82 protein-coding genes, 10 tRNA genes, 2 rRNA genes and 1 pseudogene (1 of these 95 only partly in view) are annotated in these 91,600 nt (G+C 42.1%); 33 read left to right on the top strand and 62 right to left on the bottom strand.

The window, feature by feature from the left end:
• A protein-coding gene (locus tag C1A12_RS19650; protein WP_101846783.1) for a BrxA/BrxB family bacilliredoxin crosses the window boundary here: on the top strand, positions 1–190 show its end. 239 nt of this gene lie to the left of the window's left edge; the window shows 190 of its 429 coding nt (coding positions 240–429); its start codon lies beyond the left edge, outside the window; its stop codon occupies positions 188–190.
• Positions 191–275: 85 nt separating this feature from the next.
• Here C1A12_RS19650 and C1A12_RS19655 read toward each other — a convergent pair whose 3' ends face one another.
• The 5 genes from C1A12_RS19655 to C1A12_RS19675 all read right to left on the bottom strand — a co-directional run bounded on the left by C1A12_RS19655 (position 276) and on the right by C1A12_RS19675 (position 5,298).
• Complete coding sequence (locus C1A12_RS19655) at positions 276–1,262, bottom strand: LacI family DNA-binding transcriptional regulator (protein WP_101846785.1); 987 nt, start codon at positions 1,260–1,262, stop codon at positions 276–278.
• 90 nt (positions 1,263–1,352) lie between these two features.
• Complete coding sequence (locus C1A12_RS19660; RefSeq protein WP_373420497.1) at positions 1,353–2,093, bottom strand: alpha/beta hydrolase; 741 nt, start codon at positions 2,091–2,093, stop codon at positions 1,353–1,355.
• Between the two features lie 47 nt (positions 2,094–2,140).
• The gene (locus C1A12_RS19665) at positions 2,141–2,971 is read right to left on the bottom strand and encodes a carbohydrate ABC transporter permease (protein ID WP_101846790.1); all 831 of its coding nucleotides are present in this window, start codon (positions 2,969–2,971) and stop codon (positions 2,141–2,143) included.
• 39 nt (positions 2,972–3,010) lie between these two features.
• Entirely contained in the window at positions 3,011–3,910 is a 900-nt protein-coding gene (locus tag C1A12_RS19670; protein ID WP_101846944.1) for a carbohydrate ABC transporter permease, read from the bottom strand.
• A 137-nt stretch (positions 3,911–4,047) separates the two neighbouring features.
• Positions 4,048–5,298, bottom strand: a complete 1,251-nt coding sequence (locus tag C1A12_RS19675; protein WP_101846791.1) for a sugar ABC transporter substrate-binding protein — start codon at positions 5,296–5,298, stop codon at positions 4,048–4,050.
• 396 nt (positions 5,299–5,694) lie between these two features.
• On the opposite strand from C1A12_RS19675, the gene bglX reads away from it, so the two are divergent.
• The 5 genes from bglX to C1A12_RS19700 all read left to right on the top strand — a co-directional run bounded on the left by bglX (position 5,695) and on the right by C1A12_RS19700 (position 12,999).
• A complete protein-coding gene (bglX, locus tag C1A12_RS19680; RefSeq protein WP_101846793.1) occupies positions 5,695–7,851 on the top strand; it encodes a beta-glucosidase BglX in 2,157 nt (718 codons plus the stop codon).
• Between the two features lie 180 nt (positions 7,852–8,031).
• Complete coding sequence (locus C1A12_RS19685) at positions 8,032–9,384, top strand: glucoamylase family protein (protein WP_235001692.1); 1,353 nt, start codon at positions 8,032–8,034, stop codon at positions 9,382–9,384.
• Between the two features lie 190 nt (positions 9,385–9,574).
• Complete coding sequence (locus tag C1A12_RS19690) at positions 9,575–10,351, top strand: class I SAM-dependent methyltransferase (protein WP_235001693.1); 777 nt, start codon at positions 9,575–9,577, stop codon at positions 10,349–10,351.
• A 238-nt stretch (positions 10,352–10,589) separates the two neighbouring features.
• A complete protein-coding gene (locus tag C1A12_RS19695) occupies positions 10,590–11,921 on the top strand; it encodes a cytochrome ubiquinol oxidase subunit I (RefSeq protein WP_101846796.1) in 1,332 nt (443 codons plus the stop codon).
• A gap of 52 nt (positions 11,922–11,973) precedes the next feature.
• The gene (locus C1A12_RS19700) at positions 11,974–12,999 is read left to right on the top strand and encodes a cytochrome d ubiquinol oxidase subunit II (protein WP_200816628.1); all 1,026 of its coding nucleotides are present in this window, start codon (positions 11,974–11,976) and stop codon (positions 12,997–12,999) included.
• Positions 13,000–13,227: 228 nt separating this feature from the next.
• Here the strand turns inward: C1A12_RS19700 and C1A12_RS19705 are convergent, their stop codons facing one another.
• From C1A12_RS19705 to C1A12_RS19715, 3 genes are read right to left on the bottom strand one after another with little or no spacing between them, the layout of a single operon-like run.
• Positions 13,228–14,205, bottom strand: a complete 978-nt coding sequence (locus tag C1A12_RS19705; protein ID WP_101846799.1) for an NAD(P)/FAD-dependent oxidoreductase — start codon at positions 14,203–14,205, stop codon at positions 13,228–13,230.
• A gap of 13 nt (positions 14,206–14,218) precedes the next feature.
• Entirely contained in the window at positions 14,219–15,229 is a 1,011-nt protein-coding gene (locus C1A12_RS19710) for an iron ABC transporter permease (protein ID WP_101846801.1), read from the bottom strand.
• The gene (locus C1A12_RS19715; RefSeq protein WP_200816629.1) at positions 15,229–16,260 is read right to left on the bottom strand and encodes an iron ABC transporter permease; all 1,032 of its coding nucleotides are present in this window, start codon (positions 16,258–16,260) and stop codon (positions 15,229–15,231) included. Before C1A12_RS19715 ends, C1A12_RS19710 begins: the two co-directional genes overlap by 1 nt.
• A gap of 184 nt (positions 16,261–16,444) precedes the next feature.
• On the opposite strand from C1A12_RS19715, the gene C1A12_RS19720 reads away from it, so the two are divergent.
• The 6 genes from C1A12_RS19720 to C1A12_RS19745 all read left to right on the top strand — a co-directional run bounded on the left by C1A12_RS19720 (position 16,445) and on the right by C1A12_RS19745 (position 24,204).
• Positions 16,445–17,392, top strand: coding sequence for an ABC transporter substrate-binding protein (locus tag C1A12_RS19720; RefSeq protein WP_200816630.1), 948 nt, complete (start codon positions 16,445–16,447; stop codon positions 17,390–17,392).
• 114 nt (positions 17,393–17,506) lie between these two features.
• Positions 17,507–17,809, top strand: a complete 303-nt coding sequence (locus C1A12_RS19725) for a PadR family transcriptional regulator (RefSeq protein WP_101846804.1) — start codon at positions 17,507–17,509, stop codon at positions 17,807–17,809.
• 17 nt (positions 17,810–17,826) lie between these two features.
• On the top strand, positions 17,827–19,005 hold the full coding sequence (gene chrA / locus C1A12_RS19730) for a chromate efflux transporter (protein WP_101846806.1): 1,179 nt from the start codon (positions 17,827–17,829) through the stop codon (positions 19,003–19,005).
• A gap of 134 nt (positions 19,006–19,139) precedes the next feature.
• Positions 19,140–21,923, top strand: coding sequence for an EAL domain-containing protein (locus C1A12_RS19735; protein WP_101846808.1), 2,784 nt, complete (start codon positions 19,140–19,142; stop codon positions 21,921–21,923).
• Positions 21,924–21,947: 24 nt separating this feature from the next.
• Positions 21,948–23,582, top strand: a complete 1,635-nt coding sequence (locus C1A12_RS19740; protein WP_101846810.1) for a thiamine pyrophosphate-binding protein — start codon at positions 21,948–21,950, stop codon at positions 23,580–23,582.
• Between the two features lie 91 nt (positions 23,583–23,673).
• Complete coding sequence (locus tag C1A12_RS19745) at positions 23,674–24,204, top strand: PCYCGC domain-containing protein (protein WP_235001694.1); 531 nt, start codon at positions 23,674–23,676, stop codon at positions 24,202–24,204.
• 67 nt (positions 24,205–24,271) lie between these two features.
• Here C1A12_RS19745 and C1A12_RS19750 read toward each other — a convergent pair whose 3' ends face one another.
• Positions 24,272–24,868, bottom strand: coding sequence for a flavin reductase family protein (locus C1A12_RS19750; protein WP_101846812.1), 597 nt, complete (start codon positions 24,866–24,868; stop codon positions 24,272–24,274).
• Between the two features lie 139 nt (positions 24,869–25,007).
• Between C1A12_RS19750 and C1A12_RS19755 the strand changes: the two genes are divergently transcribed.
• The gene (locus C1A12_RS19755) at positions 25,008–26,405 is read left to right on the top strand and encodes a sodium:alanine symporter family protein (RefSeq protein ID WP_101846814.1); all 1,398 of its coding nucleotides are present in this window, start codon (positions 25,008–25,010) and stop codon (positions 26,403–26,405) included.
• Between the two features lie 134 nt (positions 26,406–26,539).
• On the opposite strand, the gene C1A12_RS19760 is transcribed toward C1A12_RS19755, so the two are convergent.
• Positions 26,540–27,478: an alpha/beta hydrolase gene (locus tag C1A12_RS19760; RefSeq protein ID WP_101846816.1), complete on the bottom strand. Its 939-nt coding sequence runs from the start codon at positions 27,476–27,478 to the stop codon at positions 26,540–26,542.
• A gap of 186 nt (positions 27,479–27,664) precedes the next feature.
• Here C1A12_RS19760 and C1A12_RS19765 point away from each other — a divergent pair, with 186 nt between their 5' ends.
• Positions 27,665–28,195, top strand: a complete 531-nt coding sequence (locus C1A12_RS19765) for a YceI family protein (RefSeq protein ID WP_101846817.1) — start codon at positions 27,665–27,667, stop codon at positions 28,193–28,195.
• A gap of 32 nt (positions 28,196–28,227) precedes the next feature.
• On the opposite strand, the gene uvsE is transcribed toward C1A12_RS19765, so the two are convergent.
• From uvsE to C1A12_RS19800, 7 genes are all read right to left on the bottom strand, one after another.
• Positions 28,228–29,178: a UV DNA damage repair endonuclease UvsE gene (uvsE, locus tag C1A12_RS19770; protein ID WP_101846819.1), complete on the bottom strand. Its 951-nt coding sequence runs from the start codon at positions 29,176–29,178 to the stop codon at positions 28,228–28,230.
• Positions 29,179–29,412: 234 nt separating this feature from the next.
• Complete coding sequence (gene bioB / locus C1A12_RS19775; RefSeq protein ID WP_101846821.1) at positions 29,413–30,405, bottom strand: biotin synthase BioB; 993 nt, start codon at positions 30,403–30,405, stop codon at positions 29,413–29,415.
• Positions 30,406–30,418: 13 nt separating this feature from the next.
• Positions 30,419–31,021: a biotin transporter BioY gene (locus tag C1A12_RS19780; protein WP_101846823.1), complete on the bottom strand. Its 603-nt coding sequence runs from the start codon at positions 31,019–31,021 to the stop codon at positions 30,419–30,421.
• 132 nt (positions 31,022–31,153) lie between these two features.
• Positions 31,154–32,086, bottom strand: coding sequence for a siderophore ABC transporter substrate-binding protein (locus C1A12_RS19785; RefSeq protein WP_101846825.1), 933 nt, complete (start codon positions 32,084–32,086; stop codon positions 31,154–31,156).
• A 20-nt stretch (positions 32,087–32,106) separates the two neighbouring features.
• On the bottom strand, positions 32,107–32,865 hold the full coding sequence (locus tag C1A12_RS19790) for an ABC transporter ATP-binding protein (protein WP_101846828.1): 759 nt from the start codon (positions 32,863–32,865) through the stop codon (positions 32,107–32,109).
• Positions 32,859–33,806 carry an iron chelate uptake ABC transporter family permease subunit gene (locus C1A12_RS19795; protein ID WP_101846830.1) on the bottom strand — a complete coding sequence of 316 codons (948 nt, stop codon included), beginning with the start codon at positions 33,804–33,806 and terminating at the stop codon, positions 32,859–32,861. Before C1A12_RS19795 ends, C1A12_RS19790 begins: the two co-directional genes overlap by 7 nt.
• Positions 33,796–34,749 (bottom strand): ABC transporter permease, encoded by a 954-nt coding sequence (locus tag C1A12_RS19800; protein WP_101846832.1) that lies wholly within the window; start codon positions 34,747–34,749, stop codon positions 33,796–33,798. Before C1A12_RS19800 ends, C1A12_RS19795 begins: the two co-directional genes overlap by 11 nt.
• A 163-nt stretch (positions 34,750–34,912) precedes the next feature.
• Between C1A12_RS19800 and C1A12_RS19805 the strand changes: the two genes are divergently transcribed.
• The gene (locus tag C1A12_RS19805) at positions 34,913–35,497 is read left to right on the top strand and encodes a TetR/AcrR family transcriptional regulator (protein ID WP_101846834.1); all 585 of its coding nucleotides are present in this window, start codon (positions 34,913–34,915) and stop codon (positions 35,495–35,497) included.
• A gap of 444 nt (positions 35,498–35,941) precedes the next feature.
• On the opposite strand, the gene C1A12_RS19810 is transcribed toward C1A12_RS19805, so the two are convergent.
• The 3 genes from C1A12_RS19810 to C1A12_RS19820 form a co-directional block, all read right to left on the bottom strand.
• A complete protein-coding gene (locus C1A12_RS19810; RefSeq protein WP_101846836.1) occupies positions 35,942–36,766 on the bottom strand; it encodes an aldo/keto reductase in 825 nt (274 codons plus the stop codon).
• 87 nt (positions 36,767–36,853) lie between these two features.
• The gene (locus C1A12_RS19815; RefSeq protein ID WP_101846838.1) at positions 36,854–37,663 is read right to left on the bottom strand and encodes a DUF4362 domain-containing protein; all 810 of its coding nucleotides are present in this window, start codon (positions 37,661–37,663) and stop codon (positions 36,854–36,856) included.
• A gap of 51 nt (positions 37,664–37,714) precedes the next feature.
• Positions 37,715–38,560 (bottom strand): S-adenosyl-l-methionine hydroxide adenosyltransferase family protein, encoded by an 846-nt coding sequence (locus tag C1A12_RS19820; RefSeq protein WP_101846840.1) that lies wholly within the window; start codon positions 38,558–38,560, stop codon positions 37,715–37,717.
• Positions 38,561–38,941: 381 nt separating this feature from the next.
• On the opposite strand from C1A12_RS19820, the gene C1A12_RS19825 reads away from it, so the two are divergent.
• Complete coding sequence (locus C1A12_RS19825; RefSeq protein ID WP_101846842.1) at positions 38,942–40,504, top strand: MDR family MFS transporter; 1,563 nt, start codon at positions 38,942–38,944, stop codon at positions 40,502–40,504.
• Positions 40,505–40,772: 268 nt separating this feature from the next.
• Here C1A12_RS19825 and C1A12_RS19830 read toward each other — a convergent pair whose 3' ends face one another.
• Positions 40,773–41,006: a DUF1450 domain-containing protein gene (locus C1A12_RS19830; protein ID WP_235001695.1), complete on the bottom strand. Its 234-nt coding sequence runs from the start codon at positions 41,004–41,006 to the stop codon at positions 40,773–40,775.
• A 29-nt stretch (positions 41,007–41,035) separates the two neighbouring features.
• Positions 41,036–41,986, bottom strand: coding sequence for a bifunctional riboflavin kinase/FAD synthetase (locus tag C1A12_RS19835; RefSeq protein WP_101846846.1), 951 nt, complete (start codon positions 41,984–41,986; stop codon positions 41,036–41,038).
• Between the two features lie 99 nt (positions 41,987–42,085).
• Between C1A12_RS19835 and C1A12_RS19840 the strand changes: the two genes are divergently transcribed.
• The 4 genes from C1A12_RS19840 to C1A12_RS19855 all read left to right on the top strand — a co-directional run bounded on the left by C1A12_RS19840 (position 42,086) and on the right by C1A12_RS19855 (position 46,383).
• Positions 42,086–42,625 carry an HD domain-containing protein gene (locus C1A12_RS19840; RefSeq protein ID WP_101846848.1) on the top strand — a complete coding sequence of 180 codons (540 nt, stop codon included), beginning with the start codon at positions 42,086–42,088 and terminating at the stop codon, positions 42,623–42,625.
• 511 nt (positions 42,626–43,136) lie between these two features.
• Entirely contained in the window at positions 43,137–44,594 is a 1,458-nt protein-coding gene (locus C1A12_RS19845) for a UDP-N-acetylmuramoyl-L-alanyl-D-glutamate--2,6-diaminopimelate ligase (RefSeq protein ID WP_101846850.1), read from the top strand.
• Between the two features lie 69 nt (positions 44,595–44,663).
• Positions 44,664–45,329 carry a type 1 glutamine amidotransferase domain-containing protein gene (locus C1A12_RS19850; protein ID WP_101846852.1) on the top strand — a complete coding sequence of 222 codons (666 nt, stop codon included), beginning with the start codon at positions 44,664–44,666 and terminating at the stop codon, positions 45,327–45,329.
• Between the two features lie 196 nt (positions 45,330–45,525).
• Positions 45,526–46,383, top strand: a complete 858-nt coding sequence (locus tag C1A12_RS19855) for an STAS domain-containing protein (RefSeq protein ID WP_101846854.1) — start codon at positions 45,526–45,528, stop codon at positions 46,381–46,383.
• 8 nt (positions 46,384–46,391) lie between these two features.
• Here C1A12_RS19855 and C1A12_RS19860 read toward each other — a convergent pair whose 3' ends face one another.
• The 7 genes from C1A12_RS19860 to C1A12_RS19890 form a co-directional block, all read right to left on the bottom strand.
• Positions 46,392–47,516: an FAD-binding oxidoreductase gene (locus tag C1A12_RS19860; protein ID WP_101846856.1), complete on the bottom strand. Its 1,125-nt coding sequence runs from the start codon at positions 47,514–47,516 to the stop codon at positions 46,392–46,394.
• 154 nt (positions 47,517–47,670) lie between these two features.
• Positions 47,671–48,270: a class D sortase gene (locus C1A12_RS19865; RefSeq protein ID WP_101846858.1), complete on the bottom strand. Its 600-nt coding sequence runs from the start codon at positions 48,268–48,270 to the stop codon at positions 47,671–47,673.
• A gap of 75 nt (positions 48,271–48,345) precedes the next feature.
• The gene (locus tag C1A12_RS19870) at positions 48,346–48,873 is read right to left on the bottom strand and encodes an LPXTG cell wall anchor domain-containing protein (RefSeq protein WP_159462241.1); all 528 of its coding nucleotides are present in this window, start codon (positions 48,871–48,873) and stop codon (positions 48,346–48,348) included.
• 101 nt (positions 48,874–48,974) lie between these two features.
• Entirely contained in the window at positions 48,975–49,928 is a 954-nt protein-coding gene (trxB, locus tag C1A12_RS19875) for a thioredoxin-disulfide reductase (protein WP_101846861.1), read from the bottom strand.
• 248 nt (positions 49,929–50,176) lie between these two features.
• Entirely contained in the window at positions 50,177–50,599 is a 423-nt protein-coding gene (gene arsC, locus C1A12_RS19880) for an arsenate reductase (thioredoxin) (RefSeq protein ID WP_101846863.1), read from the bottom strand.
• A 143-nt stretch (positions 50,600–50,742) separates the two neighbouring features.
• Entirely contained in the window at positions 50,743–52,038 is a 1,296-nt protein-coding gene (locus tag C1A12_RS19885; RefSeq protein ID WP_101846865.1) for an arsenic transporter, read from the bottom strand.
• A 10-nt stretch (positions 52,039–52,048) separates the two neighbouring features.
• On the bottom strand, positions 52,049–52,396 hold the full coding sequence (locus tag C1A12_RS19890; RefSeq protein WP_101846867.1) for a metalloregulator ArsR/SmtB family transcription factor: 348 nt from the start codon (positions 52,394–52,396) through the stop codon (positions 52,049–52,051).
• Positions 52,397–52,665: 269 nt separating this feature from the next.
• On the opposite strand from C1A12_RS19890, the gene C1A12_RS19895 reads away from it, so the two are divergent.
• The gene (locus C1A12_RS19895; protein WP_101846869.1) at positions 52,666–53,877 is read left to right on the top strand and encodes a threonine synthase; all 1,212 of its coding nucleotides are present in this window, start codon (positions 52,666–52,668) and stop codon (positions 53,875–53,877) included.
• Between the two features lie 37 nt (positions 53,878–53,914).
• On the opposite strand, the gene C1A12_RS19900 is transcribed toward C1A12_RS19895, so the two are convergent.
• The 3 genes from C1A12_RS19900 to cydD form a co-directional block, all read right to left on the bottom strand.
• Complete coding sequence (locus tag C1A12_RS19900) at positions 53,915–54,547, bottom strand: SIMPL domain-containing protein (RefSeq protein WP_159462242.1); 633 nt, start codon at positions 54,545–54,547, stop codon at positions 53,915–53,917.
• Between the two features lie 102 nt (positions 54,548–54,649).
• Entirely contained in the window at positions 54,650–56,365 is a 1,716-nt protein-coding gene (gene cydC, locus C1A12_RS19905) for a thiol reductant ABC exporter subunit CydC (protein ID WP_101846873.1), read from the bottom strand.
• Entirely contained in the window at positions 56,362–58,092 is a 1,731-nt protein-coding gene (gene cydD, locus C1A12_RS19910) for a thiol reductant ABC exporter subunit CydD (protein WP_101846875.1), read from the bottom strand. Before cydD ends, cydC begins: the two co-directional genes overlap by 4 nt.
• Before the next feature lie 202 nt (positions 58,093–58,294).
• Between cydD and C1A12_RS19915 the strand changes: the two genes are divergently transcribed.
• On the top strand, positions 58,295–60,085 hold the full coding sequence (locus C1A12_RS19915) for an LTA synthase family protein (RefSeq protein WP_101846877.1): 1,791 nt from the start codon (positions 58,295–58,297) through the stop codon (positions 60,083–60,085).
• 39 nt (positions 60,086–60,124) lie between these two features.
• Here C1A12_RS19915 and C1A12_RS19920 read toward each other — a convergent pair whose 3' ends face one another.
• From C1A12_RS19920 to C1A12_RS19935, 4 genes are all read right to left on the bottom strand, one after another.
• The gene (locus C1A12_RS19920) at positions 60,125–61,132 is read right to left on the bottom strand and encodes a Gfo/Idh/MocA family protein (protein ID WP_101846879.1); all 1,008 of its coding nucleotides are present in this window, start codon (positions 61,130–61,132) and stop codon (positions 60,125–60,127) included.
• A 16-nt stretch (positions 61,133–61,148) separates the two neighbouring features.
• Positions 61,149–61,400, bottom strand: coding sequence for a hypothetical protein (locus tag C1A12_RS19925; protein ID WP_101846881.1), 252 nt, complete (start codon positions 61,398–61,400; stop codon positions 61,149–61,151).
• A 202-nt stretch (positions 61,401–61,602) separates the two neighbouring features.
• The gene (locus C1A12_RS19930; RefSeq protein WP_101846883.1) at positions 61,603–62,034 is read right to left on the bottom strand and encodes a VOC family protein; all 432 of its coding nucleotides are present in this window, start codon (positions 62,032–62,034) and stop codon (positions 61,603–61,605) included.
• 60 nt (positions 62,035–62,094) lie between these two features.
• On the bottom strand, positions 62,095–63,042 hold the full coding sequence (locus C1A12_RS19935; protein ID WP_101846885.1) for an MBL fold metallo-hydrolase: 948 nt from the start codon (positions 63,040–63,042) through the stop codon (positions 62,095–62,097).
• 59 nt (positions 63,043–63,101) lie between these two features.
• Here C1A12_RS19935 and C1A12_RS19940 point away from each other — a divergent pair, with 59 nt between their 5' ends.
• Complete coding sequence (locus C1A12_RS19940) at positions 63,102–63,545, top strand: hypothetical protein (protein WP_145997070.1); 444 nt, start codon at positions 63,102–63,104, stop codon at positions 63,543–63,545.
• Positions 63,546–63,713: 168 nt separating this feature from the next.
• Here C1A12_RS19940 and C1A12_RS19945 read toward each other — a convergent pair whose 3' ends face one another.
• Positions 63,714–63,902 carry a helix-turn-helix domain-containing protein gene (locus C1A12_RS19945; RefSeq protein WP_101846889.1) on the bottom strand — a complete coding sequence of 63 codons (189 nt, stop codon included), beginning with the start codon at positions 63,900–63,902 and terminating at the stop codon, positions 63,714–63,716.
• Between the two features lie 259 nt (positions 63,903–64,161).
• Between C1A12_RS19945 and C1A12_RS19950 the strand changes: the two genes are divergently transcribed.
• The 4 genes from C1A12_RS19950 to C1A12_RS19965 all read left to right on the top strand — a co-directional run bounded on the left by C1A12_RS19950 (position 64,162) and on the right by C1A12_RS19965 (position 67,036).
• Positions 64,162–64,344 carry a helix-turn-helix domain-containing protein gene (locus tag C1A12_RS19950; protein ID WP_101846891.1) on the top strand — a complete coding sequence of 61 codons (183 nt, stop codon included), beginning with the start codon at positions 64,162–64,164 and terminating at the stop codon, positions 64,342–64,344.
• 74 nt (positions 64,345–64,418) lie between these two features.
• Entirely contained in the window at positions 64,419–65,879 is a 1,461-nt protein-coding gene (locus C1A12_RS19955) for a SulP family inorganic anion transporter (protein ID WP_101846893.1), read from the top strand.
• A gap of 23 nt (positions 65,880–65,902) precedes the next feature.
• Positions 65,903–66,325, top strand: coding sequence for a universal stress protein (locus C1A12_RS19960; protein WP_101846895.1), 423 nt, complete (start codon positions 65,903–65,905; stop codon positions 66,323–66,325).
• A gap of 102 nt (positions 66,326–66,427) precedes the next feature.
• Positions 66,428–67,036: a bifunctional 2-polyprenyl-6-hydroxyphenol methylase/3-demethylubiquinol 3-O-methyltransferase UbiG gene (locus tag C1A12_RS19965; RefSeq protein WP_101846897.1), complete on the top strand. Its 609-nt coding sequence runs from the start codon at positions 66,428–66,430 to the stop codon at positions 67,034–67,036.
• A 187-nt stretch (positions 67,037–67,223) separates the two neighbouring features.
• On the opposite strand, the gene C1A12_RS20965 is transcribed toward C1A12_RS19965, so the two are convergent.
• Complete coding sequence (locus tag C1A12_RS20965) at positions 67,224–67,325, bottom strand: putative holin-like toxin (protein WP_235001696.1); 102 nt, start codon at positions 67,323–67,325, stop codon at positions 67,224–67,226.
• Between the two features lie 232 nt (positions 67,326–67,557).
• On the opposite strand from C1A12_RS20965, the gene C1A12_RS19970 reads away from it, so the two are divergent.
• A complete protein-coding gene (locus C1A12_RS19970; protein WP_101846961.1) occupies positions 67,558–68,523 on the top strand; it encodes an L-lactate dehydrogenase in 966 nt (321 codons plus the stop codon).
• Positions 68,524–68,614: 91 nt separating this feature from the next.
• Positions 68,615–68,785, top strand: a complete 171-nt coding sequence (locus tag C1A12_RS21180) for a hypothetical protein (RefSeq protein ID WP_159462243.1) — start codon at positions 68,615–68,617, stop codon at positions 68,783–68,785.
• Positions 68,786–68,828: 43 nt separating this feature from the next.
• Here C1A12_RS21180 and C1A12_RS19975 read toward each other — a convergent pair whose 3' ends face one another.
• Both C1A12_RS19975 and C1A12_RS19980 read right to left on the bottom strand, forming a co-directional pair.
• Positions 68,829–70,376 (bottom strand): glycosyltransferase family 4 protein, encoded by a 1,548-nt coding sequence (locus tag C1A12_RS19975; RefSeq protein ID WP_101846899.1) that lies wholly within the window; start codon positions 70,374–70,376, stop codon positions 68,829–68,831.
• Complete coding sequence (locus C1A12_RS19980; RefSeq protein WP_101846901.1) at positions 70,373–71,476, bottom strand: CotS family spore coat protein; 1,104 nt, start codon at positions 71,474–71,476, stop codon at positions 70,373–70,375. The genes C1A12_RS19975 and C1A12_RS19980 overlap by 4 nt, the downstream gene beginning before the upstream one ends.
• 173 nt (positions 71,477–71,649) lie before the next feature.
• Between C1A12_RS19980 and C1A12_RS19985 the strand changes: the two genes are divergently transcribed.
• The 3 genes from C1A12_RS19985 to C1A12_RS19995 all read left to right on the top strand — a co-directional run bounded on the left by C1A12_RS19985 (position 71,650) and on the right by C1A12_RS19995 (position 75,123).
• Positions 71,650–72,954 carry a UDP-glucose/GDP-mannose dehydrogenase family protein gene (locus C1A12_RS19985; protein ID WP_101846903.1) on the top strand — a complete coding sequence of 435 codons (1,305 nt, stop codon included), beginning with the start codon at positions 71,650–71,652 and terminating at the stop codon, positions 72,952–72,954.
• Positions 72,955–72,971: 17 nt separating this feature from the next.
• Positions 72,972–74,012 (top strand): glucose-1-phosphate thymidylyltransferase, encoded by a 1,041-nt coding sequence (locus tag C1A12_RS19990; RefSeq protein ID WP_101846905.1) that lies wholly within the window; start codon positions 72,972–72,974, stop codon positions 74,010–74,012.
• A 106-nt stretch (positions 74,013–74,118) separates the two neighbouring features.
• The gene (locus tag C1A12_RS19995) at positions 74,119–75,123 is read left to right on the top strand and encodes an NAD-dependent epimerase (protein WP_101846907.1); all 1,005 of its coding nucleotides are present in this window, start codon (positions 74,119–74,121) and stop codon (positions 75,121–75,123) included.
• Between the two features lie 185 nt (positions 75,124–75,308).
• Here the strand turns inward: C1A12_RS19995 and C1A12_RS20000 are convergent.
• The 7 genes and pseudogenes from C1A12_RS20000 to sigW all read right to left on the bottom strand — a co-directional run bounded on the left by C1A12_RS20000 (position 75,309) and on the right by sigW (position 83,054).
• Positions 75,309–75,917, bottom strand: a pseudogene (locus C1A12_RS20000) (transglutaminase family protein).
• 312 nt (positions 75,918–76,229) lie between these two features.
• Positions 76,230–78,029: a glutamine--fructose-6-phosphate transaminase (isomerizing) gene (gene glmS / locus C1A12_RS20005; RefSeq protein ID WP_101846909.1), complete on the bottom strand. Its 1,800-nt coding sequence runs from the start codon at positions 78,027–78,029 to the stop codon at positions 76,230–76,232.
• Positions 78,030–78,515: 486 nt separating this feature from the next.
• Positions 78,516–79,865, bottom strand: coding sequence for a phosphoglucosamine mutase (gene glmM / locus C1A12_RS20010; protein WP_101846911.1), 1,350 nt, complete (start codon positions 79,863–79,865; stop codon positions 78,516–78,518).
• A gap of 37 nt (positions 79,866–79,902) precedes the next feature.
• Complete coding sequence (locus tag C1A12_RS20015) at positions 79,903–80,877, bottom strand: YbbR-like domain-containing protein (RefSeq protein ID WP_101846913.1); 975 nt, start codon at positions 80,875–80,877, stop codon at positions 79,903–79,905.
• On the bottom strand, positions 80,870–81,688 hold the full coding sequence (cdaA, locus tag C1A12_RS20020; protein WP_101846915.1) for a diadenylate cyclase CdaA: 819 nt from the start codon (positions 81,686–81,688) through the stop codon (positions 80,870–80,872). The genes C1A12_RS20015 and cdaA overlap by 8 nt, the downstream gene beginning before the upstream one ends.
• 139 nt (positions 81,689–81,827) lie before the next feature.
• A complete protein-coding gene (locus C1A12_RS20025; protein ID WP_101846917.1) occupies positions 81,828–82,475 on the bottom strand; it encodes a zf-HC2 domain-containing protein in 648 nt (215 codons plus the stop codon).
• Between the two features lie 15 nt (positions 82,476–82,490).
• Positions 82,491–83,054 carry an RNA polymerase sigma factor SigW gene (gene sigW, locus C1A12_RS20030; RefSeq protein WP_101846919.1) on the bottom strand — a complete coding sequence of 188 codons (564 nt, stop codon included), beginning with the start codon at positions 83,052–83,054 and terminating at the stop codon, positions 82,491–82,493.
• A gap of 157 nt (positions 83,055–83,211) precedes the next feature.
• Here sigW and C1A12_RS20035 point away from each other — a divergent pair, with 157 nt between their 5' ends.
• Positions 83,212–83,403, top strand: a complete 192-nt coding sequence (locus tag C1A12_RS20035; RefSeq protein WP_101846921.1) for an aspartyl-phosphate phosphatase Spo0E family protein — start codon at positions 83,212–83,214, stop codon at positions 83,401–83,403.
• Between the two features lie 15 nt (positions 83,404–83,418).
• On the opposite strand, the gene rocF is transcribed toward C1A12_RS20035, so the two are convergent.
• The 15 genes from rocF to C1A12_RS20110 all read right to left on the bottom strand — a co-directional run.
• Positions 83,419–84,321, bottom strand: coding sequence for an arginase (rocF, locus tag C1A12_RS20040; protein WP_101846923.1), 903 nt, complete (start codon positions 84,319–84,321; stop codon positions 83,419–83,421).
• Positions 84,322–84,410: 89 nt separating this feature from the next.
• Positions 84,411–84,929 carry an HAD-IIIA family hydrolase gene (locus C1A12_RS20045; RefSeq protein ID WP_101846924.1) on the bottom strand — a complete coding sequence of 173 codons (519 nt, stop codon included), beginning with the start codon at positions 84,927–84,929 and terminating at the stop codon, positions 84,411–84,413.
• Between the two features lie 84 nt (positions 84,930–85,013).
• Positions 85,014–85,089: transfer RNA gene (locus C1A12_RS20050), tRNA-Ala, on the bottom strand.
• A gap of 5 nt (positions 85,090–85,094) precedes the next feature.
• Positions 85,095–85,169, bottom strand: a tRNA-Gly gene (locus C1A12_RS20055).
• 39 nt (positions 85,170–85,208) lie between these two features.
• Positions 85,209–85,281: transfer RNA gene (locus C1A12_RS20060), tRNA-Lys, on the bottom strand.
• A gap of 147 nt (positions 85,282–85,428) precedes the next feature.
• Positions 85,429–85,503 (bottom strand) — tRNA-Gln (locus C1A12_RS20065).
• 58 nt (positions 85,504–85,561) lie between these two features.
• A tRNA-Tyr gene (locus tag C1A12_RS20070) sits at positions 85,562–85,647 on the bottom strand.
• A 15-nt stretch (positions 85,648–85,662) separates the two neighbouring features.
• A tRNA-Thr gene (locus C1A12_RS20075) sits at positions 85,663–85,738 on the bottom strand.
• A 4-nt stretch (positions 85,739–85,742) separates the two neighbouring features.
• Positions 85,743–85,818 (bottom strand) — tRNA-Val (locus C1A12_RS20080).
• Between the two features lie 45 nt (positions 85,819–85,863).
• Positions 85,864–85,938, bottom strand: a tRNA-Glu gene (locus tag C1A12_RS20085).
• A 172-nt stretch (positions 85,939–86,110) separates the two neighbouring features.
• On the bottom strand, positions 86,111–90,460 hold the full coding sequence (locus C1A12_RS20090; RefSeq protein ID WP_101846926.1) for a S8 family serine peptidase: 4,350 nt from the start codon (positions 90,458–90,460) through the stop codon (positions 86,111–86,113).
• A gap of 649 nt (positions 90,461–91,109) precedes the next feature.
• Positions 91,110–91,181: transfer RNA gene (locus C1A12_RS20095), tRNA-Thr, on the bottom strand.
• A 3-nt stretch (positions 91,182–91,184) separates the two neighbouring features.
• A tRNA-Asn gene (locus C1A12_RS20100) sits at positions 91,185–91,259 on the bottom strand.
• Between the two features lie 26 nt (positions 91,260–91,285).
• Positions 91,286–91,399: ribosomal RNA gene (rrf, locus tag C1A12_RS20105) — 5S ribosomal RNA — on the bottom strand.
• A 77-nt stretch (positions 91,400–91,476) separates the two neighbouring features.
• Positions 91,477–91,600 (bottom strand): 23S ribosomal RNA (locus C1A12_RS20110); the annotation flags it as partial.

Here is a 91,600-nt window from a genome sequence, read left to right on the forward strand (position 1 = left end):
TGCCGGTCAGGATCGGGAAGCGACCAGCCGAATGAGAGACTATTTTGAAGGCTATGAACCTTCCTCTCCTTCAATGGCTCTGCTAAAAAAAGGCCAAGTTGTTCATTTCATCCCTCGCGAGGAAATCGAAGATCATGACGTAGAAGATATTGTAGAAAACTTAACCAATGCTTACGAGCAATACTGTTAACTGCTAATAAAAGCCCGCTCTCATATAGCAAAGAGAGCGGGCTTCTTTATGATGGATGTTAAGTTTAATGAGGAAATATAAGATCTTATCCCTTAACTGATTTTCGTTCAATGAGTTCTGTAGATAAGCTGTAATGCCGTTCTGCTTTCTCTCCTGCTAACAGCTGGAAGATAAGATGGACGGCTAAAGCTCCCGCCTCATATTTCGGCTGCCGGATCGTCGTAAGAGGCGGTGCGACGTATTCCGACAATTGAATATCATCAAATCCAAGAACTGAGATATCGTCAGGTACCTTAATTTTACGTTCTGAAAAAGCCTGCAGACCTCCAATAGCCATTTCGTCGTTCGCGTAAAAAACGGCATCAGGTAGGTTTTGCTGAGCGATTAACATCTTCGTAGCCCGGTAGCCGCTTTCGCGGGTGAAATCACCTGAGATTTTCAAACGGGATTGATAACTTACTTCATGGTCCATCATTGCTGCTTTATACCCTTCAAACCGCTTCTCATTATCGTGTGAATTATAAGGGCCGCTTACATAGGCTATGTTCCGGTGTCCTTTTTCTATTAAATATTCAGTCGCCAAATAACCGCCATGCACGTTGTCTACCTGTACTTCGAGCACCGAATCACTATCAATTTCGCGATCAAGCACGACGATGGGAAAATCCTTTCGCGCTGAAGATTTGATAAGAGAGTCACTTATGTTATGAGCTAGAATAATGGCTCCATCTACACGCTTTTCCTTCAAGAACTTCGTAGCGGTGGAAAGCTCCCCGCCAATTGAACTGCAGGCAATTAAATCATAGCCGTTCGCAGAGGTGACCTCCTGGACTCCTTTAATCAACTCAGAATAATAAGGTCCGGATAAATCACTTAAAATTAATGCAATGGTATTGGTTCTCGTTCTTTTCAAGTCAGAAGCGAATCCATTCTTCTGGTAATTTAGTTCTCTAGCTGCCTTTTGCACTTTTTCTACTGTAGCAGGACTGACCTTTTGTATTCCATTCAACGCATAGGAAGCTGTGGATACAGCGACACCAGCCCGCTTTGCTACATCTTTTATTGTTGCCATCCTCAAAATCTCCCGTCTGTTCGAATAAGAATATAAGTCCTTCTAGTTACAGGGTACCGTTTGCACCAAAAGAATTCCAATGACTTACATTTAGATTCCAAAAAACTCTAACACTCTTTGAATCTGTTGATCCCAATAGCCCCAGGCATGGCCGCCTTCCCCGCTTTCAAAGGTTATATTCAATCCTGCTTGGGAAGCATAAGAATAAAAATGAGTGTTTGCTTGATAATTATGATCCTCGGTTCCGCATGCTAAATACAACCTCAAATTTGCTTTTTCCCCTTCTGACAACTGACCGGCTAAATGGTAAAGGTCATCCCCGCTCCCTTTAATCGGTCTGTTACCAAAAATGTGATTGAAATCACTCGGGAAAGAACTTCTGCGGTCTTCAATATCCACTGAGCCGGATAAGCTGGCTGCAGCAGCAAATTGCCATGGAAAGGTCAGAGCCGTTTTAACGGCACCATACCCTCCCATGGAAAGTCCAGCAATATAAGTGTGCTCCCTACTCCTGGACAGCCGGAAAAATTCACCGGCCATTTCAGGAACTTCTTCCGCTATATATGTGAAGTAAGAAGGACCGTGCTCCATGTTTGTATAAAAGCTCCGGTCGGCTGACGGCATTATAACTGCAAGTTCTCGATCTTCCACATACCTTTCAATGGAAGTATAACGCATCCATTTACTCTCATTATCCGATAAACCATGGAGCAAATAGAGCACAGGTAATTCTTTATGACTATTTAACCTGTGTTCCGGTAAGATCGCTTTCATGGATACATCTAAATCCAGTGTATAGGAATGGAACTGGCAATCTAATAAAGCGATAATATCTGCTCCTCTCTATTCTCTGTTTTCACGAACAGCTAAAAGGAAAACTATTTTATCCCTGACATGGTGAACCCTTCGACAATGAACTTTTGAAAAAATGAAAAGATAATAATAATAGGAACAACCATAAAGGCAGCACCGGCCATTTGTAATGCAAAGTTATTGGCGTATTGACCCTGCAGCAGAGACAAGCCTACCGACAGCGTGTAGAGGCCTTCATCGTTGGCGATAATAAGCGGCCATAAGAAGCTGTTCCAGGCTGCAATAAAGGTTAGTATTCCCTGAACGGCAAAAATCGGCTTCGCTACCGGCATAATCAACCGGAAGAAAATATAGAATTCCCCCGCTCCATCCAGCCTTGCTGCTTCAATTAAATCGGTCGGAATTGTCGTCATGAACTGACGGAATAAAAAGATGCTGAAGGCAACCGCCAATCCCGGCAGTACAATACCAGCCATCGTATTGGTAAGTCCCATTTCATTGAGTAATAAATAGACCGGAATCATGGTGACCTGGCCCGGGATCATCATGGTAGCCAGTACAAAGTAAAAGACTTTCTCTCTTCCTCTAAAATCAAACTTAGCAAATCCGTAGCCTGCCATCGCATTAAACAACAACCCTACAAACGAACAAACAACGATAATTAAAGTGTTCTTTAAATAAACAGCAAAATTTAAACTCTCAAACAAATTCACATAGTTTTCAAGGGTGAACGTTTCCGGAAAAATGGTAGGAGGAATATTTAAAACTTCACTTTCTGGTTTAAATGAACTGGAAATCATCCATATAAAAGGGATCGAGACGATAATTCCGCCTATCACTAAAAGGGTGGTTACAATTGCTCTTTCAATCTTGCTCTTTTTTGTAACAGCTGCCATACGATATCAACTCCGTTACTTCTATAAGTTTCTACTTCACTAATACTCTGTATCCGATTTTCTCATCTTAAATTGGAACAGGGTCATAATAATAATTAAGATAAACAGAACAAAAGATCCTGCGGCTGCATAACCAAATTGACTGTATTGGAAGCCTTCTTTGTAAATAAATAACGCAATCGAAATGGTCCCATCCAGCGGTCCGCCATCCGTCATAACAAAAGGTTCCTCGAAGAACTGCATCCAGCCAATCAATGTCGTAACTGTCACGAAAAAGGTGGCGTATCTCAAAAGTGGAAGAGTGACGTTAAACAGCATTTGAATGCGATTCGCTCCATCCATTTCTGCAGCTTCGTAGTACGACCTCGGAATGCCTTGCAGGGCAGCAAGAAAGATAATCATATTAATCCCGATCCCTTTCCAAACTGCTAAAATAATTAAGGAGATTTTTGCGATAGTTCTGTCTTCAAGCCATGGAATATTCTCCACATTAATGATAGACAGCAAATAGTTAAACAACCCGTACTCCGTATTATAGAGGTACCCCCAAATTACAGCTACAGCGATAATGTTGGTGATTGAAGGCATATAATACACTGAGCGGAATACCGTAAACAACATATTGCTTCCATAGTTCAGAAGTAAAGCGATAGATAAGGAAGATATAATAACTAACGGGACTCCGATTACTACGTAAAACGCAGTGTTAAGCAATGAGGTTATGAATGTATCATCACTTGCAAGCTCTTTATAATTCTCAATTCCGATAAAATTAATGTTCGACCAGTCCGCCAGCCCTTTTAAATCCAAATCAGTGAAGCTGATCACAAAGGCAATGATGATGGGGATGATACTGAACACCGTTAATAGAATGACAGCAGGCGCTATAAATAAATAAGGATGCCGATCTTTATAGGCCTGGTTCAATAATTTTTTCATAATATCCCACCTTACAAAATCTGACAAAAAAAGAAGTGAATACAGAGGAAAGATCCATGAATACGATCCATACCCATCACCTATCTCCTCCATATTCACCCCTGCTGAGTTTGTGAATAGCCTGTACAATCCAACTCTTACTCTGCTAATAACTCCTCTGCTTTTTCATTAAAGCTGGACATCTCTTCTTCTACCTCAGCCCCACCGACATTAATTCTTTCAATACTGTCCAGAAGCTCCTGGGTGATCTGATCCCATTCTTCAATTTGAGGACCAGGTTGTGCATTTTCAAGCTGACGTCCAAATGTAGCATACATCGGGTCCTCATCGAGTACAGGGTCTTCCCATGCTTCTGTACGGGATGGCAGTGTATTAGACATTTCCAGCCATTCCAGTTGAGTCTCCGTATCGTTAATAAATGATAAGAACTCAAGGGACTCATCTACTTTGTCGGTATTGTGGAATATTGATAAATTTGCTCCGCCTATACTGGACATGCCTGTCTCTTGTTCAGGCATAACGGCAGTCGACCACTGTCCTTCAATATCCGGCGCCTGATCATTTAATATGTTAATCATCCAGGGACCGCTAAAGAACATTGGTTTGGTGCCATTTTCAAAAGCTTTAGTAATATCCTGGCCTTCTGACGTCTGACTGATCCCTTCATCAAAGAAGCTGTGATAATACTCCATCGCTCCTACAAATTCTTCACCATCAAAATTAAATTCACCATTCTCCGCTTCTTCTTCACTTACTTCATATCCATTCTGCCAGGCAAAAATAAATGGAGTAATTTGGTCATTTTGGTCAATATCCAACCCATAATCATCTTCACTCCGGTCGGCAAGCTGGCTTGAAGCATCTTTTAATTCATCCCATGTAGCCGGCGCTTCATCATAGCCCACATCTTCTAGTAAATCCTCACGATAGTAAAGCACACGGCTCTCAACATACCAGGGTACTCCTACTTGCTGGCCGTCATATTCCATCGTTGACCTTGCCCCTTCAAAGTAATTATCAGGTGCAAATTCAGGGTAGTCGTCCGTGTATTCCGATAAATCAAGCATCGCCCCAGCTTCAGCAAACTCAGGCACCCACGTTGTCCCTAATTGAAAAACATCGGGACCATCCTGCGAAGCTACAGCTGTTAACAGCTTGTCATGCGCGCTGTCCCACGGAATTGCCTGAACCTCTACTTTAATTCCATCCTCATTTTCTTCTTCAAATTTTTCAGCAAGTTCTTTTAACTGCTTCCCTTCTTCACCCATCGCCCATACAGAAATGGTATCTTCATCTTCACTTGAATTATCATCACTTCCGCCGCATGCACCAAGGAACACAGACATCGACATAACTGAAGCTAATGCAATGATCTTTGATTTCTTCATTGAACCTTACCCCTTTTTCATGTATTTTTAATAAAAATAAACCGTCATCGTCTTTTACACCGTAGAGATGGAGACCCTTCACTCCTTTCAAAAATTGATTTCTTACTATCAATTGAAACGTTTCGATAATTTGATTGTAATGAATTGTGTATACGCTTTCAATACTTTTTTCTAAATTTTTTAACATTTTTCTGTTTTATTGCTGCTTAATAGTTAGATCTTCCTTTCATTAATCTTCTGTAAAAACCTTAATACAGGAGTTTAACCCCTATAATTCATATTCAAAATTCGTCTAGTACTTAACTTAAATAACGTTTGACTCACTAAAAGAAAGCGCTTATACTCCTTGTATATCAATTTCGAAACGTTTCACTCTATATTACGGAGGGTCTATTTATGAAAAAACAACAATTAATATCTTTACTAGAGCAGATGACGATGAAAGAAAAAGTAGGACAACTCATTCAGTTAGCTACCCCCTTTTTAAAAGGTGCTTCAGATGGAGGTCAGATTACAGGCCCGATGGAAGGAATGGGAATAACTGAAGAGGTTGTACAAAATACAGGCTCCGTTCTCGGCGCTTCTGGAGCAAAAGAAATAAAAACGATTCAGCAAACTCATTTAAAAGAAAACAGGCTGGGTATTCCCCTTCTCTTCATGTCTGATATCGTACACGGTTATAAAACGATCTTTCCTGTTCCGTTAGCTATCGGATGTTCATGGGACCTGGAAGCAGCTGAAAAAAGTGCAGAAATAGCAGCCGCAGAAGCAGCTGTATCAGGAATTCACGTAACGTTCGCTCCTATGGTCGATCTGTCACGAGATCCAAGATGGGGCAGAGTAATGGAATCAACAGGGGAAGACCCTTACTTAAATAGTCAGTTTGCCCGTGCCTTCGTGCGGGGCTTTCAAGGAGATTTTGAAAACGATAGGCAGCGTGTAGCCTCATGTGTAAAGCATTTTGCAGCATATGGAGCAGCCGAGGGCGGTCGTGACTATAATACCGTAGATATGTCCGAGTGGCAGCTACATGAAAATTACTTACCTGCATATAAAGCGGCCCTGGATGAAGGCTGTGAAATGGTGATGACGGCTTTCAACATCCTAAACGGTGTTCCTTCTACCGGAAATAAATCTCTCATGCGTGACCTCTTAAGAGAAGAATGGGGTTTTGAAGGAGTCTTAATTTCCGATTGGGGAGCTGTAAAGGAATTAATTCCTCACGGTGTTGCTGAAGATGAAAAACAAGCCGCCCGCAAGGCTTTAGAAGCGGGAGTCGATATTGAAATGATGACAGAATGCTACGTCAACCATGTGGAGGAATTGATTGATGAAGGGTCTCTAAATGAATCACTTTTAGATGAGGCAGTGCTTCGAATCTTAAAGCTCAAGCAGAAACTTGGTCTGTTTGAGAATCCATACCGCGGAGCTGATGAACACTTAGAAAAAGAAATTATTTTAAACGAAGATCACCGAACTGCAGCGAGAGAATTGGCTGCAAAGTCATCGGTATTATTAAAAAACGATCAGACTCTTCCTCTTCAACCTTCACAAAAAGTGGCCCTGATCGGCCCCTTTGCTGATAATCATGACATTCTCGGGCCTTGGTCGTGGCTTGGTTCAAAAGAAGATACGATTACATTGGATCACGGAGTAAAATCTTATGCAAAAGAAGTGAAGATCGCCAAAGGGGCTGGAATCGATACAGGGTCGGATCATCAAAGAAAAACAGCTGTCGAAGCCGCAGCAGAGGCAGACGTTATTATTCTTGCTTTAGGAGAAAGCTCAGACATGAGTGGAGAAGCAGGCAGCCTTACTGACATCCGCCTCCCAGAAGCTCAGCTGAAACTCGTCCGGGAAATAAAGAATTTGAACAAACCAATCGTCACTGTGCTGTTTAACGGGCGTCCGCTTGACCTTCATGGAATCATAGAAGAATCAAACGCCGTTCTAGAAGCCTGGTATCCAGGTACAGAAGGCGGTCAAGCCGTCGCAGACTTACTTTATGGAACAACAAATCCATCCGGAAAATTAGCCATGTCATTCCCAGACTCTGTTGGACAAGTCCCTGTCTACTATAATCACTACAATACAGGCCGTCCTAAAGATGCACCAGACGCTCAGGTGCGATTTGTCTCCCAGTATTTAGACAGCCCTAACAGTCCTCTTTTCCCTTTTGGATATGGACTCAGCTACACTTCTTTTGAATACAGCGGGATAACAATTTCCAGCGAGGAACTAAAGGTTGGTGAAAGCCTCAGCGTTTCTACCATTGTGAAAAACACAGGAGATACCACTGGAGAAGAAGTAGTCCAGCTTTATGTAAGGGATGTGTGCGGAGATGTCGTCCGGCCTATGAAAGAGTTAAAAAGGTTTGAGAAAGTTTGTCTGCAGCCAGGAGAAGAGAAAAATATCACCTTTAGGTTACATGAAGAGGATCTGCGCTACTATCATTCCAATTTAGAGTACAGTAGTGATGCAGGAAAATTCGAAGTTTTTGTGGGTCCCAATAGCAAACAAACTGCCAATGCTTCTTTTGAATTAATAAACTAGCGTTTTTAAACCCGTCTTTTTTTAGAGACGGGTTCTTTTTTCACTCGATTGATAGAACCATTACTTTTTTATCATATTTAAAATATTCAGAATTTTTTATTAAAAAATGTTTACGCTTACAATTTCTTTAGGTATACTTCTAGTCGAAACGTTTCACTAAACTATAAAAGGAGTGTTACTTTGAAGAAAAACTTAAGTCTATTAGCTGTTCTATCATTAATTTTCTGTGCATTAATGCCGGCTTCCTCAATAGCCACCCCTTCTGAAAAAGGGAAAAAAACGGCCCTGTCAAAGCAATTAGAAGCTATTTCTAACCAAACTTATCGTTATTTCGAGGATTTTACAGACGAGAACACCGGATTAACGTACGATGCGGTGCGAAAGGATGATGGAGAAATTGATCCTCAAAAGCATACGTCCCCTACCAACATTGGGATGTATATGATGAGTACCATCGCCGCTGAAGAATCCGGGCAGCTTACTGAAGAAGAAGCTGTCTCAAAAATTCAGACGACTCTTGATACATTAGAGGAAATGGAAACATGGAATGGATTATTCTATAACTGGTATAACACAGATGACGGCTCTCTTATGACCGACTGGGGCGAATTCATCTCCACCGTCGATAATGGTTGGCTGTCAGCAGGTCTCATCGTTTCCGGGCAGGCCTATCCTGAGCTTAATAAGCAAACGAGTGACCTTGTCGATAATATGGATTATTCCACTCTGTACGATCCAGAAGTCGGCCAAATGCATGGAGGGTATGACGTGGCTGAAGGAAGCTTAACAGACCACTACTATGGAGCACTCTATACAGAGCCGCGTGTGGCCAGCTACTTATCAATCGGAAAAGGCGACGTTCCTACAACTCACTGGTGGAAAATGGAACGAACAATGCCTGAGGATTGGGATTGGCAGTCTCAAACACCTGAGGGCTATACGGAAACCTATGACGGAATTGAAGTTTTCGAAGGTCATTACACGTATAACGATCAAAAATTTGTACCAAGCTGGGGTGGCAGTATGTTTGAAGCCCTGATGCCGCAGCTTGTGATGAAAGAGAAAGAACTCGGTAAAAAGGCTCTCGGTTTAAACAACCAGCGCCACGTAGATATTCAAATTCAATACGCAGAAGAACAAGGCTATGAGGCATGGGGAATGTCTCCGGCAGCTACCCCTGATAATTACAAGGAATTCGGGGCGGCGCCTCTTGGTCATGAAGGCTATGAAGCTGATGGAACCGTAACCCCTCACGCTACGTTTCTAGCCCTGGAGTATGCACCGATGGAAGCCTTTGAAAATATCCAGACGCTTAAAAGCTATGACACTTATGGCAAATATGGATTTCTTGATTCTGTGAATGTAGAAACAGGAGAAGTGACAGAAGCATATCTAGCGCTTGATCAAGGGATGTCTATAGTCGCTATTGCTAACTACCTTCATGATGGCGTCATTCGGGACTACTTCCACCAGGATGATATTGGTAAAACTCCGGAAGAGCTATTAGAGAAAGAAGAATTTTCAATTCAATAAACTGCTTCATAAAAATCTCGCAGAAGGTTTCTCTTTCTGCGAGATTTTTACTGTGATAGAAAACATCTCATAAGCGCCTGGTCTTACGATAAGTAATCATTATCACCGTTGATTCAAAATAAGTACTCCTCTTGCCCCTCTTCGTTACGTATAATAAAGGTAAGTTTAAGAAACGAAAGAGGCGATGATGATGTCCGATTCTATTAAACGACAGGTGCAGGAAACCTTCTCCAAAAGCAAAGAAGCATACGTTACCAGTTCCACTCACAACAAACAGAGTGATTTAGATCTCATTACAGAATGGCTGCAGCCGCAGCCCACATGGAAGGTGCTCGACATTGCAACCGGCGGCGGCCATGTTGCACGGCAGCTCAGCCCTGATGTTGAAATGGTATTTGCATCAGATCTTACTAAAGAAATGCTGGCCAATACTTCCACTCATTTAAAGTCATTTTTGAATATTCATTATATCGTAGCAGACGCGGAGGAATTACCTTTTATCGAAGCCACGTTTGATGCAGTTACATGCCGGATCGCCCCTCATCACTTCCCAAACCCTGACCGATTCATACAGGAAGTCTCCCGGGTTCTTAAACCGGACGGTCAATTCGTTATGATCGATAATATCGCTCCCGAAGACAATGAACTGGATAATTTTTATAATACTTTTGAGAAAATGCGGGACTCTAGTCATCACCGGGCATTAAAAATTTCCGAATGGAAAGACCTGCTTAACGCCCAGGGCTTACCCATTTATAAAGAACTTTCACGCAAGAAAACCCTCCCCTTCCCTGAATGGTCTCTGCGTACATTAGAAAAACACGAGGCCGCTAATGTTGAAAACTTTTTCTTAAAAAGCTCTGAGAAGCTTTCCTCTTATTTCTCGATCGTTATCAAAGGTAACAAAGTGCAACAGTTCTCGATCGATGAGTGGATGGTCCTCTGTCGTAAACAATCCTTTAGTTGAATGCAGATCCTTTCATCAACTCAGTACTGTGATCGCAGATAAATTCTAATTTCCGCTGTGATCAAGGTGGTAACCCTTTTAGTTAATATGGATTTCATGTTATTAGAGCTCTTGAACTTTCTGAACCTATAACTTTTTGTTATAGGTTTTTTTATGTTTATTTTAATTCTATAAGGGACAGGCTGAACCTAGAACATTATGCAAATATGTCGTGAAGTAAAGAGTTTGAGGTGACGTAATGGAAATTGTAGATATGGCCCGGATCCTCTTTGGATCATCAATGGGGTTTCATATTATATATGCGACGATCGGCGTTGGACTTCCTATTATGATTATTTTAGCAGAGTTCATGTATTGGATTAAGAAAGATGAGCATTATGCAATTATGGCTAGACGCTGGACAAAAGGTTTTGCCATATTACTGGCTGTATCAATTGCTTCGGGCACAATTGTCGCTGTGCTGCTTTCTTTACTCTTCCCTAATTTTATGGAGATTGTTGGTCAGGTAATTGCACTTCCCTTCCAATTAGAGATCTTTGCCTTTCTTATTGAAGCAGTCTTTATGTCCATTTATTTGTATGCCGCTGATCGTCTGCCTCAGGGCCTGCGTGTTTTGAGTATTACCTTTGTCGCTATGGGGGCCACTGCCTCTGCGATTCTAATCACTGATGTCCACTCCTGGATGAACACACCGGCCGGATTTGATATCTCAGAAAATGGAACGATCACCAACGTGAATGTATTGGAAGCTTTTTTTAACCCGAGCTTCGGGGTAACGGCCATACATGTCACGCTGTCTGCTTATATGACCGCGGCCTTTCTAATAGCCTCCATTGCAGGTATTCGTTTGTTAAAGCGGCAGCTTTCGAGTGCAGAACGAGAATACCATAATAAAGCTCTTATGATTGCCCTTTATTTTGGCGCAGCTATGTCTCTCGCTACGGCAATTAACGGGCATGAAACAGCGCAAATGCTTCATGAAGAGAACCCTAGAAAACTGGCCGCAGCAGAAGGACTCTTCGAAACAACTCGATATGCAGGTTTGTCGATTGGCGGGTATACTTCCATGGAAGATCAAGAAGTAAAGTATGCAATTGAGATTCCGGGTGCTCTTAGCTTCTTAGCGGGTGACCGCTTTGATACCGAAGTAACAGGATTAAATGAATATCCTGAAGAATTGTGGCCGCCACTCTATGTCCATATTTTATTTAATATCATGGTCGGCATAGGTTCTTTGTTAATCATACTTGCCTTTGCCGCCTTATTCTGGAAGTGGATATTAAAACGTGATTTCCCCGGCTGGATGCTGGCTCTTCTTGTTGTCAGCGGCCCGCTGGCTGTGATCGCAATTGAAGCCGGTTGGTGCTTCAGCTGTATCGGCCGTCAGCCATGGACCATTAACGACGTCCTGCCGACAAAAGATGCTGCTACGAAATCAGGCAGTGTTGGAATTCTGCTTGTATCATTTCTATCGTTATATGCTGTACTGCTGTTCGTTACTGGATTTGTGTTGAGGTATTACTTTAAGCGTCATCCTGTAAAAAATGATCTTTCAGAGGGAAGAGCGTAATAACTCAATAAAATTTTTAAATACCAGTAGAACAAGAAAGGAGGAAGACCTGGTGGAACCTGCTATTATAGCCATTACACTTTTGTGGAGCCTGCTGTTTATCTACGCCATGCTTGGCTCACTAGATTTCGGTGCCGGTTTCTGGGGCATGATTTATGGGAAAAATGATCAAACGAGTGCTTCCCAAATTGCTAACCGATTTCTCTCACCTACCTGGGAGGTTACAAACGTATTTTTCGTCATCTTCGTCGTTGCTCTCGTCAGCTTCTTTCCTTTTGCTACTACAATGCTTGGAAGCTTATTGTTAGTTCCTGTTGGAATTGGACTGTTATTATTGACGATTCGAACAACCTTTATGGTATTTGCGAACCATGCGAACAAATACAGGGACCTTCTTGTTATTACATCCGGCCTTACAGGACTGATCATTCCCGCGTTACTTGTAAGTATGCTTCCTATTACACTTGGTGGGTTTGTTGAAATTGTAGATGATTACCCAAGATTGTTATATGCAGAATTAATTGCCCATCCGACCTTATACATGCACATTGCCTTTGGGATCAGCACTGAATTGTTTATTTCTGCCGTTTTTCTTATGGATTACTCTCAAGAGGCGGAGGATTGGTCAGCATATCAAACTTATAGAAATCACTCACTTTGGCTGGGACCCGTGTCAATTATAATTGCAGTCCTCACCATTGAAACAATGCCCTCTGAGGCTTCCTGGTTTGTGGAGACCGTTAAAAGCAATCCCCTGTGGTTTGGTTTATCCATGCTTTTCTTTTTGCTCGGATACGCTTTTTTATTCCTCAAAGGGAAGCACGGTAGAAGGGGACGGGCCCGTCTGGCTGTAATCTCAATTATCATTCAATACGGCATCGCGGTTTATGCTTACGGGACAGCTCATCTTCCTTACTTAATTTATCCCGACTTAACAGTAAGCGGAAGCTTCACGAATCCTACAGTTTTTTACCAGCTTCTCATTGTTTATGCCGGTGGATTTGCAATCCTCATCCCAGGGTTTATTCTTTTCTGGAAATTATTTCTCAAGGATCAGCGCTATTTAAAACAACAATAAAAAAGACGCGGCCAGTTACATCGCTGCGTCTTTTCCATTGCATAAGCCTTACTCAGGTGGGGAGAGTTTATGAAAGCCGCTGCAAAATCCCCTCCCGCCATTAAGCAGTTTAATGCTTGAACTGGGGTTCGCGGAGGAAGGCGAAAAACATGATCTTCATCGCCTGAGAGGTATAGAAAGAAAGCAGGATTTTCTCCCCAGCTAGCTCCTGCTATCCACCATCCAGGTTTAGGAATGTTTGTAAATCACTGTACTGTATACTTGTGATTTTGCTTTAGGATCAATGGTTCGCTTTGCACTATTTACAGCAGTCATGGCTTCGGAAAAGCCAGAAGCAATCAGCATGGTTTTATGCGGATAAATGGCCGCATCCCCGGCGGCAAAAATTCCTTCTATATTCGTACTCAGATCATGTCCAACAGAAATCCGGCCTTTATCAGTTTTCAGCCCCCACTGCTCGTACAAACTTTTTTCAATCCTTAACCCTTGATAGACGAGGAGCTCTTCAACTTCCAGTCTATCGCCTGTATCGAGGTTCAGCCCAGATAAAGTATTTCCCTCCCCTTTCAATTCAACAGCCCTGGTTTCTCGATGGACGTGGACACTGGAGGCCTCCAGTTTATCAATATCGTGCTCGTACACAGCTTTAAATTCAGAACCGTGGTTAATTAAATGTACTTCCGAAGCTATACCCTCTAGAGCCAATGCCCAGTCCACTCCAACCCGGCTGTCTGATATCACTGCCGCCTTTTTCCCTTCATATTGTTTGATATGTTGAATAGTGTAATGAATATTAGAAGCATGGGTTTTACTTCCTGGAAGATCCACACCCTCCATATCGAAAGTTCCTAACCCTGAAGCCACGATTACCGTTTTTGAGAAGTGCTGGGCTCCTGCAGCCGTTGTTAAAATGAAGCTTCCATCCTCCACTTTTTCAATAGAAGCTATTTGCTCTCCTGTAACAATTGCAGGTTGAACACTCAGCGCCTGCTTTTCCACACCTTCAACTAAATCTTCACCTCTGACACCGTAAAACCCGCCCACATCGTAGATCTTCTTCTCGGGGTAAAAGAACGAAACTTTGCCGCCTAGATCAGACTTGTATTCAATTATTTTCGTTTTCATATCGCGCATGCCGCAGTAAAAGGCTGTGTACAATCCGGTTGTTCCGCCTCCAATAATCGTGACATCAAATTGATCATTCATCGCTGACCTCTCCTTACTTTGTTTTCATTAATAAGTAAATAAAATATGGGGTGCTTACGACTGTAACGACGATGCCGACTGGTATTTCAGCGGGGGCAACAAGATTACTGCCAATAATATCAGCGAATTGTAAAATAGCTGCTCCAAGCAAGGCTGATACAGGAAGCATGCACTCATACTTCGGCCCTATGATTCTCCTTGCCATATGCGGTGCTACCAGCCCTAAGAAGGCGATCCCTCCTGCTGCTGCAACCGACAGCCCAGCCAGACTAACTGCTAAAAGCAGCAGGATTCGACGTTCTCTTTCCACAGGGGCACCCAAACCTTTAGCCAGATCATCCCCCAACATTAATACGTTTATCGCAGATGTCTTGTATAAGCTATAGATGATCAAAAGAATAATCCAGGGAGCCGTTGCCCCGACAAAGCTCCAGTTCGCACTCCATATGTCCCCAGAAAGCCATACCATTGCCTGCATAAAATCCTGAGGATTCATTTGCACCTGAAACAGTATTAATGCTGCACTAAACCCAGCATTTACTCCAATCCCGACGAGGATTAAACGAATCGGCTCTATTCCTCTGTCCCAGGCGAGTGCGTAGACGAGCAGTGCAGCCAGGAAAGCGCCCACTAAGGCAAACAGCGGAAGTAAATAAACACTCCAGCCACTAAGAGAGCTCATTGATGACTGGAAAAAAAAGATATATAAAACGACTACAAACCCGGCACCTGTGTTGATTCCTAATATTCCAGGCTCTGCTAAATCATTTCTGGTCACCCCTTGTAAAACAGCCCCTGAAACACTAAGAGCCATCCCGACTAACAGAGCAATGATAATACCTGGAAGTCGAAATTGAAATAAAACCAGTTCCTGACGTGTATTTCCTTCTCCTAGAATACTCTGGACTACTTCTGCAGGGCTGATCTGAATAGACCCTGAATTTAAGCTCCACAAGAATAAACCTATATTCACAATGATAAGGCCGACGATCCAAACAATGAACTGACTAAGCCTTCGTTCCATTACATACTCCCCCTTTCGCCACGTGCTAAGTAGAGAAAGAAAGGAACCCCAATGAGTGCTGTAATCGCACCTACCGGGGTTTCGTAAGGAGCGTTTATCAGACGTGCACCTGTATCTGCCATAACGAGAAGCCATCCGCCCAGAATCGCAGAAACTGGTATGATGAGTCTGTAATCAGATCCGATTAGAAAACGAGTAATATGGGGGATGACCAATCCAATAAATCCTACAGTTCCCGCAACAGACACAGCGGCTCCTGATAGGATAAACACGACTACGACCCCTGAGGATTTAATTAAGATTGTATTTTGACCCAGCCCTTTAGATATGTCTTCTCCAAGGCTGAGCACCGTCATTGACTTGGAAATTGCCAACGCTAAAACCAAGCCGACTAATCCTGCCACAGCAAGCACCTGGACTGATGACCATGACGTATTCGCCAGACCTCCGGCATACCAGAAGCTCATTTGCTTAGCGACCTGGAAATGGAGAGATATAGCGGTAGCCAAAGAACTTAGCATTCCTCCTATAGCAACGCCGGCTAATGCTAACTTAACAGGGGTCAGCCCTCCACTTGAAAGTGACCCGACAGCTATCACCAGTACAACAGCCAGGCCTGCACCAGCAAAAGAAGCTGCCATCATACCCCCGTTTGATAAGGAAGGGAAAAACACTAACGCTATGATAAGAGCAAAAGCTGCTCCGTGTGTCACCCCCATGACTGACGGTGATGCAAGTGGATTTCTGGTTAATCCTTGCATGACTGCCCCCGATACGGCTAGAAATGCCCCCACTAATGCCGCCCCAACCGCACGAGGCATTCGTAATTCTTGTATTACCTGATGGCTCGTATTAGCTGGATCAAAGTTGGATACAGCCTCCCATACCGTAGATAGTTTAATATCCGCAGCTCCGAGTGCTACAGACCATCCCAGTGAAAAAATTAATCCCACTGCTGCCAAAACAAAAATAACAGACGCCCGTCCGATCCGTTTCGGCTCAATTTCCTTATTTACTTCCCCCAATTTCACTCAGCCCTTCTTAAACCTTCTTATTTATACAACAATATATTGAGAATGATTATCACTCAACAAGTATATGGCAGTTATTGAAAATGTTCAAGCATGCTCCCAAAATAATAATTGACTAATTATGTGAAAATGATTATCATTATCGTCATACAGCTGAAGCGAAAATCATAGGAGGGAAGTCATAATGAGAAAGAAAAGTTATTTATTTATAGCAGGTCTGCTGCTGATACTCAGCCTGATTGCCTGCAGCAATAATAATCAAGATGCTGCTGAATCAGATAATTCTGAAGAAAAAGAATCAGAAGAACGAACGTTGGAACATGCATCCGGTGAGGTGACCATTCCAGAGGACCCTGAAAACATTCTTGCTCCTTATATGGAAGACTCGCTGCTTGCTTTAGGCGAAGAACCAGCGGCTCAGTGGTCCATAGGAGAAGACGTACAAGATTACCTTCAGCCGCAGCTTGAAGATGTCCCTACTATTGAATGGGATCTGCCGCTAGAGGAAACCTTAAACCAGGACCCTGACTTAATTATTTTCAGTTCCCCTTCCTCTATTCAAAATGGATCCTATGAAGATTATGAGAGTATTGCTCCGACGTATGTCTTCGATGGAGAGGTAAGCGCGGATTGGCGGGACCAATTAACCCAAATGGGTGAAATATTAAACAAGCAGGATGAAGCTGAGAAGGTGCTCGCAGATTTTGACGAAAAAGTGGAAGAAACGAAAGCTAGTATAGAAGATTCTATAGGTGACGAATCCGCAGCATTTGTATGGACGATGGGAGAAGAATTTTACATTTTCGAACCTACTCGTTACGGTGCTGAGGTTTTGTATGATGAAGTTGGCATAACGCAGCCGGAATTCGTACAAGACTTAGAGCAGGAAGAACAATGGAACCCTGTTTCTATGGAAAAACTAGGTGAACTTGATGCCGACCATGTCTTTCTCATAGCAGAAGAAAACGAACCGGGACTTGAAATCTTAGATGAAAGTTCCGTTTGGCAGAGTATTCCTGCCGTAGAGAACGACCAAGTCTACACAATGAACGATCCGAGTCACTGGACTGTTGATGGAGTGATCGCCCACGAGATGACTCTGGACGCTGTTAATGAAGCTTTAACTGAATAATGAAATGTAAAGAATACGTAAATTTTAAATAAATTTACGTATTTTTTATTGCTTTTTTTGCGTCTGATATCGTACATTGATATCGGTATATGATATTAAGAGGAGGCAGCATGTATGTTAAGAGACTTTTTCTTAGGATCAATTAAAATTCAAATTTTGTACCATGCGGACGTTGAGCCTGTTTACGGGGCATATCTTATGGAAGAGCTTTCTTCGCATGGCTACAGCATCAGCCCCGGCACTCTGTACCCTACTTTAAAGAGCTTGCATGAGAACAACCTCCTTCATAAGTATGAGGAAACGGTTAACGGAAAAAAACGTAAATACTATACCATTACCGAAGAAGGAAGACGAGTACTTGAAGAAGGGAAGCAGCAAGTACGGGAGCTTGCTGAGGAAGTCCTACATGATAAATAGAATGGGAGGAATGCACGATGAGTAAACCAAAAGGTTCCTTAAAGGAGATCTTCCAGGCTTCGACTAAATTAGGTTTCACCTCCTTTGGCGGACCAGTCGCTCATCTGGCTTACTTCAAAGATGAATACATCGACAGAAGAAAGTGGCTCGACGAGAAAACTTACGCTGATATAATTGCTTTATGTCAATTTTTACCTGGCCCCGCCAGCAGCCAGGTCGGCATCGCCATTGGTATGCTTCGAGGCGGACTGCTCGGAGGGATAATATCGTGGATCGGGTTCACTGTCCCATCCATAATTGTACTTATCCTCTTTGCCCTGATGTATCAATCTTATGACTTAAGTGATGCCGGATTTATCCAAAGCTTGAAAGTGGTTGCTGCAGCTGTTGTTTTACATGCGCTGATCGGCTTAGGCAAAAAATTAACTCCTGACCGTACAAGAGTGGGATTAGCAATGGCTGCTGCATTTATAATGTTAATGTTTCCTTCAGCCTGGATGCAGATTGCAGTTATATTGGCAGCAGGCCTTCTGGGAGCTAAACTTTTTTCGAAGATCGCTGATACAAAAGTGGAGCCTTTTCCCGTCACCTTTTCTAAAAAAGCTGGCGCCGCATCGTTAACGATCCTTGCTGGTCTGCTTGCCTTTCTTCCCTTACTTGCACGCATGACAGACCACATGCTGATCCAGCTGTTTGATACTTTCTTCAGGGTCGGCTCTCTCGTATTTGGCGGCGGGCACGTAGTATTGCCCATGATTGAAAGAGAAGTTGTTCCTACCGGATGGATTGATTCTGGTGAATTTCTGGCCGGTTATGGGATGGCCCAGGCAGTACCGGGTCCTTTATTCACTTTTGCCAGCTATTTAGGAACAATGATTGAGGGTGTTACCGGAGCTGTCGTGGCAACTATCGGAATTTTCCTGCCTTCATTTTTATTCCTTATTGCCGCTTTGCCGTTTTTAAATGAATTAAGAAAACGCTCCAGGTTTCAAGGTGTATTAATGGGTGTTAATGCCAGCGTCGTAGGTATCTTATTAGCTGCCTTCTATGACCCTGTGATTACGAGTTCAATTACGACAAATGCCGATTTTGCTTTAGCAGCAATTCTATTCGCCTGCCTCCACTTCTTTAAAGTTCCCGCCTGGGCGATTGTTCTTATCGGGGTTGGTGCAGGTTTTGTTATAAATTTGATATGATAGATATACATGAGCATGAAATAAATCATTTCATGCTCATATTTATTTTTTCTTGCCGATCGTAGAGGTGAGAGTATAAATTAAAATGAAAGGAGCTCATGGCGTTTTACTACTTTTTTTACGGGGGAATCAATATGACAAACGAACAGACACGCTATTCACGGTTAGCTCAAATTACAAAGCTGATCAACACCAATCTAGAGCTGAGAGAAGCTTTAGAGCATGTCGTTACTGCCATCTCCGAAGAAATTGTTAGCTGTGACTCTGTAGGCATCTACCTCCCCCAGGAAGATGGAACCTACCGGGGATTTGTCGGAAAGCCTGAATCGATCAATGGAATATCCCTTGATATGCACATAGTAAATACAAGTCACGATCATTTAGCCAAAGAAGTGATTGAAACGAAAGAACCTATTTACATTCCGGACACTTCTAAAGACTCAAGACCCGATCGTAGAGCCGTAGAAGCCTTCGGGATAAAGTCGCTCCTTGTACTTCCCATGGCTTATGAAGAAGAACTGTACGGGCTCGTTTTCCTGTTTGATTACGGAATACCCATGGACTTAGAGCCTTCAGAAATAGAATCCATTGAAGCTTACGTCAATATGGCTGCCGTTGCCGTAAGAAACGCCAATAACTTAACAAAAAAAGAATCGCTATTAGCTGATAAACAGCTGTTACTAAACATAACGAAAGAGTTATCATTATGCTCTACACTCCAGGAGGTCCTGGACAAGTGCTTTGAATACCTGGGAAGCGTCTTGAATAATTCAAATATCGGGGCTCATCTCCTCGATCCTATTGCCTGCCGCCATATTAATCCTGCAAGCTTAAGTAAAGACAGCGATTGGTCAGAGGAAGACTGGAAGCGAACTCATCGACACCTGGCCATCGATTTTAAGAAGGATTTGGTGTTCCAAGAAGTGTTAGCTACAAAGAAATCGATATATATACCTGATACAGCTGCTGATTCTCGTCCGAACCATACAGCGTGCGAAAGGTTTGGGATCAAAGGAATGTACTTGATTCCTTTAATTGCAACAGGGAACGTGTTGGGAACGATCGCGGTCGTTAACCTTCATGAACGAAACCATACTTATCCAGATTCAGCCCTGCAGCTGGCTGAATCCATCGTTGACATCACAGCTCCTGTGCTCTCGTATCTGTTGTACATAGAGAAGCAGGAATCAATCATTGCTGAACGCACTTCTGAGCTTACAGAAAAAAATAAAGAACTCGAACGAGTGCTTAAAGAAGTTAAACATATTGGAAAAGAAAGAGAACTGATCTTAAATTCTGCCGGCGATGGAATTTTTGGGCTCAACCTTAAAGGTGGGATTACATTCTGTAACCCTTCAGCAATCAGGCTGCTAGGCTTTCATTCTGAAGAGGAGTTAATTGGACATACGTACAGCCATATTTTCCCTGAATGCAGAGTCGGGGAATCAGAAGTCTTCTCACCTTCTAAACCAGTCGGCAGGAAAGAAGCAAAGGAAGAGTTTTTTTACAAGAAAAACGGAGAACGCTTTCCTGTTGAATTCGTCATTACTCCTCAAATTGAAAATGAGCAAACAGTGGGATATGTGGTGACATTTAAAGACATCACACAGAGAAAACAAATGGAAGCAAAAATTAAATATCATGCCTATTACGACAGCATTACCGACCTCCCCAACCGTGTTCTTTTCCGGGACCGCCTCCATCAAGCTCTAAAGTACTCAGAGCGACATGGCCGAAGGCTCGGTGTGCTTTTTCTGGACCTTGACCGGTTTAAAAAAATTAATGACACCTTTGGTCATACATTCGGCGACCGTGTATTGAAGAAGATTGCTGACCATCTTCTCCACAACCTCCCTGAAGAAACAACCATCTCTAGACAGGGAGGAGACGAATTCATCGTTCTACTGCCAAGTATCCAATCGAAGCAGGAAGCCCAGGACTGTGCCCAAAAAGTTTTAGAGATTTTCTCTGATACTCTTCTCATCAATGGGCAGGAAATTGCTGTAAAAACAAGTATAGGCATCAGCTTCTTTCCTGACAACGGCCTCAATTCCGATCAGCTGATTAAGCATGCCGACGTTGCGATGTATAAAGCTAAACAATTATCAGGAAACCAATACCAGTTATATGATCCGAATATTGAGAATCGCACAGTGGAGAGCATGGAGTTAGAAAATGACCTTTATCGTGCATTAGAGAATGACGAATTAACAGTAGTCTACCAGCCCAAATATGATTCATTTCATAAACTCATAGTCGGCGTTGAAGCTCTGCTCCGCTGGAATCGTCCGAACAAAGGGCGAATTAAACCCAATGACTTTATCCCGCTGGCAGAAGAAACAGGATTAATCATACCTATGGGAGAATGGATTTTACAACAAGCCTGCCAGCAAATGAAAGCATGGCATCAACAGGGACAAGAGAACATGACTGTTTCTGTTAACCTGTCTCCTCAGCAGTTCAACCAGGAGAATTTAGTGGACCGGGTCAAGCAAATCATACAGGAAACCAAACTCCCTTCCTCCTGTCTGGAGCTTGAACTGACAGAGAATTTGATCATTCATAATACAAGAAAAACACTCAATGTTATTCATCAACTGAAAGAATTAGGTATTAAGATTTCGATTGATGATTTTGGTACAGGGTATTCTTCATTAGGCTACCTGAAAGATTTCCCTGTCGACACCCTAAAAATCGACAAAACGTTTATCGATGACCTTCCGCACAACCCTAACAACGCAGCGATCACAAACACAATTATCACACTGGCTGCCAGTTTACAACTGGACGTAATTGCCGAAGGAGTCGAAACGAGGGAGCAGCTCGAATATTTAACAGAGAATGGTTGTCACCTTATTCAAGGATATTATTACAGTAAGCCCTTGGAAGCAGCAGATGTGTACCGTTTATTCAGCTAATTTTTATTGAAATGAGGGGTTTATATGAAATCCGTAAAAGCTGTAATTGATTTTTTAAGAAGCGGGAATGTTTCTTACATTTTCGGAATTCCTGCAGGCTCAGTTAATGCCTTCTTTGACGAGCTTTATGAAACACCTGAAATCACCCCCGTTGTTACGAAACATGAAGGAGCAGCATCTTATATGGCAGCAGCCTATGCTAAATATAAAAATGAACTGGCGGTTTGTATCGGCAGCAGCGGACCTGGCGGGACAAATCTGGTGACCGGAGCAGCGAATGCCATGCGGGAGCACCTCCCTGTTCTGTTCCTGACCGGAGCGGTCCCTGTGAGTACAGTAGGGTTAAATGCTTCTCAAGAACTTGACGCCCACCCTCTATTTGAACCTGTGACTAAATACAGTAAGCGAATTGACCGGGCAGAGGACTTGCTGCCCGAATTGCACAAAGCATGTGAAGCGGCTGTTACGGGGGTTCCCGGGCCTGTTCATATTGCAATGCCTATTGATGTACAGCTCCAGGAAATGACGGAACCAACGCTTCCACCTTTTCCAAAACGTGTGCCTCTTCTTCCTGAAGAAGCTGTCATTGAAAAAGCGATTAGACAGTTAACGTCCGCTGAGAAGGGATTTGTGTTTGCCGGTCAAGGCATTCGCGGCGCCGTCCCCCACCTATTAGAACTAGCCGAACGATTAAATTGGCCCATTATTACGTCACCTCAGGCCAAAGGATTAATTGCTGACGACCACCCTTTGCGAAAAGGAATTTTCGGTTTTGCAGGAAACGAAACAGCTTCAGAGCTTATCAATGAAGGCGACTATGATACGGTTTTAGTGGTAGGATCCAGTTTAGGGGAAACAGCGACAAATAACTATAACCCGAACATTGCAAAAGATAAAACAGTGATCCAGATTGATTTTGATGAATCTGTCTTTGACCGGAAGTACCCAGTGGATACTGCCATCCATGGCGATTCTGAGGTTACCCTTTCTTACCTTAATCAGAGCCTGCAACTTTTAGGCTGTGAAAGAACAGTTTCTCCTCGAATGAGTCGTCAGTTTGAAAGCCTGCCCCCTGAATTCAGTACTAAAAACGCGCTGCTCCGACTGCAGGACATACTTCCGGCTGATACTCGCTATACGGTCGATATCGGAGAATTTATGGCCTACGTCATTCACCATATGAATGTGATAACTGAAGACAGCTTTGATATTAACGTCCACTTTGGAGCTATGGGAAGCGGAATCGGCAGTGCTTTAGGTGCGAAATTAGCTGAACCTCACCGCCCCACTGTGAGCATAACCGGGGATGGATGTTTTTTCATGCATGGTTTCGAGCTTCTTACTGCTAAAGAGTATGAAATCCCTGTTCTCTTTGTTGTGTTGAACAATGCCCGGTTAGGTATGGTCCACCATGGGCATACGCTACAATACAAGCGGGCTCACAGCCGTTTTTCCCAGGAGCCTGCAAATATTTCTGCTTTAGGTGCCGCGTTAGGTATTCCCAGCGTCCGGGCAGACAGACTCGAGGATTTAAATGAGGAATCTATTAAGATTCTACTTGAGGAGAATGGTCCTGCAATATTAGAAATCGCATTAGTAGACGACCGCGTTCCCCCTATGGGAGATCGAGTAAAGTTTTTATCTTCGTTTGGCAAATAAAGAAGAAGCCCGTTGCGGCAGATTATGGACTTTATAAGAAACTTCGATTTAACCCTTGTACTTTTCACTTTCTCCTTCTATGATAAAGAGGATGAATTTAACTAAAGGAATGAGTAAAGTGAAACTTCGACTGCTAACCATTATTAGTTTAGTATTATCTACATTATTAATGGGCTGTTCAGATACAAAGACGGACCAATCCAGTGAGAGTGAGAGTCATGATGGCCATGTTCATGAAACCACGGAAGGCGGAGACCTTCGTGAATTAACATCAGGCTATGAGGCACTGCCTCAGTTTCTCGAGGAAAAGCCAGAAGATATGCAGAACATTTACGCTGCAGCTGCCCAACATAAAGAATTGTTAGAAAATATCCCTTGCTACTGCGGTTGCGGAAACACTGCAGGACATCGGGACAATTACGATTGTTTTGTTCACGAGAATAGAGACGATGAATCCCTTGTTTGGGATGATCATGGGACAAAATGCGGTGTCTGTCTGGAAATTGCTGCTCAGTCTATCGTTGACTATCAGAATGGAAAGTCTATAGAAGAGATAAGAAATGACATTGATCAACAATATGAAGACGGCACCGCTGAACCTACTCCTACCCCCGAAGTTTAACGGATTACTTTAAAGGCAGCCATACTGAGCAAGCATCCGATCTCTACCGAGTAGACCGGATGCTTTTTTATTGTGGGAACTCCTTATTTGGGAGCCTGTAAAATTCCTTGATATAGCTGTAGTCCCCTGCCATACGACCTACCGCTTTTAGTTGGTGCGGGTCTACTTTATCTCCGTCCATTACCAATTCATCCTTTATGTGATAACACACCACCCTCCCTAAAATAAGATGGCTGGTTCCTATTTTAATTACTTGATCCAGCTCACACTCAAAGCTTACAGGAGCTTCAGCAACTTTCGGAGCACGAACGCGCACACTTGCTTCCGAACGAGTTCCTGCTTTTTCAAATTCATTTTCGCTCCGTTCATATGCTTTACTGCTTTCATGCATCTGATTTGCCAGGGATTCAGAGACGATGTTAATTACAAAACCATTTGTCTCTTGAATGTTTAATAATGTATCTTTATCCCGCTCCGCTTTTCCTACAGAAATACAAAGCGTAATCGGATCCATGGAGGCTACTGTAAAAAAACTAAAAGGAGCTAAGTTGTAATCTCCTTCCCTGCTTACTGTTGACACCCAGGCTATAGGCCGTGGTACTACTGCCCCTTTGACTAATTTGCTCATATTGTGGTCATTAAACGATTCACTTTGTACAATCATCTATTATCCCCCCTGATCTCGTTTCTTTTTATCATAACTCACCCTGCGAATTTCCTCATCTCTAAAGGTAATCATTTGTTTAAATCATTAATTTTAGGGAATATTCTGTGTAATTGACAGATGAAAGGAGTTTGGAGTTTTGGAAACTTTTGAGGATTTTATTGCGCATATTTCAAATTTTTTATGGAATTATCCCTTAGCTATCATTTTGATCGCAGGAGGCATTTTTTTAACTTTTCGATTGAAGTTCTTTCAATTTCGCTTCTTCGGCCACGTGTTACACCAGACGGTCGGTCAAATTTTTAAGAAAACCGAGAAAACAGGAACGATTACCCCCTTTCAAGCTTTCACCTCTGCTTTAGCCTCGACGGCAGGAGCTACTAACATTGTAGGTGTTCCCGTAGCAATTTCTCTTGGCGGACCCGGGGCATTGTTCTGGATGTGGGTTATTGCTCTCATTGGAATGGCTACAAAATATTCTGAGATCCTGCTGGGGTTAAAATATCGCGAGAAAAACGAAAAAAACGAATGGGTCGGCGGACCACAGTATTACATAAAGAAAGCCCTCGGCTGGCCCTTGATTGCTTCTGCATTTGCCTTTTTTCTCATGATTGAATTAGTTCCAAGTACAATGGTCCAGTCAAACTCCATTGCGACCCAGACCGAAGGAGCCTTTGGCTGGCCCGTCGAAATTACAGGATTAATTATGTGTGCTGTTATCGCTGTGGTAGTCTTTGGCGGCATTAAACGAATTGGTAAAGTAACGGATAAGATGGTACCGTTTATGGTACTCACTTACGTCGCCGTTTGTCTCTACATAATACTAGTAAACATTGATCAAATTCCAAATGTTTTTGCTCTCATCTTCACCCACGCGTTCACCCCAATATCTGCCACTGGAGGGTTCGCAGGAGCAATGGTAGCGGAAGCTCTTCGATGGGGGATTGCACGTGGTCTATATTCCAACGAAGCCGGACTTGGTACAGCCCCGATTGCCCACTCTGCAGCAAAAACGGATCATCCTTCAAGACAAGCGTTATGGGGGATATTCGCTGTATTTGTCGATACAATTGTTATTTGTTCCATGTCAGGACTCGTTGTATTAGTAACTGGAGCCTGGAAAAACGTTGGGCCTGACGATGCTTCAAATATGATCAATGTAGCGTTGGCCACTGAATTTGGAGACACGTTTGGCGGGGCATTCATTACTGTTTTCCTTATCTTCTTTGTAATAACCACATTAGGGATATTAATTTTTTACGGGGAAAAACAAGCCGAATATCTATTTAACTTAAAAGCAGCCCGATTCATGAGAATTGTGTACATTATCGCTGTATTTCTCGGAGCTATCGGCGGTCTTCAGTTTGTCTGGCAGTTCCTCGACTTATTACTTGCGTTCGTGTTACTGGCAAACATTATTCCGCTTCTCTTCCTGCACAAAGAAATTGCTGCTCTCACGGATGATTACGTCAACCGGGTATATAAGAAGAAAACAACCGACAAGAAAGTGAAGCTATTCGCAGAAGAAGATGATTAATCATAAAGCCCCTGTTTCCTTCCTAGGAAGGAAACAGGGGCTTTATGGTGGTGGATTAAAGGAAATTACACAAGAAAGAAAGGCAGGTAAACTTCTCTCCGCCTCAAATAACACTTGATTGGCTCGGGAGAAATTTATTCCTGTTTGTTAAAGCTTGAACGCAGTTTATGTGCCGCCTCTTGAAGTGCTGTTTTTCCCTGGTCGATTTGACCAGCCATACTGAGAAATCCATGGATCATTCCATCATATCTTTTAAGTGTCACAGGTACATTCGCTTCCTTTAAACGATGCGCATAAGCTTCTCCTTCATCACGAAGAGGATCATATTCAGCTGTAATGATGAACGCTTCAGGGAGTCCTGATAAATTTTCAGCTAAAGACGGGGAAGCATACCAATTGTTTGCATCTTCTTCGTTATTTAAGTAATGGTTCCGAAAGAAATTCATACTCTCTCTCGTTAAAAAATACCCTTCCGCATTTTCTCTCATCGATTCTGTATCCGCTGTAAAGTCTGTAGCTGGATAAAATAACAGCTGACAGACAAGTGACGGCATTCCTTTCTCTCTAGCCATCATAGCGACCACAGCACTCAGGTTACCTCCAGCACTATCTCCTCCAACAGCAATTTTCTTGCGTTCAATATTTAGATCTTCTGCATGCTCGGCAGCCCATTCAAGTGCTGTAAAGCTGTCTTCTACAGCAGCAGGAAACTTATGCTCTGGGGCTAGTCGGTAGTCTACTGATATAACGGCACATCCAGCCAGGTTAGTAAGTACACGACACACATTATCGTGCGTGTCCAGATCCCCTATCACCCAGCCGCCCCCGTGAAAGAAAACAAGGGCAGGGTGCGGACCAGCACCTTCTGGTTTATAAACCCGGATCGGTATTTCCCCATCCGGCCCAGGAATCGTTTGATTTGTAACCTGATGGACAGCTTCCTTCTCTTCCCTGCTGCCTGCAAGCATCCGGAATAGCTGACGAGCCTGTTCCGGCGGCAATTGCTCCAAAGGCGGTGCTCCTATTGCCTTCAACTGGTCCAGCAAAGCTTTTACTTGAGGATCCAATACCATTCAACATTCCCCTTTTCTTAATGGACTTCTACTAATAGTATAGAAGGTAATTTAATCCAACCGCAATTATAAAGCTTGCATATTTACACCCATAAATATCTTGACTTCGAAATAAATATCATGTATATTTGGTTACATAAAGTAATCAGTTTTTATTTTATAACTATATTTAAGGAGGAATTTTTTATGACAACTTTAACTCTTGATAAAGTACACAGTACGCTGGATTTTCAAATTAAGCATATGATGGTATCTAAAGCTAAAGGTGAATTTGAGGATTTTGAAGTCGACTTCAATGGAGATTTAGAAAATGTGGAATCTGCCAGTGTCAAAGTTACCATTCCGGTAACATCAATTAATACTGGAAACGAAGATCGTGACGGCCACCTTCGTTCAGGTGACTTCTTCGAAGCTGAGAAATACCCAAACATGGTATTTAAAAGCAAATCCATTAAAAAAATATCAGATGACGAATATGAAGTAACAGGGGACTTTACTATTAAAGATGTTACAAATGAAGAAACCTTCACGGTAGAATACAACGGCACATCAAAAAGCCCGCTGGATGGAAGTACTGTAGCAGGTTTTGACGTAAGCGGTAAAGTAAACCGTGAAGCGTACGGCATGACTTACAACGCAGCAATTGAAACAGGCGGCATGCTTCTTGGTAAAGATGTAAAATTCGAAGGTAACTTTGAGTTTATCGTATCTGAATAATTACCCGGCCCGCCAGCTTATGGCGGGCTTCTTTATAAGAATACACTCCCTCCCCCATGTCGTTTCACCCCACGTACAGCCGAGATTTCTTCAATTAATTTAAGTAAGGCACGATCTTTAGCTTTAGCCTCAATCATGAAGTCCACATCTTGATTGAGGTGCTTTAATTCCTTAAGAAGCGGTTTAACGAATTCAATATTAACGTAATCAGCATGGCTCCTATAAGCTTTCTCGGACTTCGGAGACGACATATGAATCTTCGGAGGCTGTGTATTCCATGTTTGAAAAAAGCGAGGGAGCAGTTGATCTAACCTTTCCCCCTCCTCATGATTCGCCATATAATGATGATAGTCAAACATCATAGGAATTCCTTCTTTTTCACAAACTTCGAGGGTTTCTGAAGCCGTATACGTTTTGTCATCATTTTCTAACGTCATCTGCTGTTTAATATGTGAAGGAAGCTGCTTAAGGTTGTCATGAAAACGTCGAAGTGCCCGCTCTTTATCACCATAAGCTCCTCCGATATGAATATTGATATGGCCTTCTTTTTCTAATCCCATAGCATTTAGGAGCTGGTAATGGTACTCCATATCTTTGACTGCATTTTCAGTGACATGAGGCTTATCACTCGTAAACAATGTAAATTGATTTGGATGAAAGCTAGTTCTTAAATGGTGGTTACGGACAAGTTCGCCGATTCGTTCAAACTCTGCTTTAAAAGGACCAATATAGTCAAAATCCACCTCATCATGCGTTGCTAATGGGACCAGCGAGGAGGAAAAACGATACAATGGAATCTCGTGGCCAATATTATAATGAAGTGCTCGAATGGTATGTTCAAGGTTCGTTCGTATAATCCGCTCCAGCTGTTCTTTACGTTCAGTTGATGATAATTTTCGATAACGGGCAAATGTCATCGTTTTTGATGGGCTCGCATCGTATAAGTTTAAAGCGTTCGCTACATAGCCAAATCGAATAATCATTAATAAAGCTCCTTTTCTCCTGCATTGACTTGTATGTTTCCCTGTTCTTCATGGTTTTAAAAGTTTATCGGATGTTGGAAGGGCTGATATATGCAATATAGACTGCTCGATTGAAAAAGAAGTTTTTTACAAAGCACGGGTATAAAGAAGAACAACAAACAAGCCTGTCGATCCTTTCACGACAGGCTCTCAATGCACACAGCGTCCTTTCTTTCGCTTTTGTTGTATGTCATTCTATACTTGTTCTTCAGCTTTAACATAATCGACCTCAAAACCTAAGTCTCTTAGCATTTGATGGTCCTTTGTCCCTTCCTGCCCTGCCGTCGTTAAATAATCCCCGACAAAAATGGAGTTAGCTGGATACAACCCAAATGGCTGCAGACTTCTCAGGTTGACTTCACGCCCGCCGGAAACACGTATTTCTTTGGTGGGATTAATGAAACGGAATAAACAAAGCACTTTCAAGCAATAAGTCGGGGTTAATTCATCTGTACCTTCTAATAGTGTTCCATCAATCGCATGTAGAAAATTAACGGGAATAGAATCGGCATCTAACGCTTTCAGGGCACGCGCCATATCTATGACATCCTGCTTTGTTTCCTTCATTCCGACAATAACGCCGGAACAGGGGGAAATCCCAGCTTCTTTCGCATGATTTACTGTAGAGACACGATCACTATAGCTGTGGCTGGTGGTAATATTGTCATGGTGGTTGGCTGACGTATTAATATTGTTATTGTAACGATCCACTCCAGCTGTCTTAAGTTGCTGAGCTTGCTCCGGCTTAAGTAAGCCAAGACACGCACAAATTTTCATATCATATTTGCTTTTTATTTCCTCAACCGCAGAAGTAACAATTTCCAGCTCCCTCCTGGACGGTCCCCTGCCACTTGCGACAATACAATAAGTGCCTGACTTTAGTTTATGGGCCTGCTCGGCTCCCTCTATAATTTGTTCCTTCTCCATCATACGATACTTCTGAATGGGTGCCTTTGAATCTCTGGACTGCGCACAATACCCGCAGTTCTCCGGGCAGAACCCCGATTTCGTATTGATAATCATGTTCAGCTTAACCTTATTTCCGTAATAGCGCTTTCTTACCAGATAAGCGGCCGCAAGCAAATCCAGCAGCTCATCATCTGGACATTCAAGCACGGATAAAGCCTCTGAGTCCAGGATTTCTTCCCCCTGCAATACTTTTTCAGCTAAAACCTTCCAATCATACATAACCGAGCCTCCTCTATGCTATTTTTTCCCGATTTCGAAATGCACTTCTTTTCACAACGCTTTTCTCCAACCGATAACCAAGGACCCCTGCAAATACAGAAAGTACAAGGTCTTTAGGCAGCGGAACCATCATCCATGACCAGACAAGTGAATACGTTAACCCTTCCGGCGCTTCAAACCAATACAAATAAGCAGCATACATCCAATTAGTACCCACCACATAATTGAGAGCCATAGCGACTAAAGAAGCCGCTACATACATTTTTAAACTTCGTTGACGCTCCGCCATCTTCCCCGCTATGAAAGCTATTAATATAAAAGAAACGATAAATCCAAATGTGGGTGTAAAAAGGGCAGTTAATCCGCCTTTAAACTGGGCAAAAATTGGTGCTCCAACTAGACCAAGAAGCATATAAACAAACATGGATAGGGCTCCTAAACGGCTGCCAAGAATCAAACCTGCCATTATAGCAAAAAAGGTTTGTAAAGTGATCGGTACTCCCCCAATCACCATAAACGGAGCAATTGATGTAATATTCGCACCGATGGCCATCATTGCAACGAAAAGACCACCCATCGTAATCTCCAAAGCTGTCCACCCTCTACGTCCTCTCATAATCTTCCTCCTCATAACTTATAAAACTAGCATAGAAGAAAACCATTCTTTATGTCAACTTAATTTTAATAAGGTTAACATTAATCTCATAAAAAAGACGCTGGTTACAGCGCCCTTCTTAAACCTCTTTATTTATAAGCTTTCCTTTATTTCATTTACCATTGCCTCAACAGACTGCAGCCCCCCGCCGGATAGGTACCAGTATTGAGGATCTAGATAGTAAATCTGATCTTTTTCATAAGCTGAAGTTTTCTTGACGATTTCATTTTCCATCACCTGCTTAGCTGAGGATTCATCTCCTACTACGGCTCCGCGGTCAACTACATACATATATTCTGGATTCTTCTCAGAAATGTATTCGAATGAAATACTCTGTCCATGCGTGGAAGATTCAATTGATTCATCAACCGGCGGTACTCCTAACACGTCATGGATTAAGCCAAATCGTGAACCTTCACCATAGGCGCTCACTTTCCCATCATTCGCTAATATGATTAAACCTTTTCCATCCATAGATTGAGATTTACTATTCACCTCTTCTATGTTTTCCTTTATTTCCCCAAGTTTCTCCTCTACTTCCTCTTCTTTTTTGAAAATCTCTCCAAGAGCAAGCATATTCTCTTCAAACGATTCCATGTACCTGGTTGTATCAACTCCGAGGTATACAGTAGGAGCAATTTCGGAAAGTTCGTCGTATACCTCCGATTGACGACCGGAAATCACGATCACGTCTGGATCCATCTGGCTGATCGCTTCGAAGTCAGGCTCTTTTAAACCGCCGATATTTTCATATTCATCACTATCATATTGACTTAAATAATCAGGGAGAGAATCTTTCGCTACGCCCTGAATTTCAACCCCAAGCTCATCTAAACTATCGACTATTCCAAAATCAAACACAACCACATTCTCAGGGTTACGCGTGACTTCCGTTTCTCCTAATTCGTGTTCCACCGTTATTTTTTCTTCTTCTTCATTAGAGGATTCCGCTTCGGTGTCTCCTCCACAAGCTGCTAATACAACTGTAATCAATAGTACGCTTATACTTACTAACCATTTCCTCATTAAAGTCACCTCTTGATATATTATTGAAAATAGACACAAATTTTTTGATTGTTAATCGTATGAATATCTATGTCCATGTCATAAATGGAGTTTAAAACAGCTGGCTCAATCATTTTCTCCTTTGCGCCTTCTTCTACAATTCTTCCATTCTTCATAGCTACAATATAGTCCGAGTAGCAGGAAGCAAAATTAATATCGTGAACAACGAGTACAACAGTTTTACCAAGCTCTCTTACCAACCTGCTTAATGTTTTCATAATTTGTACGGAATGATTCATATCTAAATTATTTAACGGTTCATCGAGCAATACATACTCGGTATCTTGAGCAATAACCATCGCGATATAAGCTCTTTGGCGCTGTCCCCCGCTTAATTGATCTAAGTACTTATGCTGCATGTCTGACAAGGCCACGAAATCCAGAGCCTGCTCGACCTTCACCTCATCTTCTTCGGTCAGCCTTCCTTTCGAATACGGGAATCTGCCAAATGACACAAGTTCACGTATCGTTAACCTAAGATGGATGTGGTTGCTTTGTTTAAGGATTGAAATTTTCTTCGATAAATCTTCGGTTTTCCATCTGTTAATTTCCTGACCTTCAATCTTCACCTCTCCTTCGTCCTTCGTAATTAAACGACTGATCATCGAAAGGAGCGTACTTTTTCCGGCTCCATTAGGTCCAATAAAGGTTGTGATTTTCCCTTTAGGAATCGATACAGAAACATCTTCTACGACTGACCTGGTCCCATACTGCTTGAATAAATTCAAAACTTTTACCATGCTTTGTTCTCCCTTAACAGTAGATAAATAAAATAGATTCCACCGATGAAGTTGATTAAGACACTAATAGTAGTTGAAAAAGTAAAGACTCTTTCAACGATTAATTGGCCGCCTGCTAAAGCAATTACGCTAAACAAAATAGATACTGCCAATAAGTAGTTATGACGAAAGGTATTCAGAAACTCATGCGCTAAATTAACTACCAGCAAACCTAGAAACGTTACAGGGCCAACTAAAGCTGTAGCTACAGAAATAAGCACAGCTACAACAATCAACAGCCGCTGAATGATCCGTTCATAGGGAACGCCTAGATTCACCGCATGATCTTTGCCTAACGCCATGACATCCATGTATTTGTGATAAGGAAGGTAGTAAAGCAGGCTTCCAATCATGATGACAACGGAAATGCCAAGAAGATCTGTATTTACGTTGTTGAAACTGGCAAACATTTTATCCTGTACGATGAGGAATTCATTAGGATCAATCAATACCTGCATAAATGACGACAAACTCGAAAAAAAAGTTCCGAGGATAATACCCACAAGCAGTAGCAAATAGATATTCCCTCCCCTTCTTAACAGCCATTTAAAGAGCAGGAATGAAAATAGCACCATCGCTGCCACAGAAAGCAGATAATTCACCTGACTGTCCATCATAGCGATAGATCCTGATCCAAAGAAAAACACCACCAGCGTCTGTACAAGAAGATACATACTATCAAGGCCTAAGATACTTGGTGTAAGGATTCGATTCGTCGTGATGGTCTGGAATATTACGGTCGAAAAGGCAATCGCTGCTCCCGTTACAATAATCGCTGATATTTTTACAGTTCTTCTCGGAAGAATGTAATCCCAATTACTGCTTACCCCTGTAAACAAAAAAGCTAGAACAAGCCCTGCCGCAATGATGAGAAGAAGCAGGATTTTCCTTTTAAAAAGCATAGGAGCGCCTCCTCATCAATAAGTAGATAAATATCCCGCTTCCAATAACACCCATCGTAAGACTGATAGAAATCTCATATGGATAGATCACCACTCGTCCGATAATGTCACAAATCAATACGAACCCCGCTCCGAAAACAGCCGTCTGGACCAGGCTTTTTTTCAAGTGATCTCCGTAATAGTACGTAACAATATTCGGTACGATTAAGCCAAGAAAAGGAATCATTCCAACCGTAAGTACCACCGAAGCCGTAATCATGGCTACAATCGCTAACCCAATGTTAACGACCTGCTTATACTTAAGGCCTAAGTTTTTGGCAAAATCCTCTCCCATTCCTGCAAGAGTAAATCGATCCGCATAGAAAAAAGCCAACCCCAGTAGAGGAATGGAAAGGTAAAGCATCTCAAACCGCCCTTCCATAATCATCGAAAAGTCCCCATGGAGCCAAGCTGACATGTTTTGGACCAGGTCATGCTTGAGAGCAAAAAATGTTGTAACTGAACTTATGATATTCCCAAACATAAGCCCAACAAGCGGAATGAAAATCGTATCTTTGTACTTAATACGGTCGAGAATCTGCATAAAAATAAACGTCCCCATTAGAGCAAAAGCGAATGCCACCCCCATTTTTAAAAGAGGACTGGCGGAAGTGAACAAAAGCAGGGAAATTAATACACCAAGCCTTGCAGAGTCAAATGTGCCGGCTGTCGTGGGTGAAACAAACTTATTCCTCGTTAACTGCTGCATAATTAACCCGCAAATGCTAATGCTTGCCCCTGCTATTAAAATACTGAGTAATCTTGGCAGCCTGCTGACCGTCATGATCTCGACTTGTTCAGGTGTCATGTGACCCAAATCCGTTACAGATACATCTGAAACTCCAATGAACAACGACATAAACGAGAAAAGAAGAAGAGCTGCTGACGTATATCTGATTTTCATAAAACCACCCTTACCTCTTTCCTTGTTAAAAAAAATTGATATAATTATGATATTGAAATTCATTATCAATTAGAATGATAGAGTAAGGGTTAGAGTAAGGTCAATACGATCCGAAGATAATAGACATTTATGGAAAAAGTGTTGCAGAAAGGAGTTTAATACCATGAAGAAAAATAAGGATCCCAGGGTACAGAGAAGTACAATATGGATCAAAGAAGCGTTTCTTACTTTATTAAAAGAACACCATCTCGATCACGTCTCGGTCCAGCAAATTATGAATCAAGCTCAAATGAACAGAGCGACGTTTTACCGTCACTTTGTAGATAAAGAAGACTTGTTAACAACCATTGTTGAAGACCTTCTCGTACGCTGGAAAACTCTCATAGATGACTGTCCCCGGACATTCGATTTTGTTAAAGAGAAAAAACCTCACCCCCGGTTTGTCGGAATGCTTCAATTTATTTATGTAGAGCGTCTTACCTTCGAAACGTTGTTAAGTAAGCAGGAACTAGGAGAATTTCAAAAACAGTTTGAGCAATTTATTCAGTCATCCACCCGCTCTACTCTCGAAATAGCATTCGATTATCTGCACTCAGTAAAGTTCTCACCTGAAATTACTCTTACCTTTATTGCTTCAAGTATCTCGGGAACAATTAAATGGTGGGTAGAAAACGATTATCCGTGTACGGCCTATGATCTCGCTTCTTACATAACAGAAATGATTGATTACGGGATCTATACAAAATAAAAAAGGACGCTATTTTCAGCGTCCTAAAGCAGTCGAAAAGTTCTCGACAGCTTTAATTTTTGGCATTTTTACTTAAGTTTTATCTTTCAGTACACTAAAGAACGGGATAGGCTGATTTAAAAATGTTTTCGAAACAAGTGCTGATGACAGCTGCCTGCCAGAACATAAAGAAGATTGTCCATAAATTATCCAAGATGATCCAGGAGAAGGAAAGTCTTTTTCTGTATTAAAAAAATTCTAAGGAGCGAGGCCCCTTCCACTCCTGCGGAAGAACGAGTGAGCCGAGATCGCCGAGCGTGGGTTTCGCGAGGAAGCTCAGGCGCTCATCCGCTAAAAAAGGGAAGGGGGCTTCGCTTCTGACGGCAAGAAAAAAGCTTGCGGAAAAACAGGGGTTTCTCCACAAGCTGAGGAAGCTATTTTCAGCGCCCTTTTTCATCAATCTTATTATCTTACATTCATGTCGCTTGGCTCAGGACCTTTACGCTGTCCGCGATCAAGCGCATTAATTTGCTCCATATCCTCATTAGTTAATTCGAAATCAAACACATCAAAATTCTCTTCGATGCGAGAAGGTGTAACTGATTTAGGGATAACGACTGAACCATTCTGTAAATGCCAGCGAATGATAACCTGAGCTGGTGTTTTCCCATGCTTCTCAGCTAGAGACTGCACTGTTTCATTATTTAATACTTCTCCACCCTGCATAAGCGGGCTCCACGCTTCTACTAAAATCCCCTTCTCACGGCAGAACTCTTTCAGCTCATTCTGTGCAAGGAACGGATGACATTCAACCTGATTAATGGCTGGTTTCACATCACATTCATCCAGCAGACGCTGTAAATGATCGATGTTGAAGTTACATACACCGATTGCTTTTGTCTTTCCATCTTTCTGCAGTTGTTCTAATGCTTTATATGTTTCCACATAATCGTCATATTCAGGTGTCGGCCAGTGAATTAAATACAGATCTACATAATCCAGACCCAACTTCTCCAGACTCTCATCCATAGCTTTAATCGTCTGCTCGTAACCCTGATCGGCATTCCAGACTTTCGTCGTAATAAAAAGCTCTTCGCGCGGCACATTACTTTTTGCAATCGCTTCGCCTACCTGGCGCTCATTTTTATAAACGGCTGCTGTGTCGATCGAGCGATAACCTGTTTCAATCGCCTTCGTTACAGCTGGAACTGCATCTTTCTCTTCCACCTGCCATACCCCAAACCCAAGCTGAGGCATTTCGATTTTGTCATGTAATTTTACCGTATTCATCAAAGAATCTCTTCCTTTCTTGTAAAAGGTTACAAAAGCAGTGTAGCACACGAGCAGTGATGAGTGCTTCTATTTTGCTTTCATCTGTCATTCAAACACTTTGCGGTAGGCCTTTGTTTCTTCAACAAGATCAATGATTCCTTCTGCCATATCTGTCATTTCCCCGACGTCTTCACCGGAATCACAACTCGACCAGGTAAACTTCTTCTCACTACCATTAATCAGAATTTTTAATGAATATTCGGGCTCTTCCCGGCAGCTTCCCGTTAGATCCTTCCCTTGCAGGTAATTCTCTTTCACAAGCAGTTTATAAATGCTGTTCATCTCTTCAGTAGTAAAACGAAAATTCTCCTGCTTCATACTGTTTGATTCAGACTGAATGGATAAAGATTGTGCAACCGTGTCCACAGTAACTCGATTCCCTTTATTGTAAGAAAACTTCAATTCGAACTGATCCTGTGTCGTAGAGTCATAAGAGATTGCAAGTATCTCAATTATCTCTTCCTGCTTTCCACAACCCAGCTGATAAACAGTTTCCTGGGCAAGTTCTTTCCGCTCAACCGTTTCACACGATTTCTCAATCGTCTCCCCTGAACCCTGCTTATCTTGTGAAGTGTCGAGCTTGTAGGTCAATTCGTCTCCGTCATAAGATAAGTAAGTAAATAAGGGATCTCCTTCATCTGTGTAGCTTACGATTCGAACTTCATCTTCTTGTTGTTCATTGACGTTGTTTATAAAATCATCAAGATACTGCGTATTTTTCACTTTTCCATGAGCATCTAAAACATCGTGGTCATGCGTTACGTAATCCTCTGACTGATCATAGATTCCAGCTATTTGATTCGAACATCCAGCTGCGACCACCAACACCACCCACACCAGCCACCGGACCTTCATAACTCTTCACCTCAAAAAAATTTCTCTGCTCAATGAGCCAGCCCATTATTCTTATTCTTCCATTTTCCTAAAAATGACAACCCAGTTGGAACCGGTACGAATCCCATACGCTTTGGCAAATGAGCCCTGGTTAATGGCAACAGCCATATTATCCAATGAATTAATATAAACCAGAGGCTCCCCCTTATGGGTATCAGCAAACGACCGTCCAAACGTCATCACGTTGCGGTAGATTGTACGTCCATCGTGTCGGATCTCTACTTCAATTGCCCCACCATAAGGAACGTCCATTGTTTTAAAGAGGTCGCGGCTGATATTTGTCCACAAATTACCGAACCGGATATCGAGAATATCAATCATGCCTTCGACAGAATGATCTACCATACGGGCTTCTTTCACAGGTAAATGGACAAGGCTGCTTACCGGAAGCTCGGGGCCGACTCCTTCAAATGAAATCACACCTGATGCCAGTCTTGCTCCTGTATAAGCATAGATATCACGCCCATGAAATGTGTAGGATTCGCCAGATTTAGGCAGACGATTAACAGATTCGTCTATTTCTCTTACCGCTTCTATCCCTTCTGTTCTCGCGATATGCGTCAAACTCCCGTTGTCCGGCGTAATCACGTAGTGACCAGAACCCGTTTGAACAGCTACACTTCTTCGAGTTGAGCCTACCCCAGGATCTACCACAGATACAAATACCGTTCCATCCTTCCAGTAGGTCACGGTCTGCCACAATCGATAGGACGCTTCCCAAATATCATAGGGAGGAATATCGTGTGTAAGGTCAAATATCTTCAGATCATGATCCACTGAATTTGCAACCCCGTGCATGGCACTGACTGCTCCATCACTTATACCAAAATCCGACTGTAATACTAATGCCTTGTTCATGTTGCTCCCTCCCAATCTATTAACCGATCTTTTCTCTAATTACAGCCATGATACAGAATCTTCACCAAAAACTCAATGAGATTCGTTCGACTCGTTTGGCTAAAATCACCCCTTTACCTACATTTGCTTTATTTTTTAACCAGATTTACTATTAACTTAGTAATCATTTCGAAGAGCGAAATAATTAAGAGAGAGCGAGGTAATTCCACTCCCGGCGCTCGAAAGACTGAAGCTGCCGTTGATTAAAGAACTTAGTCATATAGTAAACAATCGACACCAGTGATTCGACTTTCTTTACGTCATTGACAAAAATATTCGACAAACCCTATCCTGTCCCGCTCTAATGGTTTCACATACTTATTAAATAGAGGATGAAATCACATGGAAAATCTGGAACATAAACAAAAAGTCACCATAATGATTGCCATAATGGCTGCCATGCTGTTTGCTGCGCTGAATCAGACAATTATAGGAACAGCGCTTCCTGTCATAGTGGCTGATATTGGAGGGATGAGCTATTTTAACTGGGTTTTTACAATTTACATGCTGGCTTCCAGTATTACAGCTATCCTTGTAGGAAAGTTATCCGATACATATGGCCGTAAACCCTTCATATTAACGGGAATTGGAATATTTATCTTGGCATCACTTCTATGCGGAATGTCTGTGAATATTTTTCAATTAATTATTTTCAGAGCTGTTCAAGGGCTGGGAGGAGGTATGATAATCTCTACTTCTTTTACCGCCATCGGTGATTTGTTCCCTCCTCGTGAACGTGGCCGCTGGCAAGGAATGATGGGCTCGGTATTCGGTCTGGCCAGTGTGTTCGGCCCTACGCTAGGAGGTTATATTGTTGATACTTGGCAATGGAATTGGGTTTTCTGGGTGTTTCTCCCCTTCGGAGCTGCGGCCTACGCAATGATATGGAAGATGTTCCCTAAAGTTTCTCAAAATGAAAAGAAATCTGTAGATTTTCTTGGAGCGATTGTATTAACCCTTTCGATTGTTCCTTTGCTTCTGGCTTTTTCCTGGGCCGGGCAGAATTATCCGTGGAATTCATTTGTGATTATCGGGCTCTTCATCTGGTCAGCAATGACCTTAACTCTGTTTATTTTCATTGAACGCAATGCCGAGAATCCTGTCATCCCTCTTCATTTATTTAAAAACAGCATTTTCTCGATTTCCAATATGAGCGGACTGCTAATGGGAATGGGAATGTTTGGAGCCATTATGTATATGCCCTTCTTTATCCAGGGGGTGCTTGGCATTTCAGCCACAAGTACAGGCTTTATTATGATGTCGATGATGCTGAGCATGGTGCTGACCAGTACAATTGGCGGCCAGCTGATTACTAAAACCGGCAGCTATAAGCGATTTGCTATTCTCGGACTTCTCATTATGGCAGCCGGTATGTATTTGATGTCTTTAATGACAATCGAAACGACTGTCACAAGTGTAGTGCGTAACCTAATCTTAGTTGGATTAGGACTGGGCCTCACCTTTCCAGTGCTGACGTTAACCGTCCAGAATGCAGTCGATCATAAATACCTTGGCGTATCCACCTCAGCTTCTCAGTTTTTCCGGCAAGCCGGCGGTACGATGGGTGTCTCCATTATGGGGGCAATTATGAATTTAATAATGGGAAGGGAAATGAAAGGTTTAAGAGAAAATCCGGGTTCTGGACTGCAAGACCCGCAAGTCCTAATGGATCCCAATCAGATCAACGCATTAAGAGAAAGTACATCGGAGGTTTCTTCTGCACAGTTTGACACTATGATTTCATCAATGAGAGAGGTTTTAAGCCTTGCTTTAAGTGGATCCTTCCTGTTTGGAACATTCATCTTAATCGGAGCCTGGATCTTAATTTTGTTTTTAAAAGAAATTCCATTACGATTATCCAATCATCCTGCTCAAGGCAGCAATAAAGAAAAATTAAGCTCATAACAATAAAGCTGATACAAAACTGAATAAAGCAAAAAATAATCCGAACCATGATGTTGAAATCAGTTCGGATTATTTATCAGAAAAGGAATTTCACCTTCGCTCCGTTCAAAACACTTCGCTTTCCCTGCAGGATCTTCGTTCCCACAGGAGCCTTAAGCATATTGACCGTGCTAAGGATCTGGATTTATATTTTCATTGTTCGTTTCTTACCTTATGTCTTTCCTTATATCCCAGTTTCTAAGAAATAAAGGAAAGCCATGCCCTTCTTTTATTCAGCATAGAATGCTAATTCTTCTTCAATTTTAAGACGAATTTTATCTAATGCTTCTTCGGGCGTGTCAGCAAACACCCTTGTTCCGTTTACCATGGCGTACGGTTTAATCGCACATAATCCACAGAAGGAAAGACATTCATTCATAAGCACAGCTACGTCTGGATATTCTTCTTCAAGAATCGTTTCGACGTCCAGCTCGTTTATTAAGTTTCCATCACATACTTCCACAACCACTACCCCATGATGTTATAACTCCTTTACTTCTCGTTGTTGGCAAGGCCTAAAATAGTACGTGCTTCAGCCTCATCATGCTGCATTTGATTCACAAGGTCATCGAGTCCGTCAAAGTTCTCTTCCCCTCGTATGAAACGCAGGAACTTCACCGTTACGATTCGGTCATATAAATCACCGGAAAAGTCCAGAAGATAGGCTTCGACTTTGTACGACTCTCCTTTAACAGCAGGGCGGTAGCCGGCACTGATTAAAGTATAATAATACTCACCTGCCTGGCTTCCCTGTACTTGCACAGTTCCAATATACACACCAGGTTTAGGCCGGACATATTCCTCAATTCCTCCTACATTCAGAGTAGGAAAACCAAGCTGCCTGCCTAAGGCTTCTCCGTGTTCCACTATTCCTGTCAATTCAAAAGGCCGGTTCAGCAGAGATTGGACAGCTTCCATTCTTCCCTCTGCAACATGAAGACGAACCTTCGTACTGCTTACTTTTTCATGCTGTAAGGTAATGTGAGGGAGAATAAAAACAGAAATATCATGCTCCTGGCAGAGCTGCTTAAGTCCTTCTGCATCCGCGTTCCGTCCTTTTCCAAATCGGAAACCTTCGCCGACAACAATAGTGCTGACGTTTAATTGAGTAATATGTTCATGAACAAATTGCTCAGGTGTGATTTGCGCGTATTCTTTAGTAAACTTTATATGATAGTATCGGTCTACCCCTGATTTTTCAAGGGTCTGCAGTTTATCCTGGTAGGAGGACAGGGATCTTTTGTACGTTTCATCGCCTTTTAAGACCCAAAGGGGGTGTTCTGAGAAGCCGAATACGGAAATATCCTCATTGTTCTGCCGCAGGGCGTTTGCCTTATCCAACAGTTGCTGATGCCCCAGGTGAAGACCATCAAACTTACCAATTAATAATATGGTACTTTTGTTATTCTCTGGCGGTAAATCTGTAACTTCAAATGTTTTCATTTCCTATCCTCCCCTGTTCACGTACACAATACTCTATTGTCATAGTATATCCGATAAGATCGATACACAACTAATCTGCATAATGAAAGGATGTCACGAATGATAGAAAAAGCCAGCCGATTCGCCACAATGGCCCATAGAGGTCAGAAACGAAAAGGTTCGACCGAAGACTATGTGACTCACCCCATTAGGGTTGCAGAGACTTTACACGAAGCAGGATGTTCCATGGAATTAATATGCGCTGGACTGCTGCATGATATCGTCGAGGATACCCCATATGAACTTGAAGATATTGAAAGAGAGTTCGGGATTGCGGTAAGGGATCTGGTAGCCATCCATACAGAAGATAAAACGAAAACATGGTACGAGCGAAAAGCACATACTATAACCACAGTTCAGACAGGAAATATGGAAGTAAAGTCGCTGATTGTTGCAGATAAATTAGACAACCTACGTTCTATAGAAACCAGTTATAACGAAATTGGAGATGAAATTTGGACTTATTTTAATTCAAGCTTCGAGCAGCAGAGATGGTATTATCAATCCGTTGCTGAAAAAATTTGGAAAGGGATTTCTGTTGAAGATGCCCCTGTTTTTTTCTCTACCTATTCTGAAACGGTTAAACGATTCTTTCGTTAAATGTATTCATAGGCTCCTCGAAAAGGATGTGCCTAATAGCCAATTCGTGTAATCTGATGACACTTATGAAAACTGATGGATCCGGGCTGCCCGCAAGGTTTCTACAAGGTCACAAAGAACACATTATTGTTCCCGCCTTTGTTATTAACTTCTCGTTCATGTGGTTATAATAAACTAGAAACAACTGCTGTTGAAAACTTGTTTCAACTACCACCTCTATTCCTTGAGCTGAGGGAGACTGATTAAACTTTTACAAGTTTGGCATTATTAATCGCTCTTTTAGGGTATATACTTTCTGCAGCCCTATTCATAAAAGTGATAGATACTTTTTTAAATTAAGCCGTTTAATCCGAATTGTATAAGCATTAGTTAAATCCACCAATTTTTACCGCCGCCTCCATGAATCAATTGAACCATTTTCACTTAAAATTAAAGTGTAGCCTGATAAAGTTTGATAAAATTGTTTTCTGAACTTACTTAACCTTCGATAAAAAAGGCGTGAACATAACCTATGGAATTACAACAGCTACTAGATCACTTATTGTTCGAATGCCACCATTCTATAAATCATATATCGATTAACGGAGTAACCGATTCCTCAATGGAAGTGGAACCAGGTTATGTTTTTGTTGCGATCAAAGGATATCAGACAGATGGACACGACTATATAAATGATGCGGTTGCCAAAGGAGCTGCTGCAATAATAGGTGAAAATGAAGACCAGGGATTATCTGTTCCCTATATCAAAGTAGCAAATAGTAAAAAGGCGCTTGGTATCGTTTCTTCAGCCTTCTATCAAAACCCTTCCCAGAACAAAATTATGATTGGCATTACGGGGACTAATGGAAAAACGACAACAAGCTATCTTGTAAAACATATACTCGATCATTTGGGATACTCTTGTTCTCTTATCGGGACCATCCAGAACATTGTTAACGGGGAAAAAACGACGACACAAAACACAACACCCAACGCCCTAAAAGTTAATCAACTGCTGTCACAAAGTAATGACGACGTAGTGATCATGGAAGCTTCGTCTCAAGGTCTGGCCGAGTATCGTTTAGAGGGAATAACATTTGATATATGTCTTTTTACAAACCTTTCCCACGAACATTTAAATTACCACGGAACACTGGATCAGTACTTCGAAGCGAAGAGTAAACTGTTCTCCAAGTTAAAGCCTGGCGGCTCTGCTGTCGTTAATGCAGATGACTATTATGGCGAAAAGCTTATTAATCAGATGAAAGAGCGGGAAGTTCCAGTTCTTTCTTTTGGAGAGAATCCTGAAGCTTCAATCCAGATGAAAGACTTTAAGCTTTCTTACCCTTACTCTGTGCAATTAAAAGAGGGGATGCACTCGTGTGAAGTAACTTCACCTATTCCCGGGTATCATAATTTGTTTAATGTCGCGATCGCCTATGCTTGTGCCAAAGTACTTCGTGCTTCTTCAGCCTCCATCTGTAGGGCTATAGAAAGTTTCCCCGGGGTGGAAGGGCGGTTTAACATGATTGACTTCCCTAATGGCTCAACTGTAGTAATTGATCACGCCCATACTCCCGATGCAGTAATCAACTGTTTACAAACTTCTTCTGAATCGAAGAACGGCAAACTGTACCACGTTTTCGGGTTCAAGGGAGACAAAGACACAGAAAAAAGAAAAGAAATGGTTAGAATCAGTGCTGAAATGTGCGATCATTATATTCTGACTTTAGACAACCTCAACAACGTGCCAAAAGAAGAAATGATCCAGGCCTTAAATGAATTACAAGCGAATTATGGAAATGAAAAAGGCGAAATCGTAGAAGACCGCACCCTTGCTATTGAAAAGGCACTTTCACTAAGTAAAGAAGGAGACTGGATCGTTATTTCAGGGAAGGGCCACCAGACTTATCAGCACAGCTATCACTTCCCGGTAAAATCTGATAAAGAAGCGGTGTTATTATTAAAAGAACAAATCCCTGAAAAATAACACGTTTGGCCTTTTGAATCCGAGGGAATGGTTTGGAGAATCCAACCTTTGTTCAGGAGGTCTGTTTATATGTCTAAACACATTTTAATGGTGGTCACCAACCACGAAAAAATTAACCAAGATACACCTACCGGAATCTGGCTTTCCGAATTCGGTGAAGCTTATAATGAATTTAAACAACACGGCTATGAAATTACAGTTGCCAGCCCCAAAGGGGGACGTTCTCCGGTAGATCCTAACAGTGTAAGTAAAGATGAACCTGCTGAAATTCTTGATACAAAAGTGTTCTTAGAAAACACAGTTCCTATCGATTCTATTTCGGCTGAATCATTTGATGCCGTCTTTCTTCCTGGAGGACACGGAACCATGTTTGATTTTCCAGATAACCAAAAGCTGCAGCAGCTGCTCAGAGAGTTTTATGAAGCAGATAAAATTGTTGCCGCTGTCTGCCATGGCCCATCAGCTTTAGCAGGAGTTACGCTTACCAATGGAGAACCACTCGTTAAAGGGAAACGCGTTAATGCGTTTACAGATGCTGAGGAGGCAGATACAGGCCTGGATCAGCATATGCCTTTCTTACTAGAAAGCAGGCTGCGTGAACTCGGCGCTGTATTCCAGTCTGCTCCAAACTGGTCCGAACACGTCGAAGCAGACGGCACTTTAATTACTGGTCAAAACCCTCAATCCACTGTGGCCGTTTCGAAAGAAGTTATTAAGATATTAAACCAATCCTAATTGGAAATGGATCAAGACTGCTAGATACAGAAAGACCCGATCAAATTCAAATGAATTGTTCGGGTCTTTCTTAAATTAATATCGCTTTGTCCCAACATTTCTCTTTAAAAACGAAATTTTTTTAAAACTGTCTTCCTTTTGGTAATATTATATTATAAAAATATTCACCTCAATAAAGACAAGGAGAACCAATTCTATGAATCATACAAAAAATGATTTAGAATACAGCTCAGTTGAAGAAGCTGCAAGCAATTTATTGGTACATATCAGTGAATTTATCAATGTAAATACTGTTTATATCGCCAAAAAAGAAATCGATCACATGCAAGTTATCGCTTCCTATAATCGAGAAGCTCCAATTGTAGATGCTGAGTTACAGGTGAACTATGATGACTCTTATTGTCAGTTTGTGATGGAAAGCGATGATGCACACTTTAAAACTATTAACCTAACAGAAGAAGAAGCTACTGCCCACGTGAAACTGGCGAAAGAACTTGGAGTAAAAGCCTTCATGGGAGTTAAGCTTTATGACAAAGACGATCGTGAGTTTGGCACTTTGTGCGTAATGGACAGGGAGGTGCGAAACTTTTCCGAGAAAGAAATTAACTTCTTACAATCCCTGGGACAAACGTTTAACTCTATTATCCATCTGGATCAAACTCAGCAGCAGGTGGACCTTTTGTCGACACCAATTGTACCTGTGACAGAAGGAGTTGTTGTATTGCCCCTTGTAGGATTTATGAGTGAGGATCGCTCTTCAAGACTATTAGCGAATGTATTGCATCAGGTAAAAGAAAAAGATTTAGATTACTTTATTCTGGATCTATCCGGCCTTGTTACATTTAATAATCTCCTTATCAATCATCTCATCAGTATTATTGATTCCTTAGCCTTAATGGGTATAACTGCTGTAATTACTGGAATAAGACCTGAAATGGCTATGGCTCAAGTGGAACAGGGAGCTAAGTTCAAGAAAATATTTATAGCAGCCAGTCTCGAGCAGGCCCTTCAGCAAATTGGATTTTCTCTCATAAAAAATGAAGCTCAGCACTAAGCGGAGCTTCATTTTTTCTTTGCTAAGGCTAGATCAATCCGATAATGTTCAGGATCTAGTTCTGTAGGCTCTCCCATAACCATTCGAGCTAGTTCGGCACCAATAAACGGGCCTGAAGTCAGCCCGGAAGCCCCCAGTCCATTAGCTAAGTACAACCCCTCATAATTACGCAGTGGACCATATACAGGCAGGGAATTGGGAGTGAACGGCCGAAATCCCACCCTCGTTTCCAGAAATGTTCCTCTCGCTAGTCCGGGAGCTACTCCCAGTACTTTATGGAAGATTTCATGAAGTCCTCCAGCCGTTACGCGGGAATCGAATTTTTCCTTCGTTTCGTGAGTAGCTCCGACTACGACTCGCCCGTGGGCAAAAGAAAGCAGATATTTATTTGTCGGCGGCATAATCACGGGCCAATCAGCTGTTTCTGTATCAGGAAGCTCCAAATGAACAATTTGGGCTTTTTGAGGGTGGACAAGAAACTCTTCACCAAGCGGAAGGATAAGCTCCTTGGCCCATGCACCGGCTGTGACAATAACCTGGTCTCCATACAAAGGTCCATTACTCGTCTCCACCCCTGCTATCGTTGAACCTTCGACCTTCAATGCAGCATCTGACTCAATAAATTTCACTCCTCTTTGTTTAGAGGCGCGAATTAAAGCATCCCTTAAGGCTCGGCCGTCCACTTTAGCTGCTCCACTAATAAAAATGGAGCCGTAACTTTCATCTAAAGGGGGGAACATTGCCTGAGTTTCTGGTGGGGTAAGGCGTTTAATTTCTCCCATCTCTGGAGCATCTTCCCTCCGTTGAAGAGCACGCTCCATCATTTCAGTTAATTTTTCTTCTTCGGTGTGCAGGCGTAGAGCTCCAACACGCTGATAACCGGTTTCTTTTTCTCCATCCGCTTCCAAATTACTGATTAAGGACGGATAATAGCGTGCTCCACCCTTGGCTAATTCATACCATGCTTTATTTTTCCGCTGTGACAGCCACGGACAGATAATTCCCGCTGCTGCATCAGTGGCCTGTCCTATATCTTTACGGTCAACGACGGTAACCTCAGCTCCTGCTTTCGCTAAATAGTAAGCAGTTGAAGCTCCGAGAATGCCCGAACCAATTACAATATATGATTTCAATCCATAACACCTATTTTCAATTGAATTTTTCGTCCAGCTCTTATTTTACAAGAAAAAAAGGTGTTTTTCTAATCCATGTGGAGGATGAACAGTTACGGATGACTGAGCTGCCTGTACAAATAAAATAAACACTGTTAGATTCCTACAGTGCAGCTTACTCAATTTCTACTAAATCAGCTTCTACAATATAACGATACGGTGCATCTCCTACAAATTCAAACGGATAACAAGTGGATATCGTTAATGTCGGAGTATCTTTTTCCACGACTACGCTTTTATCATCTGCTTCCACAATGAATAAATTACGAATTTGATAGGCATATTCTTTATCTTCATACTCTACGTACACAAGGTCGCCTATTTGTAAATCTCCCATCTCTGTAAAAACAGTATCCCTGTGGCCGGATAATAAAGTGTGGCCATTTACATCAGGTGTCACTGTCCACTCACTCTCGTGCATGCCGACTCCCTGCGTCAGTGTCTCTTCATCTGTCCCCCAGAATACAGGGTATTTTTGTTCAATGGAAGGGATTTTTAACTCAGCCATTTCTTCTCCTTTTTTGAAATCCTGTTCCTCTTCCCCGTCAGGCAGGCTTTTAGCATCTAAAACAGTATCATCATATTCTAAATATTCGTTAAGCTCACTTGCATTCATGGATTGAATGACCTGCCGCTGTTCCCACCATTCATATCCATAATAAGCAGCCAGGCAAAAGCCAAGTGCGATTAAAAAGAGGCCGATCTTTCTCCTCATACTTTATACCTCCAATAGAAACGAAGGCAGGCCATACAGTGCCTGCCCTCGATAAGGGATGACCAACACACTTATTTAGTTCAGTGATTTTTTACGCATAAACAACAGACCGCCAGTACCCATAAACAGAGCTCCTAATAACATCATAAATGGATTATTAGTCGCTGTATCCGGTAATTCTCCTCCTTCTTCTTCAGAGTCACTGCCGTCTCCCTCTGAAGAAGCTGATTCCTCAGAATCACCTTCCTCTGTTTCTTCTGTATTTGTATCTTCAGATGATTCATCTTCTTCTGAAGTGCCATCTCCATCATTGCCATCGTAAATACCGTCGGTTAAATTTTCACATGGCTGCCCGTCACTATCACGGTCCAGATCATCAGGATCGTGTTCCGCACTATAATCATGTTCATTCCAGAAATCCATGACTTCTTCTCCTGTCTCAAAGTCGCCACAATTCATATCGCCACTGTGTTCGGCAAAAGCTACCCCAGAACCTAAAAAGATACCCGTCAAGAACCCTGCACTGCATAAGATCATTAACAGTTTTCTAATAGTTAAAATCTCCTTTTTAAGTAATTTTTTGCCATCCCCTGGTACCGCCATAATACTACATTTTACACCTTTAGTACACATAATAAACCAAATTTTCTGAAAAAAACAAACAAAAAATCATGGGTTCTCAATGAGAACCCATGATTTCACCTTTAAGACAGGGTTTGACTCCAATCAATAGCTGCTTCACCTTCTAAGAAACGCTCGGCATCCATAGCAGCCATACAACCCGTGCCCGCTGCTGTTACGGCCTGGCGGTATTTCTGGTCCTGTACATCTCCACAGGCAAACACCCCGGGTATATTCGTATTGGTGGTACCGGGTTCAACAAGTAAATACCCTTTATCATCCATGTCCAGTTTCCCCTGGAGAAATTCGGTATTTGGATTGTGACCGATAGCAACGAAAATTCCGTCCGCTTCTATGACCTCTTCTTTTTCAGAATCAGAATCCTTCACCTTAAGTCCCGTTATTTTCATTCCATCCGATAACATTTCGACAGGCGTCTTATTGAGGGCCCATGTAATTTTGTCGTTACCTTTCGAACGATCCTGCATAATTTTAGAAGCACGCAGCTCGTGCCTGCGGTGTACAATCTGGACTTCATCTGCAAACTTAGTCAGGAAGTTCGCTTCTTCCATTGCAGAATCTCCTCCGCCGATAATCAATACTTTTTTTCCTCGGAAAAAGAATCCGTCGCATGTAGCACACGTACTTACGCCTTTTCCAATATTATCCTTTTCCCCTGGGATATCAAGCAGTTTAGCTGAAGCTCCTGTAGAAATAATCAGCGACTGGGTTTTAAGTTCACCCAGACCGTCGACATTAAGTGTAAAAGGGCGCTGATCCACGTTTACATCTGTTACCCACCCTCTTTTAAAAGTGGCTCCAAAACGCTCGGCTTGTTTTTTCATATTATCCATCAATTCAGGACCCATTATTCCATCAGGAAAGCCCGGAAAGTTCTCAACTTCAGTTGTTAACGTAAGTTGGCCGCCGGGTTCCGGTCCTTCAATTACGAGCGGCTCCATGTTCGCTCGTGCTAAGTAGACTGCTGCAGTTAAACCAGCAGGACCAGTTCCTAATATAATCGCTTGATGTGCCATTGTTAAATTCCTCCTTCACAAGACTTAAGAGATAAATAAACGTCGCGCTCCAGTGCCAGCACTGCCATTCGGAAATACTTTTCCTGATCCTCTGGCAGTGATTTCTTGGAGAGTTGTACAGAGACAATCTCCTCCTTCACTTTATGGTTTACCCGTTTCTGCAAGTAATTATTGTTTGAGCTTTAGGAAACGGCCTGCTATTTTGTCAGATCGGAGATCCACACCATGTAGAGCAGTACACACTTTTGTTATTCTTTATCTTTAGCAAATACTTGAATCCGGTCACTGATCTGATCACGGACTCTTTGGAAAACCGCCCACTTTTCTTCATCTGTACCTTCTGCTTTGGCCGGGTCGTCAAAACCCCAGTGGAAACGTGTCACGTGTGGCGGTGTCATCGGACATTTATCATTAGCATCTCCACAGAGTGTAATAGCGTAAGCCGCGTTGTTCAATATATCCGGATCAATTATATCTGAAGTTTGATCACTGATATCAACATCTACTTCGTTCATCGCTTTAACAGCATGTGGATTTAATCCGTGTGCTTCGATTCCGGCCGAACGGACGTCAAACTCTTCTCCAAGATATTTTTTTCCAAACCCTTCCGCCATTTGACTGCGGCAGGAGTTCCCTGTACATAGAAAGTAAATTACTGGTTTATTAGACATCATGCATATCTCCTTTTATAAATAATAATTAATATTCTCAACTAAAAGTATGTTAACCCCTAAATGGGTTTAAACTTTGGGACTGTGAAGGGAAGACGAATCTCGTTCCTTCTGTCTCTGCACATTTTACTTTTTAAACATCATTATATAATCAGCAGCCATAAATATAGACCTGCTAAGGTAATAAACAATGTTGGAACAGTAAGCACAACCCCTACCTTAAAGTAATAGCCCCATGAAATCTTTACCCCTTTTGTCGAAAGGACATGCAGCCATAACAATGTAGCCAGTGATCCAATCGGTGTAATCTTCGGTCCTAAGTCTGAACCAATTACGTTAGCGTAAATCAGTGCTTCTCTCATCGTGCCTGATGTATTCGTATCGGCTATCGCGAGCGCATCAATCATAACGGTCGGCATATTATTCATTACAGACGATAAGATGGCGGCAATGAAGCCCATCGAAACCGTGGCCACAAACATCCCCTGGTCGGCCGTGTATTGAATTAAGCCTGCCAGTACATCAGTTAACCCAACATTCCGAAGCCCGTAGACGACCACATACATTCCAACTGAGAAAAAGACAATAGCCCAGGGAGCTCCTTTTATAACGGCAGCCGTCTCAACTGCAGGGCTGCAGCGTGCCATAAGCAAGAAGAAGACAGCTACAATACCTGCGATAATGGATACCGGAATGCCAAGCGGCTCACTCGCGAAGTATCCAACAAGCAGCACAGCCAGAACACCCCAGGAAAGGTGAAACATCTTGTGATCCAATAGTGCCTCTTTCGGTTGTTTTAGATCATTTAAATTATAATTGTTCGGAATATCTTTTCTAAAGAAGATATAAAGGACAAGAATGCTGGCTCCAAGCGAAAAGATATTCGGAACAATCATTCGTGAAGCATATTCCGCAAATCCAATCCCAAAAAAGTCCGCCGAAACTATGTTCACTAAATTACTAACAACAAGTGGTAATGAAGTTGTATCAGCTATAAATCCGCTCGCCATAATAAATGGCAGTATCATTGTTTCTTTAAAGTTCAGGTTCCTTACCATCGCAAGCACGATTGGTGTTAAAATAAGAGCTGCTCCATCGTTAGCAAACAATGCGGCCACGACAGCACCCAGCAAAGTAACGTACACAAACATTTTGGTCCCGTTCCCCTTTGCGACCCTCGCCATGTGAAGAGCGGCCCATTCAAAGAAACCTATTTCATCGAGTATGAGTGAGATAATAATAATCGCAATAAATGCCAGCGTGGCATTCCATACAATATCGGTAACGGCAATAACATCCTGAAAGTCAACAACACCGACAATGAGAGCTAAGACCGCTCCACCGCAGGCCGACCAGCCGATCCCTAAGTTCTTCGGCTGCCAAATGACTAATAATAGTGTAAGTAAAAATATAATTGTTGCTAAAATTGCTGAGCCCAATTGAATCCCCCTACGAATCGCACTGGATGCGCAAACCTGCTTGCTCCAATGCATGTAATTTTTCTCTCTGATCTGGTATCTGCACTAAGATCTGCTGAACGATGGGATACGTTTCATGTTCCTGATTTAATGAGTAAAAAATCCACTGCCCCTTTCTCTTCTCTTTCACCATGCCTGCATCACGAAGCTTACGTAAGTGCTGGCTGACGGAAGGCTGGCTCATTTGCAGAACTTCAACAAATTCACAAACACAGCACTCTCCTTCGCTGATTAACCCAATAATCGTTAACCGTGTTTTATCACCTAACAGCTTCAGCGCCTGTGCAGCAGTTTCTAGATCGATGATTGTTTTTTCCATAATCTCACCTCTCTTATCAATATATAAGCATATGCTTATATATGCAAGTGTAATGTTTGATGTGCTTACTAATTTTTCACAAAACACATAATAATATACTTATATGCTCATGTATACAAAGGGATGGTTAAAGTTTTGTAAATCTAATCCTTTTTAGCTTATCTCTTAGTAATACCTGTACTTACTCTTAAACAAACGTTTGATTGATAAAAGGGGAGCCTTTTATGATACGCTTAAATTACTTATCCATATAAAGGAGGACGTACTTTTTGAATTATAGTTATGTATCCCACCTCTACTGTCCCAAATGCTCAAAAACCTATTCCGCAGAAGAAGAGAATCACTTATGCATTTGCGGCTCCCCGCTTCTCGTTGATTATAATATTTACGACCTTTCCGGCCAGCTGACTCAGCAGGACCTCGTTCAAAGAGCGCCAGACTTATGGCGCTATCATGAGCTTCTCCCAGTTCAGAACGAGGACAACGTTATCAGCCTGGGGGAAGGCATGACACCGTTAGTTCACTTTCCTTCTCTCGGTAAAGACATGGGAATCCCGGCACTGCTTATGAAGGATGAAGGTGTCATCCCCACAGGTGCCTTCAAAGCACGAGGTGCAGCTGTCGGTGTTTCAAAAGCAAAGGAGCTCGATGTAAAAGAATTGGCCATGCCAACAAATGGCAATGCCGGTGCAGCCTGGTCACTTTACGCTGCCCGCGCCCAGATGAGCTCGACCATTATTATGCCAATTGATGCTCCAGCTATTACGAGGAACGAATGTGCACTGTCCGGAGCTAATTTATTTCTCGTTAATGGGTTAATCAGTGATGCTGGCAAAATTGTCGCTGAGGCCGTAAAGGAGAAAGGAATGTATGACGTCTCTACGCTGAAAGAGCCTTATCGTATCGAAGGTAAGAAAACGATGGGTCTTGAAATTGCTGAACAGCTTAACTGGCAGCTTCCCGACGTAATTCTTTATCCAACAGGCGGGGGTGTAGGACTTATAGGTATTTATAAGGCCCTTCGAGAGCTGCAGCAATTAGGCTGGCTCTCTCCAGAGCAAAAAATGCCGCGCCTTGTAGCCGTTCAATCAGAGGGATGCGCCCCAATTGTAGAAGCTTGGAAGCAAGGAAAGAAAGAGTCAAGCTTCTGGGAAGCCTCTGAAACAGTGGCTTTTGGAATCAACGTTCCAAAAGCGATTGGTGACTTTCTTGTCCTTGATGCTGTGTATAAAACCGCGGGGTGCGCAATCGCCGTAACAGATGAAGAACTTCTAGAAGAGCAGCAGAAGATTGCCAGACATGAAGGGGCATTTGTGTGTCCAGAAGGCGCCGCTTCCTTTCTGGCGGCTCGCAAGCTGAGAGAAGACAATTGGATAAAAGAAAACGAGCAAGTGGTAGTGTTAAACACAGGTGCAGGTATTAAGTACCCAGACACCGTAGATTTTGACATCCCTATCCTTGAGCCCGGTGATTCTATTTAAGAGGTATGTAGGCCACAGAGAAAATCTGTGGCTTTTACTATGCAAAAAATTGAAACTGAACTTCAACGGCGGCCTCGATGTTAAGCTCTCCCGGCTCAATGGGGGTAGCTGCTGCAAAAGTCTGAGCCCTGGCGAGCGGTATAGGATCGTGCTGAGAACGCTCTATCACTTTCAGCGGCGCGTGATCGACTTGCAGCCTCATGGACCGGCCCATTGTTGCTGCTTTCATATAAGCATCACGTAATGCCAAAGCTAATGCCTGCTGGTAGAAAGCTTCGGAATTTTCAATGGAAAAGTGGATATCCCTTATCTGGTTGGCTCCATAGTCCACTGCAGTATCAATCACTTCTCCTGTCTGACTGATATTCTCAGTTTTAATCGAGATCATATTCGTAATCTGATACCCACGAAACACCTGTGTTCCACTCTCATAATCATATTGTGGAACAATGGAGTAATCGACAGTTTCTAAAGATTCTCGAGGAATCCCAAGGTTGATAACCGACGCGATCACCTGCTCCATTACTCTTGCGTTTTCCTGCTGAAGCTGAGTGAGCTCCTGCCCTTCCGTTACTACACCCAGCTGAATCGAGGCTAGATCCGGTTCGGCCGTGACTTCTCCTGAACCGCTGACCGTCATAACCCGGTAACGCATTGATGAAGAATACATCGTATGGCCTCCTGTTTTGTCATAAAAATCGCATATTAATCCATCCATCATCAATCTATTCCTCTTATCAAAAAAGCAGAACGAAGATTATCGTTCTGCCTCCTATAGAAATACGCTTTTTTCAATTTGTTTCATCTCATAAAAGTAGCCCTGATGTCTCATCAGCTCACCATACGTTCCAGCTTCTACTACTTCCCCGTGGTCCATGACGATAATCTGGTCCATCCTCTCAAGTCCTGCGAGGCGATGACTTACGAGGATAAGCGTATCTTCTTCTGCCTGATCAAATAACTCTTCATATAGGGCCTGCTCGGTTAACGCATCGACTGAAGACGTCGGCTCATCAAGCAGCCACAAACGCTCTCCCTTCAGCATGGCACGTGCTAATGCCAGCCGCTGTTTCTCACCCCCAGAAAGGTTTTCCCCGCGTTCGAGCACTTCATCCTCCAGCGAAAAATGACTCAGCTTTACTTTATGAAGCGCATCAACCAGGACCTCATCCGCTTCCCCTTCTGCAGCGATCGCTAAGTTGTCCCGGATGCTGCCGTAGAAAAAGTGATTTTCCTGTAACACTACATTCGAACGTGCCCAAAGATCCTCTTGCTCTACATCTTCCAGGTTTACTCCACCGAGGGCGATCTCCCCGTTAACATAGGGATGAATTTTTAACAGTAATTGCAGAAGCGTGGATTTTCCTGATCCGCTTGCTCCTACAATAGCTGTTTTCTTGCCCTGAGCAACATGCAGGCTGACATCGCTGATTGCTGCCTTGCTTTCTCCCGGAAAAGTAAAGTTTACTCCCGAGAATAATACAGACGGCGCCTGGTCAATTGGCAGTTTCACCGGAGAATCCGGCTCTTTGCCTATATCTTCACGTACGACTGAAAATAAGCGTTTCGATGCATGTCGGCTATCCTCCAGATGGACGGGAAAAACAGCCATTGGGGTTGCATTTTCAAAAACAGTAAGGGAGATCATAACAAGCATGGCTAGAAAGATACCGTTTAAGTCCCCTTCAGCTACAAGCCACGCCCCCACTCCAAGAACGAACCAGGAAACAATGAGGGAAACCATAGTATTCATGGAATGACTCAGGGTAGAATGCAGCCCTTCCTTTTCCTGCTCATACACATAATCGTTTGAAGCCAGGAGAAGCTGGTCTTCTTTTTCCCTGACCTTTTGATAAATTTTTAAATCACGATAACCGTACAGTAATTCTGCTGCTTCGGTCGACAATATCCCCCTTTGTTCACGGACCTGGGTATTAATACGTTTCTGTCTTACTGCAAATAACACGGGAACAACAAATCCAGTGAGCAGCAGCCCCGCCAACAGGACTACAGCCAGCGCAGCAGAATAAAAAGTTGTAAACACAATGGTACTTAGGAATACGACAACGAGAACGATCGGTGGATAGTAAACACGCAGGAAGAAGTTTTGCAGACTTTCTACATCTCCAACTATGCGCGATAGTAAATCGCCGCTTCGGTACTTCTGAAAAATTTGGGGGGCCAGCGGTTCCAGTTTTTTATAAAAAGACACACGCAAGTGACTGAGAATCGAAAATGTCGCACGGTGTGAAAAATATCGTTCCGCATAACGACTGATTGCTCTCGTAAAGCCAAATAATTTAAGTATGGCTATGAGGACGGTTAATGCATACAGTGGAGGAATTAAAGCAGCTCGAGAAATTAGATAGCCGCTTGAAGCAAACAAACCGACAGCCGCTATCCCCGCTAAATAGCCAAAAAAGACCGACAGGAAAATATCTTTTCTTTCTAGCACGACGAGTTTAACGACTGTTGCTAAATCCTTCATTGCTTCTCTCCTCCTTGCTGAACAGAAACCATATCTTGATAATATGGAACTGAATGGATCAGTTCTTCATGCGTACCTTTGCCAATTAACTGCCCTTCTTCAAGCAGCAGAATCTGGTCAGCAGCTTGAATCGTATGCAAACGATGAGCCACAGTGATCACGGTAGACGACCGCGACAATTCCTGAAGCGATTGCTGCAGAATTCGTTCCGTCTGCAGGTCCAGTCCCGTCGTTGGTTCATCAAATAAAATAATAGAGGGGCGTTTTAAGAAAGCCCTTGCTAAAGCGATTCGCTGCTTTTCACCTCCAGAAAGTCCGCGGCCGGCTTCTCCGATCGGTGTATCATAGCCATTTTTCAGTGTTTGAATAAATCCAGCAATGCCGGCTTTCTCAGCTGCCCGGATAATCTCTTCACGAGCTGCCCCGTTTGCCCCGATTGAAATGTTCTCAGCAATCGTCCCGGAGAATAAGTAAGGGTGCTGGGATATATAGCTTAACTGATTGAACCATTCCTCTTCCTCATATTTGAATAACGACTGGCCGGCAACTTTCACTTCACCTTCTTGAGGGGCCGTTAATCCAGCTATCAGATGAAGCAGCGTCGACTTACCTGAACCTGTCCGCCCTACAATGGCTGTTTGACTATACGGAGCAATAGAAGTGCTGATTGGCCCAAGAGCAAACCCCTCTTGCTTATAACGAAATACAGACTCGTCAAGTTCAATTTCCGGAGGAGAAGAGGTAATGGTCAACGGTCGGTTTCCCCATTCCACCTGATGTGGATCCTTTTCTAATTCATCGGTCACCTTCTGAGCTGCAACCACGCTCCCCCTCCCCGCATGAAACGCACTGCCTGCATCTTTTAAAAATTGATAGAATTCAGGAGCGAGTATCAAAATAAAAAATGCTGAAAAAAATGAGATACTTTCATAAACTACAAGACGAATGGCAATTTCCATTGCAATTAAACCGATACTAAGCATAGAAATGAATTCAAGCATTAAGGAAGACACGAAAGCTACCTTTAATACTTCCATAGTAGCATCTCTAAATCCCAGGCTGCTTTCTTCAATCAGTTCCCTCTGCTTTCTTGCCCTGCCAAATAACTTCAGCGTTGTGAGGCCCTGAAGAGTGTCTAAGAATCTGCCGGAAAAGGCAGCAAGCTTCTCAAGCTGTTCCTCTGATTTCTTTTTAGTCATCACTCCGATTAGTGCCATAAAAAAAGGTATAAATGGCGCAGTAATGAGCATAATTAAACCCGAGTAGATGTGATGGTAGAACACTGCAGCTAAAATCAACAATGGCACAATAGCCGTTTGAATCATTTGAGGGATATAACTGCTGAAGTAGCTGTCAACGTCATCTGAAGCATCCATTAAAATGCTTATTTTTCTTCCTGACTGGCCCTGCATCGAAGCCTGCACAGGATTTTTAGCGAATTTATTTAATAAAGCTGTTCTAAAACTGATTTTTGCCCTGGAAGCCAGTTTCACACCTGATCTTCCTGAAATGTAAGTGAGCGCTGCCCTGAGGACAAGCACTGCAAATAAACCCACTAGCAGCGGGATGACTGCATCAAACGATAATTTTTTCAGAAAAACCCCTTCGATAACCGCAACAAAATAATACGCTTGTCCAATGATCGCTGCTCCCATCAGGAGCGACGTACATACAAGCACAACCATTATCGAACGCTGGGAAAAGGCGAATTGTTTGAGGTGCTTCATAACCTATAGCTCCTATCTAAACAACATTCGTGAAACATTTCACATGGTGATTATATTACATAATGATGCTTTTTGTGAATCTTTTTGTTTATTATCTCCATTCTATCAAACCCATTGCCGTTCTATTCGATCTGATGTAAAACTCCCAGGCACCTGATTTATATGCACCCCAATACCAAGCTATAAAAAGGACGTGTTTTTATTGACCCGGTTTACTTGGTTCAGTTTATTTACAGCTGCAGCATTTATAAAGTTAACGGCAGTCAGTCATTATCTGCTTGATGACATATCAAAAGGGGCACTGTTAATCTCTCTAAGTTTTTCCCTTTTGATTTTCAGCATGATATTGCTTATGAAGAAATATTATATCTGGTATGGAGCAGTCGTTTCTTTAGTCATCAGCTTTTATTGCTGGTCCTCCTATTTGTACATGGATTATTTTCATACGCCTTTTTCTTCTTACATCACGCTGCAGACTTCTAATTTATCAGGAATGTCTGAAAGTATCTTTGGGCAAATCTCAGGGTGGCATGTTGTCTTTTTCGCAGATCTTCTTCTATTAACCGCATGGCTTTTGTATATCAAATGGAGCAGCACTTCTACCGCTGCTGAGGTGAATAGAAATTGGAAACCATTCACAGCTGTCATCGTTCTCGCGCTCCTCTTTTTATCTTTAAAACCTATTTCCATGCAGGTCAGTGGCAAAGGCCATTTATTGTTTAAAAAATATACGACGGATTCCCACCTGAGTAATTATGGAGTCATTGGACACCAGGCCATTGACTGGATTGAATTTTTAACTTCCCGGCAGGTGCTGGAGCTTTCAGCAGAGGAGAAAGAAGAGATCAATGAGCTTCTGATCAATCAAGATCGGGCGACCCCTAGAGAAGATCCATTATTAATGCCGGGAATTTTTGAAGACAAGAACTTGCTTATGATTCAATTTGAGTCCCTGCAGCAATTTGTTATCGGAGAGAAAGTAAACGGACAGGAAATCACGCCAAATCTGAACAAACTTACTGAGACAGGGATCTCTTTTGAAAATTACTATCCTCAAACAGCAGAAGGAAACAGCTCCGATGCAGAACTGCTCGTTTTTAATAGTCTTTACCCGCTAAAAGAAGGAAGCACTTTCTTTCGATACCCTGCAGTCACTTACCCATCGCTTGCCAAAGATTTTAACAAAGAAGGCTATGCGACTGCAGCCTTTCATGGAGATGAGGGAACGTTTTGGAATCGAAATGCTGTATTTCCTTCGATGGGATTTGAACGATACTATGACATCAATGATTACAGGAATGCCGAAGAAAATACCATTGGGATGGGACTGAGTGATGAAAGTTTCTTTGAACAATCTGCAGAGCATATTAGGAAGCTGCCACACCCATATTTAGCAAGCTTAATCACATTAACGTCACACACGCCTTTTCTACTTCCTGAGGAAGAGAAACGAATTGAAACCGGGGAGATGGAACAGACATCTCTAGGGAATTATTTTGAAAGTGTGCATTACACCGATCATTATTTAGGAAAATTTTTAGAGGAACTCGAACAAAACGGGGAGTTGGATGATACAGTCGTGGTTGTCTACGGGGACCATAACGGCATCTTTAAAGAATCAAAAAGTGAGGTAGAGAAGTGGAGCGGCCGGACGATCTCTGATGAGAAGTGGCGGACCGAATACACCTCAGTACCTTTACTGGTTTCAAGTCCTGACCTAAAAACCCCACTTGCTATTGAAGATGTGGCGGGACAAATTGATACAGCCCCAACGCTTAGAGATTGGTTCGGATTCCCTGACCACCCAACGGCACTTGGGCATAACCTGAATCAATTCGTTAATGATGATGTTTTCCTTCTTCGAGGTGATTACGGGGAAAGAGTGGTTATCCAACAAGAAGGACAAGTTACCGACTATGAGGACGTACACTTTGAGCTGCTTAATGCATCAGAGCAAATGATTAAATCGAACTTCAGTCATACGACAAATTAAAAATGAGGGCCCTGCTTCTTCAGCAGGGCTCATTCTTTATTATGATTTAATTTGATTGATCTCGATTCGCTGCCCGGAGGTTTGCGACAGACCGGCCGCTTGATTGACAAGCGTTAACTCTATGGCATCTTCTTTAGTGATCACCGGCTCCTCACTTCCTTCAATCGCCTGCACCCATTGTTCCATAGGCGTCGACAGTTGAGCAGGGAGATTTTCCGGGTAAACCCAGTTCTCTCTGTCAAATTGAGCACTTTTTATACGAACGGTGTTTTGTTCAATTAACAGAGTACCTTCTGTGCCATAAAGCTCTAACTGAAACGGACTTCCTGAGGACACGAAGCTTGTCTCCAGCACGCCGAGTACGCCTTTTCCATATTCAACAAGCGCCACTGCGTGATCATCCACACCCGGATGGAATACAGATTGCAAACGAGCGGTGACAGCAACGGGCGTTCCAGCCAACCGGTTTGCCAAATAAATCGGGTGGGCTCCAAGATCGATAAAGGCGCCTCCTCCAGTTTTCTCTTTTTCATAGAAATGTGATGGCAGCCAGCCCTCAGGGTTCTGACTTGTGGACACAGCCCCATTGTGGGCAACACGGCATCGTACCATGGTGAGTTGTCCGAGCCACTCATTATCTACAGCCTGTTGGGCATAGAGGTAATAATCCTCTCCTAATCGTGGAAGGGAAATCATAAATTCCACCTCGGCTTTTTCCACTTCTGCAAGAATGCCATCACATTCTTCTATCGTTAAAGCCAGCACCTTTTCAGTAAAAATATGTTTTCCATGCTGAGCGGCCTTCATCAGCACATCCTTGTGCTCGCTTGTAGGTGCAGTTACAATCACTCCATCAACCGATGGATTTGATAACACCGATTCCAGTTCAGCTTCGAACGGAACATTGAGCTCTCTGCTCCATTCCTCTCCCCGCACACGATCTTCATCCCATACCATTTCAATGGAAATATTCTCAAGTTCCGTTGCCTGTTTCGCATAATCTACGGCATGAACATGCCATTTACTTAATAGTGCTACTCTAATCATATGAACCACCTTTTTTCTATATTTCAATTCTCTCCCTAAGAGAGACTCTCAGCTCTCGGGTATCCTGTTCTTCCAGCCAGTCCGTATGGATTTCCTGCTCTCGGCCGTCGTTCATTTTCAATAGAATAATATCGTTAACCTCCGCGACTTCTTCCACTTGTTCATACTTCACTGCTTTTCTCGGCCAAATCGTTCCTTTATCAAACGTCACTCGATCTTCTTCCATCCGAATATAGTCTTTCTCCGGCATCCGGAAATATTGGATCATTTCCCATACCCCGGTTATAAATAGAACCGCAGCAAGATAAACAAGAAATACCGGAGTACGTCCCGTCGTGAATATTTCAAGAATAAAAAAGCTGAGACTTGAGATAATCCCCCCTAACGCGCCCCACGCTTTTTTCGTCCATTTTTTACTGGGGGCGTAGGGAAAATTTTTATTTGTGGTATTAATTTATGTCACTCCTTTTTTAACTCATGATCAGCATGTCATCCTCATCAAATTCCCACAACTCTCCATACGCCACTTCCCAGTAGTAACCATCAGGATCAGCAAAGTATCCGCTGTAGCCGCCCCAGAATACGTTCTGTGCCGGCTTTACTATCCGGGCACCTGCTGATTCAGCTTTAGACATAATTTCATCTACTTCCTGTTTTGACTTTGCATTATAGGCCAGGGTGATCCCGGAAAACCCGCTTCTTTCTGGGGGATGCCCTTCATTTATATCCTTCGCAAGCTCCTCTAGAGGGTAGAGCGCAAGCTTAGATCCTGGATTGTGAAAAAAGATAATTTCCGGCTCGTCCTTCGTTTCTGAAGAAGCAAAGCCCAGCCCATCACGATAGAACGCCACAGATTTCTTCATATCGTGGACACCAAGGGTGATCAAATTGATTCTATTCATATGAGATCTCCTTTTTATTAAACTATCATCCAGTCGTTCCCTCTCATTACACAATTCCTCTTAACCGGACCTCTTATTAAAATAATCAATTAAGCCCATCGCACACACCTCAAAATCCAGCTTTAACACGTCGTATACAGGGTGATCATCAGGAATTTGAAACTCTTTTAAATAGTCACTTACTTTATCGTGGAGGCGTCTCTTCGCGCCCTCGACCCCTTCTCCATTTTTAAAGGCCTGCTCCCCGGCTTCTAAGAATACAGGCAGCCAGCTTGATACTTGTTCCAGAGCTTTATCGGGCTCTTCCGATTTGCCAAAATGGCCAAAATAAATGCGCTCCAGTTCCATTTCCTTAAACCGTTGAATCGATCTCTCCATTGCCTCAGGATCAAATTGGTTTGGGGATGTAGAAGGCAGATAAAATAGTATTCCGTTTTCCTCCGCTTGATGATAACGGATTCCAGCAGTATCTCCTGTAAAAATTCCTTTACTGGCAGGGTCATAAATACCTATGTGGTGCTTAGCGTGACCAGGAGTGTCTAAAAATTGCAAGGACCGGTTGGAACTGATTTGCAAAGTATCGCCATCTTCCTTAACGATAAGTCTGTCCTCAGGAATAGGCAGAATCGGGTCAAACAATTGATTAAACGCATCACCATAAACCACTCTCGCTCCTTCTATTAACCTCGAAGGCTCTGCTAAATGACGCTTCCCTTTCTTATGTACAATAACTTCAGCATTAGGACACTCCCTCAACAGAAGACCGGCACCTCCAGCGTGATCTAGATGAATGTGGGTTAAGATAATAAAACGAACATCCCCAGCGTTTAACCCCAGGTCTTTTAACCCCTGCAATATTCTTGGCACAGACGGACTCGGACCAGTTTCAACTAACGTTAAATACTCTTCATCCATCACATACGTACCTGTGCGCCCTGGAACTCCTAAATCAAAACCATCAATTAAATGAATACGGTTGCCTAAGTTAATGGGAGCCTTTGTTTCCAATGCAGATCACCTCTTTTATAGTCTTACTTCCAGTTTACTAAATAATGGATGACAATGTAATGAATATGTCTAACAATTCTGTTATTTGGTTTTGTCACATTTATGGGCTGGGTGCGTATCATGTTTTTGAGGAGTTGATGAACATGACAGATGACCGTAATATGTATTCCCCATCCCATCAACAGATGAAGCCCACCCATCACCAGTGCAATAAATATAAATACTATCACGTGATGGGAACAACAGAAGACGGTAACTCATTTGATGGAATTATATTAGATGCAAATGAAAATGAAGTGGAAATGTTAATGAGTGAGGATGTTATGGTCGACGAGCACGGTAACCCGGAAGATGAGAGCAGACAATATTATGGAGGGTACGGAAGGAGAAGAGCACGCCGCTTTAGAAGAACCATTCTCCCGCTGGCCGCGCTTACTTCATTATTATTATATCCGTACGGCCGCCCGTATTACCCTTACTACCCTTATTATCCTTATTATTAATTGTTGGAGAGGGAGATTGTGCCCCTCTCTTTTTGCTGTTCTTATTTAATGGTATCACCCAAGAATGTCTAACTGGTTTCTCAGGTTCTTACAAGAGAATTTAAATATAAACGATCTATTAAACGATAAAAGGATGAGGCTGACACCTGGCAGCCTCATCCTTTTAATTTATAATTGTTCTCCATGGGTTAGTTTTGAAATGTGTTCTCGTAAATCTTCTTTCTTAACTCTCCAGTGACTTCCGATCTTAAACCCCGGGATTCTACCCTCCTGAACCAACTTATATGTGGTTACTTCACTAATCTGTAAATACTCTGCAACTTGCGCAATAGTCATGATCTCGTGTTCTTGATCCATCTGAACCTTCCTTTAAATATCTGCCCTGTCTTTAGTTTATATTTTCTATATGCAGACTACAATAAAATTTATTCCCTAATCTGTTGTAAGCGCTAAACCAATAATAATACCAACATTAATTAACGATAACAATGACTTTCATCCTATAATAAGGCGTTGCATTATGATGCATTTTCTTATAATCTATTATAGTCAGTTATAACAGATTATAAATCAATTAATCTTTATTACCTTATTTGCAACTGTTTGGAGGGATCTTATGCAGAGAGAAATTATGACCGTCAGCCAAGTTGCCGAATACTTACAATTAAGTGAAATGACAACTTACAAACTAGTACAAAAAGGCACTATCCCTGCTTTTAAAATCGGAACTCACTGGCGAGTTAAGAAAGATGATTTACATGAATGTATTGAACGATTAAAAAAAGGTGAACGTCTTTAAATTTTATATATACAACTTGACTTGATTGCTGTGAGAGTCGGCAATCTTAAAATACAATTAGAAAGAGGTAAAATATGTCTGCACAAACTTTGAAAGAACAATGGTTTGGGAATGTCAAAGGGGATGTTATGGCAGGAATTGTGGTAGCTTTAGCCCTAATTCCAGAAGCCATAGCATTCTCCATTATTGCGGGAGTAGACCCTATGGTAGGGCTTTATGCTTCCTTCTGTATATCTGTCGTTATTGCTTTTGTCGGGGGGCGTCCCGGTATGATTTCTGCCGCCACTGGAGCCATGGCGCTGGTAATGATTACTCTTGTAGCTGAGCATGGGCTTGAGTACATGTTAGCAGCTACAATATTAACAGGAGTATTTCAAATTCTATTTGGAGTATTTAATCTTGCCCGATTTATGAAATTCATCCCCCGATCAGTCATGGTTGGTTTTGTAAATGCATTAGCTATTTTAATTTTCACATCGCAGCTGCAGCACTTTGTGGATGAGTCATGGATTATTTATGTATTAGTTGGAATTACTTTAGCCATTATTTATTTATTTCCGTTATTAACCAAGTCCGTACCTTCACCACTGGTGGCGATTATAGTCGTTTCTTTTATCGCCATTTATATGAATGCAGGAGTTCGTAATGTGGGAGACATGGGGGACCTAAGTCAAACTCTTCCATTATTTGCTATTCCCGACATCCCTTTAAATATGGAAACGTTTATGATCATCCTGCCTTACGCGCTTGCTTTAACGATCGTCGGGCTGCTTGAATCACTCCTGACAGCATCCATCGTTGATGACATGACGGATACCGAGAGCAATAAAAATCAGGAAAGCCGTGGTCAGGGGCTCTCCAATATTGTTGCTGGATTCTTTGGCGGAATGGCAGGCTGTGCAATGATTGGTCAATCTGTTATTAATGTAAAGTCAGGAGGCCGAGGAAGGTTGTCTTCCCTGGTTGCTGGTGTTTTCCTGATGTTCTTAATATTAGCTCTAGGAAATGTTGTAGTTCAGATTCCTATGGCAGCCCTTGCTGGGGTTATGATTATGGTAGCAATAGGGACTTTTGACTGGAGTTCACTTCGCAACCTGAATCGTGTTCCGAAAACAGATGCTGCAGTTATGGTGGTCACCGTAGCTACAGTAGTATATACGCATAATTTAGCTTACGGTGTATTAGCTGGTGTGTTGTTAAGCATGATCTTCTTCGCCGTTAAGATCTCTAAAGTTCGAGTCCTGTCGCTTTACGTCAACGAAGGAAGAAAGAAAATTTATTATGTTCAAGGTCAGTTGTTTTTTGCTTCTGTTACTGACTTTGTTTCTTCCATAAATTTTAAGGATGAAGTTGATTTGGTAGAAATTGACCTTACTCAATCACACCTTTGGGACGACTCAGCTATCGGAGCTCTAGACAGTGTTGAGACTAAGTTTGAACAAAGAGGAATTGAGGTTCAGTTCAAAGGCTTAAACGGAGAAAGTTCCAGGCTTCTCAACCGTTTGGGCGGCATTTCAAAAGATGCAAGCCATTAAACCAATCAAAAAGGAGCTCGACTATGTTTAAAAACATTTTACTTGCCACTGACGGTTCTGCCCATTCACAACGTGCAGTTGAACAAGCCATTCAAATGGTATCACCATATAAGAATGAAGTAACAATAGAGCTTGTGTATGCTGTCGATGGGGAAGTATCAAAGGAAGATATTTTACAGTATGGGGATTCTCATACGGCCACAATTAAAAGAAAAGAAAAATTCTATGAAACCATTAAAGAGATTGAAGCAAATGGCTTAACTGCAGATATAACGATCTTACATGGTGATCCTGCCGAATCTATTATTGAATACTCAAATGAACGTTCCTATGACTGTGTTGTAGTAGGAAGCCGAGGACGTAACAAACTTCAAACATTGATACTTGGCAGTGTCAGCCATAAATTAATGAAGTATATCAAAGCTCCCGTTATGGTAGTAAAATAAAAACAAAAAGCATCGTCTCATACAGGCGGTGCTTTTTGTAATCTACGTTAAAAACACCTGTATGTTATACTGATTTAAATACCAATAAAAGCGGTGACATTTATGTTAGAAGACACTGGAGAACGTGTCATCCCCAAAGAAATGGATCCTATGAATGGCCTGCTGCTTGAGCACGTTGCCAGATACCATTTTTCCGAGCCTTACGTAAAGGGAAGAGTTCTCGATATTGCTTGCGGGGTTGGCTACGGAGCAGCTCACCTTGCGAAGAAGAGAAAAAAACAAATAACTGAAATCCTCGGGGTGGACATTAGTAAAGACACAATTCAGTACGCCATCCAGAACTACTACCATCCTCTCCTTACATTTAAAACGGGAGATATTATGGACGAGGCATGGGTAGATGCGATGGGACAATTCGATACGATTGTAAGCTTTGAAACAATTGAACATATCCCTGATGTAGAAAAGTTCATGAATCACATGATAAAGTTATTATCACCAGGGGGAACGTTAATTCTTTCTACTCCTTTTGGAAAAGGACTGGACTACCCGTGCGGGTCTCCTTTTCACTATTTCCAAATGACACCGGAAGAATTTAAAAAGCTGTTTAAGGAATTCAAGACTGAACTCTTTTATCAAAATGGAGTGACCATTGAACCTCCCCGGGAGGACGTCCACTATCCCCTGGGTGTTGCCGTCTGCCGGAAGTAGAAAACTGTTTGAGCTGCCCTTCCATGTGGTAAAAAAGTAACAAAGATGGTATGATACATGTAGAAGAACATAAAATAGAAGAAACCGCAGCTGCCACTGCGGTTTCACAGATAATGATTCCCCAGGGGATCAGCTATTCATTGGAGAATAGACCTCACCCAATCAACTTGCAGGTTAATAGGGAGGTCTATTTTTTATTGATCAAATCAATGATCAATGCGAGTAAAGCAATGAGCAGCGTTCCAAATGAAAACAGCACCATCATAACTTCATACACGCTAATAGGCATCACCCCCTTCAACTGTGGGGTTAGCCGACCACCCTAAAAGAACATTATCTATATAACATTTTACCATAGAATGGACATCTATCCTACCCCTTACAGGAACATATGTTCTCGTTTAATTAATTTTATTGATCAAAATAATACTTGCAATTGTTTGTGAAATATTGCACAATATAATTGTGAAGTAATTCACATTAAATATTATCCATCTCATTTAGGAGTGATTGTGATGAATATGTATAAAAGGGAAAAAGTAAACCGAGTCGTATTGATTGGAGCCGGCCTTGTGGGAAGCAGTTATGCTTTCGCCTTAATTAACCAGGCTGTAACGGAAGAATTGGTTATTATTGATTTGGATAAAGAAAAAGCAATCGGTGATGCAATGGACTTAAATCATGGCAAAGCATTCTCTCCTTCTTCTACAAACACCTGGTACGGAGATTACAGCGATTGTGCAGATGCCGACATCGTTTGTATTTGTGCAGGAGCGAACCAGAAACCAGGTGAAACACGTCTTGATCTCGTGGAAAAGAATATGAAAATTTTTAAAAACATCGTTGGTGAAGTAATGAATAATCAATTTGATGGGATCTTCTTAATTGCAACCAACCCTGTGGATATATTAACCCATGCTACTCAAGTGTTCAGCGGACTGCCTAAAGAAAGAGTAATTGGAAGCGGCACAACCTTAGATACTGCACGATTCCGGTTTATGTTAAGTGATTACTTTAATGTAGCCACTCAGAATGTTCATGCTTACATTATAGGCGAGCATGGAGACACCGAGCTTCCGGTATGGAGTCATGCAACCATTGGAGGTGTTCCTGTCGCTAAGTATTTAGAAACTAATGAGGCCTACCACGCTGAAGATCTTGAGCATTTATTTGAAGATGTAAGAGATGCTGCCTACCAGATCATAGAGAAGAAAGGAGCCACTCATTACGGGATCGCCATGAGCTTAGTACGAATTACTAAAGCCATCCTTGGAAATGAAAATAGTATTTTAACTGTAAGCACTTACCTCGATGGAGAGTACGGAGCACACGATGTATATGTTGGTGTTCCAACCATAGTGAATCGGCGGGGAGTAGAGAAAGTTCTTGAAATGGAGTTATCCAATACCGAACAACAGCAATTTCATCACAGCATAAAAACATTAAAAGAAACGATGAACCCGGCTCTCGAGAAATTAACCACCTGATAACAACGCGCTCCTTACAGGGGCGCGTTTTCTTGATGATCTTTTCCCTCTGTTATACACTTTAAAAAAACCATCATAAGGAGAGGTATAGTTGACAATCTTCCCTTTATTAAACTTCATTGTTTTTCTGGCAGGTATAGGATTTATTGTATTTATAATTGTTATTCTTTTTAAAGTGATTGAGCTCATGAAACAAAGAAACGACTATTTACGTGATATTAGAAATGAACTGCACCAGATTAACTCCAGAGAAGGTACATAAATAAAAACACTCCAGCCTATGAAGCTGGAGTGTTTTATAGAGGCTATATCCACTTCTTCTCTCTCATATAGAACAAAGCCAACAATATCAGTATATTGGTTGCATTCCTATTGTCACGTAAATTAAATGAGATAGTGTGCGTTTCGGAAAGTTCTTCACCTTCCTGTTCAAGTTTAACCTCGCTTGCTGAATCTACAATTTCTTCTTGCTCAGCTTCTTCGTCAATTTCTACCTCGCTTGTCAATGCTTCTATCTGCGTTTGCAAAAGAGGTTCTTCTGATTTACTCTCCTGGTTCTGTGCGAGGGATTCTTCAACCTCTCCAGCTTCTTCTAAGATAACTGGAGGCTCTACAATACCTTGCACTTCATCATTTGTAACTTCAATGGAATCAGAAGGCTCTTCCTGATTAGTTTCAACAGTGGGGATTTCAAGGGGTTCGGCTCTTTCCACTTGGTTCCAGACTGACCTTATATCCGATACAACACGGTCCCACGTATAATGTGCCTCCGCTAATGAGCGGCCATACCTTCCCATTTCCTCCCGTTTCGAAGGGTTAGAAAGCAGGTACGATACATGCTGCACAAACTCTCCGGGGTCTGAAGGGTTTTCAACTACAAACCCGTTTTTTCCATATTCCATCACTTCCGTGTTTCCTCCACGGTTTGTGGTTACAATAGGGATCGCTGCTGCCATAGCTTCATAGTGAACACGGGCTAAAGGTTCCTGCCATTGAGACGTACATACAAAAATATCAGCAGCTGCATACCACTCCTGAATAAGGTCAGGGGAAACGAATCCAGTTTGAATAACTGGTATAGGAAGTCGTTCTGCAAGCGCGCGAACGTAAGCGATATAGTCTGTAACTGAGTTATCGCTAAACCACTTGCTTCCCATTATAACTAAAGCAATGTCATCATGCTTCTCTGCCAGTTCAGGTATTGCTCTGACTAAAACATCAATCCCTTTATTAGGGGAAAGCCTGCCCGCATATAGAATAACTTTTTTTGAAGTCAATCCATGCTCTTGCCTTATTTTGTCCCTCATTTGCCTGGCTTTTTGAGAATATGAAGGAGCAAATCGCTCCAAATCTACTCCAGAATAAATGGTTTGAAGTTTAGGTGCGGCTTCCGGAAAAAACCCCTTAATCGTCTCTCCAATATAGTTACTGATGGTTATAATTTTATCTACATTTTGAACGGCCAAAGCCCCTTCCTGAGGATCAATTTTCTCTGGTTTAAACATGTCATTGTGCATGCTTAGAACGATCTTGGAATCAGGCGCCAGCTCTCTTATACCATTTACAAGGCGGGGTCTATTAAATATATGAATGAGATCGTACTCTTCCGATGTGGATTGAAGAAACGCCAGTACGTTCTCACGGTAGACCTCAAGCAATCCCCCTTCTACGCGAAAGTACCGAATTCCATCTCTAACCTCTTCGTTGGGAAGCTCCTCATCACTCCGGCAAAGGATAGTGATTTCGTGTTCCTGTTTCAATGTCGGTACCGCCCCATCAATATAAGTTTGAATAGCACCTCCCCGAATCGCAGGGACAGGAAGTTTCTCTGTACATATAATTAAGACTTTCATTCATTTGCACCTCCTTTTCGGTCATTAGCTAATTCTTCTAGCACTGTCCATTTTTGTTCTTCCAGCTGTATAATTGATTCCACTTCAACCTTTAACTCTTCATTTAGAAACTCTGTCGGAGAATAAACCATATATTTTACATTTTTATAAAATAGGTTTGGCAGTGACAAATCAATTAACAACATTTCATAGATTTCATCCGTAATGGGTAGTTCTTCTTCATAAGCTTGGATCATTTCCCTTATCCAATTGATATCCCACTGGCCGTTAGAATGCATGCGGTCGATAATTAACTTACGCAGATCTCGAATCGTGATGTCATAGGATACCCCATCCAGGTCAATAATCCAGACTCCGTCATCGGCTATCTGCGCATTTGACCAACCGTAGTCCTGGTGAACCAGACCGGCTTCCAAGTTTCCTCTCGCAACTATTTCTTCATAGCGGGAATCCTTCAATCGCTGGATCGATTGACGAGTCTGCTCCTGATACATATCGAGCACGGAGAGAATAGTTGAACTGGCAGGCATTTCTGGATACGCATTAACGATATCTCGAAACCAGTTCATCTTCTTCTCCATACGTTCATACGTCCGTGGCCAACGATGAAGACGAGATACTACTTCTGCATCTTCAGGTGGAATGTAGCCCTTAGTCAGCCTGTGAAACTCTCCAAGAGCCGTACAAAGCTTTTTGGTACCTTCTAAATCCTGAGGGAGTTGTTGTAACGTCTCAATCCAGTCTGCTACAAACCACAATTTCCCTCCCATTTTCACATATTTCTCGCCATTTATTGTTGGAATAATTGCAGGTACTCTAGCTTTTTGCTCATTCACCAAATATTCTTGTGCGCCTAAGCTAAACTTGCTGTGAGTAGGTCTACGGTGTAAGAGTTTTAAACTGTAGGGGCCTTTATCTGTATCAATTCGCCAAATCGCCCCTCCTTTTTCATCTTTCGTTGCCATCACTGTCATTTGATGGGTAGTAAAGTCATAATGCTTTACGACTTCATAAGCAATGTCTTCAATATATTGAGGAACGTATAATTCTTCCAGTACGTTTTCATCCAACCAAGGCTTGATTATCATATCATCTGTCATTTTTTCACCTCCATAGTAAGCTTATTTTATTCATTAAGTCAGGTTTTGTATGGGTGAATAAAAAGGGAACAAATTGATATTTTTTCTTATTCCCTGTGATACGCCGTTACTTGCTCTTCCTCTTTTAATATAGTAGTACTAAACGGTTCGTAATGGTAAAAGGAGAATGTTTCATGGATATATTGATCATTGGAATGGGGTACGTAGGTACCACTACCGGACTGGTATTTGCTCAACAGGGTCATCATGTTACAGGGTTGGACATTGATCAGCAGAAGATAGCATCATTGCAGAGTGGAAATTTATACTTTTACGAACCGGGATTACAAGAGATGCTATCTACTCATATCAAGAACCATACTATTACTTTCACATGTGACGCGGAAGCAGCTATCAAAAATCATGACGTCATTTTTATTACGGTAGGTACTCCTTCTTTAAATAGCGGCAAAGCCGATTTAACTTATATAAAACAAGCGGCTGAAATGATTGGAAGATATAAGAATGAAGAAAAAATAGTGGTCATCAAAAGTACAGTTCCCATTGGGACTACAGATGAGTTAGAGGAATGGATTGCCCTTTCAAGTAAAGATACTTCACCTGTCCATATGACTATGAACCCAGAATTCTTACGTGAAGGAAATGCACTAAAAGATGCTCTTTATCCTAGTCGTATTGTTATTGGGAGCCAAAGCGATACAGCTATACACAAACTAAAAGAATTATACAAAGATGTTTCTTCACCTGTCCTTGTTACATCTACCAAAGCTGCAGAAATGATTAAATATGCCTCTAATGCTTTCCTGGCAACCAAAATATCTTTTATAAATGAAATGGCCAGACTATGCGACAAGGCAGGTGTTCCCATTCAAGATGTGGCCAAAGGTATGGGATTGGATGAACGAATAGGCTCACCTTTTTTAAATTCAGGTCTAGGTTATGGCGGTTCTTGCTTCCCTAAGGATGTTAAGGAATTAATTGCTTCAGCTGAAGAAATAGGAAGCCCTCTCCACATTTTACAAAGGGTCGAAGAGGTCAATCAGACGCAGTCCACTTACTTCATGAGTAAAGTGAAAAGCAAATTTCCGCGATTAAAAGGGAAAAGAGTTGCTATATTCGGTTTATCTTTTAAACCTAATACAGATGACACCCGCGAATCAGTTGCCTTTAGAATGCTTGAGCAATTCGTTCAAGAAGAGGCAAAAATATTCGTGCATGACCCCGCTGTGAATTTATCCACAGACTGGGTGAAGAAAGGTGTAACCCAGTGTTGGGATCCTTACATCACTGTTAAAGAGGCGGATCTGCTTGTTATTTGTACCGAGTGGCCTCAATACACTCAACTAGATTGGAAAAGAGTAAAAGGAAACATGGGAAACCCGTATCTGTTTGATGGTAGAAATATGTTAATTGGAGAAGAAATGAAAAAATTGGGCTTCTACTATCGAGGAATAGGCAGTGATTGCATTGACCACTAATCAGAAAGGAGAATTACATGAAAGGTCTTATCCTAGCTGCTGGAAATGGAACCAGGCTTCGTCCGCTCTCTAATACAAGGCCAAAGCCGCTCCTTCCTGTAGCCAATAAACCGATTATAACGTATGGGGTTGAACAGCTTTATAATTTAGGCATTACAAAAATCGGTATCGTCGTACAACCAGGTCAAAAAGAGTCTTTTGAGGAAAACCTTAAAATAAAAAAGCAGGACATTCAATTTCATTTTATATACCAACAGGAACAAAAGGGAATCGCTCATGCCCTTAAGCAAGCTGAAACATTTATTGGTTCGGATTCATTTGTTCTCCTCTTAGGAGATAATTTAATTAATGAATCGTTAGAACCTTTAATGACCATGTTTAACCATACAGACACCCATGCAACGGTTATGGTAACTAAAGTAGCAACTCCTGAAGATTATGGGATCGCTGAAACAAAGGACCATCAAATAACAAGTGTGGAAGAAAAACCAACCCAGCCTAAATCAAATCTTGCTATTATTGGAGTTTACCTTTTCCAGTCAACCATCTTTAAGGCCATTGACTCGATTGCTCCTTCTTCACGAGGGGAATATGAGATCACCGATGCTATTCAATGGCTGATCGACAACGAATTCCATGTGAATTATGTAAAAGCTGAGCGTCCTGTGTTTGATGTTGGCACAATGGACCGATGGCTGGAAGCTAATCGATGGATCCTTGAACAATATCCGGATCTTACACACCATGAGAAAGTAAAGAATTCCATTATTATCCCACCTGTTAAAATTGGAGAGAAGTGTAAAATCAAAAACGCTGTCATTGGACCCTACGTGTCAATTGAAGCAGGGACTACGATTAAGAATTGTCATATTAAAAATAGTATAATTTTAGGCGGCTCCACTTTCAAACATGTGCCTTACGAAATTGTTGACAGCATCTTTGGCGAAAAAACAAAGTTCATTGCCCAGGACGTTTCAGAATCAACCATTCATGGATTGTTCGGTGACGACTCTTCTTTCATCTTCTCTAATTCAACAGGAAATAAGAAGAAAAAATAATTAACTCTAAGCTGTGAGAATAGATCCTCACAGCTTTTTTGCATGAACTTACGGCCGGGGATATACATATAGTACGAAGGAAGCTCCCAAACCCTTATGAGGTGATATAATGATTTTACTAACAGGTGCAGCAGGCTTCATTGGTGCTCACCTTGCTAAACGCCTGCTCTTTGAAGGGTACACCGTTCTGGGGATCGATAACTTAAACGCCTACTATGACGTTCAATTAAAAGAAGATCGTTTGAATTGGATTAAGCACGCTAACTTCACATTTGAACAAGTGGATCGAGTTGATCAGGATCGATTAGATGCCTTATTTAAGAAGCACCAGCCTTCTTTAGTTATCGACCTTGCAGCTCAAGCCGGAGTCCGTTACAGTCTTGAAAACCCTAAAGCATATGTAGATTCTAATATCGTCGGCTTCTTAAACATACTAGAAGCCTGCCGTCATTATCCGGTAGAACAGCTTATTTACGCTTCATCAAGCTCTGTTTATGGTGCAAATACGAAGATGCCTTTTTCTGTTCAGGACAATGTCGATCATCCGGTCAGCTTATATGCAGCCACGAAAAAAGCAAATGAACTAATGGCACACACGTACAGCCATTTGTACACATTACCTACTACGGGTCTGCGCTTTTTTACTGTTTACGGTCCCTGGGGGCGCCCTGATATGGCTTTATTTACTTTTACAAAAGCCATTCTTGAAGGAAAACCGATTAAAGTCTTTAATCAAGGGAACATGATGAGAGACTTTACCTATATTGATGACATTGTGGAAGGAATCGTCCGCTTGTTACAAACAAAACCTTCCCCAAATCCTGACTGGAAAAGCGACAAACCTGACCCCAGTCGAAGCTCAGCCCCTTACAGGATATACAATATAGGTAACAGCAGACCGGTAAAGCTGATGGACTTTATTACGGCAATTGAAAAGAAGCTAGGTGTAAAGGCACAAAAAGAATTTTTACCTTTACAAAGCGGTGATGTAGTTGCTACGTATGCCGATGTCGATGATCTCATAAGCGACACAGGATATCAGCCTAAAACTTCTGTCCAGGAGGGCGTTTCTCGCTTCATTGACTGGTATAGGAACTATTATGGCGTTTAAAAATAGAGAGATCCATCAACGGACCTCTCTATTCCTGTTTCAGCAGTCTTATTAAATCCGCTGCTGTCATTTCTGCAACAAGATCAGCATCCTGGTATCGCATTTCTATATCCTCTTTTTATGTACATGTTAACTGAAAAAACAAATACGATTTATTATATAAATACCATGTACTCAGTTGGTTTCTACAAATACTGAGGTAAAAAAGATTGATACATCTCAATTGCATCTGTATGTTCTTCTAATACATCTAGAGTTTTTGAATGGGGCTTAGCTTAAATAACAGGATAGTCTTTTTCGTCAAATTTTTCTTCTGGTATAAACGCTAATTGTTCTTGATTAATCGAGAATTGGGCATTAATCCCGTCTTTATTTCCACGAGCGTCTAACCTTACCCATTTATCGAGTGATTTAAAATAAACAGCATTTAAAGCGTGAATGCAATATCCCTTTTCAGGCTTATCAAACAACTTCAATCGCTGATAACAAAAACCTGTGGGAATTCCTTGAGAACGTAATAAGGAGGCTAATAAATGCGATTTTGCATAGCAAATTCCTTCTTTATATTTTAATACATCAGAAGCCTTACATGTCACAAGTTGGCCTTGAATATCCCAGGAATGAGCAATTTCATCGCGTACGTATTCAAAAGCTGCTTTTGCTTTTTCTAATTCTGTTTGAGTTGGGTTGAAAAGTTCTTCAATTTTTCCTTTAATTATGGAGTTAGAATAATTGACTTCATTTAATTCGAGCAAATAATCTTCTAATTGATCAGATTCACAAACCAATTCCATTTCCCTTATTCCCCCTCAATTTTCTCCCTATTATACAATAATATTAAATGAATAAAGCAATTAACCTGTCTCATTTGGAAGAAAGTGGGGTTTTTCCCTAGAAATCAAGTTTCTACTGTTTTGCCCGTTAGTTGAACAACTTGATCAACAATTCCTTATTTATATAATTATGATGGAAATCCTTTACTAATCGAAAAGACGCCAAAAGGATATGTCCTTCTGACGTCTTTAATGATATTACATATTTGAAGCAGAGATATTTAGTTGCCAGCTTTTTTATAACTGAACAGCAAGCAAGCTCTCATTTACTATTTATTCCACCGTCACACTTTTGGCTAAATTTCTTGGCTTATCAACATCACAATCACGGTGAAGAGCTGCATAATAAGATACCAGCTGCAAAGGAATTACGGATACAAGCGGCGTCAGCAATTCATGGACGTGCGGAATCACGAAAGCATCCCCGTCTTTATTTAGACCTTTCATGCTGATAATCATGCTGTTCGCTCCACGTGCTTCAACCTCCTGTACGTTACCCCGGATGGAATAATTCACATTTTCCTGAGTAGCAAGGGCAATAACAGGAGTTCCTTCTTCAATTAGAGCAATTGTTCCGTGTTTAAGCTCTCCCCCGGCGAATCCTTCTGCCTGGATATAGGAAATTTCTTTTAATTTCAAAGAACCTTCCAATCCTACATAGTAATCAATGCCGCGGCCGATGAAGAAGCAGTTACGGGTGGTTGGTAAATAGTCACTGGCTAGTTGCTCTAATGCTTCTTTCTGGTCGGTTAATGCCTCCATTGCATTAGCAACAATACCAAGCTCCTGCATTGGGTCAAAGTCAAGTTCAATACCCTTGGCACGGGCTGTATCAACGGCCAGAATGGCAAGTACTGCCATTTGGGCTGTGTAGGCTTTAGTTGAAGCTACAGCAATTTCCGGGCCTGCGTGCAAGTGCATCGTGTAATCGGCTTCACGGGAAAGGGTGGATCCAGGCACATTTGTCAGTGTAAGTGCCGGATGCCCGAGTTCTTTGGTCTGGACAAGAACAGAACGACTGTCTGCTGTCTCGCCGCTTTGAGAGATATAGACGAATAAAGGCTTCTCAGAAAGCAAAGGCATATTGTAAGAGAATTCACTGGCTACGTGAACCTCAACAGGAATATTAGCTAACTTCTCAATGAACTGCTTGCCTAGAAGACCAGCGTGATAGCTTGTGCCTGCTGCAATAATATAAATTCGATCACAGTTCTTCATAGCATCACGAATTTCAGGCTCCAGTTTTATCTGGTCGTTATCATCCTGGTATTCCTGGATGATTTTACGAATGACAAAGGGCTGTTCATCAATTTCTTTAAGCATGAAGTGAGGGTACGTTCCTTTTTCAATATCTGTTGCATCGAGTTCTGCTGTAAAAGGTTCACGAGTTACTCTTTCTCCATCCGGAGACTGAATGATGACGTCATCACGGCGCAGCAGCACAGTTTCTTTATCCATTAATTCGAGGAATTGGTCGGTTACATGAAGAGCCGCCATGGAATCACTTGCTACAGCATTGAAACCTTCCCCAAGTCCAACGAGTAATGGGCTTTTGTTTTTTGCAACATAAATTGTGTCTTCATCTTCTGCATCGATGAGCGCAATCGCATACGATCCTGTCAGCAGGTTTACGGCTTTACGAAACGCTGCTGCCACATCGTTCAACTCGCTATTCAATACTTCAATCAGCTGAACGATGATTTCTGTATCTGTTTCACTCTTCATTTCTACGTCAGCAAGGTATTCATTCTTTACATCTAAATAGTTCTCGATGACACCATTATGCACGATTGTAAAACGCTTAGATGTGCTTTGGTGAGGGTGAGCATTTTCTTCACTTGGGGCTCCGTGTGTCGCCCAGCGAGTGTGTCCAATACCTAGAGAGGAGTAAGTGCTCTGATCCACTGCTTCTCTAAGTGCAGCGATTCGTCCCTTAACCTTGGACACTTTCACTCCGCCATTTAAAGTGGCAATCCCTGCTGAGTCATACCCTCTGTATTCAAGCTTCTCCAACCCGTTTAACAAAATTTCTTTCGTATCTTCCTGTCCGATATATCCTACAATTCCACACATAGTTGTTATTCCTCCTAAAGTAAAGAAAAGGAGCAAACAACGATCATACTATAAAAAACTAGCAGGGGCCGTTATTTGCCCCTCTCCCGTAAACATAATATTGATCAGGCACTTTGAATGTATGATTTGGTCAAAAAGTCGCCTCTTTGGTTTAGCATACAAACGTACGGTTGAAGTGCAGCAACCGGGAGGCATCCGCCGAACACTCGATGAACCTCCACCTCGTCAACTGTGCATTTTTTCCGTTCTGCACAGCCCTGGCGCTTTATCAAACGAACTTCCTCTTTCCTCCTTTACTCTCTTTGAATAAAGGCCCTTACTCATTTATCCGAAAGAATTAATGGTAAAACTTCTTTCTTCAATTTTTTCAAGGCTATGCCTCATTTTACCCGAAGACAAGCCAGCCGGTCAATAAAATTCGTAAAGGCCCCACGTTATAAAATATGCGCAGGAGAGAGTCTGGTTCTCGGCCTGCGCATAGATCAGCTATTCTTTCATGCCTAATTCTTCATTCACTACCTCGACGACTTTATCAACGTAAGTTTCACATTGTTCCTCTGTCGGTGCTTCTACCATAATTCGAACGAGCGGTTCAGTCCCGGACGGGCGTACTAACACACGTCCCTTATCTCCCATTTCTTCCTCTACTGCTTGAATCGCTTCTTGAATGCGAGGGTGAGTTTGAACGGCTTGTTTATCAATTACCCTTACGTTCTTAAGTACTTGAGGGAATTTCTCCATCTCATTGGCAAGCACTGATAATGGTTTACCTGTTTCCTTCAATACATTAACGAGCTGGAGAGCTGTCAGCAAACCATCTCCTGTAGTATTATGGTCGAGGAAAATGATATGCCCCGACTGCTCTCCGCCAAGGTTGTAGCCGCCACGGCGCATTTCTTCCATGACATAACGGTCACCAACCGCTGTCTTATCACTTTTCATTCCCAGTGCCTCAATCGCTTTGTAAAAACCTAAGTTACTCATCACCGTTGAAACGACTGTAGAATGATTTAGCATGCCTTTTTCATTCATGAATTTCGCACAAATATACATAATACGATCGCCATCAACGATGCTTCCTTTTTCATCAACCGCAATTAACCGATCACCGTCTCCATCAAAAGCAAGTCCGATATCAGCATTTTTATCTTTAACGAGCTGTTGAAGAGCTTCCGGATGAGTAGACCCAACTTGTTTGTTGATGTTCAACCCATCTGGAGAGGATCCAATTGAAGAAATATCCGCTTCCAGGTCTGCAAACAAATGAGAAGCCAGGGAAGATGTCGATCCATTTGCACAATCAAGAGCTATGTGCAAGCCGTCAAAATCATAGTCTACCGTTTGTTTCAAGTGCTGCAGATACTTCTGGCCGCCTTCAAAATAATCATTGATCTGGCCAAGATCAGCTCCTGAAGGACGGGGCAGTGTGTCCTCTTCTGCATCGATTAACGCTTCAATTTCTTCTTCCTGCGTATCCGTTAATTTAAATCCATCAGGACCAAAGAACTTTATGCCGTTATCTTCTACTGGGTTATGAGAGGCGGAGATCATAATTCCCGCTTCAGCTTGAAGAGCTTTGGTCAAAAAGGCAACGCCTGGAGTAGAGATCACTCCCAGCCTCATCACTTCTGCTCCGATGGAGAGAAGACCAGCAGCAAGAGCGCCTTCAAACATTTCCCCAGAGATTCGTGTGTCACGGCCGATTAAAATCTTTGGACGCTCCACCTCTTTGGTAAGGACATACCCGCCGTAACGTCCTAATTTAAAAGCCAGTTCAGGTGTTAATTCTTTATTCGCTACCCCACGGACCCCGTCCGTTCCGAAATATTTACCCATTGTAAGATGACCTCTCTTTCATTATGTCTCGTTCTTATTATTGTTGTTCATCAGTCACTTCTTCTACTTCTACTTCCACTTCAACCGTTTCGGGTTCCACAGCGGAAACATCGTCGGGAAGGGGAATATCTACTTCAACTGTGCCACTCTCTGAAATGTCTGATACATCTACAGGAATATCATCAAAGTTATCGATTTCTGCTAGCACATCATTCGGACCAGTAATCGTTACACTGTCTGTTTCAGAAGTAATTGAATCCACCTCTACTCCTTCAGGTGTGTCCCCTTCTGGTTCAAACGAAACAGATACATCTTTCTCTGACTTCGTAATTGGCACGGTAACGTCTACCGTAGTAGGATCTAACAACACATTTAATTCGTTACCTTGAGAGTCGTATACTTTCACAGGAGCTTCAATATCTTCCAGCGTACCTTCAGCCTCTCCGACATCAATGATAGCTTTTACTGAAGCTACTCGATCTATGGCTTCCGAAGAACCCGTAATTGTGACTTCTTCCGGTTCTATAGCAGCGTCCCCTATTGTAAAGTCATTTTCGATTTCACTCTCGTTAATATAGTCAATGTTCACTGGGAAGTCCTGACTTTCCTTCTCCTCAATCGTAACTTCAACCACTTGAGGCTCTATATCGACTGAGAGCTGATTAGATATCCCGGAATGCTGGACATTAACTTCGTGTGTACCAGGCCCCAGGTCATTCAAATCAACAAAAGCGGTAAAGTTTTGCTGTCTCACCACCGGAGCCACCGCGCTGTTCGGCCCTTCCACGGAAACGGTTACGTTCTGCGGAAGTCCGCTCACCACATACTCTTCACTATCAAATTGAACTTCTAATGGAATATCATTCATAACCTCCGTTACTGAGGAAGTATCATTAAACCATTGGGAATCACTATCCATATTATCGTCCACATTAATGGACACCCACAAAAGAACTGCTAGAAGCAAGGAGATAATTCGAATAAACCATTTATTTCTAAATAAGTTATCCATTCTTTTTCCCCCTCCAATTCCATGATTTTGCGGCAGGGGTTTTATAGTGTGAATCAAGCTCGCTTCTTAGTATTTCTTCTAGTTTTTCCTGATCAAGCTGTCTGTGCAGCTCTCCATTTTTTGTACAGGAAATACCGCCCGTTTCTTCTGACACAACGATCGTTACTGCATCAGTAACCTCGCTTATGCCCATGGCTGCTCTATGCCTTGTACCCAGTTCCTTGGAGATAAAAGGACTCTCGGATAAAGGCAGATAACATCCAGCAGCGATAATTTTATCATCTTTAAGTATAACGGCCCCATCGTGTAATGGTGTATTCGGTATAAATATGTTCGTCAATAACTCGCTGGTTAAATGACCGCCAATAGGTATACCTGTTTCGACATAGTCACCCATACCAGTTTCTCTTTCAATAGTGATCAAAGCACCAATTCTACGTTTCGCCATATAGTTACATGACTTAATAATCGCTTGAATTGATTTCTCTGTATCTTCTTCTTCTCCGGAGGTCCGGCTGAAGAAGCTTCCGCGTCCCAATTGCTCAAGAGCCCGTCTTAGTTCAGGCTGGAACAATATAATAATAGCAAGAAAGCCCCAAGTGATGGCTTGTGACATTAACCACCTGAGGGTACTCAGTCCAAATAAATTGCTTAATAACCAAATACCTAATATAACGAAGATCCCTTTTAACAATTGAACGGCCTTCGTCCCCTGAATCAGCATGATTAATTTATATACAACAAACCAGACAAGGGCGATATCAATTGCAATTAATAATACATCTAAAACATCCAGTCCCCCATCAAGCATGTTCACACTTCCTTCTGAAGAAATTCAGCTACGTTAAAAGTTTCCATAGCCTGTATTATTATAACACACTTATTATTTTTTCCGTTATTAAAACAAGGATACAAAAAATTAAACCACTGTAACAAACAGTGGTTTATAATCATTCGGAAGCAAAAGAGAAGATGTTCGATACAAATTCCTTCGTGTGATACCACATCCACTCAAACACCTGGTTAACTTCCTTTACTTCACCGCTTGCATAAGCCTGGTAATTTTCTCCATTGGCTAATTCATTCTCCGGGCCATCCGTTACAAAATCGCCATTTATCAGTGTAATATCCCCATCAATCTTACCCTCTACTTTCAGATTCCCGTTGCGTACAACTAAATCTCCATCCACCGTAATATCTTCAGGAACAATCACCGTATTATCCTGAATGATTAAATTCTCCTTCTTAGACACAGATACCTGATGATCCTGGTTCCAAGCAGAAAAGATGCCGCTGAACATTAGAACGAAAAAGATCGCAGCAGCTGTGATAATGGGGTGACGCTGCAATTTTCTTATAAAATTACGGCGCTTTTTTTCCTGAGGCAGACTGGACATAACACTAGCTGTAAAATTAGAAGGAGCAGATATCGTCCCTGTGTCTTTTATTAAAGCAATCGATCGTTTCAATTCGTGAAAATGTTTCTGGCAGGATGGGCAAGCTTGAAGATGGTCACGCAGTCGTCTTTCTTCTTCTTTTTGTAATTCACCATCTAGATACTTATGCATAAGCACTACAGCTTCTTTATTACAGTTCATTCCCTCTCAACTCCTTTACACATGTCGAAGCCTTTTACGTAAGGCTTCCCTGCCCCGGTGAATTCGTGTTTTCACGGTTCCTATCGGCACGTCAAGTACTTCGGCAATCTCCTGAAGTGCCAATTCATCTAAATACCGAAGAACGATTACACTTCTGTACTTAGGAGGCAAGGCCAGAATCTCGCGGTGAATATAGCTTTGCAGTTCAAGACTTTCCACCTCTTCCTCCGGCAACGCTTGATCCATAGCTAACTGGGAGTACATATCTAATCCATCAGTCCCTTTGACTTCAGCATCAAGATAGTAATCCGGCTTCTTCTTTCTAATTCGATCAATCGTTAAGTTTGTAGCTATTCGATAGAGCCAAGTAGAAAACTTACGGCGCTCATCAAAGCTTGAAATATTCGTATAAGCACGGATAAATGCTTCTTGAGCAAGATCCTCGGCTTCATATGCATTTCCTATCATACGAAAGCAAATATGATATACTTTGTTCTGGTAGAAGGATACGATATCTTCAAATGCCGACTGATCTCCTTTTTTGACCTCTTTAATCTTTTTCTTTATCATTGTTTCCATTTCTCTCTACCTCCGCTTTTCGTGCGGTTATAACCTTTACGTATACACATAGGGAAAGGTTTCAAAAATCTATTGTTTTTCTAAAATATGTTTGAAGGGTACTTAAAGTGGATATAAATTAAGGACTAAAGCTTTATCTCTCAGAGGGGTGTTGAGCGTGAATGCTGAATTGAAGCTATTACAGGAAATTGAAGAGTGCCGTAATGAAATGAACCGTTTAGCTAAACGGTATTCCTTAACTTCTAAACACGTAGTATATGTAAGTTCGCAATTGGATTACTTATTAAATAAATACGAGTCGATAAAACAAAAGGATCAGCAACCTCCCTATCGTAAGGTTAGCTGCTGATACAGTTTATCTCTGCTAAAGTAAACTTTCTCCTAACAATGAACCCATCAAACCCACAGCCATACTAGCTGTTTTGTTTTTCTCATCAAGAATAGGATTGACCTCGACAAATTCTGCTGAGGTAATCATTTTCGATTCAGCCAGCATTTCCATGGCTAAATGGCTCTCCCGGTAACTTAATCCACCCATAACCGGTGTGCCTACTCCAGGTGCCTCATTAGGATCCAGACCATCTAAGTCTAAACTTAAGTGTACACCATCCGTACGGTCTTTTAAATACTTTATTGTTTCTTCCATTACTGCAGGCATTCCCATTTTATCTACTTCATGCATTGTAAATACTTGAATGCCTTTTTCTTTAATTAAAATTCTTTCCCCTTCATCCAGCGAGCGGGCACCTATAATGACAACATTCTCTGGTTTAATTTTCGGGGAATAGTTCAATATATTGGTTAATTTATCATGACCAATTCCTAGACTGACAGCTAGAGGCATACCGTGAATATTTCCCGAAGGAGAACTTTCTTCCGTGTTTAAATCCCCATGGGCATCGTACCAGATGACTCCAAGGTTTTCATAATGCTTAGAAACACCGGCAAGTGTCCCCATCGCAATGCTATGATCCCCGCCCAGTACTAATGGGAAATCTCCACCTTGTACAACTTCATCAACTCTTTGCGCCAATCGGGTGCTTCCTTCAGCCACCTCTTTTAAGTTACGAAGGTTATCTATTTTTTCCTGTTCGTTAGAAGCGGGCCCTGCAATTTCAATATCTCCTAAGTCTTCAATATTTAACTTTAATTGTTCTAATCGATCAAGGATTCCAGCATATCGAATGGCACTAGGTCCCATATCAACCCCTCTTCGATTCTGTCCTAAGTCCATTGGAACTCCAATAATAGAAATTTTCTGATCCATAACTCGTTCCTCCTCTTTTATCAACTATTCCAATTGTATACGCTTTCAACCCAATGACTCAACTCGACATAATTTTGCATATATATACGTTATGACAGTGTTAAAAGCCATCGAACCGCCTTATTTAAATCTTCAGCTATGTAATCAGGAGTGCTATACCCGAACGGCTTTTCCAATTCCGATTCAGCAGCTTTGCCGCCTCCCGTTCGAACTAGTACTTGTCGACAACCTGCAAGGCGTCCGGCTTCTATATCTTTTATTCGATCTCCAATAACAAAACAGTCCTGAGGTTTTATTTTATAATCACTGCACGCTTTCTCTATCATTCCTGATGCCGGCTTTCTACATGAGCAGCCTTCTTCGGGAGTATGAGAACACAAGTAAACAGCATCTAAGCCAAATCCGAGTAACTCTTCCCTAAACTCCTCCAGAGAAGAATAACCTTTTGCAATTCCTGGTTGATTCGTAAACGAAAACAAAAGATATCCCCTTTTTTTAAGGCTTTTTAAGCTTTCCAATACTCCTTCAAATACCTGGAACTGCCCTGGGTATTCAATCTTATCAGAACCGCCAAGGGTCCCATCACGATCAATAAATACAGCTCTCAATAATACTTCCCCCTAATAAAAAAACTGACATCTACTCTAGATGTCAGCCCTCGTATAATCAATATGTATTTAATTTTTAATTTATGGTGGAGCCTAGCGGGATCGAACCGCTGACCTCCTGCGTGCAAAGCAGGCGCTCTCCCAGCTGAGCTAAGGCCCCGAATATGGAGCGGGAGACGGGATTCGAACCCGCGACCCCCACCTTGGCAAGGTGGTGTTCTACCACTGAACTACTCCCGCCCGAGAGTATTTCGATTACCTTTGTGTTAAGAATAAAAGTGAGCCATGGAGGGCTCGAACCTCCGACCCTCTGATTAAAAGTCAGATGCTCTACCAACTGAGCTAATGGCTCTTAATAATAAGTGATTCTCGTAAATTTGGTTATGATGCTCGTCGTTTCTGTGAATCCTTCACTATATTTGTTTCTGAACACACTAAAATAAAATAGCCATTCTTTAACTTAAAAAGAAAAGCTATAATTTTTAAGCAAGTATTAAAATGGCTGGGCTAGCTGGATTCGAACCAGCGCATGACGGTACCAAAAACCGTTGCCTTACCGCTTGGCTATAGCCCAACGCTCATTAAGTATTATTTGCTGTTTCTTATGAATTATTCCAACTTTATTAAAAAAATGGTGGAGGGAGTAGGACTCGAACCTACGAACCCGATGGGAGCGGATTTACAGTCCGCCGCGTTTGGCCAACTTCGCTATCCCTCCACTTGTTAAATGGAATGGTGCCGGCCAGAGGACTTGAACCCCCAACCTACTGATTACAAGTCAGTTGCTCTACCAGTTGAGCTAGGCCGGCGACATGGTGGAGGATGCAGGGCTCGAACCTGCGACCCCTTGCTTGTAAGGCAAGTGCTCTCCCAGCTGAGCTAATCCTCCATGGTCATAAGTGAAAAATTTGTGTTATTATTTATTATATTATAGTGGTGACCCGTACGGGATTCGAACCCGTGTTACCGCCGTGAAAGGGCGGTGTCTTAACCACTTGACCAACGGGCCAATCATCATATTTTTCTGTCGTTTTCTTGGTGTAACCCGTTCAAACTGACGATTATTATTATATACAATCGAGCAGCAAATTGTAAAGAGGAAATTTCAAAGTCTATATATTCAAAAAATTCAAGAGTAGAAAAGGCTGCCGGAATGGAATCCCAGCAGCCTTTTTTGATGATTATTGGTTTATATCAAGTTTACCTTCGGCAACTTCTTCTGATAAGTTTCCAAATTGGTCTTCTGCCTTCACTATGACTTCGGCACCTTCTGCCTCTAAATTCGAGGTTGCTGTCCAATACCCTTCATAGTGACCGTCTTCTGTTTCCCTCATAGGAAGCTCTATAGCCTGGTCTGATTGTATTGAGAAGTTGGTCAATGGCATCTTAATATAGAACGTAGCTTCCAACCCAGCTTCTGAATCAAATTCTATCTTCACACTTTCACCAGATTGCAGAGATAAATTCTCATCCGGCATAATGTTTGTGAGCTCAGGAACAGTATAATCGGCTTCTATAGTAACTTCTTCTGTCGCACTGTTGCCTGCTTGGTCTAATGCCTCTATTTCGATGACATTTTCCCCTTCATCAATAATCAATCGTTTTGTGAAGGATCCGTCTTCGTCGACACTTGCTTCTTCACCATTAACGATAACGTGATCAAGGTTGTCTTCATTTACCGTACCTTCCACAGTAGTAACCTCACTATTGATTTTGTCTCCATTCTCTGGAGATGTAATAGAAAGTTCTGGCGCAGTTTGATCCAGCGTTACAACAACAGGATCAGACGGCTCTGTATTCCCATTATCTGTTACGGTGACTGCAGTAAGTTCATTTTCTCCCTCATTCAGTTCAAGGTCTGCAGCGAAATCCCCTTCTTCATTGGTCTCAACAGCAGCTACTTCCTCTTCTCCATTGAAAATTTCAATAGTAGACGATGGTGAGCCGTTTCCTTCGACTGTAATGCTTTCATCATTAGTAAAGGCTCTGTCGGCTGGCGATTCAATAACAGGAGCTTCAGCTTCATAATCGACCGTGGCACGAATCATATAGTTTCCTTCCTCACTAGGAGAAGGACTCCATGTTCCGCCTACCTGCTGCCAGCTGCGCCCTGCATTTTCCCCGTTTTCATCAGTTGCCAGCGCAGGGGTATCTGGATTAGGATGAGTTTGGATATAAACCATATAAAAATCGTCGTCGACTACAATTCCTTCTTCTGACACATCAACCTCTGTCCATTCCCCATTACGGAGAGCATCTGCCTCTACCGGTCCAGCCAGTCGGTCACCAGGCGCTCCATCCTCTCCATTAGAGTCATAAACAGCTACTTCAAATTCAGTCCCGCCCGGTACAGGAAAGTCTTCTTCCCAAAATCTAAACAGACCTCCAGTAACCAGCGCTGAAGATTGGCCCTCTTCTAAGGACATCCTCACGGCCCAGGAGTTCCCCGCGTCGTAGAAAGCACGGGCGTTTTCAGCAGTTCCATCATCATATCCAATTTCTCCCGGGAAGCCAATAAACGGTTCTAACTGAACATCTTCAGTCACTGTTTCATTTCCTTCTACTGTTACTGAAGCTTCTGCACCTTTATAACCCGGCGCTCGAATTTCAAGTGTGTAGTCACCCTCATAGGCCGTCAAGGAGTAAACTCCATTTTCATCAGTTTCTACTGGTGTGACAGCCGCATCTTCCACCACATACACCGTGGCTCCTTCAATAGGATCGCCCGTTCTTTCATTTGTAACTGTACCTGTTACTTCCCCGGAAGGCATTGGGTCAAGTGTAAAATTAGTATTTACCTGCCCGTCTTCAGTTACCTCAACTTCCTCTGTACTAGAGTTATAACCATAAGCTGAAGCTTCTAAGGTATATTCTCCTGCAGCTGTTAAAATCCGATAACTCCCGTCAGATGGATCCGTTGTTACAGACTTATCAGTTTCCAGCACACTCACCGTCGCTTCAAGCGGCAGCACTTTTGGACTAATTGGCGAGGTGTCTACTTCACCTGACTGTATTAACGGTCCTTCTACATTCTCAAAAGGACCTGGGAAAAGACTCTTAGACTTCACTCTTTTTTTCTTTTTATCTGACTTAGCGTCTTTAGAAGCGCCCTTTTCCTCCACTTTTGAAGTTTTCTTCGTATCAGACTTGTGAAGTTTTGCCGCAGTATCTGATGATTGATCTGTTAAAGCGACATCATCTATATACCAGCCATCCTTCACGACGCTCCCGTCAGTCCCCACATGAAATCCAACGTAGACGGTCTGACCCTCATATTCAGATAAGTCAACCTGAGACTCCGTCCAGTCTTCAGATTCATCATTAAATTCAGCGAGTTGTTCCCAGTTTTCATTGTCTGTTGAGACTACAACATGGCCGTAGTCATAATTCCTTTCTAACTCATACCATGATTTAAATTGTAGATACGTATCTCCAACAGGTACCTCTACCGGCGGGAGTCTTAATGTCATATCAGCATTCGATTCATAAGTACCTTCAAGGTTGGTAGCGTAAACTTTTTCACCTGAAGCTGCTCCATCAGGTCCCGAATCCGGTTCGCCCCACTCCCATGAGTTGCTTTCGCCAAACGACACCCAGCCAGCAGGTGTGTTCTCAAAATTCTCCGAATACCCTACTGTGATGCCATCTTGTAACTCTATGGTGTAAACATCTGATTCTGCTTCATTTTCTCCAAAATCAGCAGCCATCAGCTTATATTCAAGTGATTCCCCATTTAGGTTGTCACCTGGTATCGAAGCTTGGTACGTACCGTTTTCAAAATTGCCTTCAATTAATTCTGCATCGGCCGTCTGCCATTCTTCATTATCAACACGATATTGTACTTCAACATGATCAACACTGACATTGTCTGAGATATCAGCCACAATAGGCAGTTCAAGACCTTTATATGACTCTGTCAGCGGCTCATGTTCAATTACCGGAGCTTCCGTGTCGTCACCTTCTTCATATACATTTCCAATAATTTCTCCTATACCGGAAACAACAGCAGAAACAGCCGTATAAGCGTTTGTGATTCCATTTCCAAACCCTTCGTTAGGATCATCCGGGTAGTCGTCACTCGTAGCCGGGTCTGCTGTATCATATAACAGCTCTTCAATTTGATCGACCGTTAATGATTGATCAGCTTCGAGCAATAATGCTACAGTACCAGCTACGTGCGGGCCTGCCATTGAGGTTCCACTATACGTATCGTCATATTCACTGCCAGGCACCGTCGAGTTGATGTTCACTCCCGGGGCAGAGATATCCGGTTTAATTTCCCCATCGTACGGTGATGGACCTACCGAAGAAAAATAAGCTAAATCATCAGTATTATCAGTTGCACCAACAGCAATAGACTCTGGGTAGTTAGCAGGGGCTGCAATACTTCCATCCCCTGTCTCTCCATCATTTCCTGCAGAGAAGACAGGAGCGATCCCTGCGTTCCTCCAGTTCTGAACCATTTCTCGATACCATTCATCAAGTCCAGGTCCACCGCCCCACGAGTTGTTAATGACATCAGGTGCTTTTTCAGGGTGTGGGTTCCCCTCTTCATCTTTAGGTGCTAATAACCACTCCGCAGCCTCGAGTAAATCTACATCTGTTCCTCCAGCCGAGGTAAATGCTTTAACGGCAATCCATTTCGAGCCCGGAGCTACACCTACTTGATTAGAGTCATCATCTTCAGACCCAGCCACAGTTCCCATTGTATGTGTACCATGTCCCTGGTCATCATAAGGCTCTGGTTCATCAGCAGTGGCATCGTACCAATTAAATTCATGGTCTACCTGATCTGGATTTTCCGCATTAAAACCACGGTATTTTTCCATAAGTCCTGGATGGTCCCATTGAACTCCTGTATCAATATTTGCGACGACTACCCCAGAGCCGTCTATTCCGGTTTCATCCCATACCTGTTCCGCACCAATACGGTCTATGCCCCACGAAGCAACATCAAGCGTATCGGCCTTCACCTCATTTTTCGGAGCTTCTACTGGTTGATAAATTTTCCTTGTCCGGTTAGGAAGGATTTTCTCAACTTCAGCGAATGTAGATATTTCCTCCATTGCTTTCTTATTACTGGTAACTGAGAAAGCGTTCACGATGTAGTAAGATTGAAAATCTGTCACATCCCCTTGTTCCTCAGCCTTATTCAAATAGTTATTTAACTGGTTCTGTGCATCTTTAGATGTTGCACGTAATTCATGAACGACGGCAGAATTTTGTACGCGTTTTAATTCATTTGCAGATACTGAAGCTTTACTATCTTTTAATTTCTGAACGGCTTCGTCTGCTGCTTTTTTAGTATCTGCCTGTTCTTTCATTTTGACCAAATAAGTGACTTGATCTTCTTCTTTGAATGATGCAGAAAGGTCTTCGTTAATTTTACTAGCTGTTTGCTTGCTATCTTTCACTGACAAATTATTCGATTCATTTGCGAAACTTACACTTGTCATATTAAAGAAAGATAAAATCAAAACAGTAATAAGCAAAATACTAACCGACTTTACTATCCTCTTCTTTCTTCTCATTCATTTACGCTCCTTTCAATAAAATCTAGGGGAGACGTTACTATCTGTTCCGACCTCCTTCTCTTTGGATTTTTTAGTTTTACGATTCTTAGCTGTTAAAATTATCCTATATTATAGTGACAAAATCCGCTAGATCACGAACGGTAATAAGGATTTACAGACTATATAGTCGAATATTTCCTAAGCATTTAGACCTTAAATAATTAAAATAAGTCATTAACTTACATTTATAGCCATTTAATCTCTCCTTCATATCTAGGCTAGTAGTAATATGTAAGGTTTATAAAGAGGTTAAGAAAAAAGTAAAGTTGGGAAAGTTCTTGTCTAATTCACCATTCTTTTCATTTTTTTTAAAAAAAGTATGGCTTAGGTTGACTACTTGTGAAAATCAACAACATATTTGGGCTCTTAAGGACTTTTAGTGTCTTCAGTGCCTTCTTGTGATTTTTATGTCTATTGTTGTAAAAAAAGTAAGAGAAAACACCCATATTATTCGACATAAAATTAAAAAGTTAAACTTGCTTAAAATCTCAATACAAAAAAGCCCAAGGGCCTTCTTACAGGCTCCTTGTGCTAAGCGCAGACAAATAAAAAAGCTTCCACTAAATGCAAAAGCTTGGTTTGAGTATAATTAAACTAAACTTCACAGAGCTTCCAGCCGGATTTGAACCGGCGACCCCTTCCTTACCATGGAAGTGCTCTACCACTGAGCTATGGAAGCAAGTGGCTCCACAGGTAGGATTCGAACCTACGACCGATCGGTTAACAGCCGATTGCTCTACCACTGAGCTACTGTGGAATAATATTGAGAAGCTTGATAAAACGACGTGGCAGCGTCCTACTCTCACGGGGGTAAACCCGACTACCATCGGCGCTGAAGAGCTTAACTGCTGTGTTCGGCATGGGAACAGGTGTGACCTCTTCGCTTTCGCCACCACATCATATAGAGATGAACCCTCAAAACTGGATAAGCTTTATGAATCATCCTTGGTACGAAACGCCTTTCACAAAGTCTTGTAGTTAAGTCATCGATTGATTAGTATCCGTCAGCTGCACGTGTCACCACGCTTCCACCTCGGACCTATTGACCTCATCGTCTCTGAGGAATCTTACTTACTTGGCGTAAGGGGAAATCTCATC

Origin of the sequence: Halobacillus sp. Marseille-P3879 (assembly GCF_900240285.1) — a bacterium.
GTDB lineage: Bacteria > Bacillota > Bacilli > Bacillales > Halobacillaceae > Halobacillus_A.

What these genes read in the sequence shown, in the direction of transcription:
- C1A12_RS19655 (WP_101846785.1), bottom strand. Translation starts at nt 1,262, where the DNA reads ATGGCAACAATAAAAGATGTAGCAAAGCGGGCTGGTGTCGCTGTATCC.
- C1A12_RS19665 (WP_101846790.1), bottom strand. Translation starts at nt 2,971, where the DNA reads ATGGCAGCTGTTACAAAAAAGAGCAAGATTGAAAGAGCAATTGTAACC.
- C1A12_RS19670 (WP_101846944.1), bottom strand. Translation starts at nt 3,910, where the DNA reads ATGAAAAAATTATTGAACCAGGCCTATAAAGATCGGCATCCTTATTTA.
- C1A12_RS19675 (WP_101846791.1), bottom strand. Translation starts at nt 5,298, where the DNA reads ATGAAGAAATCAAAGATCATTGCATTAGCTTCAGTTATGTCGATGTCT.
- bglX (WP_101846793.1), top strand. Translation starts at nt 5,695, where the DNA reads ATGAAAAAACAACAATTAATATCTTTACTAGAGCAGATGACGATGAAA.
- C1A12_RS19690 (WP_235001693.1), top strand. Translation starts at nt 9,575, where the DNA reads ATGTCCGATTCTATTAAACGACAGGTGCAGGAAACCTTCTCCAAAAGC.
- C1A12_RS19695 (WP_101846796.1), top strand. Translation starts at nt 10,590, where the DNA reads ATGGAAATTGTAGATATGGCCCGGATCCTCTTTGGATCATCAATGGGG.
- C1A12_RS19705 (WP_101846799.1), bottom strand. Translation starts at nt 14,205, where the DNA reads ATGAATGATCAATTTGATGTCACGATTATTGGAGGCGGAACAACCGGA.
- C1A12_RS19710 (WP_101846801.1), bottom strand. Translation starts at nt 15,229, where the DNA reads ATGGAACGAAGGCTTAGTCAGTTCATTGTTTGGATCGTCGGCCTTATC.
- C1A12_RS19720 (WP_200816630.1), top strand. Translation starts at nt 16,445, where the DNA reads ATGAGAAAGAAAAGTTATTTATTTATAGCAGGTCTGCTGCTGATACTC.
- C1A12_RS19725 (WP_101846804.1), top strand. Translation starts at nt 17,507, where the DNA reads ATGTTAAGAGACTTTTTCTTAGGATCAATTAAAATTCAAATTTTGTAC.
- chrA (WP_101846806.1), top strand. Translation starts at nt 17,827, where the DNA reads ATGAGTAAACCAAAAGGTTCCTTAAAGGAGATCTTCCAGGCTTCGACT.
- C1A12_RS19735 (WP_101846808.1), top strand. Translation starts at nt 19,140, where the DNA reads ATGACAAACGAACAGACACGCTATTCACGGTTAGCTCAAATTACAAAG.
- C1A12_RS19740 (WP_101846810.1), top strand. Translation starts at nt 21,948, where the DNA reads ATGAAATCCGTAAAAGCTGTAATTGATTTTTTAAGAAGCGGGAATGTT.
- C1A12_RS19745 (WP_235001694.1), top strand. Translation starts at nt 23,674, where the DNA reads ATGAATTTAACTAAAGGAATGAGTAAAGTGAAACTTCGACTGCTAACC.
- C1A12_RS19750 (WP_101846812.1), bottom strand. Translation starts at nt 24,868, where the DNA reads ATGATTGTACAAAGTGAATCGTTTAATGACCACAATATGAGCAAATTA.
- C1A12_RS19760 (WP_101846816.1), bottom strand. Translation starts at nt 27,478, where the DNA reads ATGGTATTGGATCCTCAAGTAAAAGCTTTGCTGGACCAGTTGAAGGCA.
- C1A12_RS19765 (WP_101846817.1), top strand. Translation starts at nt 27,665, where the DNA reads ATGACAACTTTAACTCTTGATAAAGTACACAGTACGCTGGATTTTCAA.
- uvsE (WP_101846819.1), bottom strand. Translation starts at nt 29,178, where the DNA reads ATGATTATTCGATTTGGCTATGTAGCGAACGCTTTAAACTTATACGAT.
- bioB (WP_101846821.1), bottom strand. Translation starts at nt 30,405, where the DNA reads ATGTATGATTGGAAGGTTTTAGCTGAAAAAGTATTGCAGGGGGAAGAA.
- C1A12_RS19780 (WP_101846823.1), bottom strand. Translation starts at nt 31,021, where the DNA reads ATGAGAGGACGTAGAGGGTGGACAGCTTTGGAGATTACGATGGGTGGT.
- C1A12_RS19785 (WP_101846825.1), bottom strand. Translation starts at nt 32,086, where the DNA reads ATGAGGAAATGGTTAGTAAGTATAAGCGTACTATTGATTACAGTTGTA.
- C1A12_RS19790 (WP_101846828.1), bottom strand. Translation starts at nt 32,865, where the DNA reads ATGGTAAAAGTTTTGAATTTATTCAAGCAGTATGGGACCAGGTCAGTC.
- C1A12_RS19795 (WP_101846830.1), bottom strand. Translation starts at nt 33,806, where the DNA reads ATGCTTTTTAAAAGGAAAATCCTGCTTCTTCTCATCATTGCGGCAGGG.
- C1A12_RS19800 (WP_101846832.1), bottom strand. Translation starts at nt 34,749, where the DNA reads ATGAAAATCAGATATACGTCAGCAGCTCTTCTTCTTTTCTCGTTTATG.
- C1A12_RS19805 (WP_101846834.1), top strand. Translation starts at nt 34,913, where the DNA reads ATGAAGAAAAATAAGGATCCCAGGGTACAGAGAAGTACAATATGGATC.
- C1A12_RS19810 (WP_101846836.1), bottom strand. Translation starts at nt 36,766, where the DNA reads ATGAATACGGTAAAATTACATGACAAAATCGAAATGCCTCAGCTTGGG.
- C1A12_RS19815 (WP_101846838.1), bottom strand. Translation starts at nt 37,663, where the DNA reads ATGAAGGTCCGGTGGCTGGTGTGGGTGGTGTTGGTGGTCGCAGCTGGA.
- C1A12_RS19820 (WP_101846840.1), bottom strand. Translation starts at nt 38,560, where the DNA reads ATGAACAAGGCATTAGTATTACAGTCGGATTTTGGTATAAGTGATGGA.
- C1A12_RS19825 (WP_101846842.1), top strand. Translation starts at nt 38,942, where the DNA reads ATGGAAAATCTGGAACATAAACAAAAAGTCACCATAATGATTGCCATA.
- C1A12_RS19835 (WP_101846846.1), bottom strand. Translation starts at nt 41,986, where the DNA reads ATGAAAACATTTGAAGTTACAGATTTACCGCCAGAGAATAACAAAAGT.
- C1A12_RS19840 (WP_101846848.1), top strand. Translation starts at nt 42,086, where the DNA reads ATGATAGAAAAAGCCAGCCGATTCGCCACAATGGCCCATAGAGGTCAG.
- C1A12_RS19845 (WP_101846850.1), top strand. Translation starts at nt 43,137, where the DNA reads ATGGAATTACAACAGCTACTAGATCACTTATTGTTCGAATGCCACCAT.
- C1A12_RS19850 (WP_101846852.1), top strand. Translation starts at nt 44,664, where the DNA reads ATGTCTAAACACATTTTAATGGTGGTCACCAACCACGAAAAAATTAAC.
- C1A12_RS19855 (WP_101846854.1), top strand. Translation starts at nt 45,526, where the DNA reads ATGAATCATACAAAAAATGATTTAGAATACAGCTCAGTTGAAGAAGCT.
- C1A12_RS19865 (WP_101846858.1), bottom strand. Translation starts at nt 48,270, where the DNA reads ATGAGGAGAAAGATCGGCCTCTTTTTAATCGCACTTGGCTTTTGCCTG.
- C1A12_RS19870 (WP_159462241.1), bottom strand. Translation starts at nt 48,873, where the DNA reads ATGGCGGTACCAGGGGATGGCAAAAAATTACTTAAAAAGGAGATTTTA.
- trxB (WP_101846861.1), bottom strand. Translation starts at nt 49,928, where the DNA reads ATGGCACATCAAGCGATTATATTAGGAACTGGTCCTGCTGGTTTAACT.
- arsC (WP_101846863.1), bottom strand. Translation starts at nt 50,599, where the DNA reads ATGTCTAATAAACCAGTAATTTACTTTCTATGTACAGGGAACTCCTGC.
- C1A12_RS19890 (WP_101846867.1), bottom strand. Translation starts at nt 52,396, where the DNA reads ATGGAAAAAACAATCATCGATCTAGAAACTGCTGCACAGGCGCTGAAG.
- C1A12_RS19900 (WP_159462242.1), bottom strand. Translation starts at nt 54,547, where the DNA reads ATGTATTCTTCATCAATGCGTTACCGGGTTATGACGGTCAGCGGTTCA.
- cydC (WP_101846873.1), bottom strand. Translation starts at nt 56,365, where the DNA reads ATGAAGGATTTAGCAACAGTCGTTAAACTCGTCGTGCTAGAAAGAAAA.
- cydD (WP_101846875.1), bottom strand. Translation starts at nt 58,092, where the DNA reads ATGAAGCACCTCAAACAATTCGCCTTTTCCCAGCGTTCGATAATGGTT.
- C1A12_RS19920 (WP_101846879.1), bottom strand. Translation starts at nt 61,132, where the DNA reads ATGATTAGAGTAGCACTATTAAGTAAATGGCATGTTCATGCCGTAGAT.
- C1A12_RS19925 (WP_101846881.1), bottom strand. Translation starts at nt 61,400, where the DNA reads ATGATCCAATATTTCCGGATGCCGGAGAAAGACTATATTCGGATGGAA.
- C1A12_RS19930 (WP_101846883.1), bottom strand. Translation starts at nt 62,034, where the DNA reads ATGAATAGAATCAATTTGATCACCCTTGGTGTCCACGATATGAAGAAA.
- C1A12_RS19940 (WP_145997070.1), top strand. Translation starts at nt 63,102, where the DNA reads ATGAATATGTCTAACAATTCTGTTATTTGGTTTTGTCACATTTATGGG.
- C1A12_RS19945 (WP_101846889.1), bottom strand. Translation starts at nt 63,902, where the DNA reads ATGGATCAAGAACACGAGATCATGACTATTGCGCAAGTTGCAGAGTAT.
- C1A12_RS19950 (WP_101846891.1), top strand. Translation starts at nt 64,162, where the DNA reads ATGCAGAGAGAAATTATGACCGTCAGCCAAGTTGCCGAATACTTACAA.
- C1A12_RS19955 (WP_101846893.1), top strand. Translation starts at nt 64,419, where the DNA reads ATGTCTGCACAAACTTTGAAAGAACAATGGTTTGGGAATGTCAAAGGG.
- C1A12_RS19960 (WP_101846895.1), top strand. Translation starts at nt 65,903, where the DNA reads ATGTTTAAAAACATTTTACTTGCCACTGACGGTTCTGCCCATTCACAA.
- C1A12_RS19965 (WP_101846897.1), top strand. Translation starts at nt 66,428, where the DNA reads ATGTTAGAAGACACTGGAGAACGTGTCATCCCCAAAGAAATGGATCCT.
- C1A12_RS20965 (WP_235001696.1), bottom strand. Translation starts at nt 67,325, where the DNA reads ATGCCTATTAGCGTGTATGAAGTTATGATGGTGCTGTTTTCATTTGGA.
- C1A12_RS19970 (WP_101846961.1), top strand. Translation starts at nt 67,558, where the DNA reads ATGTATAAAAGGGAAAAAGTAAACCGAGTCGTATTGATTGGAGCCGGC.
- C1A12_RS19975 (WP_101846899.1), bottom strand. Translation starts at nt 70,376, where the DNA reads ATGAAAGTCTTAATTATATGTACAGAGAAACTTCCTGTCCCTGCGATT.
- C1A12_RS19980 (WP_101846901.1), bottom strand. Translation starts at nt 71,476, where the DNA reads ATGACAGATGATATGATAATCAAGCCTTGGTTGGATGAAAACGTACTG.
- C1A12_RS19985 (WP_101846903.1), top strand. Translation starts at nt 71,650, where the DNA reads ATGGATATATTGATCATTGGAATGGGGTACGTAGGTACCACTACCGGA.
- C1A12_RS19990 (WP_101846905.1), top strand. Translation starts at nt 72,972, where the DNA reads ATGAAAGGTCTTATCCTAGCTGCTGGAAATGGAACCAGGCTTCGTCCG.
- glmS (WP_101846909.1), bottom strand. Translation starts at nt 78,029, where the DNA reads ATGTGTGGAATTGTAGGATATATCGGACAGGAAGATACGAAAGAAATT.
- glmM (WP_101846911.1), bottom strand. Translation starts at nt 79,865, where the DNA reads ATGGGTAAATATTTCGGAACGGACGGGGTCCGTGGGGTAGCGAATAAA.
- C1A12_RS20015 (WP_101846913.1), bottom strand. Translation starts at nt 80,877, where the DNA reads ATGGATAACTTATTTAGAAATAAATGGTTTATTCGAATTATCTCCTTG.
- cdaA (WP_101846915.1), bottom strand. Translation starts at nt 81,688, where the DNA reads ATGCTTGATGGGGGACTGGATGTTTTAGATGTATTATTAATTGCAATT.
- C1A12_RS20025 (WP_101846917.1), bottom strand. Translation starts at nt 82,475, where the DNA reads ATGAACTGTAATAAAGAAGCTGTAGTGCTTATGCATAAGTATCTAGAT.
- sigW (WP_101846919.1), bottom strand. Translation starts at nt 83,054, where the DNA reads ATGGAAACAATGATAAAGAAAAAGATTAAAGAGGTCAAAAAAGGAGAT.
- rocF (WP_101846923.1), bottom strand. Translation starts at nt 84,321, where the DNA reads ATGGATCAGAAAATTTCTATTATTGGAGTTCCAATGGACTTAGGACAG.
- C1A12_RS20090 (WP_101846926.1), bottom strand. Translation starts at nt 90,460, where the DNA reads ATGAGAAGAAAGAAGAGGATAGTAAAGTCGGTTAGTATTTTGCTTATT.